Source organism: Marinobacter mangrovi (genome assembly GCF_016798325.1).
Taxonomy (GTDB): Bacteria; Pseudomonadota; Gammaproteobacteria; order Pseudomonadales; family Oleiphilaceae; genus Marinobacter_A; species Marinobacter_A mangrovi.
Genome location: NZ_JAERVO010000005.1, coordinates 1 through 113,787 on the forward strand (window position 1 = coordinate 1; position 113,787 = coordinate 113,787).

Annotated in this window: 109 protein-coding genes (1 of these 109 only partly in view); 50 read left to right on the forward strand and 59 right to left on the reverse strand. The window is 59.2% G+C overall.

What is annotated here, in order from left to right:
* Both JL474_RS14860 and JL474_RS14865 read right to left on the reverse strand, forming a co-directional pair.
* On the reverse strand, positions 1-715 hold a 715-nt coding region (locus tag JL474_RS14860), incomplete at its 3' end, for a hypothetical protein (RefSeq protein WP_203142680.1).
* On the reverse strand, positions 715-873 hold the full coding sequence (locus JL474_RS14865; RefSeq protein ID WP_236012291.1) for a MerR family transcriptional regulator: 159 nt from the start codon (positions 871-873) through the stop codon (positions 715-717). The genes JL474_RS14860 and JL474_RS14865, both read right to left, overlap by 1 nt.
* Before the next feature lie 190 nt (positions 874-1,063).
* On the opposite strand from JL474_RS14865, the gene JL474_RS14870 reads away from it, so the two are divergent.
* Positions 1,064-1,741: an XRE family transcriptional regulator gene (locus tag JL474_RS14870; protein WP_203142681.1), complete on the forward strand. Its 678-nt coding sequence runs from the start codon at positions 1,064-1,066 to the stop codon at positions 1,739-1,741.
* Between the two features lie 6 nt (positions 1,742-1,747).
* On the opposite strand, the gene JL474_RS14875 is transcribed toward JL474_RS14870, so the two are convergent.
* From JL474_RS14875 to JL474_RS14885, 3 genes are all read right to left on the reverse strand, one after another.
* A complete protein-coding gene (locus JL474_RS14875; RefSeq protein WP_203142682.1) occupies positions 1,748-2,362 on the reverse strand; it encodes a hypothetical protein in 615 nt (204 codons plus the stop codon).
* A 4-nt stretch (positions 2,363-2,366) separates the two neighbouring features.
* Positions 2,367-3,356 carry a DUF262 domain-containing protein gene (locus JL474_RS14880; RefSeq protein WP_203142683.1) on the reverse strand — a complete coding sequence of 330 codons (990 nt, stop codon included), beginning with the start codon at positions 3,354-3,356 and terminating at the stop codon, positions 2,367-2,369.
* Between the two features lie 144 nt (positions 3,357-3,500).
* A complete protein-coding gene (locus tag JL474_RS14885) occupies positions 3,501-3,917 on the reverse strand; it encodes a thermonuclease family protein (RefSeq protein ID WP_203142684.1) in 417 nt (138 codons plus the stop codon).
* Positions 3,918-4,361: 444 nt separating this feature from the next.
* Between JL474_RS14885 and JL474_RS14890 the strand changes: the two genes are divergently transcribed.
* On the forward strand, positions 4,362-5,399 hold the full coding sequence (locus JL474_RS14890; protein WP_203142685.1) for a NotI family restriction endonuclease: 1,038 nt from the start codon (positions 4,362-4,364) through the stop codon (positions 5,397-5,399).
* Here the strand turns inward: JL474_RS14890 and JL474_RS14895 are convergent.
* Both JL474_RS14895 and JL474_RS14900 read right to left on the reverse strand, forming a co-directional pair.
* Positions 5,396-6,622 carry a DNA cytosine methyltransferase gene (locus JL474_RS14895; RefSeq protein WP_203142686.1) on the reverse strand — a complete coding sequence of 409 codons (1,227 nt, stop codon included), beginning with the start codon at positions 6,620-6,622 and terminating at the stop codon, positions 5,396-5,398. The two genes, JL474_RS14890 and JL474_RS14895, sit on opposite strands and share 4 nt — an antisense overlap.
* Before the next feature lie 388 nt (positions 6,623-7,010).
* On the reverse strand, positions 7,011-7,238 hold the full coding sequence (locus JL474_RS14900; protein ID WP_123636148.1) for a hypothetical protein: 228 nt from the start codon (positions 7,236-7,238) through the stop codon (positions 7,011-7,013).
* Between the two features lie 400 nt (positions 7,239-7,638).
* On the opposite strand from JL474_RS14900, the gene JL474_RS14905 reads away from it, so the two are divergent.
* Together JL474_RS14905 and JL474_RS14910 are read left to right on the forward strand one after the other, a co-directional pair.
* Positions 7,639-8,643: a Solitary outer membrane autotransporter beta-barrel domain gene (locus tag JL474_RS14905; protein ID WP_203142687.1), complete on the forward strand. Its 1,005-nt coding sequence runs from the start codon at positions 7,639-7,641 to the stop codon at positions 8,641-8,643.
* A gap of 69 nt (positions 8,644-8,712) precedes the next feature.
* Positions 8,713-9,273: a phosphonate degradation HD-domain oxygenase gene (locus JL474_RS14910; RefSeq protein ID WP_203142688.1), complete on the forward strand. Its 561-nt coding sequence runs from the start codon at positions 8,713-8,715 to the stop codon at positions 9,271-9,273.
* A 128-nt stretch (positions 9,274-9,401) separates the two neighbouring features.
* Here the strand turns inward: JL474_RS14910 and JL474_RS14915 are convergent, their stop codons facing one another.
* The gene (locus tag JL474_RS14915; protein WP_203142689.1) at positions 9,402-9,542 is read right to left on the reverse strand and encodes a hypothetical protein; all 141 of its coding nucleotides are present in this window, start codon (positions 9,540-9,542) and stop codon (positions 9,402-9,404) included.
* 169 nt (positions 9,543-9,711) lie between these two features.
* Between JL474_RS14915 and JL474_RS14920 the strand changes: the two genes are divergently transcribed.
* Positions 9,712-10,260 carry a DinB family protein gene (locus JL474_RS14920; protein ID WP_236012292.1) on the forward strand — a complete coding sequence of 183 codons (549 nt, stop codon included), beginning with the start codon at positions 9,712-9,714 and terminating at the stop codon, positions 10,258-10,260.
* Between the two features lie 24 nt (positions 10,261-10,284).
* Here the strand turns inward: JL474_RS14920 and JL474_RS14925 are convergent, their stop codons facing one another.
* Positions 10,285-10,656 carry a VOC family protein gene (locus JL474_RS14925; RefSeq protein ID WP_123636152.1) on the reverse strand — a complete coding sequence of 124 codons (372 nt, stop codon included), beginning with the start codon at positions 10,654-10,656 and terminating at the stop codon, positions 10,285-10,287.
* Between the two features lie 403 nt (positions 10,657-11,059).
* Between JL474_RS14925 and JL474_RS14930 the strand changes: the two genes are divergently transcribed.
* Both JL474_RS14930 and JL474_RS14935 read left to right on the forward strand, forming a co-directional pair.
* Positions 11,060-12,184, forward strand: a complete 1,125-nt coding sequence (locus JL474_RS14930) for an efflux RND transporter periplasmic adaptor subunit (protein ID WP_203142690.1) — start codon at positions 11,060-11,062, stop codon at positions 12,182-12,184.
* The gene (locus JL474_RS14935; protein WP_203142691.1) at positions 12,184-15,255 is read left to right on the forward strand and encodes an efflux RND transporter permease subunit; all 3,072 of its coding nucleotides are present in this window, start codon (positions 12,184-12,186) and stop codon (positions 15,253-15,255) included. The genes JL474_RS14930 and JL474_RS14935 overlap by 1 nt, the downstream gene beginning before the upstream one ends.
* A 372-nt stretch (positions 15,256-15,627) precedes the next feature.
* Here the strand turns inward: JL474_RS14935 and JL474_RS14940 are convergent, their stop codons facing one another.
* The gene (locus tag JL474_RS14940; protein ID WP_203142692.1) at positions 15,628-17,361 is read right to left on the reverse strand and encodes a carbohydrate-binding module family 20 domain-containing protein; all 1,734 of its coding nucleotides are present in this window, start codon (positions 17,359-17,361) and stop codon (positions 15,628-15,630) included.
* Positions 17,362-17,640: 279 nt separating this feature from the next.
* Positions 17,641-19,152: a malate dehydrogenase (quinone) gene (gene mqo, locus JL474_RS14945; protein ID WP_203142693.1), complete on the reverse strand. Its 1,512-nt coding sequence runs from the start codon at positions 19,150-19,152 to the stop codon at positions 17,641-17,643.
* A gap of 271 nt (positions 19,153-19,423) precedes the next feature.
* Here mqo and nhaD point away from each other — a divergent pair, with 271 nt between their 5' ends.
* Complete coding sequence (gene nhaD / locus JL474_RS14950; RefSeq protein ID WP_203142694.1) at positions 19,424-20,674, forward strand: sodium:proton antiporter NhaD; 1,251 nt, start codon at positions 19,424-19,426, stop codon at positions 20,672-20,674.
* Between the two features lie 14 nt (positions 20,675-20,688).
* Here the strand turns inward: nhaD and JL474_RS14955 are convergent, their stop codons facing one another.
* On the reverse strand, positions 20,689-21,444 hold the full coding sequence (locus JL474_RS14955) for a lysophospholipid acyltransferase family protein (RefSeq protein ID WP_203142695.1): 756 nt from the start codon (positions 21,442-21,444) through the stop codon (positions 20,689-20,691).
* A gap of 217 nt (positions 21,445-21,661) precedes the next feature.
* On the opposite strand from JL474_RS14955, the gene sorT reads away from it, so the two are divergent.
* The 3 genes from sorT to JL474_RS14970 all read left to right on the forward strand — a co-directional run bounded on the left by sorT (position 21,662) and on the right by JL474_RS14970 (position 24,015).
* On the forward strand, positions 21,662-22,870 hold the full coding sequence (gene sorT / locus JL474_RS14960; protein WP_203142696.1) for a SorT family sulfite dehydrogenase catalytic subunit: 1,209 nt from the start codon (positions 21,662-21,664) through the stop codon (positions 22,868-22,870).
* Between the two features lie 116 nt (positions 22,871-22,986).
* On the forward strand, positions 22,987-23,217 hold the full coding sequence (gene sorU, locus JL474_RS14965) for a SorU family sulfite dehydrogenase c-type cytochrome subunit (protein ID WP_328797832.1): 231 nt from the start codon (positions 22,987-22,989) through the stop codon (positions 23,215-23,217).
* 171 nt (positions 23,218-23,388) lie between these two features.
* Positions 23,389-24,015: a Rossmann-fold NAD(P)-binding domain-containing protein gene (locus JL474_RS14970; protein WP_203142697.1), complete on the forward strand. Its 627-nt coding sequence runs from the start codon at positions 23,389-23,391 to the stop codon at positions 24,013-24,015.
* Between the two features lie 213 nt (positions 24,016-24,228).
* Here JL474_RS14970 and msrB read toward each other — a convergent pair whose 3' ends face one another.
* Positions 24,229-24,657 carry a peptide-methionine (R)-S-oxide reductase MsrB gene (gene msrB, locus JL474_RS14975; protein WP_123636162.1) on the reverse strand — a complete coding sequence of 143 codons (429 nt, stop codon included), beginning with the start codon at positions 24,655-24,657 and terminating at the stop codon, positions 24,229-24,231.
* A gap of 11 nt (positions 24,658-24,668) precedes the next feature.
* Positions 24,669-25,316: a peptide-methionine (S)-S-oxide reductase MsrA gene (msrA, locus tag JL474_RS14980; protein ID WP_203142698.1), complete on the reverse strand. Its 648-nt coding sequence runs from the start codon at positions 25,314-25,316 to the stop codon at positions 24,669-24,671.
* A gap of 254 nt (positions 25,317-25,570) precedes the next feature.
* On the opposite strand from msrA, the gene JL474_RS14985 reads away from it, so the two are divergent.
* Positions 25,571-26,545: a metallophosphoesterase gene (locus tag JL474_RS14985; RefSeq protein WP_203142699.1), complete on the forward strand. Its 975-nt coding sequence runs from the start codon at positions 25,571-25,573 to the stop codon at positions 26,543-26,545.
* Between the two features lie 145 nt (positions 26,546-26,690).
* Here JL474_RS14985 and JL474_RS14990 read toward each other — a convergent pair whose 3' ends face one another.
* The 17 genes from JL474_RS14990 to JL474_RS15070 form a co-directional block, all read right to left on the reverse strand.
* Positions 26,691-27,155 (reverse strand): CDP-archaeol synthase, encoded by a 465-nt coding sequence (locus tag JL474_RS14990; protein ID WP_236012293.1) that lies wholly within the window; start codon positions 27,153-27,155, stop codon positions 26,691-26,693.
* Between the two features lie 26 nt (positions 27,156-27,181).
* Complete coding sequence (locus tag JL474_RS14995) at positions 27,182-28,561, reverse strand: class II fumarate hydratase (protein ID WP_203142700.1); 1,380 nt, start codon at positions 28,559-28,561, stop codon at positions 27,182-27,184.
* Between the two features lie 201 nt (positions 28,562-28,762).
* Positions 28,763-29,047 carry a hypothetical protein gene (locus tag JL474_RS15000; RefSeq protein ID WP_123636167.1) on the reverse strand — a complete coding sequence of 95 codons (285 nt, stop codon included), beginning with the start codon at positions 29,045-29,047 and terminating at the stop codon, positions 28,763-28,765.
* Between the two features lie 129 nt (positions 29,048-29,176).
* Positions 29,177-30,937, reverse strand: a complete 1,761-nt coding sequence (locus JL474_RS15005) for a PAS domain-containing hybrid sensor histidine kinase/response regulator (protein ID WP_203142701.1) — start codon at positions 30,935-30,937, stop codon at positions 29,177-29,179.
* The gene (ercA, locus tag JL474_RS15010; protein ID WP_203142702.1) at positions 30,921-32,084 is read right to left on the reverse strand and encodes an alcohol dehydrogenase-like regulatory protein ErcA; all 1,164 of its coding nucleotides are present in this window, start codon (positions 32,082-32,084) and stop codon (positions 30,921-30,923) included. The genes JL474_RS15005 and ercA overlap by 17 nt, the downstream gene beginning before the upstream one ends.
* Before the next feature lie 88 nt (positions 32,085-32,172).
* Complete coding sequence (locus tag JL474_RS15015; protein ID WP_203142703.1) at positions 32,173-34,023, reverse strand: alpha/beta hydrolase family protein; 1,851 nt, start codon at positions 34,021-34,023, stop codon at positions 32,173-32,175.
* A 1-nt stretch (position 34,024) separates the two neighbouring features.
* A complete protein-coding gene (gene pqqE / locus JL474_RS15020; RefSeq protein ID WP_203142704.1) occupies positions 34,025-35,179 on the reverse strand; it encodes a pyrroloquinoline quinone biosynthesis protein PqqE in 1,155 nt (384 codons plus the stop codon).
* On the reverse strand, positions 35,145-35,411 hold the full coding sequence (gene pqqD, locus JL474_RS15025; RefSeq protein ID WP_203142705.1) for a pyrroloquinoline quinone biosynthesis peptide chaperone PqqD: 267 nt from the start codon (positions 35,409-35,411) through the stop codon (positions 35,145-35,147). The genes pqqE and pqqD overlap by 35 nt, the downstream gene beginning before the upstream one ends.
* Complete coding sequence (pqqC, locus tag JL474_RS15030) at positions 35,408-36,166, reverse strand: pyrroloquinoline-quinone synthase PqqC (protein ID WP_203142706.1); 759 nt, start codon at positions 36,164-36,166, stop codon at positions 35,408-35,410. The genes pqqD and pqqC overlap by 4 nt, the downstream gene beginning before the upstream one ends.
* Positions 36,163-37,095, reverse strand: a complete 933-nt coding sequence (gene pqqB, locus JL474_RS15035) for a pyrroloquinoline quinone biosynthesis protein PqqB (protein ID WP_203142707.1) — start codon at positions 37,093-37,095, stop codon at positions 36,163-36,165. Before pqqB ends, pqqC begins: the two co-directional genes overlap by 4 nt.
* Positions 37,096-37,161: 66 nt before the next feature.
* Positions 37,162-37,233, reverse strand: coding sequence for a pyrroloquinoline quinone precursor peptide PqqA (gene pqqA, locus JL474_RS15040; protein ID WP_007153157.1), 72 nt, complete (start codon positions 37,231-37,233; stop codon positions 37,162-37,164).
* 181 nt (positions 37,234-37,414) lie between these two features.
* On the reverse strand, positions 37,415-38,911 hold the full coding sequence (locus tag JL474_RS15045; RefSeq protein ID WP_203142708.1) for a tripartite tricarboxylate transporter permease: 1,497 nt from the start codon (positions 38,909-38,911) through the stop codon (positions 37,415-37,417).
* A 9-nt stretch (positions 38,912-38,920) separates the two neighbouring features.
* The gene (locus tag JL474_RS15050) at positions 38,921-39,373 is read right to left on the reverse strand and encodes a tripartite tricarboxylate transporter TctB family protein (protein WP_203142709.1); all 453 of its coding nucleotides are present in this window, start codon (positions 39,371-39,373) and stop codon (positions 38,921-38,923) included.
* Between the two features lie 28 nt (positions 39,374-39,401).
* Positions 39,402-40,364, reverse strand: coding sequence for a tripartite tricarboxylate transporter substrate binding protein (locus JL474_RS15055; protein WP_203142710.1), 963 nt, complete (start codon positions 40,362-40,364; stop codon positions 39,402-39,404).
* Between the two features lie 99 nt (positions 40,365-40,463).
* Positions 40,464-41,411 carry a LysR family transcriptional regulator gene (locus JL474_RS15060; protein ID WP_203142711.1) on the reverse strand — a complete coding sequence of 316 codons (948 nt, stop codon included), beginning with the start codon at positions 41,409-41,411 and terminating at the stop codon, positions 40,464-40,466.
* Positions 41,412-41,472: 61 nt separating this feature from the next.
* A complete protein-coding gene (locus JL474_RS15065; RefSeq protein WP_203142712.1) occupies positions 41,473-43,425 on the reverse strand; it encodes an alkyl/aryl-sulfatase in 1,953 nt (650 codons plus the stop codon).
* 45 nt (positions 43,426-43,470) lie between these two features.
* Positions 43,471-44,454, reverse strand: coding sequence for an IclR family transcriptional regulator (locus tag JL474_RS15070; RefSeq protein WP_203142713.1), 984 nt, complete (start codon positions 44,452-44,454; stop codon positions 43,471-43,473).
* Positions 44,455-44,545: 91 nt separating this feature from the next.
* Here JL474_RS15070 and JL474_RS15075 point away from each other — a divergent pair, with 91 nt between their 5' ends.
* The 4 genes from JL474_RS15075 to JL474_RS15090 all read left to right on the forward strand — a co-directional run bounded on the left by JL474_RS15075 (position 44,546) and on the right by JL474_RS15090 (position 50,498).
* Complete coding sequence (locus tag JL474_RS15075; RefSeq protein ID WP_203142714.1) at positions 44,546-46,225, forward strand: SulP family inorganic anion transporter; 1,680 nt, start codon at positions 44,546-44,548, stop codon at positions 46,223-46,225.
* Positions 46,226-46,442: 217 nt separating this feature from the next.
* The gene (locus JL474_RS15080) at positions 46,443-47,996 is read left to right on the forward strand and encodes an AMP-binding protein (protein ID WP_203142715.1); all 1,554 of its coding nucleotides are present in this window, start codon (positions 46,443-46,445) and stop codon (positions 47,994-47,996) included.
* Positions 47,997-48,010: 14 nt separating this feature from the next.
* The gene (locus tag JL474_RS15085) at positions 48,011-49,189 is read left to right on the forward strand and encodes an acyl-CoA dehydrogenase family protein (RefSeq protein WP_203142716.1); all 1,179 of its coding nucleotides are present in this window, start codon (positions 48,011-48,013) and stop codon (positions 49,187-49,189) included.
* Between the two features lie 151 nt (positions 49,190-49,340).
* A complete protein-coding gene (locus JL474_RS15090) occupies positions 49,341-50,498 on the forward strand; it encodes a porin (protein ID WP_203142717.1) in 1,158 nt (385 codons plus the stop codon).
* Positions 50,499-50,665: 167 nt separating this feature from the next.
* Here the strand turns inward: JL474_RS15090 and exaC are convergent, their stop codons facing one another.
* From exaC to pedF, 6 genes are all read right to left on the reverse strand, one after another.
* Positions 50,666-52,186, reverse strand: coding sequence for an acetaldehyde dehydrogenase ExaC (exaC, locus tag JL474_RS15095; protein WP_123636768.1), 1,521 nt, complete (start codon positions 52,184-52,186; stop codon positions 50,666-50,668).
* 305 nt (positions 52,187-52,491) lie between these two features.
* Entirely contained in the window at positions 52,492-54,270 is a 1,779-nt protein-coding gene (locus tag JL474_RS15100; RefSeq protein ID WP_203142718.1) for a PQQ-dependent methanol/ethanol family dehydrogenase, read from the reverse strand.
* Positions 54,271-55,101: 831 nt separating this feature from the next.
* Positions 55,102-56,034 (reverse strand): quinoprotein relay system zinc metallohydrolase 1, encoded by a 933-nt coding sequence (locus JL474_RS15105; RefSeq protein WP_203142719.1) that lies wholly within the window; start codon positions 56,032-56,034, stop codon positions 55,102-55,104.
* A complete protein-coding gene (locus tag JL474_RS15110) occupies positions 56,031-56,801 on the reverse strand; it encodes a quinoprotein dehydrogenase-associated SoxYZ-like carrier (protein ID WP_203142720.1) in 771 nt (256 codons plus the stop codon). The genes JL474_RS15105 and JL474_RS15110 overlap by 4 nt, the downstream gene beginning before the upstream one ends.
* Before the next feature lie 2 nt (positions 56,802-56,803).
* Positions 56,804-57,727 carry a substrate-binding periplasmic protein gene (locus tag JL474_RS15115; RefSeq protein WP_203142721.1) on the reverse strand — a complete coding sequence of 308 codons (924 nt, stop codon included), beginning with the start codon at positions 57,725-57,727 and terminating at the stop codon, positions 56,804-56,806.
* Between the two features lie 50 nt (positions 57,728-57,777).
* Positions 57,778-58,206 carry a cytochrome c-550 PedF gene (gene pedF / locus JL474_RS15120; RefSeq protein ID WP_131482902.1) on the reverse strand — a complete coding sequence of 143 codons (429 nt, stop codon included), beginning with the start codon at positions 58,204-58,206 and terminating at the stop codon, positions 57,778-57,780.
* Positions 58,207-58,501: 295 nt separating this feature from the next.
* Between pedF and JL474_RS15125 the strand changes: the two genes are divergently transcribed.
* The 7 genes from JL474_RS15125 (at position 58,502) to JL474_RS15155 (ending at position 67,734) form a co-directional block, all read left to right on the forward strand.
* Positions 58,502-59,662 carry an ABC transporter substrate-binding protein gene (locus tag JL474_RS15125; RefSeq protein ID WP_203142722.1) on the forward strand — a complete coding sequence of 387 codons (1,161 nt, stop codon included), beginning with the start codon at positions 58,502-58,504 and terminating at the stop codon, positions 59,660-59,662.
* 26 nt (positions 59,663-59,688) lie between these two features.
* Positions 59,689-60,675 carry a YVTN family beta-propeller repeat protein gene (locus JL474_RS15130; protein WP_131482903.1) on the forward strand — a complete coding sequence of 329 codons (987 nt, stop codon included), beginning with the start codon at positions 59,689-59,691 and terminating at the stop codon, positions 60,673-60,675.
* Positions 60,672-61,394, forward strand: a complete 723-nt coding sequence (locus JL474_RS15135) for an ABC transporter ATP-binding protein (protein ID WP_203142723.1) — start codon at positions 60,672-60,674, stop codon at positions 61,392-61,394. Before JL474_RS15130 ends, JL474_RS15135 begins: the two co-directional genes overlap by 4 nt.
* A 1-nt stretch (position 61,395) precedes the next feature.
* Entirely contained in the window at positions 61,396-62,202 is an 807-nt protein-coding gene (locus tag JL474_RS15140; protein ID WP_203142724.1) for an ABC transporter permease, read from the forward strand.
* 657 nt (positions 62,203-62,859) lie between these two features.
* Positions 62,860-65,112, forward strand: coding sequence for an ATP-dependent nuclease (locus tag JL474_RS15145; protein ID WP_203142725.1), 2,253 nt, complete (start codon positions 62,860-62,862; stop codon positions 65,110-65,112).
* A complete protein-coding gene (locus JL474_RS15150; RefSeq protein WP_203142726.1) occupies positions 65,109-66,845 on the forward strand; it encodes a UvrD-helicase domain-containing protein in 1,737 nt (578 codons plus the stop codon). The genes JL474_RS15145 and JL474_RS15150 overlap by 4 nt, the downstream gene beginning before the upstream one ends.
* A 100-nt stretch (positions 66,846-66,945) precedes the next feature.
* Positions 66,946-67,734 carry a hypothetical protein gene (locus tag JL474_RS15155; protein WP_203142727.1) on the forward strand — a complete coding sequence of 263 codons (789 nt, stop codon included), beginning with the start codon at positions 66,946-66,948 and terminating at the stop codon, positions 67,732-67,734.
* Between the two features lie 85 nt (positions 67,735-67,819).
* Here the strand turns inward: JL474_RS15155 and JL474_RS15160 are convergent, their stop codons facing one another.
* Genes JL474_RS15160 through JL474_RS15170 form a run of 3 tightly spaced genes read right to left on the reverse strand, consistent with a single transcriptional unit; the run spans position 67,820 to position 70,843 of the window.
* The gene (locus JL474_RS15160) at positions 67,820-68,119 is read right to left on the reverse strand and encodes a hypothetical protein (protein WP_203142728.1); all 300 of its coding nucleotides are present in this window, start codon (positions 68,117-68,119) and stop codon (positions 67,820-67,822) included.
* A 51-nt stretch (positions 68,120-68,170) separates the two neighbouring features.
* Entirely contained in the window at positions 68,171-68,770 is a 600-nt protein-coding gene (locus JL474_RS15165) for a DUF2931 family protein (protein WP_131482914.1), read from the reverse strand.
* 9 nt (positions 68,771-68,779) lie between these two features.
* Positions 68,780-70,843: a T6SS phospholipase effector Tle1-like catalytic domain-containing protein gene (locus JL474_RS15170; protein WP_236012294.1), complete on the reverse strand. Its 2,064-nt coding sequence runs from the start codon at positions 70,841-70,843 to the stop codon at positions 68,780-68,782.
* 202 nt (positions 70,844-71,045) lie between these two features.
* Between JL474_RS15170 and JL474_RS15175 the strand changes: the two genes are divergently transcribed.
* Positions 71,046-71,432, forward strand: coding sequence for a hypothetical protein (locus tag JL474_RS15175; RefSeq protein ID WP_203142729.1), 387 nt, complete (start codon positions 71,046-71,048; stop codon positions 71,430-71,432).
* Between the two features lie 95 nt (positions 71,433-71,527).
* Here JL474_RS15175 and JL474_RS15180 read toward each other — a convergent pair whose 3' ends face one another.
* From JL474_RS15180 to JL474_RS15195, 4 genes are all read right to left on the reverse strand, one after another.
* Positions 71,528-71,956, reverse strand: a complete 429-nt coding sequence (locus tag JL474_RS15180; protein WP_203142730.1) for an ABZJ_00895 family protein — start codon at positions 71,954-71,956, stop codon at positions 71,528-71,530.
* Between the two features lie 185 nt (positions 71,957-72,141).
* Positions 72,142-73,050, reverse strand: a complete 909-nt coding sequence (locus JL474_RS15185; RefSeq protein WP_203142731.1) for a nucleotidyl transferase AbiEii/AbiGii toxin family protein — start codon at positions 73,048-73,050, stop codon at positions 72,142-72,144.
* Positions 73,037-73,588 (reverse strand): type IV toxin-antitoxin system AbiEi family antitoxin, encoded by a 552-nt coding sequence (gene abiEi, locus JL474_RS15190; RefSeq protein ID WP_203142732.1) that lies wholly within the window; start codon positions 73,586-73,588, stop codon positions 73,037-73,039. Before abiEi ends, JL474_RS15185 begins: the two co-directional genes overlap by 14 nt.
* A 352-nt stretch (positions 73,589-73,940) precedes the next feature.
* Positions 73,941-74,855 (reverse strand): NmrA/HSCARG family protein, encoded by a 915-nt coding sequence (locus JL474_RS15195; RefSeq protein WP_203142733.1) that lies wholly within the window; start codon positions 74,853-74,855, stop codon positions 73,941-73,943.
* Positions 74,856-74,969: 114 nt separating this feature from the next.
* Here JL474_RS15195 and JL474_RS15200 point away from each other — a divergent pair, with 114 nt between their 5' ends.
* Positions 74,970-75,848 carry a LysR family transcriptional regulator gene (locus JL474_RS15200; RefSeq protein ID WP_203142734.1) on the forward strand — a complete coding sequence of 293 codons (879 nt, stop codon included), beginning with the start codon at positions 74,970-74,972 and terminating at the stop codon, positions 75,846-75,848.
* A 55-nt stretch (positions 75,849-75,903) separates the two neighbouring features.
* Here JL474_RS15200 and JL474_RS15205 read toward each other — a convergent pair whose 3' ends face one another.
* Entirely contained in the window at positions 75,904-76,833 is a 930-nt protein-coding gene (locus JL474_RS15205; protein WP_203142735.1) for an AraC family transcriptional regulator, read from the reverse strand.
* Between the two features lie 101 nt (positions 76,834-76,934).
* Between JL474_RS15205 and JL474_RS15210 the strand changes: the two genes are divergently transcribed.
* The 8 genes from JL474_RS15210 to JL474_RS15245 all read left to right on the forward strand — a co-directional run bounded on the left by JL474_RS15210 (position 76,935) and on the right by JL474_RS15245 (position 85,007).
* Positions 76,935-77,675: an SDR family oxidoreductase gene (locus JL474_RS15210; protein WP_236012295.1), complete on the forward strand. Its 741-nt coding sequence runs from the start codon at positions 76,935-76,937 to the stop codon at positions 77,673-77,675.
* 189 nt (positions 77,676-77,864) lie between these two features.
* Entirely contained in the window at positions 77,865-78,497 is a 633-nt protein-coding gene (locus JL474_RS15215; RefSeq protein WP_203142736.1) for a LysE family translocator, read from the forward strand.
* 188 nt (positions 78,498-78,685) lie between these two features.
* On the forward strand, positions 78,686-79,105 hold the full coding sequence (locus JL474_RS15220; RefSeq protein WP_203142737.1) for a hypothetical protein: 420 nt from the start codon (positions 78,686-78,688) through the stop codon (positions 79,103-79,105).
* Positions 79,106-79,734: 629 nt separating this feature from the next.
* A complete protein-coding gene (locus tag JL474_RS15225) occupies positions 79,735-80,142 on the forward strand; it encodes a hypothetical protein (RefSeq protein WP_203142738.1) in 408 nt (135 codons plus the stop codon).
* A gap of 305 nt (positions 80,143-80,447) precedes the next feature.
* On the forward strand, positions 80,448-81,623 hold the full coding sequence (locus JL474_RS15230; RefSeq protein ID WP_203142739.1) for a GGDEF domain-containing protein: 1,176 nt from the start codon (positions 80,448-80,450) through the stop codon (positions 81,621-81,623).
* A gap of 206 nt (positions 81,624-81,829) precedes the next feature.
* Positions 81,830-82,270, forward strand: a complete 441-nt coding sequence (locus JL474_RS15235) for a hemerythrin domain-containing protein (RefSeq protein ID WP_203142740.1) — start codon at positions 81,830-81,832, stop codon at positions 82,268-82,270.
* 39 nt (positions 82,271-82,309) lie between these two features.
* Positions 82,310-82,855: a type 1 glutamine amidotransferase domain-containing protein gene (locus JL474_RS15240; protein ID WP_203142741.1), complete on the forward strand. Its 546-nt coding sequence runs from the start codon at positions 82,310-82,312 to the stop codon at positions 82,853-82,855.
* 361 nt (positions 82,856-83,216) lie between these two features.
* The gene (locus tag JL474_RS15245) at positions 83,217-85,007 is read left to right on the forward strand and encodes a sulfatase-like hydrolase/transferase (RefSeq protein ID WP_203142742.1); all 1,791 of its coding nucleotides are present in this window, start codon (positions 83,217-83,219) and stop codon (positions 85,005-85,007) included.
* Between the two features lie 71 nt (positions 85,008-85,078).
* On the opposite strand, the gene JL474_RS15250 is transcribed toward JL474_RS15245, so the two are convergent.
* Positions 85,079-85,987 (reverse strand): LysR family transcriptional regulator, encoded by a 909-nt coding sequence (locus JL474_RS15250; protein ID WP_203142743.1) that lies wholly within the window; start codon positions 85,985-85,987, stop codon positions 85,079-85,081.
* A gap of 153 nt (positions 85,988-86,140) precedes the next feature.
* Between JL474_RS15250 and JL474_RS15255 the strand changes: the two genes are divergently transcribed.
* The 5 genes from JL474_RS15255 to JL474_RS15275 all read left to right on the forward strand — a co-directional run bounded on the left by JL474_RS15255 (position 86,141) and on the right by JL474_RS15275 (position 92,674).
* Positions 86,141-87,265, forward strand: a complete 1,125-nt coding sequence (locus tag JL474_RS15255; RefSeq protein WP_236012313.1) for a 4-oxalomesaconate tautomerase — start codon at positions 86,141-86,143, stop codon at positions 87,263-87,265.
* A 64-nt stretch (positions 87,266-87,329) separates the two neighbouring features.
* On the forward strand, positions 87,330-88,448 hold the full coding sequence (locus tag JL474_RS15260) for a Bug family tripartite tricarboxylate transporter substrate binding protein (protein ID WP_203142745.1): 1,119 nt from the start codon (positions 87,330-87,332) through the stop codon (positions 88,446-88,448).
* Positions 88,449-88,523: 75 nt separating this feature from the next.
* On the forward strand, positions 88,524-90,473 hold the full coding sequence (locus JL474_RS15265; protein WP_203142746.1) for a tripartite tricarboxylate transporter permease: 1,950 nt from the start codon (positions 88,524-88,526) through the stop codon (positions 90,471-90,473).
* Positions 90,474-90,946: 473 nt separating this feature from the next.
* Positions 90,947-91,927 carry a porin gene (locus JL474_RS15270; protein ID WP_236012296.1) on the forward strand — a complete coding sequence of 327 codons (981 nt, stop codon included), beginning with the start codon at positions 90,947-90,949 and terminating at the stop codon, positions 91,925-91,927.
* Positions 91,928-92,041: 114 nt separating this feature from the next.
* On the forward strand, positions 92,042-92,674 hold the full coding sequence (locus JL474_RS15275) for a YccT family protein (RefSeq protein ID WP_203142747.1): 633 nt from the start codon (positions 92,042-92,044) through the stop codon (positions 92,672-92,674).
* 145 nt (positions 92,675-92,819) lie between these two features.
* Here JL474_RS15275 and JL474_RS15280 read toward each other — a convergent pair whose 3' ends face one another.
* Positions 92,820-93,590, reverse strand: a complete 771-nt coding sequence (locus JL474_RS15280; protein ID WP_203142748.1) for an SDR family NAD(P)-dependent oxidoreductase — start codon at positions 93,588-93,590, stop codon at positions 92,820-92,822.
* A 137-nt stretch (positions 93,591-93,727) separates the two neighbouring features.
* Between JL474_RS15280 and JL474_RS15285 the strand changes: the two genes are divergently transcribed.
* Positions 93,728-94,762 carry a LysR family transcriptional regulator gene (locus tag JL474_RS15285; protein WP_328797833.1) on the forward strand — a complete coding sequence of 345 codons (1,035 nt, stop codon included), beginning with the start codon at positions 93,728-93,730 and terminating at the stop codon, positions 94,760-94,762.
* 11 nt (positions 94,763-94,773) lie between these two features.
* Here the strand turns inward: JL474_RS15285 and JL474_RS15290 are convergent, their stop codons facing one another.
* Positions 94,774-95,568: an alpha/beta fold hydrolase gene (locus JL474_RS15290; protein ID WP_203142749.1), complete on the reverse strand. Its 795-nt coding sequence runs from the start codon at positions 95,566-95,568 to the stop codon at positions 94,774-94,776.
* A gap of 427 nt (positions 95,569-95,995) precedes the next feature.
* Between JL474_RS15290 and JL474_RS15295 the strand changes: the two genes are divergently transcribed.
* The gene (locus tag JL474_RS15295; protein ID WP_203142750.1) at positions 95,996-96,280 is read left to right on the forward strand and encodes a hypothetical protein; all 285 of its coding nucleotides are present in this window, start codon (positions 95,996-95,998) and stop codon (positions 96,278-96,280) included.
* A gap of 106 nt (positions 96,281-96,386) precedes the next feature.
* Here JL474_RS15295 and JL474_RS15300 read toward each other — a convergent pair whose 3' ends face one another.
* Entirely contained in the window at positions 96,387-97,241 is an 855-nt protein-coding gene (locus tag JL474_RS15300; protein WP_203142751.1) for a delta-class carbonic anhydrase, read from the reverse strand.
* Between the two features lie 237 nt (positions 97,242-97,478).
* Complete coding sequence (locus JL474_RS15305; protein ID WP_203142752.1) at positions 97,479-99,455, reverse strand: oleate hydratase; 1,977 nt, start codon at positions 99,453-99,455, stop codon at positions 97,479-97,481.
* A gap of 282 nt (positions 99,456-99,737) precedes the next feature.
* On the opposite strand from JL474_RS15305, the gene JL474_RS15310 reads away from it, so the two are divergent.
* From JL474_RS15310 to JL474_RS15320, 3 genes are all read left to right on the forward strand, one after another.
* The gene (locus JL474_RS15310; RefSeq protein WP_203142753.1) at positions 99,738-100,328 is read left to right on the forward strand and encodes a YdeI/OmpD-associated family protein; all 591 of its coding nucleotides are present in this window, start codon (positions 99,738-99,740) and stop codon (positions 100,326-100,328) included.
* Between the two features lie 15 nt (positions 100,329-100,343).
* Entirely contained in the window at positions 100,344-100,541 is a 198-nt protein-coding gene (locus JL474_RS15315) for a YbfB/YjiJ family MFS transporter (RefSeq protein ID WP_203142754.1), read from the forward strand.
* Positions 100,542-100,627: 86 nt separating this feature from the next.
* Positions 100,628-101,551, forward strand: coding sequence for a M14 family metallopeptidase (locus JL474_RS15320; RefSeq protein WP_236012297.1), 924 nt, complete (start codon positions 100,628-100,630; stop codon positions 101,549-101,551).
* A 24-nt stretch (positions 101,552-101,575) separates the two neighbouring features.
* Here JL474_RS15320 and JL474_RS15325 read toward each other — a convergent pair whose 3' ends face one another.
* Entirely contained in the window at positions 101,576-102,526 is a 951-nt protein-coding gene (locus tag JL474_RS15325) for an AraC family transcriptional regulator (protein ID WP_203142756.1), read from the reverse strand.
* Between the two features lie 163 nt (positions 102,527-102,689).
* Between JL474_RS15325 and JL474_RS15330 the strand changes: the two genes are divergently transcribed.
* Positions 102,690-103,523: an oxidoreductase gene (locus tag JL474_RS15330; RefSeq protein WP_203142757.1), complete on the forward strand. Its 834-nt coding sequence runs from the start codon at positions 102,690-102,692 to the stop codon at positions 103,521-103,523.
* Positions 103,524-103,566: 43 nt separating this feature from the next.
* Here the strand turns inward: JL474_RS15330 and JL474_RS15335 are convergent, their stop codons facing one another.
* A complete protein-coding gene (locus JL474_RS15335; RefSeq protein WP_203142758.1) occupies positions 103,567-104,529 on the reverse strand; it encodes a hypothetical protein in 963 nt (320 codons plus the stop codon).
* 158 nt (positions 104,530-104,687) lie between these two features.
* Between JL474_RS15335 and JL474_RS15340 the strand changes: the two genes are divergently transcribed.
* Together JL474_RS15340 and JL474_RS15345 are read left to right on the forward strand one after the other, a co-directional pair.
* Entirely contained in the window at positions 104,688-105,146 is a 459-nt protein-coding gene (locus JL474_RS15340) for an Lrp/AsnC family transcriptional regulator (RefSeq protein ID WP_203142759.1), read from the forward strand.
* A gap of 189 nt (positions 105,147-105,335) precedes the next feature.
* Entirely contained in the window at positions 105,336-106,235 is a 900-nt protein-coding gene (locus tag JL474_RS15345) for an alpha/beta hydrolase (RefSeq protein WP_203142760.1), read from the forward strand.
* A gap of 145 nt (positions 106,236-106,380) precedes the next feature.
* Here the strand turns inward: JL474_RS15345 and JL474_RS15350 are convergent, their stop codons facing one another.
* Positions 106,381-106,953 (reverse strand): CGNR zinc finger domain-containing protein, encoded by a 573-nt coding sequence (locus JL474_RS15350; RefSeq protein WP_203142761.1) that lies wholly within the window; start codon positions 106,951-106,953, stop codon positions 106,381-106,383.
* 92 nt (positions 106,954-107,045) lie between these two features.
* Here JL474_RS15350 and JL474_RS15355 point away from each other — a divergent pair, with 92 nt between their 5' ends.
* Positions 107,046-108,002, forward strand: coding sequence for an alpha/beta fold hydrolase (locus tag JL474_RS15355; protein WP_203142762.1), 957 nt, complete (start codon positions 107,046-107,048; stop codon positions 108,000-108,002).
* Between the two features lie 147 nt (positions 108,003-108,149).
* On the opposite strand, the gene bla is transcribed toward JL474_RS15355, so the two are convergent.
* Both bla and JL474_RS15365 read right to left on the reverse strand, forming a co-directional pair.
* Complete coding sequence (bla, locus tag JL474_RS15360; RefSeq protein ID WP_203142763.1) at positions 108,150-109,031, reverse strand: class A beta-lactamase; 882 nt, start codon at positions 109,029-109,031, stop codon at positions 108,150-108,152.
* Positions 109,032-109,097: 66 nt separating this feature from the next.
* Complete coding sequence (locus JL474_RS15365) at positions 109,098-110,030, reverse strand: AraC family transcriptional regulator (protein ID WP_203142764.1); 933 nt, start codon at positions 110,028-110,030, stop codon at positions 109,098-109,100.
* 196 nt (positions 110,031-110,226) lie between these two features.
* Here JL474_RS15365 and JL474_RS15370 point away from each other — a divergent pair, with 196 nt between their 5' ends.
* From JL474_RS15370 to JL474_RS15380, 3 genes are all read left to right on the forward strand, one after another.
* Entirely contained in the window at positions 110,227-111,306 is a 1,080-nt protein-coding gene (locus JL474_RS15370) for an aldo/keto reductase (RefSeq protein WP_203142765.1), read from the forward strand.
* Positions 111,307-111,426: 120 nt separating this feature from the next.
* Complete coding sequence (locus JL474_RS15375) at positions 111,427-111,888, forward strand: GFA family protein (protein ID WP_203142766.1); 462 nt, start codon at positions 111,427-111,429, stop codon at positions 111,886-111,888.
* Positions 111,889-112,076: 188 nt separating this feature from the next.
* Positions 112,077-112,400, forward strand: a complete 324-nt coding sequence (locus JL474_RS15380) for a hypothetical protein (protein WP_203142767.1) — start codon at positions 112,077-112,079, stop codon at positions 112,398-112,400.
* A 54-nt stretch (positions 112,401-112,454) separates the two neighbouring features.
* Here JL474_RS15380 and JL474_RS15385 read toward each other — a convergent pair whose 3' ends face one another.
* The 4 genes from JL474_RS15385 to JL474_RS15400 all read right to left on the reverse strand — a co-directional run.
* Entirely contained in the window at positions 112,455-112,676 is a 222-nt protein-coding gene (locus tag JL474_RS15385) for a hypothetical protein (RefSeq protein WP_203142768.1), read from the reverse strand.
* Positions 112,673-113,104 carry a VOC family protein gene (locus JL474_RS15390; RefSeq protein ID WP_203142769.1) on the reverse strand — a complete coding sequence of 144 codons (432 nt, stop codon included), beginning with the start codon at positions 113,102-113,104 and terminating at the stop codon, positions 112,673-112,675. The genes JL474_RS15385 and JL474_RS15390 overlap by 4 nt, the downstream gene beginning before the upstream one ends.
* Positions 113,101-113,580 (reverse strand): helix-turn-helix transcriptional regulator, encoded by a 480-nt coding sequence (locus JL474_RS15395; RefSeq protein ID WP_123633958.1) that lies wholly within the window; start codon positions 113,578-113,580, stop codon positions 113,101-113,103. Before JL474_RS15395 ends, JL474_RS15390 begins: the two co-directional genes overlap by 4 nt.
* 139 nt (positions 113,581-113,719) lie before the next feature.
* A protein-coding gene (locus JL474_RS15400; protein ID WP_203142770.1) for a hypothetical protein crosses the window boundary here: on the reverse strand, positions 113,720-113,787 show its 3' end. Its footprint extends 274 nt past the window's final position; the window shows 68 of its 342 coding nt (coding positions 275-342); its start codon lies beyond the right edge, outside the window — the gene reads right to left on this strand; its stop codon occupies positions 113,720-113,722.

Consider the following 113,787-nt stretch of genomic DNA (forward strand, 5'->3'; position numbering starts at 1 on the left):
GTTGGCCGGTGTCCCAGGCGTCGCGCAGGGTGATCAGGCGGTCGAAGGCCGGGCTGTGGTAGTGCTGGCGTTCCAGTTCGGTCAGTAAGGCGTCGGTGAAGCTGGCTTTGCTGCGGGCGAGGTAGTCGTCCGGCAGGTCGGTCCGCACTTGGGTTAACTGGTCCAGGCGCTGGCTCAGGGTGGTAAAAAGTCCTTCCAGGGCCAGAAGTGGCGTAGGGGTTGGGCGGGGGCCCTGGAAGGGAACGGAATCGTTTTTTGCAGCCTGCTGGATGCGGTTGAGCAGGTCCTGCTGGGCCTCCCCTGCCGCTTGGTGCAGGGTGTTGTTGAGGCCTTCGAAGGCGTCTCGCATGCCTTCGAGCTTGATGGCGCTGTCGATGGCGGCACTGCGTTCGCCGTGGTTGAGCAGGTTCACGCCGATCTTGTGGACGGTCTCGATGGCGTCGCGCTGGCTGACGCGGGTGAATTCGACGTCCAGGCCCTTGAGGGCTTTGCAGGCGCGGCCCATGGCGTAGGCGGCGAAGGGGATGACTTCGGACGGGCAGGCGCACAGGTAGTCGCTCAGCAGGCTGTGCAGGCGATGGGCGGCGCGACGGTTGGTGCCGCGCAGGCTGGCGTTGTGCAGCAGGATGCGGTGGGCCCGGGCGGCGTTCAGGTCGCGCTGTTCCCAGGCTTTGACGGCTTGCCAGAAAATGGCATTCAGTTCGGCCTGTCCCATTACCAGTTCTCCTGCTCCATGGCGTCTTTGGAGAGCAGAGCGATGTTCACGAGCCGGGGTTTGCCAACCTTCAGAGAAGGCAGGTGGCCTTTTTCGATCATGCCCCGGACCTGCCCTTCCGTGAGTCCGGTCAGTTCGGCGAAGCGCTCCTGGGTCATGACTGGAGTCGCTAAGAGAATGAGTTGCTTTTGCTCGTCCACTGTTTTGCACTCTGCTACACTGTTTTTCACAGTTATCTGCCAACAATTAAGCAGTAAACTGCCCACAAGACAGAATATAGACATGCGGAAACGCTTAGTCAACAGTAAACTGTTAACTTTTTGAGCCTTAAACTGCGAAAATCATCTAATGAGCGACGATCATTCGAAGGAATCACAGGAAACTGCGGACGAAACGGGCTTCACCGAGCGCCTGAAAGGCCTTGTTGAAGGGGGTTCTGCCAGATCCTTTGCCCAAAAGGCGGGAATGGGCGATAGCACGTTCAGAAACATCCTGAATGGCGCAATGCCCCGACTGGACAGTTTACTGCGCATTGCTAAGGCGGCAGACGTATCGGTGGAGTGGCTTGCAACAGGCAAAGAGACTCAGAAACCCACCTTCGATTTCGAAGATGAGTTCGCTCTTGTACCTGGTTACAACATCCAGGTGGCCGCAGGAGATGGAAGAATCGCGGGAGAAGAATCACCATCCCGGGAGCTGGCGTTCCGCCGAAAGTGGCTACGGTTCCGTGGTTTGAATGAAAACAACCTCGCACTGGTTTTCGCCAAAGGCGATTCCATGGAACCGACAATCTCTGACAACGAAACGGTACTGATCGACACCAGCGAAAAGAAGCTCAAAGACGGGCAGATCTTTGTGATCCGAAATGGTGACCACCTGCTCGTGAAGCGGATTCAGACTCTTTGGAATGATGGGGTCCAGCTGCTGAGTGACAACAAGGAGTATCCGCCGCAGGAGATTGCGAGTTCGGATCTGGAACAGCTGGAGGTTATTGGGAAGGTTGTTTGGGTTGGAAAAGACTTATAAATCATATCACCTTCCCGATGCCATTTCTCTCAGCACGATTTTAGTACCAGTGAGGTAAGTCACAAGACGGGGTCGTGAAAACCGTTTAGATGAGGTCAGGAAAACTCCAGGAGTGACCTTTGCGTTGCCCCCATAAGCCTGACGGACCAGGGTCCGAAAATCCCTCTTTGCCGATGTCGTCTTATGAGCCAAAACATTTCTAACTATTCTCATTTCATTGATAATTGTACCGTGATTCTGAGCCTGCCTAACAAAGGGATCTGATGCAGGAATAACATGCTCGACACTTTCCCTTATAAACCTAGATTTCGTCCATTTTAGATTGAGAACTGGCTTTCGTCTTCCATGAGATAAGAAATTTGAGCGAGCAGAGGACATTGATGGAGATAAAACTGTAAGTGCAGGTGACGTTCCATTAGTATAAACGGCTCCGGAAGCCAGTTTAAACGCTATATCACTTACACCTTCCTCGAACGCCGAAAACAGCCGTAGCATTATGAGCTCAGAGATAAAGTGCTGATACCTTGCCTCTAAAGACTGGGCATCAACCCTATAAGAGTCTAATTTATCTATCTCAGAGATAATCCGCCTGAGAGTAACTTCCAGCTTGGGATTAGCCATAAAACTACAAAAACTTATTAATATACTGATCTCTTATTCTTCGCTGCTTGATACGCTGAGTAGTCGAAGTGCTCGCATTATAGAACTCTACATCTTCCTCCGATTTATTTTCCGGTGAATTAAAAATCTCATCAATCCTCGCAAGCGCAGCACCCAACTTTTGTGGTTCAACACCACCTTTTCCATCGATCACCATCATCAAGGAGAAGAGCAAAGGCTGCCTGCTAAATATTGTATCGGCAATTCTCTCTGCGTCGACCCTAACCAACGTATCAAAAATATTATCTATACGATCAAGTATCTGTCCTGCCTCAGGAAACTCAATATCAAAATCTTTGTACATTTTATTGAGTTTCGAAGCAGAGAAATCAGAAAGCCCATTCATAAGGTTGTAAGCAATATCAGCAATGAACTGCACCTCGTTCATCCTGGCTATATCATTTGCACTAAATACACCATAGTCTCGCCAAAAGTTTATTTTTGAAGATGCAATCTTAAGACAAAACTGCTTCATTTCACCGCTATAAAGTGCATTCCGCTTTTCCTGAGCATTCAATGTTTTGCTGATCGAGTTTATCCTACCAAAAATATCAATTACATCTTCATCAGTGGCCCCCAACAAATACCCTACCGGTAGAGCAGTCAAAAGAAAATCTTGTCGTTGAGCAGGCTTAAGCTCTGAAAATAAGACCTTTTTATCATGGCCTGGATGACGCGCTCTAAAACCATCTTCGTAATACTCGATAATAGTCCTTGACCTTTGCTGACCATCTACAACCTCTTTGACGCTAATCTCACGATCAAGGTCTAGAGAATGCCTAACGTAAATTACAGGTACCGGCTTATTTTCAAATAGCGTGTTGATTAGATAAGATTTTTGGGCAGAATTCCATACTGACCGACGTTGATACCACGGGGATAACTCAAGCTCACCGCTTTTTTGCAAGTTGATGAGATCTTGAATAACAATTGACTGATAATCTACTCGATCCATAAAATTATCCAAATTTCAATTTCGAAATTCAATTAACTAAAAAATCTCTAAAACGCAAACATTTTCTGAAAAGCTTAATACGAATAGCTAATTAGAACAACTTAGTAAAAAAGGGGACAGATTTATTTTCGATCCCCTGCTGGCTTACAGCGAGCACCACCCAGACTTAGTTCCGCCGTCATACTCATGAGCAAGGTTGGCATCCAGCACCTTTTCTCCTAGCTCCTGGCCGTCGACGTAGACGTCAGCCACAACGCGAAAGTACTTACCGCGGTCGATATTGCGGAGCTCTATGACGTCGGCGTTTGCAAGGATGCCTTTGACCAGATCCCGTGCTTCCCGGGCTTTCTGCTTCTCGCCGGCGCACTTTCCACGGATCTCCGGGGTATCGATGCCGTTGACGCGGATGCCGATCTCATGGCCCAGGAGAGCCGGCCATTCGTTGATGTTCACGGTGATGGTATCCCCATCGTACACCCGGACAACCTCATCCACTCGAACACTGCCATAGTCCGCCCAGGCGATAGCCGGCAACAATGCGAACAATACTGCCCACTTCATGGATTCCCTTACTTCTGATTGGGTTCAAGTTGAGTGCGGTATTCTGCCGCTTAGGCTCGCGGAAACAAGCAGTTAATGAGGATATGACGAGAATGTGGCTTCGATATTTAGAGACGGGATGGTGTCAGATCTCTCCCTGATAAGTCACACCACTAGGCAGCTGTCGCGGACACCAGACTTCCATGCAAGCTTTGCAAGGATGCGCTTAACGCAAACTCGCTATGTTACTGAATAACAAACCAATTCTTAGACGCGAACGCAGATAAGAAAGTAGAAAATATCTCACACTCCGATAAAACAAAAGAAAAAAGACTCTCCACTGAGCATTACCCGCATCGGAATACGATCGCAACCCTTAATTACTTGATGAACGGAGCAATCTCCTACACTATCCTACACAATACTGCACACTTAACACCGCTAGGCGAAAAGAGAGAGCTTCAGATGACAGTACCCGCCCCTCGATGGGGAATCGCGGAATGGTATGGCAAAGACATTAGGAGAATGACTGCGGAGGAGCGCAGGAACGCCGCTTTGCTAGCCATAGAACAAGAAGAGTCACAAACACCACCAACAGCTCCAGTGTGCCCCCACCTATCAACACTAGTGCCCGGAGCTAAGTGCAACAAATCTGGCGGTGTATGCAGTATTAGAAAATACTCCATCGATTCCGACGGCATAACGAAGCCATCAGAAGACGAAAAGGTTGTAACGATCTGTCCTTTGCGGTTCTTGCAGAACATAGGAGACAACGAGTCTCTGTTCGACTGGATCGGCGCAAAAATGCTCGATACCAAAAACCCGGCGATCATCAAAGAAACGCCATTTTTGCACACTATTTCGGACAAAGCAGGTACCGAAAACCCATCCCAAGGCTCGACGATGGCCGGCAGAATTGACTGGATTGTTGTGGATCCAGAATCTGCAGAGTCAAAAATCCTAAACTGGTGCGCAATAGAGACGCAGGCTCTCTATTTTTCAGGCCAAAAAATGAAGCATGAATTCAAGGCCTATGCCGAGCACCCAACGGATCTTCTATACCCCAGTGCCTACAGACGCCCAGATTACCGAAGCAGCGGCCCCAAAAGGCTAGGCCCACAGCTTGACGTCAAAGTTCCAGTTCTTAGAAATTGGGGAAACAAGTTGGCCGTCGTTATAGATGGTTACTTTTTCGAAAAAATGAACAAGCTTGAAGATGCAGATCCTTTTGCAAAAAACGATGAAGAACACCGAGATAACGCAGATGTGGTGTGGTTTGTCGTAGATTATGACGATGACCTAAATCTAGTCGCCCAAAATGTTGTTTTCACAACACTGGAAAGCTCAAGAAAAGCTTTAAGCGGCACTGCGCCTATCAGCAAGACAGCTTTCAATGAGGGGCTAAGGGAGCTCCTTTCGAACGAGGACCGTGGCAACAAAGTGTTTCTAAAAGAGAACTCAAAAGGCACTCTGCCTAACATTCCTTCAGCAGCTAAAAACTAAAGGCTAAACTGCATCTGACCAGCTTGGGCTTCTTTGACAGCAATTTTTTCAAGAAGCCCAGCCATCTTGCAGCCTATCGCATAAGCCAGAAGTGGAGGCACTGCATTCCCCACTTGTTCATACTGTTCGGCTTTCGTACCCAAGAAATGAAAGTGGTCGGGGAACGTCTGAATTCGAGCAGCTTCCCGAACAGTAAACGTTCTATCCTGAGAATAATGGAAATAAGCCCCCCAGTGAGGATCGCACTTCGTCAGAATTGTGGAGGCCAAGCCATCAGGATGCACCCTACCGTAGCGTTTCGTGTGATCTGAACGTCTAGCCCGCTGCATCCCTTTAGGCAGAAGCTCAAATGGAATATCGGTCCAATTCCCTCCAGGAGGAATATAACTAGCTCGCTTGATATTCACAGCCCCGAGAATTGGGGGCTCATGATTGACAACTTTCGTTGACCCAATGCGCATAGCTTTCTGGAAATCATTTTCTGGAGAGGTGCGATATTCCTGGACTTTCAAAACCTTATCCCCGACTTTGATCTCAGGAAGGTCGCCGATAGCCTCGCGAACTGTAGTATGCGGTGGCAGTTCAATATTACTGGGGAGTGCTACGATGCTCCTTCCGGCAAAACTCGAAGTGAAATTGACACGCATGGGCGCATTCCGAAGCGGTTCCGGATAGGCATCGAGAGGATCGCCGTCTTTTACGCCTACAACGATGGTTCGCCACCGAGTTTGAGGAACACCGAAATGTGGAGCATATAGAATCTTCACATCTGCGTTGTAACCGAGATCTTCTAGCGCCAACAAGATCGCTTCCAGAGTCGCGCCCCCCTCGAAAGAGACAAGACCTGGAACATTCTCGATCAACACAGCTCGAGGCTGGAACGCTTTAACAAACTTAAGATAGTGCCGAAAAAGATGGTTTCTCTCGTCTTCAGAACTGCGATTAGGCGCGTTAATCGAAAAGCCCTGGCAAGGCGGTCCACCAGCGATTAGATCGAGTTCGCCAGCCTTAAGACCCAGCTTGTCCTTGACCTCCAAGGGATCAACAGAACGAATATCATTCGTCTCAACGAACGTATCTGTGTGGTTAGCCATATAAGTTTGCGAGTAGCGCGGTTCAACTTCGTTGGCATAGAGGCAATGAAAGCCAGCCTCTCTCAAACCCTCGGATAAACCGCCGGCTCCGGCAAAGAGATCTATCATTTTCCAAGCTGAAGCGCTCACTTATGACTCCCTGATCGACACGCACAAAAACGTGTACAAGTATACAGTTGCGAAATCGCAGATGGAAAAGGAGTTTTAGAAAAAATGAGATAGAAGTGTCAACGAAGTGTCCACACGATAGTGGCGATGCGTGGCCTTCTGTGGAAGGCAGATTTTATAGAATGCTGATTTACCTGGAATTGTGGCTTTCTGTGTAGCACTGAAAGGGTCAGGCGACGGGTTCGATTCCCGCCGTCTCCACCAAGATCCCACGAAAAAGCCCCTGATTTTCAGGGGCTTTTTTTATGCCTGGAAAACATCATCGCGACGGCGGGAATCGAACCCGCATTCACTAGGACGCAAAATGAAAAAGCCGCTCGATTGAGCGGCTTTTCTGACTTTGCCAGCGTTATTCCCCAACCGCCCTCTGGCGTTCCGGCATGATGTCTGCACCGGTATCGGCGGTTAGAATCCTGAGCAGTTCTTCCGCTTTCTCAAAGGTCATCCCGACCTGGACCAGCTCGCCGTTGGAATCAACGACTACGTGGTGTTCCCTGACGATCTCGCCATGTTCACCCGCGTGAGACACCTTGAGCAGCTGGTAGCCGTCCTCACTCTTCAACACGGTAACGGGCATTCGGCTCTCTCCCCTCATTAATGGTCTGTGGATACAAATGAGTGTGCCATGGGCCAAACATGACGTGTGTAGCATTTTGAAAGGCAAATGTTTTATTGATTTCACATTGTGTCTGCCCCCTCGCGACGAGCATTCCGTCGCACAATAGCGCCCTGAGCGGCGGCTCGGGCGTTCTGGACGGGATCGGCGGACCCGGGGACAGGCGAATACGCCTCCCTCTCAATTAATTAGGTTGCAACCTGTCATCCACACTCACAAGCCGTTACGTAACCTTCAACGACAGAAACATGAGCACGTGCGCCGACGAACCAGCCAACGCCAGAAATATCCCGACACCGCCTTGCCCAAGGCTCGGCTAGACTGGAACCAGACACACCTTTTCCAGGAAGGGTCCGCCTCTATGACGCTCGCTGCCCGGTGCGCCGCCTGGCTCCTGTTGCTAACGTTGGTGCTTTGCCAGACCACGCGGATGCTGGCCGCATCGGAGTTGGATCGGGCCACTCGCAATGTGCTCTCGGCCAACTACACCCTCGCAATACTGCTCACCAACGGCGATGCGGTTCGTTTCGGTTTCTGGAACTTCAATCCCAACGACTACTTCGAACTGGATAACGATGATCTCGGCTCGGCCGATTCCGCCCAGTTGCGCCAGAGCATCACCACCGCCAGTCTGCCCTTTGACTGGACCCTGCCTATCGGTGATCAGGGCGATACACTGACCTATACCGGCAAGGTGGCGTACATCGCGCAGGAGCAGGATGCCCAGTTGGTGGTGTCCGATGAGCAACGCAAGGACAAAGTCTACGAGCAGATCGTCTCCGCCAGTGCCGGCGCCGCCTGGACGCATCCTTTTACCAAGCCCGTGACGGTCACCTTCGGCAGCCTGGTTCACTGGATGCGCTACAAGAACGACACCAACTACAACACCGCCGCCTCACAAGCCGTGCAGTCGGAGCTGGATGGCACCCTGACCAATATCACCGTAGATGCCCTGGTGGCTGAACCCACGCTGACGCTGGGTTACAGCCGCCCCATCATGGGGGCGGATTGGGATTTCTTTTCCGATTACCACTACATGCGCGGTCACACCATTGGCACCCGCAATCCGGCCCATGAAGCCGATCCGGAGGCCTGGTTCTGGTCCAACGGCGTCCGCATTCGCAATCCGATCATTTCACGCTTCCTGCCGGGCCAGAACATTTGGATTCGTGCGGCACGCATCGATGTGGGCGGGGACATCGGCGATCAGCTTGGCAACAGCTATTACTACGAGGCCGGTCTGGCCTGGCTACTGGAAGCCCGCGGGCGGATTCCGCTGGTGGACAACGTCGCGATCGGCGTGAACTTCAACTACGGCAGTGTGCTCAGGGGCGGCAGCCTGATTTTCACCTTCAATGAGGACTGACCTGTCACCGCACCGTCATGATTCATGGCCACACTGGGTGGCTTCGCTTTTCGCCCGGATTGAATCGACATGCCTGACACCAACGCCTCGATCGTCACCCAGCTGTCCGATCTTTTTGACGCCTACGGCGCGCGCGACTACGGCGAGCACTGCACCCAGTACGAACACATGGCCCAATGCGGTTGGTGGGCGGACCAGCGCGGCTGCAAGGAGCCCCTCGTCCTTGCCGCATTCCTGCATGATATCGGCCACCTGATTGCCGAAGACCAGGCGCTGCCCGAACGCGACCGCTGGGGCTACCGCTTCCACGACTCGCTGGGCGCAGACTGGCTGGAGGCCCGCGGTCTGCCGGCCACCGTCACGAACCCCATCCGTTTGCACGTGCAGGCCAAGCGCTATCTGGTCGCGACCCGGCCCGGCTATGCTGACGGTCTGTCCGCTGCCAGCCGGGTTACCCTGGCGCAACAGGGCGGCCCGTATGACGCCGCGGCGTGCCGGCAATTCGAAGCGCACCCCGGCTCCGCCGACGCCGTCGTCCTGCGTGAACTGGATGAGTTGGGCAAGTCGGATGACTTCGAGTTGCCGCCCATCACCGTATGGCTGGAACGCCTCCGCCGCTTTGTCGTTTGACGTCTTTACGCTTCAGAACTGCCAGGAATCGATCGGAAAAGTACGTCGCTCGATAAGATCGCCCTGGGGCGAGTAGCGGAAGTAGCCGAAGAAGCTCTGCCCGGCCATCCAGGCGTCAAACCCGGCGATCAGGTTTTTCCGGTTATCCACCAGATTGAAATAGCGGGCTTCACAGCAGCTTTGTCGACGTCGGGGCCTTCCCGCTCGATCTCCACGAGCCGATACGGATGGGCCAGGACAAGTACCCGGCGCAAGTAACGTTCGATCATCGATCTCCCCTCCCGGATAAAAGGAGCTTCATGATAATCGCTTCTCATGACCGGATGATGGCAAGGCGTCAGAGCGGTACAGAATGAGGTCCCGCGGCTGGACGGTCTGTACCTTGACGGCGTCGGGCTTCCGGCGCAGCGTATGGTCATCTCACCAAGGAGCGGAACCATGTCTTTGAAGCAGCAGTTCACTCTCATGGCGGACTACAACGCCTGGATGAACGGGAACCTCTACCGCCTCGCCGCCGGGCTGGACGACGGGGACCGGTCGCGGGATCTCGGCGCCTTTTTCGGTTCAATCGAAGGCACGCTGAACCACATCCTGGTGGCGGATCTCATGTGGGCCAACCGGTTCCGGGTGCATCCGGCCCGTTACCGGTGCCTAGACGAACTGGACCACTTACCCACGCCGACAACCCTGTCCGAGACCCTCTACCGGAGCTTCGCCGAATTGCACCAGGCCCGCGACACCATGGACCGCATCATCGCCGATCTGATCGAAGCCAGTGACGAGCAGGATTACGCGGTTCCCCTGCACTACCGCAACGTCAAAGGGGAGCCATTGACCCGCGCCTTCGGCCCCCTGCTGATGCACCTGTTCAATCATCAGACGCATCACCGCGGACAGGCCACCACACTGTTCCATCAATTGGGCGTGGACGTCGGCGTCACCGATCTGTTGGTGCGGATTCCCAACCAGGGCCCCGAATCACCATAAGGCTGCGGGCCCCTGCTGGAGGTCTTAACCAAAATGGAAGAAGGCGACCTTGTTGCCGTCCGGATCGCGGATGTAGGCACCGTAGAACTGGTTGGGAATGCGCTGCCCGGGCTCGCCGTCGCAGGTGGCACCGAGCTCGATCGCCTTGGCGTAGAACGCATCCACCGCTTCCTTGGAACCGGGTTGCAGGGCCACCATGTTGCCGTTCCCCGGATGGTTGGGCTCTTTGTCATAGGGAATGCAGACCGCCACCATCGGCTCTTTCATGGAACGGCCGATAAACGCGATGCGCTCCATATCCAGCAGCAGTTTGGCGCCCATGTCGGCCAGCAAGGCCGTATAGAAATCCTTGGCGCGGTTCATGTCGCTGACACCCAGCGTGACGTAACCAATCATGGATCAACCTCCGGATTGTTTTTATGGATAACAACTTAAATACGTCTTAGTGGTCGACATCATGCCCGGAAATGTCATAGGTTTGCCATGATTCCGGCGTCAAAATCCAAATTCCGTAAAAAACCGTAGTTATTTAGGCAATATACGGGTTTTTACCTATGCCAGTGCATGGTAAAAACATCTATTGGTGTCGGTTTGGATGGAACCTGGTGTGCGCTGCTGCTTTTTAGGCGGCCCTGTGCCCGAAAAGAAAAACGGAGCCACACGCCTACCCCCCGGTAGGGAAGACCAGACCTCCCCACACATTCACAGCCGTGCCGGTGCCGAAGGACAGTCGGCGTGACCGGTCACGCACAGCTGTGGCAATCATTCGTGTTCAAGTGACGGAAATCAGGACTTTCTCATGCGCACCGCGTCCCGCTTTGCCATTGTTATCGTAGCTCTCCTGGTCGTGCTCGGCGGCATCTTCGGCTATACCTTCTATCGCTTCGGCCAGATGCAGAAGCAGTTCTCACAGCCGCAGCCGCCGGCCACGATTGAAGCCACCACCGCCAAAAGCACCACCTGGGTCCAGTCCATCAAGGCGGTGGGCAGCGTAACCGCCGTGAACGGCATTGAAGTCGCCAACGAAGTGGCCGGCGTCATCAAGGAGCTGCGCTTCGAGTCCGGCGACCGCGTGGAAAAAGGCGATGTGCTGCTGACCATGGACAGCGCCACCGACGAGGCGGCCCTGCGCACCACCCGCGCCGAAGCCAAGCTGGCCGAGCAGCAGTTCAAGCGGACCGCCAACCTGCTGCCCAAGAAGGCCATTTCCCAGGCCGAGTACGACGAGGCCCAGGCCAACCTGGAAGCCGCCAACGCCCGTGTGAAGGAATCCGAGGCCACGCTTGAGAAGAAGGTCATCAAAGCGCCGTTTGCCGGCGTCCTGGGTCTGCGTCTGGTGGACCAGGGCCAGTACCTCGGCGTAGGCACGCCGATCGTCGAGATCAACATGCTGGATCCCATCTACGTGGACTACACCATCTCCGAGAAGGATCTGGCCAACGTGGATGTCGGGTATGACGTGGAGGCCACCGTGGCCGCACTGCCGGGTGAAACCTTCAAGGGCAAGGTCAGCGCCATCAACAGCTCGATCAGCCCCGAGACCCGGACCGTCCGCGTCCGCGCCACCCTGCGCAACCCGGATCGAGAACTGCGCCCGGGCATGTTCGCCACCGTTCAGACGGTTCGCCCGGCCGAACGCGACGTCGTGACCCTGCCGCGCACGGCCATCTCCTTTAACACTTACGGCGATTTCGTCTATGTGCTGAAGAAGAACGACGACGGCCAGCTGGTCACTGAACGCCGCAGCGTCGAAACCGGCGCCACACGCGACGGCCGGGTTGAGGTCACGAAGAACCTCGAAGCCGGCGAGCGTGTGGTGGCGACGGCTCTGCTGCGCCTGCGGGCGGGCCAGGCGGTCGAGATCACCAAGGACGACGATGCCCCGGCCAAGGATGACAACAGTGGCGAGGAGGCCAGCAACTGATGCGCTTCACGGACATATTCGTTAACCGGCCGGTACTGGCGACCGTCGTCAGTCTGCTGATCCTGCTGCTCGGGGTCCGTAGTGCCATGGAAATGGAGGTGCGGGAGTATCCGTTGCTGGAAAGCACGACGGTCACCGTCACCACCAGTTATCCGGGCGCCAGTTCCGACCTGGTCAAGGGCTTTATTACGACGCCGCTGCAACAGGCCATCGCCGAAGCCAGCGGTATCGACTACCTGACCTCCACAAGCTCCCAGGGCACCTCCACCATTCAGGCCCACATGGAGCTGAACTACGACGCCAATGCGGCGCTGGCCGAAATCCAGGCCAAGGTGGCCAGTCAGCGCAACGTGCTTCCGGCGGATGCACAGGACCCGGTCATCACGTCCGAGACCGGCGACAGCACGGCGTTGATGTACATCGCCTTCTACAGCGACACCATGGACGTGCCGAAGATCACGGACTACCTGACCCGGGTGGTCCAGCCCAAGCTGCAGGCCCTGCCCGGTGTGGGTAAAGCCGAATTGCTGGGCCGGACATTCGCGCTGCGGGTCTGGCTGGATCCGGAGCGCCTGGCGGCCGTCGACATGACACCCACCGACGTGGTGCAGATTCTGCTGAAGAACAACTATCAGGCGGCGGTCGGCAACACCAAGGGCGACCTGGTGCAGATCAGCCTGACCAGTGACACCGATATTGGCAGCGCCGAACAGTTCAAGAATCTGGTCATCAAGGAAGACAAGGGCACGCTGATCCGTCTGGGCGACATCGCCCGGGTCGAACTGGGATCGGAAAGCTACGAAAACCTGGCGCTGTACAAGGGCAAGCCGTCCACCTACGTCGCCATCAATCTCTCGCCGGGTGCCAACCCGCTGACCGTTGCCGGTCTGGTCAAGGGTGCCCTGCCGGACATTGAGGCCCAGTTGCCGGAAGAGCTGAAGGTGGAACTGCCGTACGATGCGTCCGAGTTCATCGACGACTCCATCAAGGAAGTCATCCAAACGCTCTGGGAAGCGGTCCTGATCGTGTTGGTGGTGGTCTTCCTCTGCCTGGGGTCGCTGCGGGCGGCCATTATCCCGTCGGTGGCGGTGCCGCTGTCGATCGTCGGCGGCGCCTTTGTGATGCTGTCGCTGGGTTACTCCCTGAACCTGCTCACCCTGCTGTCGATGGTACTGGCCATCGGGCTGGTGGTGGATGACGCCATCATCGTGGTGGAGAACGTGCACCGACATATCGAGGCGGGCGAATCCAGGTTCGACGCGGCGCTTAACGGCGCGCGGGAAATGGCGACGCCGATTATCGCCATGACCACAACGCTGGTAGCGGTCTACGCGCCGATCGGCTTTATGGGCGGTCTGGTGGGCTCGTTGTTCACAGAATTCGCCTTTACCCTCGCCGGCACCGTCGTGATCTCGGGCATCGTGGCGCTGACCCTGTCGCCGATGCTCTCGGGCAAGGTGCTCAAACCCCACGGCAACCCGACGAAGTTCGAGACCAAGGTCGAGAACTTCTTCAACGGACTGGCCGGCGCCTACCAGCGCGCCTTGTCCTCCAGCCTGGAGACCAAGTCCGTCACCATCTTCTTCGCGGTGATCGTGCTGTTGTCGATCGGTGGCATGGTCAAACTGAGCAAAAGCGAGCTGGCGCCCAGTGAGGACCAGGGCATTCTGCTGTTCCAGGGCACCGCACCGCAGACGGCGACGCTGGACTATTTGCAGAAGTACGGCGATGAAATGCAGGACGAGTTCGAGAAGCTGCCCGGCTACGACGAAACCTTCATGCTGCTGGGCATCACCAGCCCCAACGCGGTCTTTGGCGGTTTCAAGATGAAGCCCTGGAGCGAGCGGGATATTTCCCAGTTCGAGGTCCAGCCGATCCTGCAGAAGGAGATCTCCAAGATTACCGGCCTGCAGACAGCGGTGTTCCCGATTCCGTCCCTGCCCGGTTCCAGCGGGGGTCTGCCGTTCCAGTTCGTCATCACCACCGGCAAGAGCTATGAAGAGCTCAATAAAGTGGCGGACGACCTGCTGGCCAAGGGCATGCAGAGTGGCAAGTTCATGTTCCTGCAGAAGTCGATCCAGTTCGACCGGCCGGTCACCACCATCAACGTGGATCGCGACCGGGTCGCCGATCTGGGCCTGTCGATGCAGGATGTGGGTCAGGCCATGTCGAGCATGTTGGGTGGCGGCTACATCAACCGCTTCAATATGGAAGGGCGCTCCTACCAGGTCATTCCGCAGGTGGAGCGCAGCGCCCGCAAGAACGTGGAAGACCTGAACGACTACTACATCCGTGCCGACTCGGGCGAACTGGTACCCCTGAGCAGCGTGATCAGCTTCAGCAAGTCGGTGGAACCGTCCCAGCGGACGCAGTTCAACCAGCAGAACTCCCTGACCATCCAGGGGATCCCGCTGGTGCCGCAGGGCGACGCCATCAACTTCATGAAGCAGGCGGCCAGCGAGGTGTTCCCGCAGGGCTTCACCTACGACTTCCAGGGGGACTCGCGCCAGTATGTGCAGCAAGGCAGCGCACTGGCGGTGACCTTCTTCCTGTCACTGCTGGTGATCTACCTGGTTCTGGCGGCCCAGTTCGAGAGTTGGCGTGACCCGTTCATCATCCTGGTGTCGGTGCCGATGTCCATCGCCGGGGCCATGGCGTTCATGGTGCTGGGCTTCACCACCATGAACATCTACACCCAGGTGGGACTGATCACGCTGATCGGGGTGGTGTCGAAAAACGGGATACTGATCGTCGAGTTCGCCAACCTGTTGCAGCACGACAAGGGGCTGAACAAGCTGGAGGCCGTGATTGAGGCTGCGGCCATCCGACTGCGTCCGATCATCATGACGTCCCTGGCGCTGATCGTGGCCATGGTGCCGCTGCTGATCGCGGTCGGCCCCGGTGCCCAGAGCCGCTTCGCCATCGGCCTGACCATCGCCACGGGCCTGGGCATCGGCACGCTGTTCACGCTGTTCGTGCTGCCAGCGTTCTACGTCCTGCTGGCGAAGGACCACAACGCCGATCAGGATGAGGCGGCCAAGGCCCATGCCGAGCCGTCTGAATCCCACTGATTGGTTGTGGTGAGCATGATAAGGGGCCCTTCAAGGGCCCCTTTTTTATTGCGTATGTCCTGAGCAGACCTTGGGAGCCTGAAACCAATGGCTGCCATCGCTTCCGTCGCCTAAGAGGGCCGTCCATGGCCGCTTAGGCGACGAGGACATCCTGCCCTCTGCTCCAGCGATAGCAGCCATTGGTTTCGATCTGGCCTTGTGCAGGACGCCACGGAAGTACAGAACGGGTTGGGAGGTGGGTAAGAATGGTGGGCGCCTGGCGGCGCCTCAGAAGCTGAAGCATCTGCTACACCCTCGAGTCGGCTGGGCCATGTAGCCGACGCTTCAGCTTCGGTGGGCCCATCAGGGCCCTAAAAAGATTTGACGACGGCCTCAAAAACTCGCCGTCGCGGTCACCGACGATCCGGCGCTTTGGCCGGCCAGTGTGTTGTTACTGCCACTCTGCCAGACCTGATCCTGCGACGGATCGCTTTCGTTCCGTTTGAGGCATTTCCACTCGACATCGGTCTGCGCCGGAATACCCACGTCGCCCGTCCAGGTCGGGTAGTTATCCGCGGACAGGATGACGGCGGAAGCCGGATCCCAGTTGCCCAGTTCGGCGATATTGCCGGTCACGTAGACACTCTGGCCCAGCGTCGTCGTTCCGTTCTGGCACTGGAAGGTCACCGTCACGTCCGTACTGCCACCACTGCCGGAACCGGTGTCCGAACCGGAGTCAGAGCCATCGCACGCGGCTCCGGTATGCAGCGCCGCCGCTTCCATGCCGGGCACATTCAGGGTGACCTGACCACCGGATACAGTCACGCAAGCGTTGTCGCCGGCCACGTTGTGGTAGCTGCCGTCCGGCATATTGGTGGTGAAGGTGCGGCTCAGGTCACTGCTCTCACGGTTGATCACGACGAAACCGACGCTGCCCCGGCCGAAGGCGATCTGGTTGTTGCCGTTGTCCCACCAGTGGTTGACGCCGGTGCCGTCGGTCTCGTTACGGAAGGCCACCATGTTGGCGATCGACGACCAGCGGTGTTCGCAGATCCAGTCGCTGCCGCACTGGGCCTCGCCGTTCTGGTAGACGCTGCTGGACGGCGGCCCCTGGTCGCTGTCGGAAAAGGCGTAGCTGGACATCACTTTGGGATAGCCGTACGGCCAGGCCAGCATGAACACGTTGGCCAGGTTGTAGAGCGCACCGTCCTTGTAGGTCAGCACGTTGCTGCCGCCGGCGCCGTGGCCGCGCTGGTTGTCGTGGTTGTCGGTGAACACCACGGCATTCTGGCTGCCGATAAAGCCCCAGTCCTCGCCAAAGTTGCTCAGGTAGGACAACTGCTGGTTCTTGAACACGTCGCCGATGTTGGCGCTGTACTTGAACTCGGTGACGTCGCCCTGGCCGGTGTATTCCGACGAACTGATGGCTTCGCCACCCAGGTCGATCACTTCCTGGAAGGTGTAGATGTTGCCGTTGAGCCGACCCAGGATACCGCTGATGTCCCCCGGCGCCATGTGCTTGGCAGCGTCCACACGAATGCCCTTTACCCCGAGGTTGATCATGTTGTTGATGTAGTCCGCGACCGTCTGCTGGACATAGCTTGCGCCAGTATCCAGGTCCGGCAGCCCCACCAGCTGGCAATTGCGCACCCGCCAGGCGTCACTGCTGTAATCGCCGCTGTTGATGGTACAGGTGTCGTGGAAGTCGTTGCTGCTATAGATGGGATAGGTTTCGCTGCCGCTGTCGTAAGACGAGCCTGCGGTGCCGGTCCCGCTGCCGTTCGCCATGTGGTTGAATACGGCATCGGCATAGATATCCACACCCACCGCGTTGCAGCGTGACACCATGTTGGCGAAGGCGGCCGCGTCGCCGCTGCGGCTGTTGAGCTGGTAGCTCACCGGCTGGTAGCGGGTCCACCACTGGCTGCCCTGGATATGCTCCTGAGGCGGCGACACCTGAACGGCCGAATATCCCTTGGGCCCGAGGAAGTTCTCACACTCCTGCGCCACATCGTCCCAGGACCATTCGAACAGCTGCACAAAGACCCCGGCATGGGCCTGTGAAGCCGATCCCAACAGAAGAAGAGCGGCGGCCAGCCAAGGCAGCCGTTGCTTGACGTGTTTCATTGTTCGCTCCTTTCGCCTCCCATTCCGGAGACGCTTCTTGTATTTGTTTTGGAAGACGACATCCCTCGGCCAACCCAACGGGCAAACCGCTGCGAATGTCAGAAGTCACTGTGCGCCGGTCAATAATCCACCAACAACATCCACCGGTGGCGGATTCGGGGCGTAGGAATGGGGAGGACAGAGATCGATTGGCAGGGTAATGATTAGAAAAGCGACAGGTTTCAGGAAAGGCGAGACCCCGGCGCCGGTGATTCCGGTACCGGGGATCGGCGTGCGGCCTTAAGCTTCTTCTTTTTCGTTTTCTTTCAGCTTGTTCAGTCCGAGCGTGGCCAGCGTGCGGCTGCGAACCGTGTCCAGCAGTTCGGCATCGTCCACCAGGGACTGGCCGTAGGACGGGATCAGCTCGCGGATCCGTGCCTGCCATTCCGGCGTCTTGAGACGATCGCCGAAGCAGCGTTCCAGGACGTCCACCATGGCGTTCACCGCCGTAGACGCACCCGGGGAAGCACCCAGCAGGGCTGCCAGGGAGCCGTCTTTGGCCGCCACGATCTCGGTACCGAATTCCAGCTTGCCGCGACCGTCGTCGGATTTCTTGATGATCTGAACCCGCTGGCCGGCGGTCTGCAATTTCCAGTTCTGTTCCTGCGCATCCGGGAAGAAGTTACGCAGGGATTCGATCCGGGCGTTGTGAGACTGGAACACTTCCTTGATCAGGTAACGGGTCAGGTCCATGTTGCCTTTACCCACCTGCATCATGGGGACGATGTTGCCACCGCGAACCGACGAGAACAGGTCAAACACCGAGCCCTGCTTGAGGAACTTGGTGGTGAACCCGGCAAACGGCCCGAACAGCAGGGCCGGCTCGCCATTGATGATGCGGGTGTCCAGGTGCGGCACCGACATCGGGGGCGCGCCCATCGGCGCCTTGCCGTAGACCTTGGCGTGGTGACGCTTGACCACATCCGGCTTCTGGCAGACCAGCCACTGGCCACTGACCGGGAAACCGCCGTAACCCTTGCTCTCTTCGATCTCGGATTTCTGCAGCAGCGGCAGCGCACCGCCACCGGCACCCAGGAACACGAAACCGGCTTCGATCTTCTTGGTCTCGCCGGTGTTTTCGTCCTTCAGACGAACCTTCCAGCGGCCGTTGTCGCGCTGGGCCAGGGTCTTCACCGGATGATTCAGCAGCAGTTCGAAGTTGGGCTGATCCTTGAGGAAATCGATCATGCTCCGGGTCAGGGACCCGAAATCCACGTCGGAGCCGTGCTTGACCCGGGTCGCCGCGACCGGCTGGTTGGGGTCGCGGTTGCTCATGATCAGCGGCATCCACTCACGCAGGGTGTCGGCGGACTCGGTGAACTCCATCTCCCGGAACAGGTGATGGTTACTGAGCTTCTCATGCCGCTTGCGCAGGAAAGCCACGTCCTTCTCACCCCAGACAAAACTCTCGTGCGGAGTGGGATTGATGAACTTGGAGGGCTCCGGAAGGATGTTCTTTTCGACGAGGTACGACCAGAACTGAAGTGACAGTTCGAACGACGCGTTGATATTCAGCGCCCGTTCAATCTGCACGTCGCCGTCATCGGTTTCCGGCGTGTAGTTGAGTTCACAGTAACCGGCGTGGCCGGTACCCGCATTGTTCCATCCGTCGGTGCTTTCATGGGCCACGTGATCGAGACGTTCGACCATGACGATGTCCAGGGACGGATCAAGCTGCCTGAGCATCATGCCGAGAGTGGCGCTCATGACACCACCACCGACCAGCACGACATCTGCCTGTCTTGCAGTCATTAGCTTGCTACCTTCAATCTGAGGTGATCGAAAATGTTACATAATTATTTTGAGGCGCCAATTATCCGTATTTTTGACGCAAGATGAAATTGCTTATAGCAATGGGTACGAAATTCGCATGACCAAAGCAATCATTCCGGTAGCTTATCAAATGCCATCCGAGTAAAATCGCCGGCTTCGCCGAGGTATCTGCCCCAAACAAGAACAGAATTCGGCACTCCCCTTACACACCATTATTTCTGTTAAACAGCCTGCGGATGGTTTGTCCTTTATGCATTGGTTGGAATTTGTCCTGATCAGCTTCGCCATTTTGGCGCTTCTCGGCGTGATCTTTGAGGAGGTCACCCACGTTAACAAAGCCAAGGTCACCCTGTTTTTCGGCACCCTGTCCTGGCTCATGCTTTTCCTCTTCAGCCCGTCGGAAGGCCATACCGAATCGGTCGCCGAAGGATTGGCGGAGAGCATATCCGAAATCGCCAGCCTGTGGCTCTTCCTCGTGGCCGCCATGACCTTTGTGGCCTATTTGAACAAGAAAGGCATGATCGAAAACCTGATCTATCTGATCATGCCCAAGCGCATCAAGGAGAATCATCTTCTCCTGCTGACCGGGCTGTTCTGCTTCATCTTCTCGTCCCTGGCGGACAACATTACCGCCACCCTGGTGTCCTGCGCCCTGATCCTGTCCCTGCATCTGGACCGGAAAAAGCAGGTCCGATTCGTCACCCTGGTGGTCTTCGCGGTCAACTCCGGCGGCGTGTCGCTGATCACCGGCGACGTCACGACGCTGATGATCTTCCTGGCCCACAAGGTCGAAATCCTGACCCTCCTGGCCCTGGCCGTGCCGGCCGCGTTTGGCGTCTTCCTGCTGGCCCTGCTGCTGTCCCGGGGCATGCACGAAGAGGTGGTGCTGGTTCACGAACGCAACGACGTGCGCCGTGTGGACGTCATCATCGCCGTGCTGTTCCTGTCCACGATCATTGCCACCATCGCCTGCAACGTATTGTTCCAGGTGCCGCCGGTGCTGATGTTCCTGTTCGGGCTCTCGGTCATGTTCCTTACGTCCCGTTTCCTGAGTACGGATTCCGACCTGGACCCGATCATCGAGTACGTGCGCACTATCGAGTTCGATACCCTGTTCTTCTTCCTGGGGATCCTGCTGATCGTTGGCATGCTCAAGGAAATCGCGGCACTGGGCAGCTTCGTCGAGGTTTACCATGTGCTGCCGCCGATCGCCGCCAACTACTTCATGGGCATCTTCTCGTCACTGATCGACAACGTGCCGCTGACCGCCGCACTGCTCAAGGCGGGGATCGACATGACGCCGGGTGAGTGGCTGGGCTTGACCTATTCGGTGGGTGTGGGCGGTTCCCTGCTGGTGATCGGTTCCGCGGCGGGTATTGTCGCCATGAGCAAGATCCCGGGCCTGACCTTTGCCAGCTACCTGCGCTACAGCCTGTTCCTGCTGGTCGCCTACACCATCGGCTACGGCGGGGTTTACCTGCTCGGCCTGTTCCTGCACTGACGCCGGGCCGGGCGTCAGGCCCGGCCTCGCTCCCGCTCGATCCGCCGCCGGACTTCCGCCATCAGCTCGGGCAGCTGCTCGCGGCTGTATTGGCGGCTGTCCAGCGGCTCGCCCACGCAGAAATCCACCTGCTGGCCCAGGTTGATGTGCCAGGTGCGCGCCGGCAGCACACGCTCATTGCCACGAATCCCCACCGGCACGATGATCGCCTGGGTATCCAGGGCCAGGTGAAAACAGCCTTTCTTGAAACGACCCAGTTCGCCATCCGGGGAACGCGTGCCTTCCGGCGCAGCCCACAGCACAATCCCGCTTTCCATCATGGTCTTGGCCCGCTCCAGATCCGCCAGGGCGCGATCATGGTTGGAGCGATCGACGGACGGGAATTCGGCCGCCCGCATCGCCGGCCCCAACAGGGGAATGCCGAACATTTCTTTCTTGGCCAGCATGCGGATCGAACCCGGCAGGGCCACGAAGCTCAGCGGAATATCGTAGTGGCTGGCGTGGCTGCAGAGGATGATGTAGCGGCGGCCGTCCTCGAAATCCGGAATCTCGCCCCGCACCCGCAGGTTGACCCGCACCAGTCTCAACAACAACGCTGACCAGTCGCGGCAATAGCGGTCCACCTTCTCCCGTGTCAGGCGCCCGGTGAGCGACCGCAGCAGGACCAGGGACGAATACAGCGCGGTCACACCGACCGAACCGACCACCACCCCGATGCGTCGCATCAGCGTGGCGGATTCGGCAATGGGATTAACGGTCAGGCGGATCATCGGCCGGGATACCTCACTTTCACGAACGTCTGCCAGCGGCGCCTGCCGCTGTCGCAAGGGGCAACATATTAGTCCCTCAGCCAATAGCCGAATAGTCTAAAGGTCATCTTGATCACTTTTCGGACAGAGGCTAAAGACACAGTATGGCCCGTGCCCAGGGAGCTGTTGAGCCGGCCACTCGACATGGTGAGATCTGACAACGACAAGGAGAACGGCCATGGTCACCCTGAACCGGTTCAACAGCGATCTCCCCCGACTGACCCGACGCCAGATGCTGGCGGGCAGTGTCGGCACCCTGGCTGCCCTCGGCCTGTCTGGCATCCCCCTGCGGGCCAGCGGCGACACAGCCCCGATTCCCGATTTTATCAAATGGAAGAAGACTGACGCGCTGATTATCCACAGTGAGAAAACGATGGAGACCCGGCGCGACGCCATCGACATGAGCGTCATCACGCCCAACAACATCCTGTTTGTCCGCAACAACCTGCCCACACCGTCGGAAAGCATCGTCGCCGACCCGGATGCCTGGGAGGTCAGTTTCAGTGGCGTCAACAACCCGCGCTCATTGACCGTCGGCGAACTCAAGCGGCTGGGTGTGGAAACCGTCGCCACCGTCCTGCAGTGCTCCGGCAACGGCCGTGCCTTCTTTCCGCATGGCGCCAGCGGCTCCCAGTGGAGCGTGGGTGCCGCCGGCTGCGTGCTCTGGACCGGCGTTCCCCTGCGGCAGGTGATCCAGGATCTGGGCGGTCCGGCGTCCGGCGCCCAGTACATCACCAGTACCGGCGGTGAGGAACTGCCCGCCGGCCTGGATGCCGACACCGTAAAAGTCGAAAGGTCCGTCCCGCTGAAAGCACTGGATGTGGCACTGCTCGCCTGGGAACTGAATGGCGAGCCGCTGCCGCTGACCCACGGCGGACCGCTGCGCCTGGTGATTCCCGGCTACTACGGCGTCAATAACGTGAAATACGTGAAGCAGGTGGCTTTCACCGATGTGCAGTCCACCGCAAAGATCCAGGTTTCCAGCTACCGTATCCGCGATGTGGGTGAGAAAGGCAGCCCCGAACAGCCGTCGATGTGGGAAATGAACGTGAAATCGTGGATTACCGGACCGCTGGAACAGGCCAAGTCCGGGCCGCAGATCATCCACGGCGTGGCCTTCGGCGGAGCCAACGCGGTGAAAAGCGTGGAGGTGTCGCTGGACAATGGCAAGAACTGGCGGGCCGCTGAGTTCGTCGGCCCCGATCTGGGCCGCTATGCCTGGCGCCCCTTCATGATCGCGGTCGATCTGAAACCCGGCGAGTACCGCATCGTCAGCCGGGCGACCAGCGCCGAAGGCATCACCCAACCCCGGGAGCGGCGTGACAACGAGCGGGGTTACGGCCATAACGGCTGGGACGATCACGGCATCACGTTAACCGTCAGCTGATGGCCGCAACCATGTCCGTCTGCAAGGGAGGGCCTGCTCGCTGGGTTTTGCTGGCGACCGCCCTCCTCCCGGGCACAGTCCTGGCCGACGGGGATCCCTCAACGCTGGGTCGGCGCGTGTTCACTGAGCTGGCCCAGCCCTCGTGCGGCCTGTGTCATACGTTGCAGGATGCGGGCACGACCGGTCAGATTGGTCCCGATCTGGACACCCTGAAACCCAAGCCGGAACAGGTGGCCGCCGCCGTGCGCGGAGGAGTGGGCATTATGCCGGCGTTTGCGGAGAGTCTGTCGGAAGAGGAGATCAACGCGGTCGCCCGTTATGTGGCCGGGGTGACCGGTGGTGATTGAAGAGAAAAAAGCATCGTCCCTGATGCAGATGAGCTCCCTGCCACATTGGCTATCACCACAATGCAGTCGTTGCTGAATTCAATGTACGACGTCCACATGACAACCGGATGACAGCCAAAACGCATTTCAGGTATGCCATACTCGGGCCTCACCGCTTTCTGGAGCAAAACCATGGAATTGCTGCTGCTCGGCGCCACTGGCGCAGTGGGTCGGGAAGTCCTGGAACTGGCCCTCAACGACCCGTCCATCCCGACCGTGACGGCACCCACACGCCGCCCCCTGACGCCTCACGACAAACTGCACAACCCGGTGGTCGATTTCACCATGCCATTGCCCGCCGCCGGTTGGTGGAAAGCCGACGCCCTGCTCTGCTGCCTGGGCACCACGATCAGGAAGGCGGGCAGCCAGGCGGCCTTCCGCGCCGTGGACCACGACCTGATTCTGGAAGCCGCCCAGAAAGCGCACGATTACGGCACGCCGGTGATGGTGCTGAATTCCTCCCTGGGAGCCAACAGCGCCAGCCGCAACTTCTACCTGCGCACCAAGGGCGAAACGGAAGACGACCTGCGCCGGATCGGTTTCCGGCGCCTGGCGTTGGTGCGCCCATCGCTGATCGACACGGACCGGGAAGAAGCCCGCTTCGGGGAAAAAGCCGGCCTGATCGCCAGCCGACTGCTGCGCCCGATCATTCCGGCGCACTACCGCGCCGTGCCAGCGCGTTCGATCGCGCGGACCATGCTGGATTCGGTGCTGGGCAGTGACGGGGTCCGGGTGATCGAGTCGGAGGAGATTCGGTAGGAAACGGCACAAAATCAAGCCGTAGGTTGGGCTGACGCAGGAAGCCCAACAATCCAGATCCGCCGGCCAACTTCTTCCCATTCAATGGGGAGGGAGGCTAGTGTCCCACGAGAACGGAAATGCCCTGTGCCCGCTCATTTTGTTGGGCTTCCTGCGTCAGCCCAACCTACAACCGAAGGTGCCCCGGCGGGACACCCCGGAATCAGGTCGATCTCACTCGCCCTTCGGCACAAACGTCATCGCCACGGAATTAAGGCAGTAACGCTGACCGGTCGGCGGCGGGCCGTCAGGGAAGACGTGACCCAGGTGGCTGTCGCAACGCGGGCAGCGGATCTCCGTGCGCATCATGCCGGCGCTGTGGTCTTCCAGGTAGCGGATGTGGTCCGGATCGAACGGGGCAAAAAAGCTCGGCCAGCCGGTGCCGGAATCAAACTTGTGTTCGGAGTTGAACAGCGGCAGATCGCACAGGCGACAGTGATAGACGCCGTCCTGCTTGTTATCCAGCAACGTGCCGCAGAAGGGATGCTCGGTCCCGTGGTCCAGCAGTACCTTGCGCTCTTCGTCGGAGAGGCCCGCGGCCAGTTTGTCGATGTCGTCCGGGTTCAGCGGGGTCAGGTCGTAACCTGCGTCGGATGTGGGCATGGCCAGGCTCCTTAAACGGAATCGTCGTTGTATTCGGGTTTCAGGCGGTCACCAAAGCGGTCGCGCAGTTTTTCCATCTTGGGCGCGGCGACCGCCATGATATACGGCTGAAAGGGATTACGCGCGGCAAAGTTCTGGTGGTACTCCTCGGCCGGGTAAAAGGCCTCCAGCGGCTCCAGGGTGGTCACCACCGGCGCATCATACACTCCGGCGGCATCCAGCTTGCGGATATAGGCCTCGGCCACCTGTTTCTCGGCGTCGGTCGCATAGAACACGGCCGACCGGTACTGGGTGCCTCGGTCGTTGCCCTGACGGTTAAGCTGGGTCGGGTCGTGGGCCACCGAGAAGAAAATCCGCAGCAGCTCGCCAAAGCTGGTTCTTGCCGGGTCGTAGCGGATCTCGATCACCTCGGCGTGTCCGGTATTCCCGGTGCAGACCGCCTCGTAGTTGGCGGTTTCCGCAGCGCCTCCGGCATAGCCCGACGTGACGGCCTTGACGCCATCCACGGCGAGGTAGACCGCCTCGGTGCACCAGAAGCAACCACCGCCGAAGACCGCCCGCTGCTCACCGGCATCGGCCGGCAGCTCCAGATCGGTATCCGGTTCGGGAAACCGGCTGCGCGGGACATTCATACCCGGCAGATCACAGGACTGGCTCATGATTCCTCCTGACGCTCATTGGCGCATTACAATGCGTTGACCTTCTATTTTGTGGGCTAACGCGGGGATTTACCAATCGCGGAAGTCCCCCATTGTTGGCGGCTATGCCTGCGACATGTCGATCCCTTAACGGTTCCGCATTTACCCCCGGTGCCGGGCGCGCCATACTGAAACCTCTCCTGTGCGGTTCCAACCGTTCAGGAGCACGGCATATCCATCGCACGACACGAAAAAAGCGACGCAAGGAGCGGACAATGACCCGTGCGGCTCCGGAAACCAAACACCCGGACGATCTCCTGGAGTATCGCCTTTCCCTGCGGCTGGGACCGGTTCACGCCCGCCAGCGACTGGGGATCGAAAGGGAATTCGAATCGCGCCTGATCGACCGCAACGGCCATTTTTGCCACGTGGAAAAATGGTATTCCCTGCACGGCCTGATTCGCGCCTGCCTGCGCATCAGCGGCATGCTGGAGCGTGCCGAGAACAACGCCCGGCGCATGCGCACCATCGATAACCGCTTCGTGATTCCGCACCTGCCTGCCGCGTTCGAAGGCTACCGCATCCTGCAACTGACCGACCTGCACGTGGACATGGACGACGCCATGCTGGAGGCCATCATCGAACACGTGGCGGGCCTGGATTACGACCTGTGCGTGCTCACCGGCGATTACCGCAAGCTGACCTGGGGGCCGATCGAGGCCAGCCTGGACGGCATGCGCCGTCTGCGCCAGGTGCTCAAGGGCACACCGGTCGGCGTGCTGGGCAATCATGACAGCATCCGCATGCTGCCGGCCCTGGAGGACATGGGTTATCAGATGCTGCTGAACGAATCCATGGCGATTGAACGGGGTGGCGCCAGGTTCTACCTGGCCGGTGTCGACGACGCCCATTTCTACAAGGTGCACAACCTGCAACGCGCCGCCGAAGACATTCCAGCCGGCGAGGCCTCCCTGCTGCTCAGCCACACCCCGGAAATCTGGCGCGAAGCGGCTCACGCCGGTTATGACATGTTCCTCTGCGGCCACACCCACGGCGGCCAGATCTGCCTGCCCGGCGGGATTCCGGTGTTGCTGGATGCGGATTGCCCGCGCTCACTCGGCAAGGGCGCCTGGCGCCATGCGGATATGCAGGGCTACACCTCGTGTGGGGCCGGCACATCCATGGTTCATGCCCGGCTGAACTGTCCGCCGGAGGTGAATATGCATACGTTGACGCGGGGGCCGGCATAGAAAGATGGGGGATGCGGCTCTGGCAGCCCTGCAGGCTGCTCCGAAGCTAAAGCGTCGGCTACATTAAAGACCAACTCGAGTCTGTAGCAGATGCTTCAGCTTCTGAGGCGCCGAAGGTGCCCGAGGAGGCCAACTCGAAGCCGGATCAATACGGCCGCCGCCGAATCCCCAACCGGTACAACAACGGCGAAAACACCATATCCGCCAGCATGAACAGCAGCACCGTCACCACCGTCACCTCCCAGCCGTAGTCCAGCCAGAAGGCGCCGAACACCACCGGCAGGATCGCTTCCGGCAACTGGTCGAGTCCGATGGCCTGGGCGCTGGACCGTAAATGACGGCGGCGTTTGATGAAGCTGCTGATCATGTCGCCGGTCAGGGCCAAAAAACCGAACAGTGCGCCGAACTTGCCGCCCAGATCCAGCAACAGGCTGACAATGGTGGTGGCGACGACGCCGATGATCAGCCCCCGCCAGGTCTTGCTGTCCCCCAGCAAGCGCTCGCCGTCGCGCCAGAGCCGGCCACCATCGATCGGCTGGTCGCCATGAGCGCCCAGCAGCAACTGCCCCAACACCGGGGAGCCGTTGGCCGCCGTCAGCAATAACAGCAACTGGAGGACCAGTACAGCGGCGTCAGTCAGCTTTCCAGGCCTCCGCGAGTCAGTTTCAACGGATCAAGGATGCCTTCCAGCTGTTCCCGGGACAGGTCGGTCTTCTCTTCCGCCACATCCAGGATGGAGCGACCGCTGGCGTAGGCTTCCTTGGCGATTTCGGCGGCCCGGCTGTAGCCGATTTCCGGATTCAGGGCGGTCACCAGCACCGGATTCTTGCCGACAGCCTCGGCCAGATGCCCGGTATTGGCCGTAAAGCCGCTAATGGCCTTATCCGCCAGCACCCGGGCGCTGTTGCTGATCAGGTGAATCATGTCCACCAGGTTGGCCCCAACCAGCGGCAGCATCACGTTGAGCTGGAAGTTGCCGGACTGGCCGGCCGTGGCAATGGTGCTGTCCAGCCCCATCACCTGCGCGGCGACCATGGCCGTGGATTCGGGAATCACCGGATTCACTTTGCCCGGCATGATGCTGCTGCCCGGCTGCAGAGCCGGCAGACTGATCTCCGCCAGCCCATGAATCGGCCCGCTGTTCATCCAGCGCAGGTCGTTGGCCATCTTCATCAGGACTACCGCGGCCCCACGCAACTGGGCGGAGAAATTCACCGGCGCATCCACCGCGCTCTGGGCAACGAACTTGTGCTCGAGAGACGTGAAGTGGAACCCGGTCTGCTCGTTCAGCGCGCTAATAAACCGGTCGGCAAACTGGCTGTGAGCATTGACGCCAGTGCCCACGGCGGTACCGCCCTGGGGCAGCGCCAGCAGCTCATCCCGCGCCCATTCGATCCGCTTCTCCACCGCGTGCAGCTGTTCCCGCCAGGTCTGCAGTTCCTGGCCCAGCGTCACCGGCATGGCGTCCATCAGGTGCGTGCGGCCGGTCTTCACGGTCTGTTTGAATTCGGATTCGCGTTCGTAGATGACACCCTGCAAATGCGACAGGGCCGGCAGCAGCGTGGATTCTGCCAAACTCACGGCACTCACATGAATGGCCGTGGGAATCACGTCGTTGGAACTCTGGCTCATATTGACGTGATCGTTGGGGTGGATCTCGCCACCATCCGCCTTGCACAGATGGGCGATCACCTCGTTGACGTTCATGTTGGTGCTGGTGCCGGAGCCGGTCTGGTAGACATCGATCGGGAACTGGTCCCGGTGCTCACCGGCCAGCAGGGTGTCGCAGGCCTTGAGGATGGCGTCCCGGCGCCGGTCTTCCAGCAGGCCGAGCCGGCTGTTCGCTTCCGCCGCGGCGCGCTTGATGCGAACCACCGCTTCGATAAAGGCCGGCGGCATCGTGCGCCCGCTGACCGGAAAGTTATCCACAGCCCGCTGGGTCTGGGCGCCCCACAGGGCCTCACTGGGGACCTTCACCTCACCCAGGCTGTCCTTTTCGATACGGAATTCACTCATGGCAGCCTCCTTTCGCTGGAATGGAGCCGGATGGCAACGATCGCCCCGCTCTTCACTGTCCACGACGCCGTGGAACAGCCTCTACCTCCTGTCCTTGTTGCAAAAACTTGCGGTTTCAAGCCCCTGCGCCCCGGGAAAAGAGGTCTGAGCCACATAAGCCGGCCAGTCCGTTCCGTAGCATGCGGTCGCCTTAGCGCCGCATCAGCCCTCCGGGCTGTGCTTCAGCCGAACATGGTCACAGACACCGGTCACCTGGGAAAAGTTCAGGATCAGGGTGTGTACCGTGTTGGTGTAAGTATCGTGCAGATGGAACTTGAAGCGCTTCTGGGGTTCGCCCTGGAGAAAGGCATCGTATTCCTTGACCAGTTCCCGCACGTCGCCGCCGGAATCCTTGGACCAAGTGGCGTTGAATGGCCCCAGGATTGCGCCGCCGGCCAGGCAGACGGTCACTTCATGGTTGGTCAGAGCACTGTCGGAGCTTTGCATGGACACCTCCTCGCTGTTGGCATTCAGTCGGAAGCCGCCGTTCGCGGTCTTATTCCAGAAGTGTAGACAGGAATCCGAGCCTCAGTGATGACAGTTTGCCGTCATCACAGGCCAGCCCGCAATGACGCCTCATGACAACAAACTGGTGAGCAGCGCCCGCAACCGGTTGGGTTTGACCGGTTTGTTAAGCACCGGGAAATACTGGGTTTTCAGGAACTGGCGGCAGGCGTCGCTGCGGTCGGCGGTAATGATGGCCGCCGGCACATCCTGCTGCAGTTGGCGCCGCACGGCGTAGATGGCTTCGCAGCCGGTGCGGCCATCGTTGAGATGGTAGTCGGCCAGGACCGCTTCCGGTGCCGGGAGATCCGCCTGCTGCAGAGCCAGCGCCATGTCGGCGTTTTCAGCGGTCTGGACGTCACAGCCCCACTGCTCCAGCAACGCCCGCATGCTGACCAGGATATCCGGTTCGTTATCGATCACCAGCACCCGGCGGCCGGTCAGGGAATGCGGCTCCATGGCCACGGCCACCGACTGGGCGGCCGGAGCCCGGTGCGCCTGGGCCGCCTGCGGCACGACCACCGTAAAGCGCGACCCCACGCCCGGCCGGGACGTGACCTCGATGCGATGCCCAAGCATCCGCACCATGCGATCGACGATCGCCAGCCCCAGGCCCACACCCTTGCGACCGCCGGTATGCGGCGCCGTCAGCTGGTGGAACTCGCGGAAGATGTCCTCCAATCGATCGGCCGGAATACCCACACCGGTGTCCCAGACTTCCAGATGCAAATCACCGCCCCGGGGCCGGACGTTGAGGAAAACGCTGCCGCTTTCGGTGTAGCGGAAGGCATTGGTCAGCAGATTGCGCAGGATGCGCGTCATCATCCGCGCATCGCTGTGGATGACCCCCGGGCGCGACCGGACCCGCAGCTGCAGACCGGCATTGTCCGCCACCGGTTCGAATTCGGTCGCCAGGCTCTGGATCAGGTCCTCGGTGTCGATGTAGGTCAGATCCGGCTTGATCGCCTGCTGGTCGAGCTTGGAGATATCCAGCAGGTCGGCCAGCAAATCCTCCGCGCCTTCCAGGGCACGATGGACCCGGTCGATCAGCCGGCTTTCCTCAACCGGCAGTGGCCGGTCCTGCAACGTGGACACCAGCAAACGCGCGGCGTTCAGGGGTTGCAACAGGTCATGGCTGGCAGCAGCCAGGTACTTGTCTTTGCTGCGATTGGCCTCTTCCGCCGACTGGATGGCCACCACCAGTTCCGCTTCGATCTTCTCCCGCTCCCCGATCTCACGACGCAAGCCGGCGTTGGCTTCCCGCAGTTCCCGGGTCCGGTCCTTTACCCGGGCTTCCAGCTCGAGGTTCAGCTCTTCCAGCCGGCGCCGGGCCTGCTGGCGCTCGGTGATATCGGCGACGAAGGCTTCCACCACTTCCGGGCCCAGGTCGGGCCGGCGCAGCAGGGTCAGGGCCACGTCCACCACCTGACCATCACGGCGGCGCAGGCCCAGCTCCCGGGCCCGCACCTGGCCGTCCGACAGCAGACTCAGGCGCACGTGATCGAAATCGTGGACGCTGCAGAACAGCTGCTCGCGCAAGCGGACCACGGAGCGCACCAGTGCCTCCGGCGACTCGAAACCGCACATATCGGCCATGGCCGGATTGCAGGACAGCAGCCCGCCACGCAGATCCCCCTGGAAAATCCCGTGCAGGGCGTTGTCGAACAGCCACTTGTAGCGGTTGCGCTCGGCCTCCAGTTCCGCAATCCGCTCCAGCAGTGCCGGATAGTGGCTCTTGCGGGCAGAATGGCTGCCCAGCCCCAACAGGTCGTCGACACTGTAGTGGCCGCCGGAATCCGGGTCGTGGTGGACCGTGTCAGAGCGCTTCTTCATACACCACTTCGACATCCCGCTGGGACGATTTCCGGGGGTTGGTGACGATGCAGGGATCCTGCATGGCGAAGCCGGACAGGGAGGGAATATCACTGTTGCGTACGCCCAGTTCCGCCAGCCGCTTTTCCAGCCCGACATGCCGCTTGAGCTCGGTGATCCGGCCCAGTAATCGTTCCCGCACCACCGGCGGCGTCATACCACGGGTATCGATGCCCATGGTCTCGGCGATGCGCTTGAAGCGGTCTTCACAGGCGGAGAAGTTATAGGCCACCACGTGGTCCAGCAGCATGGCATTGCACAGCCCGTGAGGCAGGTCGAGAAAGCCGCCGAGGCTGTGGGACATGGCGTGGACGGCGCCGAGAATGGCGTTGGAAAACGCCAGCCCGGCCTGCATCGACCCCAGCATGATCTGCTCGCGTAATTGGGCGTCCGACGGGTTGGCGATCAGCGGTTCCAGATGCGTATTGATCAGGCGGATCGCCTCCAGCGCATGGGCGTCGGTGAGCGGCCCGCTGCCAGTGGACACGAACGCCTCGATGGCGTGCACCATGGCGTCCACGCCGGTACAGGCGGTGAGGAACGGGTCCATGGTCTGGGTCACTTCCGGATCGATCAGCGACACATCCGGCACCACCGACTTGGAGATGATGGAAAACTTGAAGCGCCGATTGGGGTCGGAAATGATGGCGAACTGGGACACGTCCGCCGAGGTGCCGGCGGTGGTGGGAATCAGGATCAGCGGCGGCGACGGAATGGTGATCGTATCCACCCCCTCGAATTCCAGGATGCTGCGACCGTGGGCACTGACAATACCGATGCCCTTGGCGCAATCCATCGGGCTGCCGCCGCCGATGGCAATGATCACGTCGCAGCCCGCCGATTTGTATTGCTCGGCGCCGATCATCACCTCTTCCACCCGGGGATTGGGCGACACGCCGGTGAAGGTATCGTAGTCGAGCCCGGCTTCGGTGAGCAGGGTCTGGATTTCGGCGACCCAGCCAGCCTTGGCCACGCCGGGGTCGGAGACCAGGAACACCTTGCGGGCGCCGAAGTTGCTGGCGAAATTGGCAACGGCCTTGCGAGAGCCGGCGCCAAAGACAATTTCCGGTGAGACGAACTTGCGCAGGTTGGTGACATCGTGAGCCATGGTCGAGTCGATCTCGTTATTATTGTGTGTCTTCGGCGATCAAAGCCGCCGACCATTCCATTTTAACGGAAGTCCATCCGCTCTGCCGCTATGGCTCGTTGGCCGCCGCCAGCCGCTCCCGGAAAAACGCCAGGGTCCGCTCCAGCACCACCGCCTGGTTCTCGGCGCGGCGAAAGCCATGACCCTCATCGGCAAAACGAACCACCTCCACCGGCACCCCGCATCGGCGCAGGACATGGGCCATGGTCTCGGTCTGCTCAGGCACGACGACCGTGTCCTGTTCGCCCTGGAAGAAAATCACCGGACTGCGGATGCGGTCGGCCCAGAACAGCGGCGTGCGCTGCTGCCAGATCGTCAGGGATTCCCGTGGATCGCCCAGCAGCCAGTCCAGATAGCCGGATTCAAAGCGGTGGGTCACATGGCGCAGTGACTCCGGGTCGCTCACGCCGAACAGGCTCGCCCCGGCCCGAAACAGGTCCGTCTGCACCAGCGCATTGAGTACCGTAAAGCCGCCGGCACTGCGGCCCATCACGAAGGCCCGATGGCCGTCCACTGCACGCTGCCGGTCCAGGTGGGTGACGGCATCACAGATGTCCTCGTAATCCGCCTTCCCCCACTGTCCCTGCAGCGACATGCGAAAGGCCCGGCCATAGCCGGAACTGCCCCGGTAATTCACGTCGGCCACGGCAAAACCGTGGGACGTCCAAAAGGCCACCTGAGGATCGAACACGGGATAGGCGGCAGACGTCGGCCCGCCGTGGACCCGCATGACCACCGGCGGGCGCTGGGGACCGGCGGCCGGCCGGTAGAGAAAACCGAACACCGACTGGTCGTCCCGCGCCCGGAACGAGAACGGCTCCGGCGGCACCATGGCCCGGCACGCCGGTGTCTGTTCGCCGCCGGCCAGGGTTTCGAGGGCGCCGGACTCCGGATCGATGCGCAGGACACTGTCCAGGGTATCCACGCTGCGGGCAATCACATAGACGTAGCCGCCGGCCCCCTGTACCGCCCGGAAATCGGTGTAATGTTCCGCCAGCCGACGCACAAACCGCCCCTGTTCGTCCACCACGATCAGGCCTGGCAGCCCCTGCTCGAAGCAGACGCGCACCCATCGGTTATTGCCCAGCCAGGCGTAATGGCGCTCATCCAGTTGCCAGGGCGCGTTGGCGCAATCCAGGTTATCGAGGGACAGCGATATCCAGCGGCCGAAATCATCCACCCGGTAGGGCTGCCACCAGCCGCCGTGATCCGACAACGCGTAGAGCCCATCGTCGACAAAACCGGGCTGCTGGATTGCCGCCGGAACGGCGATGGAGCAGTCTTCCGTGGCCAGGACCGCCCCTTCCGCATCCAGCACGGCCCGCCGCAACCGCGTCTGCTCCCAGGGCATGGCCGGCAGGCGCCACTCGACCCAGGCCAATGCCATGCCGTCCGCCGACAGCGCCGGGCACCCCAGGTTGTCCGGTCCCCGTTCCGAGCCCGCCAATGTCAGCGTGTCACCGCTGTGGAGATCGATCGACACCAGGGTCTGCCCGACACCATAGCCGTCATCCAGATGCTCGCGCACCGCCAGCACCCGGCCCCGGACCGGATCCGCCACCAGGCCACCATGGCGTGCGGCGGCCACATCGGTCAGCGGCCGAACGACACCGCTCTGGGTATCGAGCGCCAGGATCTGCTGGTCGCCGCCGTTGACCAGGTACACCGTCTGGCCCAACACGCAGAATGCGCCGCCCCCATACCCGTTGACCTGGCTGCGCACGCTCAGCTCCGTCGGCGTCAGTTGCCGCACATCACCCTCACACCAGCTCATCAGGCGGGTCTGGCCGGAGGCCGGATCCGACTCCAGCCAATAGACGACGTTGTCCACCACGCGCAGGTCGTCCCGCTGGGCATAGGCCGCCACCGCAGCCCGGGCCGAAAGCGGTTCAGCCGGCATGTCAGGCTCGGGCAAAGACGCGCGAATTCCTGGCGTTACGATAGGTCAGTTCAGCGAGCGGCACCGTTGCGTGATCGGCCGCCCGACGCGCCGCCAGGACGCGGTCATGATGGGGGGATTTACCGCACACCGGGTCGGCGTTGTCGGCGTCGCCGGTGAGGAGGTAGGCCTGGCAGCGACAGCCGCCAAAGTCCTTGTCTTTTTCGTCGCAGGAACGGCAGGGCTCGGGCATCCAGGCGTCGCCGCGATAATGGTTGAAGCCGGGGCTGTCGTACCAGATCGAGGACACCGACTGCTCCCGCACATTGGGAAACTCGATGGGCAGGATCCGGGCGCTGTGGCACGGCAGCGCGGTGCCATCCGGCGCCACCGTCAGGAACAGGCTGCCCCACCCGTTCATGCAGGCCTTGGGGCGCTCCTCATAATAGTCCGGGGTCACGAAAATCAGCTTCATCGCCGAGCCGGCCGCGGCCAGACGCTCACGATGCGCGTTGACGGCGGCCTCCGCGGTGGCCAACTGGTCGGCGGAGGGCATCAGCCCTTCCCGGTTCTCGAACGCCCAGCCGTAGTACTGGCAGGTGGCCAGCTCCACAAAGTCCGCCCCCAGCTCTTCACACAGGCGGATGATGTCGTCCATCTGGTGAATGTTGTGCCGGTGGATGACGAAGTTGAGCACCATGGGATAGCCGGCTTCGTGGACCGCGCGGGCCATGGCCAGCTTGTTGCGAAACGCCTTCTTCGAACCGGCTACGGCGTCGTTCAGCTCCGGGTCGGACGCCTGGAAGCTGACCTGGATGTGATCCAGCCCCGCCTCGCGGAATTGCGCCACCTTCTCTTCGGTCAGGCCGATGCCAGAGGTGATCAGGTTGGTGTAGTACCCCAGCCGGCGTGCCTCGGCGATCAGCTCGGGCAGATCCGGGCGCACCAGCGGCTCACCGCCGGAAAAGCCCAACTGCGCCGCGCCCATTTCCCGGGCCTCACGCAGCACCCGGAACCAGCTTTCAGTGTCCAGTTCGTCCCGGGTCTCGGCAAAATCCAACGGGTTCGAGCAATAGGGACATTGCAGCGGGCAACGGTAGGTCAGCTCGGCGAGCAGCCACAGGGGCGGGCCGGGGCGTTGGTTATTCAAGGATGATCCAGTGGCGCTCACGGGCATCCTCCAGGAAATCGCAGATGTCGGTGGCCAACGGGCCGGCATCCGGGAAACGGGCTTCCAGCGCGGCGATGATCTCATCCACCGAACGCTGGCCATCCACTGTTTCAAGGATAGCACCGGCACTGGTGTTGAGCTTGACCATTCCTTCCGGATAAAGCAGCACATGGGCCTGCTGGGCCGGTTCCCACTGGAAACGGAATCCCGGACGCAGGCGCGGTACCCGGGCGTTCATACGTTGAGCCCCCGATGCCACACCGGGGCGTCGGTCACGGTATGAAACGGTGGCGTGCGGTGCACATAGGCCATGGTCAGCGCATCCAGAATAGTCCATAGGATATCCAGCTTGAATTGAAGGATCTCCAGCGCCCGCGCCTGCAGGGCCGGTGTGTTGAAATGGTCGAGAGTGATGGTCAGGCCGTGTTCCACGTCCCGCCGGGCCTCACCGAGGCGCTTGCGGAAATAGCGGTAGCCGGAATCGTCGATCCACGGGTAATGCTGCGGCCAGCTGTCCAGCCGGGACTGATGGATCTCCGGCGCAAACAGCTCGGTCAGCGACGAGCAGGCCGCTTCCTGCCAGCTCGCCCGACGGGCGAAGTTGTAGTAGGCGTCCACCGCGAAGCGGACGCCCGGCAGCACGTGGCGCTGGTCGATCACTTCCTCGCGGCTCAGGCCCACGGCTTCCGCCAGGCTCAGCCAGGCCTCAATGCCGCCCGGTTCGGTGCAATCGCCGTCGTGATCCAGCACCCGCTGCAACCACTGGCGGCGCACGTCCGCATCCGGGCAGTTGGCCATGATCGCCGCGTCCTTACGGGGGATGTTCACCTGGTAGTAGTAACGATTCGCCACCCAGCCCTGGATCTGCTCCCGGGTACACTCCCCCGCGTACATGGCGCGATGGTAGGGGTGGTGGATATGGTAGTACTGGCCCTTGGCACGCAGGGCCTGTTCAAAGGCCGCGCGATCGAGCACCGCATGATGTCCGCTCATAGGGAAGGTCCCTCCAGATCCAGGTGCATGCCGTCCCAGGCGACTTCGATGCCGTGCTGATCCAGCACGGCCCGCTCCGGTGAATCTTCGTCCAGGATGGGGTTGGTGTTGTTGATGTGGATCAGGATCTTGCGCCTTGCAGGCATGGAATCGAGCAACTCGATCATGCCGCCCGGGCCGCTCTGGGCCAGGTGGCCCATCTCCTGACCGGTCTTGGTGCCAACCTCCCGCTTCTGCATCTCGTCATCGGTCCAGACCGTGCCGTCCACCAGCAGCACATCCGCCCGTCGCATCCAGGTCTTCAGCGCTTCGTCCGGCTGCCCCAGCCCGGGTGCGTAGAGCACCGTGGTGCCGCTGGTCTGGTCCTCGATGAACAGGCCGACGTTGTCGCCCGGGATCGTCTTCCCCCGACGCGGCGAATACGGCGGCGCGTTGCTCAGCAATGGCAGCGCGGTGATTCGCAGGGAGGGAGCGGCCGGAATCGTGAACACCGTGTCCGCGCCACAGGGCATGTCGTGCCAGTTGAGCCCGCCGTTCCAGTGTTTGAGCATGGTGAACAATGGGAAGCCGGTGGAGAGGTCCTCATGCACTTCCCGGGTACACCAGACATCCAGGGGACAGCCTTCACGCAGGGTCAACAGGCCGGTGGTGTGATCGATCTGACTGTCCATCAGCAGGACGGCGGCGATGCCGGTATCCCGCACCGACCGGGCCGGCTGCATCGGCGGAAACGCCGCTAACTGGGCGCGAATATCGGGTGAGGCGTTGCACAGGATCCAGCGTTCGCCGTCCTCGCTGATCGCAATGGACGACTGGGTGCGGGCATGGGCGTTGAGGGTGCCGTTGCGGACACCGTCGCAGTTCGGGCAATTACAGTTCCACTGCGGGAAGCCCCCGCCGGCAGCGGAGCCGAGGACATGAATCTGCATGGGGACCTCCGGAACGCAAACGGCCGGCACCGGGCCGGCCGCTTTGTTACTCAATCAATCACGGTCTTACCGATTCGCGAAGTACATGGTGACTTCAAAACCGATGCGCAGATCCTCGTAAGCGGGCTTGGTCCACATAACCTTTACCTCTTGTTGTCGTCAGTAAATGGAAACCACGCTTTCAGTCTAGGGCGAGTCCAGAGAGGGCTATATGGTACTTTGGAAGGAATTTTCGGGGCTGTGAATGACTCTTTTGGGGGGCTCGGCACCGCCTAAAAAAGACCCGGCTCGCGGAGAGCGAAGCCGGGCCAAGGCGTCATTACATGGAAAGCTGCTGAGCGCCCATCCGCCGCCGGCGCGCCAGGCGCCAAACGAGGATGACAGCCACCAGAAGGAAGATGCATGCAATGGGACGGTCAAAAATATAGCTGACATGGCCATCGGCCAGGATCACGGTCTGCCGGACGTTCAATTCAAACAGCGGCCCCAGCACGAAGCCGATAATGAAGGTCACGAAGGAGAAATCCAGTACGCGCATCAGGAAGCCCATGACCGCAAAGGCCACCAGCAACCAGGCGCTGAACAGGTTGGAGGCCACGATGATGCCGGTAACGCAGAGCAATACCACACAAGGCAGGATGTAAGTCAGCGGGATCTGCACCACCTTGGCAAACAGACGCATGCTGAACAGCCCCACCACGAAGTTCCAGAATGTGCCGATCATCATCGCCCCGAACAGGCCGTAGATCAGCCTGGGCTGCTCGGCGAACAACTGCGGGCCGGGTGCAATACCGTGGATAATGAAGGCCCCGAGCACCAGCGCTGCCGCCACGTTACCCGGAATCCCCAGCGACAGCAGCGGAATAAAGTTCGACCCGACGACGGCGGTGTTCGCCGCCTCGGCCGCAGCCACGCCCTTGATCTCCCCCTTACCGAAGGCTTCCGGGTTATCCGAGGCCCGTTTTGCCGAGGCGTACCCGAGGAACGCCGCCGCCGATGAACCGAGTCCGGGAATGGCGCCGATGACCGTGCCAATGGCCGACGAGCGAAGGATGGTCGGGAACAGCGCCTTGTAGTCGGCAAACCCGAAACGGTTGTCCCGGCTTTCTTTGAGATCGATGATCTCGGGGGGCGCATCGCTGCTGCGGCTGAGGACCATTTGCCGGACGATTTCACCCAGTGCCAGGACACCAATGCCGACCGCGCTGATGGACAGCCCGCTCATCAACTCCGGGATGCCAAATGTGAAACGGGCGCCGGCGGTTTCCGGATCGGTTCCTACCAGGCTCATCAGCACGCCGAGGAAGGCCGCAATCAGCCCCTTGATCACTGAATCCCCTACCAGACCGCCAACAACCACCAGGGCCACCACAATCACGGCCGCCATTTCCGCCGGGCCCATCTGCAGCGCCACGATCGACAGGGGCGCGGCCACCAGGAACAGCACCGTATCGCTGATCGCGTCGCCACTGACGGAGGACACGTGGGCCGCACGCAGCGCCTTCAGGGCCTGCCCCTTCCGCGCCATCGGGTAGCCGTCAAAGGCCGTTGCGGTCGCCTCGGGGGAACCCGGTGTGTTCATCAGGATGGAGGACACGGCCCCACCCAAGGTACCGCCTTTATTGATCCCCACCAGAAAACCGATGGCCGTCAGCGGGCTCATGTAGAACGTGAACGGGATCGCAATGGTCACAGCCGTCAGCGCCCCGACACCGGGCGCGGCCGCAAAAACCTGGCCAATAAACACACCGATGGCAATGTAGATGAAATTGGTCAACGTGAAGGCGTCGGACAGCCCCAGCAATATATCGTGCATCGTATTACCTCAACCTGGCAGGGGCGTTTCCAGAACGCGTTCAAACAGCCACCACAACAGCAGCGGCCAGACCACAGCCGTCGGGACAATCCGCGTGAAGCGGCGTTCGCCCATGTACCACATCATCGAAGCCACCAGCAGCATGGCTGCAGGCAGATAGCTCCAGTAGGTCATCACCGCCAGCGCCACCAGCATCAGCAGGACCACGTTCAGCACCTGGCGCAGAACCCGCGCCGTCAGCGGCGAGGCGCTCTCCCCCCCCGGTTGACGCCGCAGGCGGGCCACCACAAGGGCCAGACTCAGGCCGGTGATCGCCACCACGCAGACGTAGGGGAAAAACCGGGGCGACAAGCCGAAGCCAAACCCCTTGTCCACGTAGTGCGGAATGCCGTAGAAGAGAGTCAGCAGGCCCAGCAGGGTAAGTACCACGCCAGCCAGCAGATCGACATTGCGTTCACTCATGATTCACTCCGGGAGCGACAGGGGGCGCTCAGAGATTGAAATTCTTCTTGTTCGTCTCGGCATTGTGCAGCACGAACTGTTGCAGACGGGATTGCTTGAGAACCACATTCGGGAAGCCCATGCGTTTTTCCGCCAGCTCCGCCACCTCTTTCGACTGGCAGGCCTTTCGCAGTGCCGCCGAAAGCTTTTCCTTGATGGCTTCGGGCATGCCTTCGGGGGCGGCGAACAGGAAGTACCCGGTGTAGCCGCTGTCATAACCCAGTTCGGTAATGGATGGCACATTCGGAGAGCGTTCCAGACGCTCCTCGTTCAGGCCGGCGATGACCTTGAGCTTGCCATCCCCCAGGAAGGACTGGTGGATACCGGCGCTCCAGCCAATGTCGATGTAGCCGCCCAGAATGCCGTTGATCATCGCCAGCCCGCCCTTCATGGGCACCACTTTGATGTCTAGGTCTTCCTTTCTGGCCACCCGCTGGACGAACTTGCGGGTCAACGGCGATGTGGCCCCGAACGTCAGACCGTGTTTGTGGCCGTATTCGACCATCTCTTCCCAGCTCGAATAGGGCGCATCACCTTTGGCCACCAGCCCACTCTGCAGTTGGGTGACGGTCGTCAGATAGGTAAAGTCGGTCGGCTTGTAATCCAGGTCGCCGACATAGGGCATGGCATCGAAGGTGGAATTCGGCGCCAGACCAAAGGTGTAGCCGTCGGCGGCCACTTTCTTGAGCGTCGTGGCCATCACCACGCCGCCGCCACCGGCGAGATTACGGACCACCACCGGCTGGCCCAGCTCTTCCTTGAGGCGCTTGGCCACGAGTCGGCTCAGCGTGTCCGCGCCGCCACCGGCGGAGAAACCGACCCACAGGTTCAGCGGCTTCTCGGGCCACTCGGCATGGGCCGACAGGGGCAGCAATGACATCATCAGCGCGCAAAGCAGCGCGCCTACGGCGGACAGACGAGGGGTAAACGAAAGACCCTTTGCAATCGGCATGGGGACAACCTCTGAATTGGATTTGTTATTGGATAACTCGACTCTATCGGGTTGATCTGATGAAAAAAAATACTATTTCATGATGGGCATTATCACGTTTTACGATACTCGATCCCGATCCACCAACACGCCTTCCCAGTCCCCGATCGACACCGCTTCGGTCATGATCTCCAGGAGGCTGTCACGCACGCATTCGGCCGGCCGGGAGAGGGGGCGACTGCGGGGCCACGCCAGCGAAATCGTCCGGGTCACGTTAGGTTCCACGATGCGTCGGGCGAACCGGTTGCGGGACAGACCGGCCTTTCCGCCCGGCACCAGCACATTGGAAATCGTGCAGGCCAGGCCGTAATCGATCAGCCCGCTCAGGGTCTGTGGCGAGTTCTGGTTGTAGCGGACGTTGAGGGAAAGCCCCGACGCCAGCACCTGTTCGTCCAGCTTGCGACGCAGACTCAAGTGACGATCGCCCAACACCAGGGGGATGGCAGCGGCTTCGGCCAGTGGAATGTCCTCGCCGGACGCCTCCGGCCGGCTGCTCCCGCCCACCAGGCAGAAATACTCCCGCAGCACCGGGCGGGCTTCCGCGCCTTCAAGTTCCGCTGCATTGGGGATGACCCCCAGCTCCACCTTGCCGGTCTCGATCACATGGCCGGTGCGGGAGCTGAGCCCTTCCTCGATCTTCAGCGTGATCCGGGGATACTGCTGCTCCATCCGATGGATCAACCGGGGCGCCAGATACTGGGTCATGGTGAATGGGATCGCCACCACCACCTCGCCCGCCGGTTCGCTCTGCAGGGAGGCCGTCATGTCGTTACGCGCGATTTCCGCGTTCTGCAGGATCAGCAGGGCGTGGTCGAGCAGTCGCTTACCGGCCCCGGTGATCTCGACACCCCGGCGCGTGCGCTTGAACAATTCGGCATCGAACTCCCGTTCCAGCGCCAGGATATGCTGACTCAGGGCCGGCTGAACGATGTTGAGCTTCTGTGCCGCCGCGGAAAAGCTGCCCTCTTCCCAGACCGCCACCAGTGAGCGGAGATGCTTGAAATTCATGGTCGTGACTCCTGTTCGGGCCCCGGTGACGTCTGGACGATGTCCCGGGGCCCCATGCCGGTCAGGCTTGCGCCTCGTCCGGCAGGCTGGCCGGGGTAATGATGTTGAATGGTCCTGAGAAACGGTCCATCGCCCCGAACAGCCAGGCCAGCTCGCTCATCGCGCCACGGACTTCCACCGAGCCATCCTTCAGCGCCGCCTGGAAGCCGCCGGGTTTGAGCCCCACCCGGGCCAGCAGTCGTCGGGCCATGCGAATCTCCACGTCGGCCTCCGCATGGCGGTCACCGGCCCGATAGGTCAGCACGCCGTTGCGTACCGTCAGGGCGTACGACTCGTCGGGGCCGGACAGCAGCCAGTTCAGTCGCAACGTGCGGCCGGCCACTTTTGGCGTATTCAGGCGCACCGCCAACAGGTCGAAGAACTGACTCGGGGTCAGCGCCTGCAACAGGTCACCGGCAACCCCGCCGCCCCGGGTCGGGGTCACGCCCTGCCGCAGCTCCTGGGCGCCAGTAAGGTAGGCGTTGCGCCAGGTGGTGTTCTCGGTCTGGTAGCCCAACTGCTCCAGGGCATCCGCTTGCAGCTCGCGGGCCGCCTGGTGATCCGGATCGGCGAAGACCACCTTGTTCACCACTTCCGCCACCCAGCGGTAATCGCCCTCGGCAAAACTCGCCCGGGCGCGCTCGAGCACCGCGTCAGCGCCGCCCATCCAGGCCACGTGGCGGCGGGCGGATTCCACCGTCGGCAGCGGATTGAGGCTGGCCGGGTTGGCGTCGTAAAACCCCATGAAGCGCTGGTACACCGCCCGCACGTTGTGGCTGACCGAGCCGTAGTAATCTCGGGCGTGCCACTTCTGCGCCAGCGGTTCCGGCAACTGGCGCAGGTGATCGGCGATGTCCAGTGGCGTCAGGCCGTGGTTGAGCAGCCGCAGGGTCTCGTCGTTGAGGAAGGCGTACATGTCCCGTTGGTCGGCGAGGAATTCGCGAATGTCGTCGGCACCCCAGGTGGGCCAGTGGTGCTGGGCAAACAGCACGTCCGACCGGTCCCCGTATCGGGCCAGGGTTTCCCCGAGGTAATAGGACCAGACCTTGGGATCGCGTACCTGCGCGCCGCGGATGGTCAGGATGTTGTGCTGGCAGCGGCAGGCATTCTCCGCCACGCACAGTGCCCGCCACTGGGGGAAGTAGAGGTTCATTTCCGCCGGCGCTTCCGTACCCGGCGTGAGCTGGAATTCAATCTCGACGCCGTCGATGACCCGGGTTTCGATCGACTCGCGGATCTCGTCGGTAGGCGCGATCAGGGTGATCGTGCCCCGGGACGTGCCCTTGCCCAGCCCGGCATCCACCTGGCCGGTCGGTCCTTTGGGCAACAGGTTCCCATACATGTATTGAGCCCGGCGGCCCATGGCCGGCCCTGCCAGCACGTTCTCGCTGACGGCCTCCTCCATGAAGCCTTCGGGCGCATAAATCCGTACCTGACCGGCCGCCACGTCCTCGTCCGAGGTCACGCCTTTCACGCCGCCGAAATGGTCCACGTGGGAGTGGGTGTAGATGACCGCCACCACGGGCTTGCGGGGGCGATGTTCATAGTAGAGCTCCAGCCCGGCCCGGGCCACCTCGGTGGACACCAGCGGATCCATGATGATCAGCCCGCTGTCCCCCTCGATGATGTTCATGTTGGACAGGTCGAAACCGCGGATCTGGTAGATGTGCTCGGTGACTTTGAACAGCCCGGCAATGGTGTTGAGGCGGGCCAGGCGCCAGAGACTCGGGTTGACGGTCAGCGGTGCCTGCTCATCGGCTTCGAAGTCGTAGGCCCGGAAATCCCAGGCGATGCGGCCGTCAGCCCGCTCGACCGTGTCGCCCGACGGTCGGGCAATCAGGCCCCGGTTGGCAGCCTCGAAGTCGGCGGTGTCGTCAAAGGGCAGCCGGTCATACCAGCTCTCGTGATGGCGACAGGTGGCGGGCTCGGCGGGCTTGCCCAGTGGTTTCGATTCGTTGGCTTGTTGTTGTGTCACGGCTCGTCAGTGCTCCATCGGTCATTATTGGAAAGGGGTGACTGTCTATCCCTGCCGGGCGGCCGCCTTGTGCCAGAACTGTTCGCCGGTCGCAGGCAGATTCACGTCATTCAGCCCGTCGACCAGTTGCTCGCCCAGCGCCTGCAGTCGTGCTTCCGTCATGCGGAAAGACGGCGCCATCAGGCTCACCACGCCACACACGGCGCCCTCGGCATCCCGCACAGCGGCCGCCACGGCGCAGGCGCCTTCGATGCGCTCACCCAGTGAAAGCGCGTAGCGGCGATCGCGGATCTGCATCAGTTCCGTGCGGATGGCGTCGGCCGCTTCCGGCGTCTCTTTGGCCAGCAGGGCGTCGGTTTCACGGGAGGTCAGATACGCCAGCTCGGCCTTGCCGGCGGCGCCAACCGTCAGGGGGAAGGCGGTGCCCACATCCAGCACGTAGCGAATCGGCTGGGGGCTGGCCAGCGTGGAAACCAGCACCTGCTGGTTGCCCACCCGGCGGAACAGGGACAGGGTCTCTCCGGTTTCGGCGTGAAGACGTTCCATCAGCGGCCGCACGGCGGAGGTCACGTCGGTGTTCGTCATCAGGGGGCGGATCAGCTCCATCACCTTGACCGAGATCCGCCAGCGGGGCTCACCTTGGCGGTTCACTTCCACCACCGCCCGCTCCGCCAGCGGCTGGAGCAGTTCCTCCACGGTGGACTCGTCAAAGCCCCGAAAAGCCGCCAGCTCGGCCACGGTCCCACCCCGAACCCCGAACTGGGCAATCGCGCCCAGCAGGGACAGGGCCCGGGTGATCGCGCCCGAACCGGTCACCCGGCCCGTGTGCACGTAGCGTTTGTCCGATTCGCGGCGGCGCACATAACCACGCGCCTCCAGCGTTTGCAGCACCCGGAAGATAATGGGCGCAGAATCGCCCATCGCCCGGGCCAGCTCGGTCAGCGACTGCGGCTGGGGGGCGGACTCGATCCGTTCCAGCACATCCAGTCCGCGCGACAACGTACGCAGTTGATTCTTACCGTCCGACATATTTACCATCTCCGTAATTGTTTTCTATATTCGTAATTCGCTATCCCCCTGTCAATCGTCTCGGACGATTCTCACGCACCTGGAGTCACGGATGCCCGCCTGGTTACAACGACAACTGTCCTTTCTGCGCTGGCCCCGGCCGACGGCCGACACCCTGCGCGCCGACCTGTTCGCCGGCATCACCGTCGGGCTGGTGCTGATCCCCCAGTCCCTGGCCTACGCCACCCTGGCCGGCATGCCACCGGCTACCGGCCTCTACGCGGCCCTGCTGCCCGGCATCATCGGCATCCTGTTCGGCTCGTCGCCGCTGCTGGCCGTGGGGCCGGTCGCGCTGACCAGCCTGCTGACGTTCTCGGCCCTGGCGCCGCTCGCGGAGCCGGGTGGTGCGCAGTGGATCAGCCTGGCCATCTGGCTGGCGCTGTATTCCGGGCTGATCCAGTTGCTGCTGGGGGTCTGCCGCATGGGCGTGTTTGCCAACTTCATCTCCAATGCCGTGATCACCGGCTTCATCAACGCGGCCGCGTTCATCATCCTCGGCTCCCAGCTGCCATCACTGCTGGGCCTGCCCGGCCCGCTCGACGGGCATTGGCTGGAGACCGTCGCGAACCATTGGCAGCAGACTCCCGGCGTCTGGCTGGCGACGGCCGCGCTCGGGCTGGGATCGGTCGGGATGCTGGTGGTGCTGCGACGATGGGTGCCGGCGATTCCCGGGGTGATCGTGGTGTGCGCGCTGGGGATCGCCCTCAGCGCCGGGCTGGGTTTCAGCGGGGACGTGGTGGGCGCCATTCCCGCAGGCCTGCCAGGCCTCGCGCTGCCGCCCGCGTTATCGGCGGAACAGCACCGGGCCCTGCTGACGCCCGCGATCGTGATCGCCCTGGTGAGTTTCACCGAAGCCATGTCCAGCTGCCGCACCTTGGCCCGTCGAGAAAAGGCCCCGTGGGACCGCAACCAGGAACTGATCGGCCAGGGGCTGGCCAAGATGGTCAGTGGCTTCAGCGGCGCCTTCCCGGTCAGCGGCTCCTTTTCGCGCTCGGCGCTGAACGCCTACAGCGGAGCCAAAACCGCCTGGTCGACCCTGTTCGCTGCCGCTTGTGTCGCGCTGGGCCTGTGTTTTCTCACCGGGATACTTGCGGATCTGCCCAAGGCGGTGCTGGCCGCCATCATCATCGTGCCGGTGCTGAACCTGATCGACCTGCGCGGCCTGCACCAGATCTGGCGCGTCAGCCGCAAGGACGGCGTGGTCGCCCTGGTCACCGCCGCCGTCACGCTGGCGACCGCTCCGCACCTGTACTGGGGCATCGTCGCCGGTTTCGGGCTGTCGATCCTGTTTTTCCTCTACCAGCACGCCATGCCCCGCATCGTGGAGCTCGGGCGCCACGAGTCCGGTGCCCTGCGGGACCGGGCGGTCTACGACCTGCCGCCGATCGCGCCCGGCACGCTGATGGTGCGGATGGACGCCTCGCTGACCTTCATCACCGCTGCACCACTGGAGCGTTTCATCCGCCAGCGCATCGACCGCAAACCCGCAGTCACGACCGTGATCCTCTCCGCCTCCTCCCTGAACCGCATCGATTCGACCGGCACCGACACCCTGGCCCAGATCGCCCAACTCCTGAGTGACCGCAACATTCGGCTCTACGTGTCCGGCGCCAAATACCAGGTTCGCGCTGCCATCCAGCAGGCTGGCCTGATGGCCCTGCTGGGCGATGGCGCCTTCACCGCCACGGATCAGCACGCGATCGACCGGGCCGTCTCCACATCGCCCGCCTGAGCCAACCCGCCGTTCCCGGAACCGGCGCCATGGCCGCCGGCTCCGGCCTCTATGACATCATTTTTCGTAATACCTGATCAATAAAAATAGTATTTTTCTTGCTCTGACTCCCTGTGCATCATCGATTCCAGTCCATTTCAAGAAAAACAGGACCACAGACAGATCCCGGGCCCTCAGACAGCCCGACGGAGATCGATGCCGATAGAAGGAGCCAACAATGAACCTCGGCCGCTTTGTCACGCGCAGTGCCCGCTACTGGGGCGATGCCCCCGCCGTAGCGGACAGCCGACGCACCGTGACCTACACCCAGCTTGAAGAACGCACCAATCGCCTGGCCAATGCCCTGTTAGGGCTCGGCCTGGAACCTGGCGATCGCGTGGCCATGTACTCGGGCAACCGCTCGGAACTGGTGGAAATCGAAGTCGCGCTCTACAAGGCCGGACTGGTCAAGGCGCCGCTGAATGCGCGCCTGGCCCTGGACGAAGCCATCCACGTGCTGGCCGACGCGGATGCCCGCGTCCTGATCGTCGGGCCGGAGCACGCCGACCAGGTGCAGGATCACCGCACCGACCTGCCGTCCATCGAACACGTGGTGGTGATCGACAGTCCCGCCGACGATGGCTTTGAGCGCCTGCTGGAAGCCGGCCAGTCGCAGTTCGAGGCCCGTGACGTGGATCTCGACGCGCCCGCCGTTCTGCATTACACCTCGGGCTCTTCGGGCCGGTTGAAGGCCGCCGTCCAGACCTTCGGCAACCGGCTCGCGCTGCTGCGCAAGTCCATGATGCTGCCGGATGTGGGCCCGAACGAGGGCGCAGAGAAAGTCGCCCACGTCGGCCCGGTGACCCACGCCAGCGGCATGCAGGTGATGCCGGTCCTGGCCAAGGGCGGCTGCAACTACCTCGTCGACCGGTTCGACATGGCGTCCCTGCTCCGGACCATCGAGCAGGAGCGCATCACCCGTTTCTTTGCCGTGCCCACCATGATCTATCGCCTGCTGGATGCTCAGCTTGGCGGGCAATACGACCTGTCGAGCCTGAACCGCATTACTTACGGCGCAGCGCCCATGGCTCCGGCCCGTCTGCGGGAAGCCATCGGCCAGTTCGGCCCGATCTTCATGCAGGGCTACGGCGCCGGTGAGACCACCTCCACCATCACCCTGCTGACCGCCGAGGACCACATCCGCGGCCTGGAATCGAAGCCGGAACTGCTGGCGTCCTGCGGCCGTCCCTACGGCGAGTCGGATGTGATCGTGGCGGACGACGACGGCCAGCCGGTCGGCACCGGCGAAGCGGGGGAAATCCTGGTTCGCGGCCCCGACGTGATGCAGGGCTACTGGCGCGCACCGGATCTCACCGCCGAAGTCCTGAAAGACGGCTGGTACCACACCGGAGACGTGGCGCGGGTCGACGATGAAGGCTTCTTCTACATCATCGACCGCAAGAAGGACATGATCATTTCCGGTGGCTTTAACGTTTACCCGGCAGAGGTCGAAGCCGTGTTGTTCGAACACCCGGCCGTGTCCGAGTGCTGCGTGCTCGGCACCCCCAACAGCGAATGGGGCGAACAGGTCACTGCGCTCGTGGTGCCCCGCCCCGGCGTCGAGCTGTCCGAGAACGAGCTGGCCAGCTTCTGCGCGGCCCGCCTCGCCCGCTTCAAGAAGCCCCGCCAGATCGTCTTTACCGACGAACTGCCCAAGAACCCCAACGGCAAAATCGCCCGGCGTCTGGTCCGGGAGCGCTACTGGCAATCCGAAGAACGCCAGGTCGGTTAACGGAGGTCATCACCATGCATCAGGAATTCAAAGGCACCCCGACCGGGGAACAGGTTCGCGCCGAGGCACAGGCCTTCATCCGCGAAGTGCTGATCCCTCTGGAGCAGGAACACGGCATCGGCTATGAATCCGACGTTCCCATCGAGCTACTGCGTCAGATCTGGAAAGCGTCCCGGGATGCCGGTCTGTATGGCGCACAGCTGCCTGAAAAGCTGGGCGGCCGCGGCCTGACCATCTACGACCAGTGCCTGCTCAAGGAAGACGTCGTGTCCGCCGGCGCCAAGCTGGGTGCCCACGTGCTGGGCGAGCTGGGCGGCCCTCCCCGCGTCGGGCACCTGTTTGGTTTTGCCACCGAGCAACAGCTGGAATCCCACTTCCTGCCCGTGGTCCGGGCCGAGCGCACCGTCTGCTTCGCCCTGACCGAACCGGGAGCCGGCTCCGACGCCAGTCGCCTGGCATCGCGTGCCGAGGCCGATGGAGACCATTTTGTTCTCAACGGTCACAAGCGCTACATCTCCGGCGCGCCCTACGCGGATTTCGCCATCCTGATGGCAGCCACGGATCCGACGGCCGGGCCGAAAGGCGTCACCGCCTTCCTGGTGGATTTCGACCAGCCCGGCGTCACGCTGGACAGCGACTACCTGCCCATCAGCGGTCAGCGCAGTCATGCGGACATTCATCTGGAAAACGTCCGTATCCACAAGGACAACATCATCGGCGGCCTGGGTCGTGGCTTCCAGTTGGGCATGGCCCGCATCAACGTCAACCGGCTGCTGCACTGCCCCACCATGCTGGGTCTGGCCCGGCGGGCGCTGACGGCAGCGGCGGAATACGCCACCCAGCGCCAGCAGTTCGGCGGCCCCATCGCCCAGTTCCAGGCCATCCAGCACATGCTGGCCGACATGGCCACGGAACTGCACGCCGCCCGTTCGATGATGCTGGATGTCGCCAGCCGCATCGACCGGGGCGAGGACACCCGGGAAGCCTCGGCCATGAGCAAGCTGTTCGCGTCCGAGCGGGCGTTCCAGATCGCCGATCGCGCCCTGCAGATCCACGGCGGCGTCGGCCTGATGAAAGGGAACGACGTGGAGTTCATCTTCCGCGCCCTGCGCATGTACCGGATCGTCACCGGCACCAGCGAAATCCAGCGCAACACCATCGCCAAGGGGCTGCTCAAAAACCTGGGCAGCTAATCCCGACCGACACCCACCATAGCGGCGGCCTGCCCGGGCCGCTGCCAGCCACGTTCGACCGGAGGAAAGCACACACTCACAACCCAAGAAAACAAAAACCAGATGATTCAAAAGCTTATCTAGAAAGACAAAAACAAGATGAGGTTTAACCATGTATTCCAATAAAAACAGCCGGGCGTCCGTCGCCCTGGGCCTGCTCGTCTCAACCCTGTCACTCAGTCCGTTCGCGCAAGCCTACTCGGTCAAGACGGACTTTGATAACGACCCCGCCACCAAGGAAACGCTGGACGTCTACGGCACCCTGCGGCTGTCGATTGACTACGCCGATTCCGACCTGGGCAATACCCCCGAAGATCCGAGCGTCGGCCTGACCGACGGCGGCATGAGCCTGTCGTCCAACACCAGCATCATTGGCGTGCGCGGTTCCTATGCCCTGGCCGACCAGCCCTACACGGTCGTCTGGCAACTGGAAGAAAAGGTCTATCCCGACTCGGACGGCGACGACACCTTCCGGACCCGGGATACCTTCCTGGGCGCAAAAACTCCCGTGGGCCTCTTCCGCTTCGGCCATCTCAATACGCCGTTCAAGGAAATGGGGCTGCGCAACCAGATCTTCGTCACCACCGTGGGCGACCCCTTCGCCATTCTCGGCAAGAGCTCCCAGTCCAAAGCGCGACTCGACCTGCGGGCGGACAATGCCGTGAAGTGGGACTTCCGGGCCGGCGGCTTCCAGATGTCGACCCTGTATTCCTTCGGCGACACGCCGGGCAACAACGACACGGAAAAATTCTACGCGGACGACAACGACAAGCAGATCATTAGCACCAGCCTGCGCTACGCGATCGGTCCCGTCGCGCTGATGGGCGCCTACGATCATCGAGAGGAAGCCTATGGCGGGCGCATCGACGCCTGGCGGGTGGGTCTGCGCTTTGAATCCGGCAGTTTCCTGGCCGGAGCCCTCTACGGAGACGTCGACACCGACGACAATGTGCTGGCCGGCTCCTTGGCCCGTGCCGAATACGGCGCCTACATCCAGCAGCACATCGTGCCGCAGGTCAGTATCGGCGCCCAATGGATGCACGCTGACGAATCGGAGCTCCCCCTGGGCGACGACGGCGCCGACCAGTATTCGCTGGGGACCTACTACAACCCGTTCAGCCGGCTGTACCTGCACGTGGTGGGCACGATCACGAAAAACGACACCAACGGTCGCTACGGCACAGCCGACTTTGGCCACGGTGATCGCGTGTCGACCGTGCGCGGTGGTTCGCCGTTTGCGTTGTCTGTGGGCGCGCAATATTCATTCTGAAGCCCATAAAAAAGCGGCCCCGAACGGGGCCGCAAACAATGGCAGGAGGACACAGACGCAATCTGTTGGGGTCCGGTCGGAGGGGCCGGACCGTGTTCAGTTGACACCTCCCTGTGTCACCTCGCCTCGTCTACTGACTTCTCAGCCAGTTCGGGTCTCGCCCGGACTCAGAAGAAGCCCAGCGGGTTGGTGTCGTAGCTGATCAGCATGTTCTTGGTCTGCTGATAGTGTTCGAGCGCCATCTTGTGGGTCTCGCGGCCAACACCGGATTTCTTGTAGCCGCCGAAGGCCGCACCCGCCGGGTAGGCGTGGTAGCAGTTCATCCACACCCGACCGGCCTGGATACCACGGCCCATCCGGTACTGACGGTTGGTGTCGCGGGTCCAGACGCCGGCGCCCAGGCCGAACTCGGTGTCGTTGGCGATCGCCAGCGCTTCCGCTTCGTCCTTGAAGGTGGTGACACCCACCACCGGGCCGAAGATCTCTTCCTGGAAGACGCGCATCTTGTTGTCGCCCTTGAACAGGGTCGGCTGGATGTAGAAGCCGTTGTTGAACTCGACGTCCAGTTCCTCGCGGCCACCGCCGGTCAGCACTTCAGCGCCTTCCTGTTTGCCGATTTCCAGGTAGGACATGATCTTGTCGAACTGTTCCTTACTGGCCTGGGCGCCCACCTGCACGTCGGTATCCAGCGGGTTGCCGCGCTTGATGGACTTGGTGCGCTCGATGACCTTGGCCATGAAGGCGTCGTACATGTCTTCCTGCACCAGCGCCCGGGACGGACAGGTACAGACTTCGCCCTGGTTGAAGAACGCCAGCACCACACCCTCGACGCACTTGTCGATGAATTCCGGCTCGGCGTCCATGACGTCGGAGAAGTAGATGTTCGGCGACTTGCCGCCCAGCTCGACGGTGGACGGAATGATGTTCTCGGCGGCGCACTTCATGATGTGCGAGCCGACCGGCGTGGAGCCGGTGAACGCAATCTTGGCGATGCGCTTGCTGGTGGCCAGCGCCTGGCCGGCTTCGCTGCCGAAGCCGTTGACGACGTTGATCACGCCCGGCGGCAGCAGGTCGCCGATCAGTTCCATCACGACCAGGATGGAGGCCGGGGTCTGCTCGGCCGGCTTGAGCACGGTGCAGTTACCGGCGGCCAGGCACGGCGCCAGCTTCCAGGCGGCCATCAGGATCGGGAAGTTCCACGGGATGATCTGGCCCACGACACCCAGCGGCTCGTGGAAATGATAGGCAATGGTGTTGCCGTCGATTTCGCCCATATGGCCTTCCTGGGCGCGGATGCAGCCGGCGAAGTAGCGGAAGTGATCCACAGCCAGCGGGATGTCGGCATTCAGGGTCTCGCGGACCGCCTTGCCGTTGTCCCAGGTTTCCGCCACGGCCAGCAGTTCAACGTTCTGCTCCAGGCGGTCGGCGATCTTCAGCAGGATATTGGAGCGCTCGGTGGCCGATGTCTGCCCCCAGGCCGGCGCGGCCTTATGGGCGGCATCCAGCGCCAGGTCGATGTCTTCCGCGGTGGAACGCGGGATTTCACAGATCACATCACCGGTAACCGGGGTGATGTTCTCGAAATACTGCCCTTTCACCGGGGCGACCCATTCGCCACCGATGTAGTTTTCATAGCGGGGTTTAAAGGAGACGACGGAGCCTTCCTTACCAGGTTGAGCGTAAATCATGATAGTGACCTCTCTTGTTATATGGTCGCGACCGCACTTGGACCGCATGAGGCGAATCCTGCGTCTACGATTTCACTCTAGCCAGCACCTGTTGGCCACGAAATGGTTCCTTCGATGCGTCCATCTCGTTATTTGGTAGTAGGAAAAAATCGGCATAAGTTCAAATAAAAAAGGGCTCCATCGGAGCCCTTCTCATAAGTGCCAGGCCCAAGACCCGGCATACGTGGCCTGGCGGTTATCCCGGACTTTATTACGGGTCGTTAACGACCCGCCGCCCGGGATTCGTCACCGGCCACCGCGATAGATCAGCGGCTGGCCACGTTGTCGTTCGGTAGTTTGAAAGTCCAGACCGTACCGCCCTGGTTGAAGTCCTTCACCACCTTGGCCACTTCGCCGCCCCACAGCGGGACCGCGCCACCCCAGCCGGTGGTGATGGAGACGTACTGCTCGCCACCCATCTTCCAGGTGATCGGCGTGCCGACGATGCCGGTGCCGGTGTTGAACTTGTACAGTTCTTTACCCGTCTTGGCGTCGAAGGCCTTGAAGTAGCCTTCCGGCGTACCGGTGAACACCAGGTTGCCGGCAGTGGTCATGACACCACCCCACAGCGGCGCGGTGTTCTCGTAGCGCCAGACTTCCTTGCCGGTCTTGGGATCCATCGCCCGCAGCACACCGATGTAGTTGTCGTGCGCCGGCTTGATGGTGAACCCGGCACCCAGATAGGCCGCGCCTTTCTTGTAGGACACCGGCTCGTTCCAGATGTCCATGGACCACTCGTTGGACGGCACGTAGAACAGCTCGGTGTTCGGGTTGTAGGCAATCGGCATCCAGTTCTTGCCGCCAAGGAAGGCCGGCTGGGCGACAACCACCTTACCCTTCTCGCCCTTCATGTCCGCCGGATCGCCCGGGCGGCCGTTGTCGGTGTAGATCGGACGGCCGTTCTCATCCAGGCCCTTGGCCCAGGTGATCTTGTCCACGAACGGGAAGCCGCGGATGAAGTCGCCGTTCTCGCGGTTCAGCACGTACATGAAGCCGTTCCGGTCCGCAGTGGCGGCGGCCTTGATGGTCTTGCCGTTTTCCTTCAGGTCAAAGGAGACCAACTCGTTGACGCCGTCATAGTCCCAGCCGTCGTGCGGAGTGGTCTGGAAGTGCCACTTGATGCTGCCGTCGTCCGGGTCGATCGCCAGACGGGAGGAGGAGAACAGGTTGTCGCCCGGACGCAGGTGCGAGTTCCACGGGGCCGGGTTACCGGTGCCGAAGAACAGGCTGTCGGTTTCCGGATCGTAGGTGCCGCCGAGCCAGGTCGCGGCGCCGCCGTTCTTCCACATGTCACCGGGCCAGGTCTTGCCGGGCGCGCCGCCGGAGATGCCGTTCTCGATCTTCTTGCCGTCCTTGTAGACGTAGCCCATGTGACCTTCCACGGTCGGGCGGGTCCACAGGATTTCGCCGGTGTTCGGGTCGTAGGCTTCGACCTTGCCGACGATACCGAACTCACCGCCGGACACGCCGGTGATCAGCTTGCCCTTGACGATGATCGGCGCTGCGGTGATGGAGTAGCCGGCCTGGTAGTCGGCCACTTTCTTGATCCACACCACCTTGCCGGTGTCCTTGTTCAGGGCGACCAGCTTGGCGTCCAGCGTGCCGAAGATCACCTTGTCGCCGTACAGGGCCACGCCCCGGTTGACCACGTCACAGCAGGGCATGATGCCGTCCGGCAGGCGGGCGTCGTACTGCCAGATTTCCTCGCCGGTCTTGGCGTCGATGGCGTACACGCGGGAATAGGAGGCGGAGACGTACATGACGCCGTCTTTCACCAGCGGCTGGGATTCCTGGCCGCGTTGTTTTTCACCGCCAAAGGAGAACGCCCATACCGGCTGCAGTTGCTTGACGTTCTCGGTGGACAGGTCGTTCATCGGGCTGTAACGCTGGCCCTGCAGACCCATCCCGTAAGTCACCACATCGTCGACCGTGTCCTGGTCATTGAGCAGGTCGTCGTCGGTGACGCCGGCGGCCTGGACACTCCATGAAACAGCCAGCGCCAGCGCACTGGCGGCAAACTGTTTTCCGAATCGTGTTGCATACATGGTTGCGCTCTCCCATTACTCTTGTTGTCAGATTCAGCAACGAACCGGGAACTCTTCCCGCCTCTCCTGACATTCTTGGATTTGGCAACCTGTGCAACAATTGACCCGCAGACCAAGTTATCTCATCACTTGGTAGTAAGACCCGGTTGGTTGGGGCGGCCCGGGAGCTGGAGCTTGGCCGCCTCCCCCTCTCCCCCAACCCCTCTCCGCGCCCCGGCCCTTCGCCAGAGGCTTCGGGCGCTACGACGGGCGAAGCGATGCTTCGCTTGTCCGCCTACGCCCCACCAGGGGAGAGGGGAGCTTATGCGGCGAACTCGAGGAAGACCCCCCCTCTCCCCTGGAGGGAGAGGGTTGGGGAGAGGGGGCTGGAGCACGCGACCCGGCAACACAGATCACACTTTGAACCGGCAACATGGGTTACACCCATTCCCCACACTCCCACGGGGCCCTGCCGGGCCCTCCGAAGCTGTAGCATCGACTACATGCCCGACCGATCCAACTTCAATCGGGTAGGTTGGGCTGACGCAGGAAGCCCAACAATAAGCGGGCACCGGACGTTCCCGTTATCGCGGGCATGCTTGGAGCATGGGGTCTCAAAAACCGGCTTGACCGGTATTGAATGAGATTGGTCGCAAACCCGGTTTGTTGGGCTTCCTACGTCAGCCCAACCTACGTCCACGGCGCCTTTGCAGCATTCTAAAGACATTGGCCACATTGAATTCGGGAACTCCGGGCACAAAAAAGCCCGGAACAGGCCGGGCATAACGTGACGGATTCCCGCCTCAATGGGTGTCCCACGGGATCAGGGCGAACCGCAGGACACCGGTTAACCTATTCTTCCGGCAACATCCTCAACGCCGCCTGCTCATACCGCGGATACAGATGCGTGGTCGACCGGATCAACTCATACGACGCCTCCGCAATCGAGTCAAAGCGCCCGGGAATCGGTGTGCGCATGACTTCATTCGCCGTCAGCCCCCGGTTGGCGCTGCTCTTGAACAGGGCGTCCAGCCAGGTCATGTAGGCGTGCATCTGCCGGAAGGCGCGGTCGTCAGTGACCATCGGGCCATGGCCCGGCACCAGGCGCTCGAAGGGAATCTCCGCCAGCAGATCCAGCTCCTGCTGCCAGACGTTCAGCCCCGGCGACTGGGGCGTGGTGATGGCGCGGTTGTAGAACACCATGTCGCCGGCGAACAGCGTGCCGGTGGTCTTGTCGAGGATCACCAGGTCGGCGCCGGTGTGCCCGGTGAAGCCCCAGAGCTGGAAGGTGTGATTGCCTACGATCAGCGGACCCGGCGCCAGCTCCTGTGTGGGCAGCACCACCTGGGTACCGCGCATCCAGTCGCCGATCATGCGGTACATGTTGTCGGAGAAGGCTTCGCCATCCCGTTCCAGCAGTGCCGTGGTCTCGGGCAGCGCCGAGAGGCTCCGCTCCGGGAAGGCCTGGTTGCCGAAGGCGTGGTCCGGATGATGGTGGGTGATCAGCACGTGGGTGACGGGCTGGTCGGTAATCTTGCGGATCGCGTCGTGCAGCGCATCGCCGTATTGCAGCGAGGGGCCCGTGTCGATCACCACCACGCCGGCGTCGGTGACGATGAACGCCGTATTGACGATGTTGCCGCCGTTCTCCTTCGAGAAATTCTCGGTCTTGCCCTCCACCATCCAGGTATCGGGGGCGATCTGCTTCGGCTCCAGGTGATAGCGCAACGCCGCCTGGGCCGGCAGCGCCATCACCGCCAGCAGGATCAGACACCACCGCGTCATAACGCCTCCCCGACCTGCCGCTGGAACTGGTTGCCGTTGTTGTCGCGCATCCACACCTCATACTGGGGCGGCGCGTCCGGCAGTTCGAACACGAACATCGGATTCTCCGCTGCGGACTCCGAGAGGGTCATCTTCAGCAGGGGCTCGTCCTGCCCGCCAGCCGTGTCGCGGATTTCCAGCGTCTCGATGTGGAAGGCGGGGATGTTGCCCACCATGCCCGAGTCCATCGGGTGCCTCACATAGACCTTCAGCCGCGACTGGTTGGCCGGTGAAAACGCGCCACCGCGGATCTGGCCGAAGTGCTCTTCCCAATTGGGGTCGGACGACGCCTGGCTCGGCGCGGTACACCCGCCGCCGGCCGCATCCACATGGGCGCTGCCCACGTGCCAGACGCCGGACTCGTCCTGCACCGCCGCACGCACGGTCGTGGCCTGCTGCACACGGAAGTTCAGCGAGACCACCGTCACCCGGGTTTGCGGCACGTAGGTGAACAGATGCGGGATGGGGTTGAGATCCACCCAGGTGATGACTTTCTGCACTGGCGTGTCGAACCCCGACAGGTCCACCGTCAGCGGCACCTGTGACGAGTCCTCGGCAAACGGCGGCACTTCCAGGTTCACGCGGTCGTCCAGCACCACCTCGGCCTTTTCCCCCAGGTAGCGCTCCAGGTTGTAATCCCACATGGGCGAGCCGTAGGGGTCTTTCGGGTACGCCGCCAGACCGGTACTGGCAAGCGCCCCCGCCAGCAGCAATGCGTGACGCAGCATGGTCATTCCTCCGCCTGCCCCAGCACTTCCTCGTAATAGGCCGGGAGGCCGTAGCGCAGCCCGTAGTGCTCATAGATGGCCTTCATCTCGCCATCGCGCACCATCTTGTCGGCTGCCGCCTCGATGGCGTACTTGAGCTGCCGGTGGGAACTCTTCACCGCCATGCCCACATCCCACTGCTGCTTGGCGATGCCGGGGAAGCCATTCTCAGCCAGTTTGAAGCGGTGGTCCGGATCGGTCGCCAACAGGTAGTCGACTTCCGCCCGCATGCCCATGATCGCCGATACCTCGTTCGCCACCATGGCGTCGAACGCCTCGCCAATGCTGTGGTAGTGATGGGTCTGGTTACGCATGCGGCCGCGGAAGGCGGAGCTCAGGTAGAAATCCGGCAGGCTGTCGATCTCGACGCCGATCGGGTTGTACTGGAACACCGCCACCGTCTGCACGGCCTCCAGGTCGTTGGGGTCGTAGGCGATCTGCCACTGTTCCTTCTGGTAGGGGCCGAACATCACCACTTCCTCGTTGACCATCTCCCCGGTGGACTCGGTCATGTAGGCGTAGTCGGTGTCGTAGGGCACGCGCATCATCACATCGGCGATGCGGCGCTTGGCCAGGTAGTGGCCCTTCCAGACGTTGTTGCGCAGGTCGTCCTGCAGGGTCTCGTCCGGGGTGATCCAGTGCACCTGGAAATCCACGCCCAGCTTTTTGGCAATGGCCCGACCCACGTCCACATCGACGCCGGCGGGCTCGCCATCCTGCACGAAGGAATACGGCGGGAAGTTCTCGTACACCCCCACCCGCAGGTAACCGGACTCGATCACCTTGTCGTAGGTGCGATCCGGCGGACGGTCCAGCACGGACTCCGCCAGCGCCGGACCGGTCAGAACCAGCAGCGCGAGAACGGCAAGATACCGAACAGCGACCATACGCCCTCCTTCACGACCCAACGAAGTCAGCACTCACAATGCCTACCGACTTACTCGGGCTTTGGCAGAGATTCCACGTACGTTTTAATCGCCCACATCGCTTCCTGGTCCAGGTTGCTCTTGAACGACGGCATGCCGCGATCGGTGCCGTTGCGGACCCGGCCGATGAAGTACTCGTCGTCCCATTCCTTCAGTTCGCGCAGGTCCGGCGTCAGGCCACCGGACATGGCCTCGATACCGTGGCAACCGGCGCAGTTACCGGCGTAGCCCGCCTTGCCGATCTTAACGGCTTCGTCGTGCTTGTCGCCGTACTTGTTGCCTTCCCGGAACGGGTTTTCGGACAGGGGATCATCGCCCAGGTGGGGCAGATCGCCGGTGTCGACAGGCTGGGGTGTCACGTTGCCATGAGCCATGACCAGAGTGGTGCCGGCCAGCAGGCCCGCCGCGAGGGCGGTCTTCAGGTAAGAACGGAAATTCATGATCAATAGCCTCTCTTGCTTCCGGTGCCGGCCTGGATTTGTACTTGGTTCGCCGGCTACTCGAATCAGTCTATGGAGGCGTGCGCAACGACCGAATGCCACTTTGGGGCCTTCAGCCTAGTTCCTTGGTAGTAGGCGAAGCGGTCCGGTCCGCGGCCAATCGGGCCTGCGGGCGGATTTCTACAACCTTCGTACTGGCTGATTCCTACTTTCAGAATATTTCCGCCACGGTGCCCCTTCTCTAGTCTGGGAAGAAAAACAACACATCCGCCCTAACGAGGTTGTCATGTGTCCAATGCGCCCAGGCGTCGCCCTGATCGCCGCCGTCATCCTGCTCACCGCCCTGCCCGTGCAGGCGCTGGAGGTGACCGTCGGCTATATCCAGTGGCAGCCCTACCAGGGCCCGGTGCTCTCCACCACCCTCACCAAGCCCGAAGACGCCGGTCTCAAAGGCGCGGAGCTGGGCGTCGACGACAACAACTCCACCGGCCGCTTTATGCAGCAGCACTACACGCTGGATGCGGTGGTGGCGGACTCCCGTGACCAGGCCGTGAACGAGCTGCGCCGCATGCAGCAGGCCGGTATCGACCTGTTCGTGCTGAACGTGCCCGCCGACCTGCTCAAGCAGATGACCGAGGCCGTCGGCCCCGACGCGCTGGTGTTCAACGCCGGCGCCGAGGACGACAGCCTGCGCACCGCCGACTGCCAGCCCAACCTGCTGCACACCGTGCCCAGCCGCGCCATGCTCACCGACGCCCTGGCCCAGTGGCTGGCCAAGCGCCAGTGGAACGAAGCCTTCCTGATCACCGGCCCGACGGACAACGACAAAGCCTGGGTCGCCGCCTTCCACCGCGCGGCCAAGCGCTTCGGCGTCAAGATCGTGGAAGAGAAGCCCTGGACCTTCGACTCCGACCTGCGCCGCACCGCCTCCGCCGAGCTGCCCCGCTTCACCCAGGGGGACGATTACGACGTGGTGGTGGTCGCCGACGAACGTGGGGACTTTGGCGAGTACGTGCCCTTCAACACCTGGCTGCCGCGCCCGGTGGTGGGCACCCAGGGCATGAGCCCGGAAGCCTGGCACCGCTCGGTCGAGAACTGGGGCGCCGGCCAGCTGCAAAGCCGCTTCGAGGAGAAGACCGGCCGCCCGATGATCAGCGATGACTACGCCGCCTGGGCCGCCGTGCGCGCCATCGGCGAAGGGGTGATCCGTACGAAGCAGGCGAAAGCCACCGACCTGCTCACCTACCTGCTTTCCGACGAGTTCCAGTTGGGCGGCTTCAAGGGCCGCAAGCTGACCTTCCGCACCTGGAACGGGCAACTGCGCCAGCCGATCCTGCTGGTGCATCCGCGCGGGCTGGTGTCGATATCGCCGCAGGAAGGCTTCCTGCACCCGAAAACCGAACTGGACACCCTCGGCTATGACGAGCCCGAGAGCCAGTGCCGGATCGCCGACTAACTCAGGATGAACAACAAGGTGACTGCATGAAACCGACCTTACGCCAACTGGGACCGGCCCTGGGCCTGACCGCCGCGCTGCTGGCCCCGGCCGCCGTGGCCGATCTGGCCTATGTGTCCAATGAGAAGGACAACACCCTGTCGGTGATCGACATGGATTCACTCGAGGTGGTGGACACCCTGCCGGTGGGCAAGCGCCCGCGGGGCATCCTCATGTCCAAGGATCACACGCTGCTCTACATCTGCGCCAGTGACGACGACACGGTGCAGGTGATGGACCTGAAGACCCGCAAGATCATCGATACCCTGCCCTCCGGCGAAGACCCGGAGCAGTTCGCCCTGCACCCCAACAACCGCCACCTCTACATCTCCAACGAGGACGACGCCATCGTCACCGTGGTGGACGTAAAGACCAAGGACGTGCTGGCGCAGATCGACGTGGGCGTGGAGCCCGAGGGTATGGCCGTCAGCCCCGACGGCAAGTGGGCCATCAACACCACCGAAACCTCCAACATGCTGCACTGGATCGACACCGAGACCATGCAGCTGGCCGATAACACCATGGTGGACCAGCGCCCGCGGCACGTGGAGTTCACCCACGACGGCAGCCAGGCCTGGGCCTCCTCCGAGATCGGCGGCACCGTCACCGTGGTGGACGTGGCCAGCCGCAAGATCCTCAAGGACCTGAGCTTCAAGATCCGCGGCGTGCATCCGGACAAGATCCAGCCGGTGGGCGTGAAGCTCACCAAAGACGGCCAGTACGCCTTCGTCGCCCTGGGCCCGGCCAACCACGTGGCCGTGGTGGACGCCAAAACCTTCGAAGTGCTCGATTACATCCTGGTGGGTGGGCGCGTCTGGCACATGGACTTCAGCGCGGATGAGTCCCAACTGCTCACCACCAACGGCGTGACCGGGGACGTCTCCGTGATCGACGTAGACGACCTCAAGGTCATCAAATCCATCAAAGTTGGCCGCTACCCCTGGGGTGTGGTGGTCGTCCCGGACCCGGCATGAGCATCGAGGTCGATCGCGTCAGCTTCCAGTACGGGCGCCGGCCCGTGCTGCGGGAGGTCAGCTTTGACCTGACACCCGGCGCCTTCCACGCCATGCTCGGCCCGAACGGCGCGGGCAAGTCCACCCTGTTCGGCCTGATCACGCGACTGCTGGCGCTGCAGACCGGCGACATCAAACTGCGGGGCCGCTCCCTGCGCAAACAGCCCGCCGCCGCCATGCAGGAAATCGGCGTGGTGTTCCAGCAGAACGCACTGGACATGGACCTGACCGTGCGCCAGAACCTGATGTACCACGCCGCGCTGCACGGCCTCTCCCGCAAAGCCGCCCGCCAGCGCTGCGACGAAGAGCTGGCCCGCTTCGAACTCACCGAACGGGGCAACGACGCCGTGCGCCAGCTCAACGGCGGCCACCGCCGCCGCGTGGAAATCGCCCGCGCCCTGCTGCACCGCCCCGGCCTGTTGTTACTGGACGAACCCACCGTCGGCCTCGACGTACCCAGCCGCCAGGGCCTGAACGCCCACGTGCGCCGGTTGTGCGCCGAAGACGGCCTGACCGTGCTCTGGGCCACCCACCTGATCGAGGAAGTGGAACGCCAAGACCGGGTACTGATTCTCCACCAGGGCCAACTCCTGGCGGACGGCCACGGCGACAGCATCTGCGAGGCCCAGGGCCAGCCGACCCTGGCGGACACGTTTCAAGCACTGACGGGAGCCAATTAACATGCGACTGGCCCAGTACTGGCACTGTTTCATCGGCATCCAGATCCGCGAATGGCTGCGCTTCTGGCAGCAACGCACCCGCTTCGCCAGCGCCCTGGTACGACCGCTGCTGTGGCTCGCCGTGTTCGCCGCCGGCTTCCGCGCCGTGCTGGGCGTGTCCATCATCCCGCCCTACGCCACTTACATCACCTACGAGACCTACATCGCCCCCGGCCTGTGCGGCATGATCATCCTGTTCAACTCCATGCAGGGCGCGCTGTCGATGGTCTACGACCGGGAACTGGGCAGCATGCGCGTCCTGCTCATGAGCCCCCTGCCCCGGCCCTTCCTGTTGGTCACCAAACTGCTGGCCATGGGCGTGGTGTCCATCGGCCAGGTTTACGTGTTCCTGTTCATCGCCTTCTTCTTCGACGTCGAGCCGCCCGCCCTGGGCTACCTCGCCGTCTTCCCCGCGCTGCTGCTCACCGCCCTCATGCTCGGCGCCCTCGGCCTCATCATCGCCACCTGGGTGAAACAACTGGAAAACTTCGCCGGCGTGATGAACTTCGTCATCTTCCCCATGTTCTTCCTGTCCTCGGCGCTGTACCCGCTCTGGAAAATGCAGGACGCCAGCCCGGTGCTGTACTGGATTTGCCAGATCAATCCGTTTACGCATGCGGTGGAAGCGATCCGGTTTGCGCTGTATTTGCAGTGGAATTCGGTGGCGTTTGGGGTGTTGGTGGGGGTGACTTCAGTACTCGCGCTTGTTGCTACGGCGGGGTTTCGGCCGCAGAGGACGCGGATTGTTGGGGTGAAGTCAGTCAGTTAGGAAGGCCTCGCACCAAATTCATGTAGCTCACTTTGACACACCAACCCCCATCAACTAGATTATTTTTTGTACAGGGATCAGTTGCCCGCCGCTAATGGATTTAGCGCCTTACTTCAGTAACTCTTCCTCTGTATTCAGGTTCACAATCATCTTCGCTAGACGGAGGTTCACATGGCAGTGAAACACATACGAACAGGTATCGTTCATAGCGGTTCAAAAGGTGGCCGCACGGGATGCGGTTACGACACCAGGGAAAAGCCAGACCATTGGTCGTCGACATCTGAGCGGATTACCTGTGATAAGAAGGGCTGCAAAAACTAAAACAAGCCTCCGAGATCCCGCTCAACGGAACTGAAGTCTACAAACAATAAAAAGCAAACATCCTCGGCATAAAAATAAAACTAACGACAAATAGGATGTGACATGAAAAAGCTCATGTTGGTGCTGTCTCTCATACTTTTCACTTCAATGGCATTTGCGCATGGCGGAGGCTGTCGAAAGGACAGTCCTCAAGGGCAATGCTGTCATGCTGGGTCTCAGCCTTATCACTGTCATTAACCCTAAACTGGGTCAAGTCTTGACGTTTAGTCTGCAATGAAAGGAAAACGCAAGATCTGTCCCCGGATTCTTGTCACTCACTGAATAAAAGGTTTTTGAATGGGTGAAAGAACTTCTTACAAAAATAGGCAGATAAAAACAGCCAAACGAATAAAAGCAAAACGGATCAAGTCTAAAGCCAAATTGGCGCGTGCGGCAGGGTTTAGCGGGGATAAGTTTAACGGTGCTAGCTCGGATAAATCCAAAACGATAGAAGAACAACAATCAACTAGAGGACCAAGAATGCGAATCGAGAAGGTCAGAGTCGAGGGATTTCGACTTCTGCAGGATGTCGAGATCATGCTGGAAAGTAAATCCACAGTAATCGTGGGGCGTAACAACAGCGGAAAAACATCATTCACTGATATATTTAATCGTTTCATCGGAGAATCTGGAGCACGGTTTCGCCTAGAAGACTTTTCTGCTTCCCAACGTGAGCGGTTTTACACGGCGAAGATAATGCGAGAGCAGGGAAAAAAGCCAGAGGATGTACTTGCTGAGCTTCCTTCAATCTCCCTCACGCTCACCTTCCGATACGAAAGTAACGATACGACTCTGGGACCTCTTTCGCCTTTCGTAATTGACTTAGATATAGACTCCACAACGGCCATTGTGCGCGTCGAGTACAAAGCGATGCTGGAAACGATCCACACTCTGCTTGATATTCCTCTCCCACCTGAAGGCGTTGAGCCTAGAGCATATTTCTTCCGCTCGTTGCGTGACACTTTGCCAAAGGCATATAGCAGCCATCTGCAGGCAATTGACCCCACTGACAATACCAATCGACGTAATTTTGAGAGCACAGTCGGGCTTGCAAACTTGCTGCAATGCAATTTTATTCGCGCCCAAAGAAATCTCGACCATGCGCAACATAGCGAAACGGATGTCATTGGAAAATTGCTTAACGCTCTATTTAAGACCGCTTCTGAGCCAACTGCTGCGACAGCAGATCAGGAACTGGCTAAAGAGCTCAAGGCGTCCGTCGAAAACATTGAGCGAAATATTCAAGGCAGTTTCGATGAAATGTTGAAAAAGCTTCTACCAGCGATGGAAACACTAGGTTTTCCGAGCCTTAATGATACCGAGCTTCGGCCTGAGACGTCCTTAAATGTTGAAACCCTTTTGTCAGATCATACAAAAGTGGTCTACGCCGGAACAGACGGGGTGCATCTGCCAGAAGGCTATAGCGGCCTCGGCACTCGCAACTTGATCTATATGCTACTGCAGCTTGAGAGCTACCATAAGGCGTACCGGGCTAAATTAACCCGTCCAGCCACCCACCTAATCTTCGTCGAGGAGCCTGAAGCCCACTTGCACCCGCAGATGCAGGAAGTCTTCATCAGTCAACTGAACGCCGCAATAGGGAAGCTTTCAGCCAGCTACCCCAACGAAGCTGAGTGGAAGGTTCAGTTTGTGATCACGACTCACTCTCCCCATGTCGCAAATGCCGCATCATTTGAAGCCATTCGGTATTTTTTGAATGAGCCAGCTGTCCAGGCGAATGACCGCCAAACCAAGGTTAAGGACTTCAAAAAGGGCATGAGCAGCATCTCGCCAGACGATCAGAACTTTTTACACCAGTACATGACGCTGACCAAGTGCGATCTGTACTTTGCTGATAAGGCCATCATGGTCGAAGGTACAACTGAACGACTGCTGATGCCGCGTCTATGCGACTTGACTGATAAATTGCTGGACGGCCCGCACAAGCTCACCCAGCAGTATGTTACATGCGTCGAAGTTGGTGGAGCTTACGCTCACATCTTCTACCCACTACTAGACTTTCTGGAACTCAAAACGCTGGTGATTACCGATCTAGATTCAACTAAACCGGTAGAAAAAATAAACAAGAAAGGAAAAACGATCACGACTTGGGAGAAGTGTCCTGTAGCTGAAGGCGAACGAACGTCGAATGCAGCGATCAAGGAGTGGTTTCGACCCAAAAATAATGATGGTTGGCAGGTAACTCTTGACGAGCTTATTTCAAAGACGTCCAGTGAGAAGCTGAGTGGTTATCGGCGAATTGCTTATCAGATTCCCGAAGAGCCCAATGCAGCGGCGTGCGCACGTAGCTACGAAGATGCATTAGTTCTAGCCAATCCGGGTCTTTTTGAATGGCCGAATGAACAGGATGAGGCCACCGAAGCTTGGGAGATAGCAAAGGGGCTCGCGAAAGCAGATACGGCATTGCGGTTCGCCATTTGCGAGAAAGAGTGGTTGCCACCCCGTTACATCAAGGAAGGACTGGCATGGCTTTCCGGGCCACCTTTAACCAAGAACGCCGAAGCTCCCTCAGAGGTGGCTGGCGCATGAATGAAACGATTAACAATCCAGCTATTATCGCTGCACAAAAGGCACAACGAAAGATCAATGAGGCTATTGATGCAGGTGATAGTTTTCGCCTTGAGGCTGGTGCCGGAGCAGGAAAAACGTATTCGCTAGTTGCTGCGCTAAAACGATTGATCGAAAAGCAAGGGCCCGATTTGGTTCAAGCTGGACAGCAGGTGGCCTGCATCACCTATACCGAGGTTGCACGTAATGAAATTGCACAAGAGATAGAGGATCACCCCGCCATTTTGGTCAATACCATCCATGGTTTCTCTTGGGGATTTCTGCGTCAGTTTCAAAAGGCATTACGTGAGCTTGTGCTAGAAATGGACGATCGGAAAGAGAAAATCGAGCAAGGCGGCGGGGTTGGCTCAAAACCCGTGGATTACGATCTGGGATTTTTTGGCGTCGATACCAACCGAGTCACACTAAGCCATGACGACATTCCCGCTATGATGGCTAGGCTTCTTCAAAATAAGAAGTTTCAGCTAATGTTTGCCCAGCAATTTCCAGTGATTTTTATAGACGAGTATCAAGATACCCATCGCCAATTCATGGAGGCGATAACAAATCACTTCCTAACGCCCGCCACTGGTCCCCTTGTTGGTCTCTTTGGAGACCACTGGCAAACAATTTACAGAAGTGAATACGAACTAGCTGAGTACCCAATTAAACAAATTCCTAAAGGTTCAAACTTTCGATCGGCACCAGCAATCGTGAAGGTGCTGAATAAGCTACGCCCTGAACTGCGCCAAGCAGTACCTGACCCCAATGCCAAGGGCGAAGCGCGCTTCTTTCACACCAACGGCTATACGGGACGACGAACTAATGATGCTCACTCCAAAGAAGATCTGCCACCTGATTTGGCTAGACGTACTCGTGAGGACTTAATGCAGCGACTGCAAGGTGAGGGTTGGGATCTTAGCAGTACGAAGGTACTGATGCTCACCCACAACGTGCTAGCAGCGGAACAGGGCTATCCCAAACTTGCCAAGATATATAGCGGTCGTAATGAACAATTCGCAAAGAAGGAAGACCCGGTAATCAAATTCTTCGCAGAAGCCGTTGAACCCATATGTGAGGCTTATTGTGCATCTCGCTATGGCGATATGTTCAGAGCATTCGGTACTAACCCCACAATAACTCAACATTCAGACAAGATAAGCTGGCGTCGAGATCTGGATACTCTTCAGAGGCTGCGAACTAAAGGCACAGTAGGGCAAGTTATCGATCACCTTAAGGCGACGGGACGCCCACTGCCCCCCGACCGAGTAATGCGACGTGAAGAAGAGCTAAACACGCTGAACGGCGCCCCCATTCCTGACGATGCCCCGGCACTTCGTCGATACGACAGTTTGCGAAACATTTCTTATGGAGAGGTCATCGAGCTAGTCAAGTTCGTCGAAAATCAAACCGCCTTTGCCACACAGCATAGTGTTAAGGGAGCTCAGTTTGAAAACGTCCTAGTAGTGCTAGGAGGAGGTTGGAATCATTACAACTGGCCACAATTGCTTGAACTGATAGAAACAAATGCGTTGACTGCAAAGAACACCAAGGGCTTCTACCGTGCCAGAAATTTGTTTTATGTATCCATCTCACGGCCTATTACCAGACTCGCCGTACTGGCCACACAGACCATGCCGGATCATGCCCTCAAAGCGATTAATAGACTCTTTGGGAGCGATAACGTAGAGGAGCTGCCCATTAGTCGGAATTAAAGGGGTCAGAGCGCATTAATTTAGGATTAAAGGGGTCAGAGTGCATAAAGTTTGATCAACGGCGGATAACCGGGACCGATATGCTCTACGTTAATCCCGAATGAAACCGCTCTCTCAACACACAAGAAAGCTCAGGGCAGGCCTTGCATTTTGCCACTGTCATGCGGATAGAGAACAACAAGACAATAATCTTTTGGCAATCGCTACGGAGTCGACCATTTTATATAGGAAATTTTCATTCGTTAGTTTGATATTCGCGGCGCTACTAATTTCTCAAGAAGCAAACGCAGCGGATAAAGCCCTCCCGCAAAAACTCGATATCGAGTTTCTAAGCGCACTGATAGGGCCCGTTAAGGTGAATGGTAAGCCTTGGGACGCAGCAGCAAATATTAACCGCACAGCGGTCTCCATGATCTCAGACATGATTGCACCGGGATCAGGAATTGCTGCTTCAAGCGTGGTTTCCGCCGTTGCGAAGGATGCACCCCAAGGCACTTCCGCACCAGATGTCATTGGTTACGTCGTTCAAAAAGGCACCACAACAACATCTCTTGCAAAAGTTGCGGGAATACCGTTAGCGCTGGCACTCAACCGTCAGAAGACACAGGATAGCTATACCCCCAGGTTTTATGCAGAGTACCAAGGTTGGCCGGTTTACGAAGGTACGCGCTTTCAAGTTCAGTTGTGGGATAAAGACCTGATTCGAAATGATCAAATTGCTGTTGTGGAACTCAACTACGATCAGCTATCACAAGCTGCAAAATCAGAAAAGCCAGTATGGATTAATGTGGCTGATCAGAGCATGAAGCAATTGCTCTATATACTCATATCGGTGACGCCTTCATTAAGGAACACTGCACCAAAGATGAATGGCTATCGTTGGAATTAAAAATGCCTGGGGCAAACCCGCCAACGAATCTCGATAATTTAACTTTGATTATCAACAGTTAAAGGGGTCAGAGCGCATTAATTACTCACGGCCGAGTACCGCTCGCAGCAATGAACAACAGAATGACGGCTCCACCAACGACTACGCCCAGTAGCGAGAGTAAATAGCCAACGAAAACCAGCACCTTGTCGCTGGCCTTGTCCCAAGCCTCATTCTTTGAAACTCGATGCAAGTAGAGAGCCCCACACACCGAAAAGCCTGTCCAAAACAGTAGAACCCCAAACACGTCACCATCACCGCCGCTGTATAAGGCTGAGCTCAGCGCAAAAAACGAGAGTGCGTGCACCACGAGTGTCGTGGCAAATACGACAACTGACTTTTTCATGGGATCTGACAAGCCCGATATTTACAGAAGGCCTTCCTCAACAAGCACGGCCTACCAACCGTCGAGAGGTACACCATGTTTCTCCAGATAGGCGCCATTCTCTTCCATGTAGTCTGCAGATCGGACCTGGAATTGCCCGGTATCCCCCTCTACTTCAACAGCCGGAACCCGCATGATTTCAACAGCGTTCGAACGCTGACTCATCATCCAGACAACCACCTCCCCTCCCGGGGCAAGACCTAAAATAAGCGTGCTTCTAGGTTCATGGCGGACATTGCCCCGTTGAGTGGTGTGACGGACAGGCTCTCGCATGCGATCTTTGAGGTCTGGCGGTATCTTGATCAGCGTCGAGTAGAATTTCTGCTCCGCGAATGAAAACCAATGGAGGCCTATCAGGTTTGGGAAAGGATCCATCGCACCGCCGGTTCCGAAGGGGCCGTTGTCACCTTTCCAGCAGCAACTGACATCGCCCACCGGCACTCGCCAGCTTCGCTCGCCGGATTTTTCCAGATGCATATTAATGACCCACATCTGGTAGTGCTGGGGGGCGGCAACCCCCACGTACCAGGGGATATCCTTGTCTTCCTTGGTCGTACACCCCGCCAGTATCAGAATGCACCATAGGTAACAGGCGTATTTTATGACGTTCACTACCACTCCTTAGTGATTCGGGTATACGATCCGTTCGCCGGATTCGGTTGGGGCATACGGGCAAACGACTTCGGGCAATTCAAGGGCAGCCGGTTCCCCAAGGGCGAGGAACTTAATTGGACTGTAATCGGCAGAATAATGAATATATCGCTGCCGCAGCAGGCTTTCCTGGCTTGTTGACAGTGAAGCGCTGGCGGCACCGGCCATAATTTGCTCCGAGAGATTTTCCGCAACAGGGACAAGTTCATCCGGTAGACGATATGCGTCGTTGGTCGGATCGATACTCCTTAGAGGCACATCGGCCTGCACGGCCAACTGGTGCATGAGCTTCAGCGTTACCCGAGAATATTCCCCTCGCATCTGGCGAACCATTCTCAGGGCCAACTCGGCGTCTCGAGAACCGTGCGGTGTTCGCCCCGGATCAATGTGATGATAGATTTCTAGGCTTGCTTCACTTTCCGGCCCCAGTTCACTGGGCGACGGGTTGGGACGCTCGGAGGATCTTACTGGCAAGCAGTTCACACCGATCCACCCCTCGGCGTCCTTCTGTTTTTTCAGGGCCTCCAATGCATGCCATTGAGACGTGTCTTCTGCATTCTCAAACCATGAAAGAGAAACGTGTTGCAATGGGGTGAGTAGCACATCTTCCCGCATGATATCGGGATACCCGCCGCCAACATCAGAGTGCACACCGGGCAGGGCGATTTCCCGATAGTTATCAGGCAAGGTGGCATCCGGATTGCGCAGGCTGTTTAAGGCAAAGTTCTTCCGCCGCTCGTCAGAGGCCACCAGGTGAACGGCCTGTTCGACCTTGCCTGGGTCCAGGTAGATCTTGACCGGATCGTTCCGGTCGTTGCTTGGTGACAGATCCCCCCTTTTAGCGCTGACAACAGCTGCAACGCTATCGAAGAGTCCCACGAAGCGTACTCTAACTTTTTCTGGCCAATTTATATCTTCAGTTTCAAAAGCCTGACCCAAAGCCCCTTCAGTGCCTCGATTAATTTCATGAGCAGCGTGTCGGGCAGCGGCAGAGCCCCGACTGAACCCAAACAAATCAATCGTTAGAGTCTTGATAGCTCCAGGAAGCTGTAGCTCATCAATTCGCTGAGCGATCCGATGACATGCCCCGTCCACCTGGCTCAGTATGCCAGTGTCCCCAAGGCCGGTAGACATTCCCTCCAGTGAATCACCATCGCCGGTTTCGGTACCAATACCTGGAGCGTATTCCGCCAGTCTTTGCGTAACCTTATCCCCCTCCACTTTTCGCGATTCGATATATAAATCAGCCAGCTTGGCGACATTGCTCGGTGCATTGGTGTAACTGGTACCAAGAGCCAATCCCAGACGGTATTCACATTCCGCCTGGGTGATCTCGCCGCGCTTGAATGGCGCAAGGCATTCTTCCTTGATTTGATCCTTGTAGGTCTGGGAATTTTCGGCATTATTGAGGGTGCCATCTGTAAACAGACCAACCTCCAAATGGATCTCTGGCTCTTTCTCCAGAGTTGTGGCTTCGGTCGCGCGAACGGAGGAAGACAGGGGTTCAACTTGCTTCGCAGGAAATGGGCTTTGTGGACTCACCGACTCACGTTGCCGCTCCGTTTCCTGTCGTCGAGACATCAACTCCGTTCCCAGAGAACTTGCAGAGAGGAATCCCACACCACGGCCATCACGGCGGGACAACTCCTGCGAAGTAATGCCATTGTCGTTCAAAATCTGGACGCTGTGGCCCAAGGCAAAATTCGCTTCACTGGCATTGATCTTCCAGCGCCCTTGCCCGGCTTCATTGTCATCCCAACTTACAACCGGGCTGAATGGTGGCCCATCGCTAATACCGCATACCAGCCACAATTCGCCATTTCGAACTTTCTGTTCGACTTCATCCAGAAGCCGGCCATGGTCTTCGCGGCGTGCTGTGAAAGATGGAGGAAGAGAGAGTATGCGACCGAGCCTGGAGGTACCGAACTCCAACTCTTTCTTAATACGCTCGCGGACCTTGGAGGCCGCGAAAAAGGGAGATTCAAGGTTGGGCAAGTCTGCCGCAACCAGATCCGATGTTTTGACAATATCCATTGACCATCATCCTTGATCAAAATAGCTTCATGCCGGGCAATGGCTTATCGCCGTTCCTTCGCCCGCTTACGGATGCTATCACGGAACAAAATGGTGAAGTAAACAGGCAGAATTCGGAGCATCCTATCAGCGATCAACCACTCGAGGCCGGGGATCGCCTGGCAAATGTAGAATATTGACGAAGCGATCTATGACTTCCTTGATGAACAGTGAATCCTTTGAAGCCATCGTTGCGCTGGTCGTGATGATCGATATCTTTATTGGTCTGGCCGCTCTCGCCTTTTCGCTTACTTCCGGCTTCCGAAAAATCGCGGAAATTGAGAGCAGAATTGCCCCCAAAGGAAGCACGATTGATGTTCAGAAAAAGGCCTGGGGAGAAGGCCCAGTAGGACGGTGGATCAGGATTGTCTACCTGCTGAGTTTCTTCTTCTGGCGAAGAATCCCCGGGCACGGTGTGAAAGTCGCCTCCAATTTAGGCGACATTCATGCCGATGTGCCATGGCGCCTGCAATGCTGGCTAGTTATTCCAATGGTTCTCTTCTGGTCTTCGATATTGCTGATGGTAGTGGGCTGGTTGCTGATCGGCTAAATGCCCTGTGTGTCATGGTCGAAAGCGCGATTTATTGTTCTGCAAGATTAATCCGACGTTGGCGGTATTTTCCAACCATCATCCAATTTCACAGATCACCGACTACGGGCCAGGATTGCGCGAGCCCCTTTCCGAAAAACGAGCATAAAGCCTGCAAACTGCAACACGCTCACCCCCATCAGCACTTCCATCATCAGCCAAGCCGGCACAGAACTGACGGCATATATAAAGTTCCGGAAGCCATCCGAACCATCAGTGAACTGAAGGACAACCAGGAGCATCACGATCGACACCAGGATGATGGCGACGAGACTTCCAACTGAAAGTATCATCGCCTCTCGCCAGCCTGGCACCCGGCGCTGAATATCAACAAATGAGAACGCCCCGCCCGCTGCGGAGGCCATCGCGTATCCGAATTGCACAGCTGAGGGTATTGTGATGCCCAACAAGCTCTGGGCGGCCAGATGACAGAATTGAATGGCGGTATAGAGTGCCGCCACGGTCAGGATTGTCCGTGTAATCATGAGTTGCTACGTCCTTGTTTTGCTTTGGTAGGCTTCCCCGCAATATCCTTTTGCGAAGTCAATATCAGTACGAACCCTATCGCTCCTCTTCCTGGAATCCAAGAGTGATGTTCTGAGTGCATTAATTTTGATCAGCTAATCAAAGATCCGGAGAGGCTTATTTTCTAGAGGGTACAGGCAGCGCCCTACATTGGAAACTCCGGACCTGCGCCAGCGGATTGGCCTTCATCTACTTGTTCCTGCGCCTGGCGTACCTTTTCCATCACGGTATTGACCAGATAGGGCCAGAACCCCTCCTGCTGAATGGTTCTTTGAAGGCGTTTGGGCGGGATGAATCGCGACATTTCGAACTGGAACCCGCTTTTCTGTTGATCGTCTTCAGCCAGCAAGCGCAGGCGTTCGTCCGCCAACTGAAGGAACGCCTGCGGATCTTCACCGTGGTCCGCCAGTTTTGCCCCAATCAGTTCATACGCCGGTTCAACACCCCCTTGCGTCAGCCACGCAATATCCCAGAGGTCACGATATTTCAGCCGTCCTGGCCGCATGGCAAAAGCCACCAGTTTATCGGCGAAGATTTCCTGACGACTTTGGGCGTTGATGATCAGGGATTCGGTACCAAGATTGATGCCGTAATGGTTCCGGAGCGTTCGGGGTTCGACTTGGTAGCTGGGCACCGAGCAAATATCTAGGTGAATTTTCTGGGCTGGCATGTTCCGGCGGTCCGGCGCCGTGTTCACCTTGAGCTTCCAAGTATCCACATTGCCCTGCTTTTCAGCCTTGGGTTCGGTCACGGTTATCGGTACTTCATACTTCTCTTGCAGACGGCTTTCAAGGGTCTCCTTGAGCTTGTCCAGGTCAGCCTTGGAAAAGTCCGTCCCTCCGGTAAAGTCGAGATCTTCACTCAGTCGGTTTGAGCCGTAGCAGGCTCGTAGACAGGTACCACCAATAAAGGTCAGCTGCTGCAACAGATCAGCCTGGCTCAGCTCTCGGAGAATATCGTGGTGCAGGATTTCCTTCTCCACCACGGCGCGTAGGGCACTCAACTCTTGCTGATTGCGGAGCGCTTCGTCTACCAGAGCGTCAAACACTGCCATCGGTTGTCTCCTGTACCAGGTCGAGGGTTGAGCGGTTAAATCGGTGCATATCGTCCAGGGCCAGCTCATTATCCGCTCTGTAAAGATAGCGAGCAGGATCATAGTGGAGGTGCTCTACCACATCGGACATACGACGCTCCGTATGGATGAACTCTATCGTGCCATACCGGCCGCAGTTCACTTTGGCCGATCGCCCGGTGCTTATCACGGTAATCCAGGACATCGGCATCTGGGATATGAGGCCCGCTTCGCTCAGTATCGTTTCCAAGCTGATGTAATTGAAATGCCGGGCACGCAGTAGGGCCGCAGCGTGGAAAAGGATAAGGCCACTTTGATCCGGGGCTCCGGGGTACTGGTAGATACCCTGGCACACCCTTTCAAGCAGTCCTCGCCGCTCGGCGCGGTGGAGTAGGGCACGGTATGCCCCCTGACTCAGATCTGGAACCAACGAGCGGAAAGCGGCAGCAGGATAAAGCCGGCCGTCGGATTCTGACTGGGAGGAGATGAGCCATCTCTCAAGGCGTTGTAGGGGTTGCATGGTCTTGCTCCGCGCTTTGTTATGGATAGTATAACAAAACGCTGACCAGGAAGTTATCAAGGACAGGCACACCGGAAGAAGAAAGCTCCAGTCCCTCCTCACACCAGGGGCTCTCGGGGTCACATCGAATCAATTCTGAGCAGCCCGCAGCCGTCAATCCCCCTACCCCGCAGACACTAGAGAGTTAAAGAGGTGCGTTCAGAGCACATTAATTCCGTTTCCTCCACGCATCAAACGATCTACGCAGCCCCGCCGTTAAAAAGAAGCCAGCGCACAAATGCCTTATGTGCGCCTGGTCCTTTCAACTCCCTCTGACCTGTACCTGCCTAGAAACAGGCAGGCGCTCCCCTGTTCAAGCTACACTGCCGTTCCGATCCTCGAGTTTCAGGTTGTTCTCCGCCCACTGGAAAAAGCCGGTTGGCGCCTGGCTCACGATCTGCTCGGCCAGCGCCTGACCTTGCGAATAGTCGCCGCCGTAGTAGCCGTGAGCCTCGAACCAGTCAAACATATTCGTGAGTTCCCGACCGCCCGGCACCGCCTCTGCAAACGGGCCTGCCGGTATCTGGGTGAAGGTCAGTTCGATGCCCTTGGCCTTATACCCGTTGATGATCTCGTTGAAGCTGATCCTGGACCCGACATGCGGTAGATGCTGACCTTGTCCGGCCTTTTCAGGCTGGGAGAAAGCGGCGGCCACCAGATTCCCAAGCTCTCCGATATCCGCCATATCGATACCGACAGCCGGGTTGATCGGCAGGGTCCAGCCGAGGGTGCCGTCCTGTTGGGGTTGCGGCGCCATGTTGTAGAGGAAGTTCTGATAGTAGAACGCCGGCATCACGAAGCTGTGATAACGGAAGCCGGCATCGGCCACATCCCGGTCCATTTTGGCTTTATTGGTGAAGTGAGGGACGTCGAAGCGGCCTTCACTGACGGCTTCCACGTTGGGCAGCGTCGACCAGACAAAGTGTTCGACACCCTGTTTTTTCGCGCTTGTGATGAGGGCACGGCATTGGGCGATCTCGTCAGTGCCCGGCTGCCAGGCGTTGGTAACGGCAAAGACGCCGTAGGCACCACGTAAGGCTTTATCCAGACTTTCCGGGCGGTCCAGATCCCCATAGATCACGTCGTCCGCTCTCCCCTGGTACTGGTCAGGGTTTCGGGTGACTGCGCGAACCTGGAAGTTGCCCGCGGCTTTCAGGGCGTCAACCACGCCCCGACCTTGTTGCCCTGAGGCGCCCAATACAGCAATGGTGTGTTTACGATTCATCATGGTTTTCTCCTGGTAGGTAACGATCAACAACGAGAAAACAGCTTATAGTGCTAATATCTGGAACAAAAGCGCCTAATTTGAAACTAAATTGTTCCATTAACGAGACAATTAGCAATGGATATGAATGGAATGGCGGTGTTCGTGGCGGTTGCCGAGACGGGGTCTATAACGGCCGCCGGTAAGCAACTGAACCTGCCGAAGGCCACGATAAGCCGACGCCTGAAGGCCTATGAAGACGACATCAACGCGACGCTGTTTCGCCGTTCAACCCGGGCGCTGTCGCTGACCGACATTGGGCAGCGACACTTCCAGCGAGTCAGTGGCCTCGTGCATGAAGCGGAAGAGGCATTAACGCAAGTTCGCGAGGACCAGACCTTGCCCTCAGGCCTGATCCGGATCAGCACTTCAATGGTGTTTGGTGAGACCTTTCTTGCGCCAGTGATCTGGCATCTGGCCAAAGCTCATCCAGCGCTGCGTTTTGAGCTGGTCCTGGGCGATGAGTTGGTGGATATCGTCAAGGAGGGAATCGACTTCGCGATTCGCCTTGGCCAGCCCGAGGACTCCGAGTTGATTGGACAAACGCTGGGCAGCGCCTCCCAGGTGCTGGTTGCGACACCTGATTGCTTTGAGGGTGCAGCACCTCCGAAAACCATCGCCGATCTGGATGCCTTCCCCACCATCGTGACCTCCGCCCGCCGCAATCACTGGTCCTTTGCCGATGGAAACGTCTACCGTTGTCGCTGGTCGATCGCTGCGGGCAGTATCAATGCAAGTCTGGGAGCCTGCTTACAGGGTCTTGGAGTTTGTGCGGTGCCGGCGCGGATGGCCCGGCCACACATCGAACGAGGTACGCTTGTTCCGGTTCTCAAGGAAAACCCACTTCGAGACGTCCCTATCGTTCTGCTCTATCCTCGCCTGAGACATCGATCGGCCATCACCAAGCTCTTGCTGGAGGCCCTAAGGGCTTCGTTGAAACAGAATTTTGAGGGGTAAAGCGAGCTGATCGATTGAACAGTGAAAAACGCAATATTCGCCCCAAATCCACGCTCTACCCAACCGGTTCCGTGACAGCGGCGTGTTCCCCGCGTTGCGACGATGCGTATTCACTTGGCGGTGTGCCAACATGGCGCGAGAAGGCGACACTGAATGTGCTGGCCGAATTGTAGCCAACGTGTTCAGCCACATCAGCAATGCGAACCTGGCTCTGTTTCAAGAGCTGCTTAGCCAGAGCCATTCTCCATGCAAGCAGGTAGGCCATCGGCGGGAGGCCGACGGTGCGGTTGAACCTCTCGAAGAATGCCGAACGGGACAAGGCTGCTTCCTGTGAAAGCTCCGCAACGGTCCAGGCGTGTGCTGGCCGCTCATGTATGGCTCGAATGGCATTGGCAATGCGGATATCGGCGAGCCCAAGGACAAGACCCGGTGACGCCGAGGTGCCCGTCGTACACCGCAGGGCTTCGATCAGCAGCACTTCCAACAATCGGGAGAGGACCTCTTCCCGTGCCGGCCGTTGTGCACGGGACTCATCGCCAACCAGTTTCACCAGCATGCCCAGCCTGTGCTCGCCACGGATATGGATAAACCTGGGCAATAGCGAGACCAATAGGGCCACATCCGGTGATTCGAAATCGCAGTGTCCCACCACCATGCGCAAGTCAGGCGGAGCATCCTGAAGTCCAACCCTGAATTCGCCACCACCGACCGCAACGGGCTGCATTTCGAAGTTTTGGTGTAGCGGTTCAAGACTGGACATGTCGATACGATCCGCTGCAGGCACCAGCACGAAGTCGCCGGGCTGGAGCTCAATGGGCTCGTACCCGTTCACTGAGAAATGCGCCCCGCCGTCCAGCACGATGCAGTAGAACGGCCGCCCGCCGTCGGACCGCTTTATGCGCCACTGGCCGGCACCGGAGACCAGCTTGGAATAGCGAGCACTAGGTCTGAGAAGCGAAACCACTTCCGCAAGCGGGTCGATCATAACCGGACTCCTGCTAAAGAACTGCGGACTTTTAGATGTCGTTAGTACGGCACAGGACGCCTATTGTGTTGGCTCACTCACATACGACACAAGGTCTCCCGATGAAAACAGTAATGATCACCGGCTGCTCCTCCGGCTTTGGTCTGGAAATCGCCCGTCACTTCCTCGACCACGACTGGAAGGTCATCGCCACCATGCGGGTTCCGCGCGAGGACATCCTGCCCCAATCCGATCACCTGCGGGTAATCGCCCTCGACGTTACGGACCCGAACAGCATTGGCCGGGCTCTGGAAATGGCAGGCCCTATCGACGTTCTCGTCAACAATGCGGGTATCGGCGCGGCCTGTCCGTTCGAGCTCACGTCACTGGAGCAGTCACGCGCGCTCTTCGAGACCAACACGCTTGGAACCATCGCGATGACACAGGCCGTACTGCCTCAGTTCCGGGAACGCCGAGCCGGTGTCATCATCAACATCAGCTCAAGCGTCACGCTGGGAGCGCTGCCGTTGGTCTCGGTATACAGTGCAAGCAAGGCGGCCATGAATGCCCTGACACGATCAATGGCGTTGGAGCTGGAGCCCTTTGGTATACGGGCGCACCTGGTATTGCCGGGTCGCTCGCCAGAGACCCGGTTTGGTAGCAATGCGCATTTCGCCGGGATGGATCATGAAGCCTACGCGGACTTCGCACAGCAGACACTGGCCGGCATGAGGGAAGCCTCGGGGCCGGTGACCTATGCTATCGACGTCGTCGAAGCGGTCTGGCGCGCAGCAACCGATCCATCGTCCCCGCTTCAGATTCCCGCCGGAGAGGACGCGATTATGATGGCCAACGCGAACTAAACGTGGCTCGCGAGTTAAAGGGGCAGAGCGCTTTAACTCGCTGGCATGCGGCCGGGTCGCAAACTATAAAATGCCTGACAATTCGTTCGAATGGTCTATAAAAAGGCAGGTGACATTCATACTGGGCCGCCCCGCCAGCCATGCTCAAAGCCGCTAAACACGCCCGCTAACCTCAAAAAGGGTATTCGGATGCTGACTTCCTTGCTCGCCATCGCGGTTCTTCATTGGGCCGTTCTCGTGATCCCGGGTTTCAACTTTGTTCTCGTCGGTCAATTGGCCGCCGGAGGGAGTCGTACCGCTGCGTTTTCGGCAGTAGCGGGTATGACCGCCGCAACGTTAGCCTGGGCTACATTGGCTATTGCCGGGGTGGGTATCGTCTTTACCGCCCACCCTGCCTTAAGGGGCACAGCGCAGATCGCCGGTGGTCTCTATCTGCTTTACATTGCGTTCAAGCTTTGGCGCTCTGGCCGCCAGGGCACCGTTGTGACAACGCCCGTACTCGGCGCACCGGCTGCATTCCGTGCGGGCTTTATGACCAGCATCCTCAACCCCAAAATCGCTCTGTTCTATGGCAGTGTGTTTGCGACCGCCCTTCCGCAGGATCCGCCGTTATTCCTGGTGGCGCTCTCGGTCCTGCTCGTCTTTGCTAATTCGGCCGTTTGGCATTCGTCCCTTGCGCTGTTGTTTTCACGCCAAACCATTCAGAGCGCTTACATGCGGAACTACCAGGCGCTGAATCGCCTCTCCGGGGCGGTCGTTGGAGCCTACGGTGCCAAGCTGATCGCCTCTGCCGTCACTGAGTTTCGGTCGCGCGTTGCATAGGATTATTAAAAAGAAAGGGAGCAGATAATGAATTGCCAACTGTTAGCGAAACCAATCCGCAATTAAAATGAGGTCGGGCTTGGCATACGAGGGCTTACCTTTTGCCCTCCAGAATCTGAATCGCAAAACGCGAGACCAGGCCCCAACGTAATGTCTAAAGTTAGGGAGCCGGAGGCGCTTTAGCGCGATTGGTTCGAGGCAACAAGGTGAGGGAAAATGCCACCGGTGAGGTCGGTGTCGTCATTCGCACCCGGGAAAATAGCGAGCTGGATTGCGCCGACTGTCACGTCGCCTTCTATGGCAATATGTTTCCATCGGAAGGACCCGCAGGGCCTCCTTATATCTTGCGGTATCTGGAGTCGTCGCTCGAAAAAGTGGATGAGCAACGTTCCGGTGGCCGTTTTTTAACCAGGCGTTGTTATCAGGCAATGTATCTACCGCTTGGCGGCTCCAAAATTGCTGCAAAGCTTGATGTCAGAATAAAGGGAATATCTTGCTGGTTCTTAGATTTGCAATTTACGGACTTCTTTTTTTCAGTATTTCCGGATACGTCGTATTGTCCCCCGCAGGAAGCGGCGATGACGCATTTTGGAGGGCGCTTCTTATAGGCGGAGTTGGCGCTGGTGCCAGTGCCTTTGCCGCATTCTCAGCCAGGATCCTGTTTCAGTTTTACTCGGAACTTTTGAGCAAAGATAATGAGTGATAGAGACCTCACGATTTTAATTTCCTTTGCCATTATGCCGTTACTTGCATTATGGCCTTATCTTTTTATTTGGTTTAAAAAGGCCGCAACCCATTTTTATTTGTATCTGCATTCTTCGGCATTCTTCTGGTCACGGGAATGCTGCTAACCGCCATTGCTTTACCTTTCGGTATATTTTTTATCAAAATAGCTCCCCAGTTGGAGGCATCTGGAGTCGGGATTTTCATCGAACCGTTACTATCGCTTTCCAGCTTTGTTCAAAGTTGGTGGTTCATCGTCATTTTTCCTGTTTTGTATTTTACGCTTCCTTTTCTCCTTTAAAGGAAGTATGAGGTGTTCAACTAAAGGGGCAGAATGCATTAATTGGGTTTCCGGTTTTGCAAACCGGACGGCAGTACGCACGATATGAACTGTACGTATTCTGCGGAAAGCAACGCGACTCACGTTGCTCTGAGACATCACGTACTGTGATCGAGCGCCCCACTGAGATATATTTATCTGAAGGCCGGGGCTAACGTCTTTTTCAGGGAAGATATGAAGACTTCAGGGAAATCTGTGCTGCTCATAATATTCACAGTGTCATTCGCAGCGCCCATCTTTCTGCTCGGTTTTGGGATCGTGGTTGGCACGCCCTACTCATTAACCCAAATATTCCGGGGTTCGTTTGAACTGGCGTTATACCCATTTATCAGCATCGGTGGACTACTTGGTCTTTGGGCCGTCTTACAATTACTTGCGCGAACATTGAATGACTCCTTTAAATTAGCATCGCCAGCACGATTACTGGTTTATATCTGTTCGGGCATTTTTTCACTCGGCGCCGTCGCCATTAATACTGAAATGGGCTTTGGTATTTCATCGCTGTTTTGGATTATGCCTTGCGGTTTAACGGGATATCTGGTTTACGTTAACAGGCAATACTTCAGGGACGGTTTAAAATAACGCCATTGCCTTCGCTCCCTCCGGGCTTTATAGGGTATTCTGTTTTCTCCCACTCTTCCTTCGTAAGCAGGACCGATGCAAAAGGATTTTGATTCATACCGGCAATACATCGAGGCAAATCGATTCCGCTTGTCGGCGACCGTTTACGAACTCGCTTCAAATGTCGAACGCTAGAGGCACGGGGTCAGCAACGTGACCCTCAGAATCCCCTAAGCTAGACTCGCTGGTGAATCCGCCTCTAACCCCTGTTGGTTCCAATAACAATTGATGGGCCTGAACGGTTTTTGCTTGAACGACAGCCAGCGATGAATGACGACGTTTTTAAGGACAAACTGAATTATCAGCTGTTAGACAGTTTTGTTCGACAAACCCCCGTTGTCGTATTGGGGCACTTTGTCGTCGCTTCGATCAATATCGGGCTATTCTGGCAACGCGTTAACCACACCTTTATTCTGGCCTGGGCCACCTTCCTGCTGTTGACCGGACTGTCCCGCTGGTTGATGAAAAACCAGTATCAGCGTCATCAACAGCGCTGGACGCCGGGCGGCTGGCGCCGGCTTTTCGCTGTGAACTCGCTCTTTCTGGGGCTTGCGTGGTGCGTGTGGGGCCTGTATGTCGGCGTGGCGATTGAATTGGGTGGCCTCGGCCTCTCGATCATCATCATTACGGCGGCAGGGCTGGTGGCAGGCGCGGTCGCCTCTACGTCTTCCTCGATCGTTTCCTATACGTGCTTTTCCGGGCCAACGCTTCTACCGCTGAGCGCGCTGTTACTGTTCACCGATCAAATGGAAACCCGCGGTATCGGTCTGTTGATGGTGGTTTTCTTTGCCATTACGTTTCGTCAGGTACAGAGAATAAATGCTGTATTGCAGGAAAGTATTATCAACGGGCTCAAGCTGGAAAAGTCCAAAGAGGAAACCGAAAAACTGGCCCAGGAGCTGTATCAACTCTCCACCGTGGACGCCCTGACGTCGGTCACCAATCGCCGGGGCTTTAATGAAGCCCTTAACAGCGAGTGGGCGCGTGCAAAACGCCTGGATACGCCGCTGACGTTGCTGCTCATCGATGTCGATTTTTTTAAAACCTTCAACGATAGCCTGGGGCACCCGGCCGGCGATGAGTGCCTCCGTTTAATCGCCTCGATGCTAACGCTCCATGCCCGAAGGGCCGGCGAGGTGGTTGCTCGCTACGGTGGCGAGGAATTTGCCATTCTGTTACCGAATACGACGGGAAAGGACGGTGTCAAAATCGCAGACGATATCTGTGAAGCCGCCGCCAGACTGAACATCAAGCATCCTGCCTCTGACGTCGCGGAACATGTCACCGTGAGTATCGGGGTACACGAGGCGACGCCCCGGGATGTCGGTGGCAGTGAAGAGCTCATTAAACTCGCCGATCACGCCCTGTACGAAGCCAAAGCGGCCGGACGAAACTGCGTCCGTTCTGCCCAGCAGCCGGCAAGTAACACGGTCGAATCCTGACAGCATTAGATGAAGGCGTCAGAAATTGAGGGGTCAGAGCACTTTGATCGAGAGCACTTTGATCGATGAAAGCAGTGTCAGGAATCAGCAGGATAAACCGATGCCGACAAACTCACGTACGTCTATGCTGGCTGCGACCATTACACGCCGGGCCTCCTTGCGCCCTCACCCGGGAGGCTGACCGGGAACCGAATACGGAGATGCAAATGACGATTTTTGAAGAGCTTCGGGCCGACCACGACAAACAGCGAAAGTTGATCGAGCAGGTTCTGGAAACCCATGGTGCCAGCGACGAGCGGGACCGGTTGTTTCTGAACCTGAAAAAGGAACTGGCCGATCATGCGCTGGCAGAGGAACGTCATTTCTACGTGCCCCTGATGCAGTTCGATACGACCCAGGAAAAAGCGAGGCACAGCGTTGCCGAGCACCATGAGCTCGATGAGTTGGTTGACGCCGTCTCTTCATCCGACCAGGATTCACCCGGTTGGCTGGCTCACGCCAAAAACCTGGCTCACAAGCTGCTGCACCACCTCGAGGAGGAAGAAAAGGAGGTGTTCACCGTTGCGGGCAAGGTGCTGGCCGACGATCAGAAAACCTCTCTCGGGACCGATTACCGCAGCGAAATGGAGGAAAGGAAAACCGTCTGAAAAGGCGACGATGCCAAACAGAAATGAGGAGGACAACGGATGAGTGCACCACTGAACGGAAAACGAGTCGCATTTCTGGCCACCGATGGCGTGGAGCAAATCGAGTTGACCCGCCCCTGGCAGGATCTCCAGGGTGCCGGCGCCGCGCTGGAATTGATTTCTCTCGAAGACGGTGACATTCAGGGCTACCACCACCTGGACAAGGCCCACACCTTCAAGGTGGATAAAACGGCGGCAAACGCCAACGCAGACGACTACGACGCCCTGGTCCTGCCGGGTGGCGTGGCCAATCCCGACGCCCTGCGAACCGACGTCCATGCCGTTAAGCTGATCAAGCAGTTCTGCAACAAGCACAAGCCAGTGGCGGCCATTTGCCACGCGCCCTGGACACTGATTGAAGCGGACCAGGTCGAAGGCCGGACGCTCACCTCTTTCCCGAGTCTGAAAACCGACATTCAGAACGCCGGAGGCCATTGGGTCGATGAGCCGGTGCACAACGACAACGGGTTGATCACCAGCCGGGTCCCGGATGACCTGGACGCGTTTTGTGCCGAGTTGATTGAAGTGCTCTCACCGGTTGCCTGATTCTTGAAGAGTCAGGTTGTGCTTCGAAGGGGCCGTGGCACTGGCCCCTTCGGTTGGCTGGGACACGCCAAGTCGCTCACGTCGATTAAACGGGGTGAGAGCGCATAAGTTTTAACCCATTGCAGATCCGCGCCTCTCACAGGCTTCAGGCGCTCTCCGCCGGCTTTTTTATGTCGTATCGTTTTGCTTGATCCAGATCATGCCGCCTCCGCGATGAGGGGGTACAGTGATTTTGTATCCCAAGCCGTTGAATGCCGCGTGCCACCCCCGGATATTGCATAAATCCTGCAAAAGTGGCGCCGACCAGCCATGAGACACAACCGTTAGCTTGATACGATTTTCTACAAGATAGGAGATGGGTATGGGCAACGATTCTGAAGAAAAAGCCGGCCTGAATCGGCGAGAGTTTCTTGCCCAGACCTCCAAAATTGTAGCGGCTTCACTTGCAAGTTCCCTTTTCCCCGGCGCATTGCACGCCCAGACTCATGCACAGCCCCTTACGACACCTCGTTCCTCTGGTCGTGCTTCATCAAGACCCAATATGGTTTTTGTTTTTTCAGATCAAGAACGTTACTTCAGCCAATGGCCGAGTGGCCTGTCTCTTCCCGCCCACGAACGCCTCCAGGAAACGGGAGTGACATTCCATAATCATTACTGCCCTGCTGTCATGTGTACGTCGTCCCGTTCCGTATTGCTAACCGGATTATCAACGGTCGATAATCGTATGTTTGAAAATACGGACGTGGCCTACGTTAGTGATCTCTCAACCGATATCCCGACGATCGGGCATATGTTACGCAAGGCGGGGTATTACACCGCTTACAAAGGCAAGTGGCACCTCGGTGAGAAGTTTGAAGAGTCTAAGAATGAATCTTATCTCACCAAGGCAATGGAGAAACACGGATTTGCGGATTACTACTCTCCCGGTGACATTATTGCCCATACTCTGGGAGGCTATGAGTTCGATCATTTAATAGCAGGCAGTGCGATAACCTGGCTGCGACGTCATGGTCGGCAACTCAATGACCAGGGCAAGCCATGGTGCTTGTTTGTCAGCCTGATCAATCCTCACGATATCATGTACTTCAATACCGATGCGCCGGGCCAGAACGTGCAAGACACCGGGCATTTGACCATGCATGCCGCACCAGCACCGAAAAGTAAGTTATATGAATCCCATTGGGATATGCCGGTTCCCAAAAGCCTCAGACAGCCGTTCAATGATCCCGGTCGACCCGGCGCGCACGGTGAGTTCGATCAGATGTGGGCGTATGTATTAGGTCGCGTTCCACTGGAGGAAGAGCGCTGGCAGCGCTTCAATGATTTTTATATCAATTCGATTCGCTCCGTGGATATGCAAGTGTATAGCCTCTTAAACGAGCTCGATGACTTACGCCTGACCGATCGCACGGCCTTCCTGTATACGTCAGACCATGGCGAAATGGCGGGAGCTCATGGTCTGCGTGGTAAGGGGCCGTTCGCCTATCAGGAAACCATGCATTTGCCCTTGTATGTTGTTCACCCGGATGTAAAGGGTGGCCAAGAAACACGGGCGCTCACCGGGCACATCGATATCGTACCGACCATGCTTGCCATGGCGGGGGTTTCACCTACACAGGCCGCCGAGTTTGCCAAGCGTGAACTGCCGGGTAAGGATTTTTCGACAATACTGAATAATCCTGGAACAGCAAAAATAACGGAAACACGTGAAGGGGTTCTGTTTACCTATAGCGGGCTGGTTACGAACGACGGCACGTTGTTCAAGGTGATGGGTGAAGCAAAAGAACAAGGTAAAAAGCCACTATTCAAGATCATGAAGGATGGCTATAAACCAAACATGAAGAAACGGGGCAGCCTGCGCACCGTATTCGATGGCCGCTACAAGTTCACACGTTATTTCTCCCCCCTCGAACACAATCGCCCTGAAAATATCAGTGAACTGTACCAGTGGAATGACGTGGAGCTGTTTGATCTCCACCATGATCCTGAAGAGATGACTAATCTCGGCGCTGATCGCACCGTCAATCAGGATTTGATCATGGCTATGAACTCAAAACTTGATGCGCAAATTAAAGCAGAGATTGGTGTTGATGACGGGCGTGAGCTGCCCAACATCCCGTTTATTGACTGGACAATTGGAAGGATCAGTTAAGGAATGAAAGAGGCCAGAGCGCATTCATCGTCTGGCCAGATATGATGCATCACGGTAACACCAAGCATCGTTCAGGAATCTTTAGAGCTACCCCAATGCTCGAGGACCATATCGATGAACAGATGGGCTGTGCCGGAAATACCGTGTGAATTGCTTCTTACCAGGCCGATGGTGCGCTGAATCCGTGGTTCAGGCAACTCACGTGAACACAGGGTGTCATGGTCGGGGCCAGGCATTGTCATTTTGGGCAGGATCGCCACGCCAAGGCCAGATTCGACAAGGCCAAGGGAGGTGGAAAGGTGCTGGACTTCGTAGAAGCTATTCAGCCGGATGCCCTCAGCCGAGAGCGTATTATCCAGCAGCATCCGGTTGCCACTGTCTCGGCTCACGGTGATCAGCCTCACCTGTTCGAGATCCGACCACTCGATGTCCCCTTTATCTGCAAGAGGATGGTCAGAACGCAGTGCCAGGACAAAGGGATCTCTTAAGAGTGGTGTAAAGGAGACTTCGGGGCTCTGGGCACTGAACATATTGATACCGAAGTCTGCCTCGCCGCTGATCACCTTTTCCAGACCTTCCTTGGCACTGACATCGAGGATCCTGATGCGGATCCCTGGCCACGCCTGGCTGAAGCCCCGGATCACACTCGGCAGGAAATAGAAGGCAGCGGTAGGGATACAAGCAATAGTAACGGTGCCCTTCTGGTGGGTGGCCAATTCACGGATCCCCAGGATCGACGATTCGTACTCCTCGATCATGCGTCTCGCTCGGGGCAGAAAGTCCGTGCCGATCGGGGTCAGCCGCGTCCGCCGGGTGGTTCGTTCCAGCAACTCGATCTCCAGGAGCTCTTCAAGCTTCTGAATACGTCGAGATAGTGCCGGCTGAGAGAGATGGAGACGTTGTGCGGCCTCGTGGAAAGAGCCCAGCTCCGCGACCAGGATAAAGGCTTGTAAATCAAGGAACTCTAGACGATGCAACATACACTGACTCTTGCATGAAGTAGAATCTATTGATAAATCTAACACATTAATTCGTCATGCGCATAATTTAAGCCTTATATTTGCATTTGAAGCATCATAAGACCCCTGACATGCTCATATCACAATTTTCAGACGCGATATGGCATGACGATGATGAACAGCATTCCCTGCATGATTATGCGCGGTGGCACTTCCCGGGGCCCCTTCCTGCGCATGAGGGATCTTCCCGACAGCCAAGAAGAGCAAACCGAGATCCTGCTCAATCTCATGGGATCTGGCCACGCTCTCCAGATTGATGGCATCGGCGGAGGGGATCCGCTGACCAGCAAGGTGGCCATCGTGGAGCGTTCCTCCAATCCCGAGGCAGACGTCGACTACCTGTTTGCTCAGGTTGATGTGCTCAAACGTCGCGTTGACTTCAGCCCGAACTGCGGCAACATGCTGTCCGCCGTTGGGCCGTATGCCATCGAGACAGGGCTGGTGGAGCCCCAGGAAGGGGTCACTGTCGTCCGCGTGCGCAACCTCAACACCCAGCGGTTGATCGAGTGTCACGTACCGACACCCGGGCGTCAGGTAGCCTACGAGGGTGATACGCGCATAAGCGGCGTCCCGGGGAGTTCCGCCGGCATTCAGCTCAGTTTCCTCGATATCGTCGGGACCAAGACCGGCGCGCTGTTGCCGACCGGCAGGGCTATCGACACTATCGATGGCATCGAGGTGACATGCCTGGATGCTGCTACCCCCATCATGATGGTCAGCGCGGCCGACCTGGGCCTCGACGGCCGGGAGTCCCCCGTGGAGTTGGACGATCATCCCACCATGCTGAAGCGGTTGGAGCTGATTCGTCGCGAGGCAGGTCATCGAATGGGGCTGGGGGACGTCAGCCAGAGTGTCTTGCCCAAGCCGGTGGTGCTGTCAGCACCGTTTTCCGACACCGCTACGCTGTGTACCCGCTACTTCGTGCCTCACCGCTGCCACAAGTCCATTGCCGTCACTGGAGCCATCGCGGTCGCCACGGCCGTCAGTGTCCCTGGCACCGTGGCAAACCGAATCGCGACTGGAGCGGAGAAACTGGCGGCCGCTGGCCGTCTGTCGCAAGTAAGGCTGGAACACCCCTCTGGATTCATCGATCTGGATGTCGAACACCGCAACGAGAATGCCTGCGATATTGCGCGTGTTTCCCTCATCCGCACCGCCAGGAAGATCATGAGTGGGACCATTTTCTACTCGCTTCCTGCCATGTCCGGCGGGGATATACTGACTTCAACGGTCATATGACCCCTCGTATGGACAGGGTCCTCATCAACCATCATGACAATGACAATAAGCCAGGAGTGATGACATGGTAATCAATAAAACTGCAAATTCTTCTCTCTCCCTCGGTCGGCTCAGGAAGGCCGCGCTGATCGCGCTGGCGATCACCGGACTGAGCCTGACGACCTCCGTCCAGGCCCAGGACGTCGAAGTCCCCGGAAACATCAAGTGGACCATCCCCTTTGGCGTTGGCGGTGGCACGGATGTCTGGGCGCGTTTTTTCTCTCCCTGGCTCAGCAAATCTCTGTCGGGAGAGCCGACCATCATGATCGATAACGTTCCCGGCGGCGGCTCCATCAATGGGGCCAACCTGTTCGCCTTGCGTGCCAAGTCGGATGGCAGCGAATGGCTAGGTACCTCGGCTTCGACCCAGTATCCGGCCATGCTCGACGATCCTCGCGTGCGCTACGACTACAGCGACTGGACGCCCATCCTGGCCACCCCGACAGGTGGCGTAGTCTACGCCCAACCTCGTCTCGGCGAGACGGCCGATACGGCGCTGGACGCCCTGCTGGAGCAGCCGGTCAAGCTGGCGGCGCAAACTCCCACCGGCGTCGAGCTACCCGTCCTGATCGCCCTGGACATGTTGGGTGCAGACGTACAGGCCGTGTTCGGCATGCGCAGCCGGGGTGAGGGCCGCCTGGCGTTCGAGCGCGGGGAAGCCGATATCGACTTCCAGACCACCTCCGCCTATCTGAGCAACGTTGAGCCACTGGTGGAGGCCGGTAAGGCCGTGCCGCTGTTCTCACTCGGGATGCTGAACGACGACGGAAAGATCGTCCGTGATCCGACGTTCCCCGAGCTGCCCACCTTCAACGAAGTCTACCAGGCACGGCATGGTGAAGCGCCGTCGGGCAAAGAGTACGAGGCGTTTCGAAAGTTCTTTGCCTCCGGCTACGCCCTGCAGAAGCTGATCATGGTACCGAAGGACACCCCGCAAGACCTGATCGAGACCTATCGTCAGGCAGCCCGCGACTTCGTGAACACCGATGCGTTCAAGAAGGCAGCCGCCGCCCAGTTGGGGCCATACACGCCGGTTATCGGCGACACCGTCCAGCGCCATCTCGATGATGCCATGTCCATCGATGACGCCACGCGTAGCTGGCTGGCCAACTGGCTGCAGTCAAAACACGGAGCCAAGCTCTGACAATCAGTGGAATGTGCCGGCCCACCGGCCGGCACCCCGGCTCCTCCTGATCACACAATAAAAGAGCCATACTCCATGCTCGATATACTTCTCTCAAGCCTGGGACAACTCTTCACCCTGTCCCATCTGCTCTTCATGACGCTGGGCGTGCTGGTCGGCCTCGTGGTCGGCATCATCCCCGGTCTCGGGGGCATCGCAGGCATGTCGCTGCTGCTGCCCTTCCTCTACGGCATGGAACCGACCGTCGCCCTTGGCATGCTGATGGGCCTGGTCGCCGTAATTCCCACCGGTGATACCTTTGCCTCCGTGCTGCTGGGCATTCCCGGCTCCAGCGCTTCCCAGGCAACCGTCATCGATGGCTTCGCGCTGGCTAAGCGCGGCCAGGCGGCACGCGCGCTGTCCAGCGCCTTCCTCGCCTCGATGATCGGGGGGCTCCTCGGCGCCGCCGTGCTGACCGGCTTTATCCTGATCGCCCGACCGCTGGTACTGTCGTTCTCTTCCTCCGAGCTCTTTATGCTGACCCTGCTCGGCTTGTCGATGGTGGCCGTGCTCTCCGGGCGTGACCTTTTCAAGGGGCTGGCCGCCTGTGGCCTGGGCCTGCTGGTGGGTGCTATCGGCATGGCACCGGCTACCGGCGAGTTTCGCATGAATTTCGGGCTCGACTATCTCTACGACGGCCTGCCGCTGGTGGTGGTGGGGCTCGGGATCTTCGCCCTCCCGGAGATTATTGATCTGCTGGTCAAGCGAGGGGCCATTGCCGAGGAGCCGTGCAATCTCGGCGAAGGCTGGCGGCAAGGCATCCGTGATGTCCGGGAGCAACGAGGTCTTGTCGCGCGCTGTGCTGCTGTGGGTAGCTTGATCGGCACCATCCCTGGCCTGGCTGGCTCGGTGGTCGACTGGCTCACCTATGGTTACGCGGTGCAGAGCGCCAAGGACAAGTCGCAGTTTGGTAAGGGGGACATCCGCGGGGTGATCGCCCCCGAATCCGCCAACAATGCCTGCGCCTGCGGTGCCATGGTCCCGACCCTGCTGTTCGGCGTGCCCGGCTCGGGCACGGCCGCGGTGTTCCTCGGCGGGCTGTTGCTTCTCGGGCTCCAGCCCGGTGTCGGCATGATCGAGACTCATCTCGACCTGACCTACACCATCATCTGGTCGCTGGCCCTGGCCAATATCCTGGGGGCCGCTCTCTGCCTGGTTCTGGCTCGCCCCGTGGCCAGCCTGACCCGTGTTCCCTTCGCCACGCTGGCACCCTTGATCACGGTGCTGATCATGTTCGCCGCCTTCCAGGCCACGCGTTCCGCGGGTGACCTGCTCGCCCTGGGAGCAGTCGGTATCCTGGGGGTCCTTTTCAAGCAAGCGAACTGGTCGCGGCCCGCCTTCCTGATTGGTTTCGTGCTGGCTCCGGGAGCGGAGGGGTACTTCTACCAGGCGGTACAGTTCCAGGGTACCGACGCCTTCATGCGTCCCGGCGTGTTGATCATCGGGGCCTTGATCTTTGCGGCACTCTTCATTCCCATGCTGCGCTCGCTGTGGAGCAAGCGTCGTCAGGCCGCCTCGGTAGGCGCCGCGGCCAAGGTCCGCAACGAACCGCCCACTCTCGGCATCATCGATGTGGTGCTCTTCGCTGCCTTGCTTGGAACGGCTGCCGTTGCCTGGATCGATATGGCCGACCTGAGCTTGATCGGAGGCATCATGCCCCGGCTGGCTGTCGCGATCCTCGCCGTTTCATGCCTGATGGAAATCGCCCGTTGCCTGATGCACCGCCCCCAGTGGCAGCGTCAACCCATCGGTCTACAGGGGCTCTGGCTGGCCGGCTTCTTTATCCTTATAGGAGCCATGCTGTTACTCGGCTTCATCACCGCGGTGACGCTGTTCTGCCTCGTTTTCCTGCTGACCATTGCGCGCCTCAAGCCTTGGGTGGCGGCCGTTATGGCGCTTGGAGTCACAGCCTTCCTGGTCGGCATGGCCAAGTTCCTGACGCTGACCTACCCGAGCGGGCTGATCGATCCCTGGCTGTTTGGCTGAATCAGTCCTGTCATGAACGTTCTCAGCGGGCTGACAACCATCAGCTTTGTCAGCCCGCGCAATGTAACGGAGACACCGAAACCAACAACCCCAAAAATCCAAACAAAAATCCAAACAAAAATCGGGACAGATTTATTTCTCAATCCATAGCACAGGCATCATTTTGCCTGCCAAAAAGCAAAAGAACGTGGGGATTATTTATAAGCCCAAAACACCAGAAAAGCCCAACCCAAATATCTATTGAGTTGTTTAAAAAATAGAAGCCCAACTTAAACGCTGCCCAATACCGAAAATCATATAAATAAAAAGAGACTGACAGATTTATTTTTAACTCTGTCGCATGGGCACCATTTTGCCTGAAAAAACCAACAAACAATGTGGAGGCCACATATAGATCAAAAACACAACAAAGACTCAACTCGAAATCAGCCAAATATCAATTATCTCAATGCAAAAACAAAAAGCAGCCCAACATGAACGCTGTTTTATACCGCAAATCACATAAACAAAAACAAGAGACTGACATGAAAAAAATTACACTAGCAATCACCGTTTCCACTATCGTTTTCGCCCAGTCATCCACCGCGGCCACCATCTATGATGGTGATGGCCTGAATTACAAGTTGAAAGGTGATTGGCAGATTCAACTGCGTGACAATGCCTCCAAATCCAAGAACCTGGATGTGGAGTTTGATGACCTGGAACTCAAGAACACCGTTACCTACGACCTGGATAACAACTTGCAGGCTTTCGGTCAGTTGGACTTCAGTTTCGACAAGGCCGCTGATAACAAGCAGAGTGGCGATAAGCTGGAAGAAGCCTACATGGGTCTTAAATACGACAGCGTCGCCTTCAGAATGGGCAAGATGAACACATCGGGTGACGAGTTCGGTGTGGAATCCGCTTACGAAAAACCCGCAGGAACGAGTGAAGATCAGTTTGATGCCATGGTCGATGCCGGCGACGATGTACTCCGTCTGGATGCGGACTTTGACGTTGTCTACATCTCGCTTTCACACGAGTTGGAATCGAAAGGCAATACCAGTGAGGGAGACGCCTCAACCGACCTGTTTGTGAGCACCAACGTCGATGCCCTGACGTTGGCCGCCGCCTATCAGGTGTACGATAACAATGCCGATACCTGGGGTGTCAGCGCACAGTACGATGCCGGTTTTATCAACCTAGGCGCCGACTACAGTGTCTCGGACCTTGATAACAGCGACCGTAACGAAACCACCTACAACCTGGTGTCGACATTCAAGGCCTCTCAAACCACCGCCATCGCCCTGGGTTATGTCAACGCTGACGATGAGATTGAGAAAATAGACGCCTGGTACGCCAACGTCACCTACCGGTTCCCGGCCCAGAAGAATGTCTCGCTGTTTGCGGAGGTCAGTGACTCGGACGCAGGTGATGAGTCTGACATCCTCGCAGGCATGCGAATCAAATTCTAATAACCTACAACCAGGGGCCTGTGGACGCCTCATCAAGAGTCCTCAGGCCTTTCTCTATTCCGTTACCTGACAGACAATCCAACGGGTCCATACAACCTATTAATAGGCCATGTGATGAAAAGCACATACAAGCTTGCCGTCTTTCTATTCATAGCGCTGCTCCCTTCTCTTGGTTATTCCGAGAGTATTCTGAAGTTGGGCGAGGGAGTGAACCTATTTGCCATCAATGGTAAGGAAATATCCAAAGGCAACGGCTTTTTTTCCACCAAGAACGAATTTTCTCTTCCGGATAGTGGGACCAATCAGATTCTGGTCTCCTATACGGCTGAGATTAAGAATAGCGACAGTTATGAATTGGAAGACAGCGACCTGTCAGTCGTTAAATTTGCCGCATCCGATCAACAGATAACCATCAGTGCCCCCAGCATCTCCAGCACAAAACAGCTGGAAACGTTCAATGCTCATTTTAACTGGAGCCTGAAAACCTCTGACAACACCCCTGTTAGTTACAAGGTTAACCCGCTTCCATTGGAGGGATTTCGCCTTGGTGTTGACTATGAACAGAAGCTCAGCGAATTCAATCGGACCTCGGCAGCGGCTGCCATCACACCAGCAGAAACGATTGCACCACCCGTTGAGCCTATCGGCGCCGACGACACGGAACAGGCCGTCATCCTGAAAATGTTGCAACACTGGTACAAACTGGCATCGCCGGAAACGCGAGAGAAGTTCAAGGACTCCCTGTGAGCGTCAAAACCGCCTGGAGACCCATGGGCAGGTCTATCGTTTTGCCTTTACAAACGAAGGCAACAGATCAAGACCTGCCGCTCCTAATCTTGTGCTTTAAGCACACACCTTTAATTCGGGCGAATGAATACGCCCACTTTTTCACTCAGCGCGCCGTGTAACCCCCATCAATGACCAACTCGCTGCCTGTCACAAATTTCGACTCGTCAGACGCGAGATAGACAATGCCCCAGGCAATGTCGTCCGGTTCCCCCATGTGGCCCAGAGGGTGGAGGTCGGCGGTGGCCTGCTTGGCGTCGTCCATCGCCATGCCCGTGGTCTGGAGGTGGTGCTCAACCATCGGTGTCCAGATGAACCCGGGATGCACGGAATTCACCCGGATTCTGTCGGGCGCGTACAGCAGGGCGTCCGTTTTGCTCATCAGCCGCACCGCGCCTTTGGAGGCGTGATAAGGGGGAACATCCGGCGCGCTGACGATGCCGTAAATCGACGACAGGTTGATAATGCTCCCCACCCCGGCCCGTTTCATATGGGGGATGGCGTGCTTGGTCCCGAGGAAGACGCCTTTCACGTTCACGGTCTGTACCCGGTCCCATTCCTCCTCGGTCAGTTCGTGTGTTGGTTTGTTCGGCCCGGAGATCCCGGCATTGTTGACCAGGACCGTCAGGCTCCCGAAATTCTCAGCCACTTCATCCAGAACGCGCTTGAACTGATCGCCGTCGGTGACATCGCAGTGCCAATAGCGAACCTGGTGGCCTTTGGCCGTCAGTTCGGACGCCAGTGCCTGTCCCTCGCGCTCCTCCCGGTCCAGAACCGCGACGGCCGCACCCTCTTCCGCCATCCGCCGTACGACGGCAGCGCCAATTCCCATGGAGCCGCCGGTGACTGCGGCCACCTTGCCTTTCAATCTGTCCATGAGTGTCTCTCCCTTACCCAATAAGACTCACCCATGACGTCATCCCACTGTTCAGACGCCACCCATTGATCAAACGTTATACAGTCCGGCACCAAGCGCTTTGATTGAGATCAAAACCTACGCCTGATGGTTAAAAGGTGTCAGAGGGCATTCATTTTGCGAGCCTGAAGGCGGACGCCGGCAGTCCAACACTCACTCATATCCTCTATAATCTCGCCACTTTCTATCCCACCAGTGACTTTGATGATCGAATTGAGGGGCCTATGGATCGATTGACGGGCATGGGGGTGTTTGTTGCGGCCGTTGAGGAAGGGAGTTTCGCGGCTGCGGCGCGACGCTTTGGATTATCTCCTGCGATGGCCGGGAAATATGTCAGTGCCCTGGAGGTCGAGCTGAGTGCTCGTCTGCTTCATCGCACCACACGGCGCCTGAACCTGACGGACACCGGCCAGGTTTATTTCGACCGCTGCAAACGCATTCTGGAAGCCTACGACGAAGCAAAACGCGAAGCGGGCGATGCTCATGGCACCGCCCGTGGGGTTCTGCGGATTGCCACGCCGACGACTTTCGGGACGATGCATCTCGGTGACGTTATCGCGCAATTCATGAAGGACCACCCGCTGGTCAACGTTGAGGTATCGATGAACGACCGCTACGTTGATCTGCTCGAAACGGGCACGGATATGGCCATACGCATCGGTCGCTTACCGGACTCCTCGATGATTGCCCGGCGACTCGCTCCGTGTCGCATGGTTATCTGTGCGTCGCCCGAATACCTTGAGCACAACGGCACGCCACACACGCCGGATGATCTGCGCCGCGCTCCCAGGCTTGCCTTCAGTGACGCCGTATCCGCCGGCGACTGGACGCTTGTCGACCCGGATGGCAAGGCCCATCGTATTGACGGGCCTTGCCGGATGTCGGCCAACAACACGGAAATGCTGCTGGCCGCGGCCTTGAGAGGTTCCGGCATCGTCTACGGTCCGACGTTTGTGTTCGGCGAGCAGATCGCAAAGGGACACCTCGTCGAGTTACTGCCTGAGTATCATTCGTCAGACCTCACCATACAGGCGATTTTTCCCAGCTCCCGTCACATGCCATTCAAGGCTCGCCGTTTCCTGGACTATCTGGTCGACGCTTTCGGAGACGAGCCGCCCTGGGATCGCTTCTAGTCGGCACGGTGTCAGGCTTCCGCGGAGGCCATCCATGTCTCCAGGCAATCCCGAATCTCATCGGCCAGTGCGGTCGGCGCCTCGAGTGGCGACAGGTGCCCGACTCCAGCCAGGATGCTCAGCCTCGCGCCGGCGATTCTGGGCATCAGTTCCTGCCGCAAGGTCTCAACACGATCGACCTGATCCTTTTCGCCCGCAATCACCCTGACAGGCACATTGATGGCCCCAACCGCCGAGGTGATGTCTTCAAGCATCCCCTGCTGTGGCCACGCCGCCTTGGCCTGTGGCGCAGCGCGCAAGCTGTCTTCAATCACCTGCTCGCGATGCTGCAGGGAAAGGGGGCTCGCCGTCAGTACGTTATCCACGACCCATTCAATCGATTCCCGGGCGTTGTACGCTTCCGCCATCATTGCCCGTTCCTCATCGGGCAACACCATGGGCGAAGGCGGTGACGGCGCCACCAGAATAAGCCCTTCCAATCCCTGCGGGCGGCGGGATGCCAGCAGCTGCGCGACCTTCCCGCCCATCGAGTGCCCGACCAGGACATAGCGTTGCAAGCCCAGCGCTTTGATGGCGTCCTGCGCATCGTTGGCCAGGTCATTCATCCCGTAATCGTGTTCAGGCGCCCCGGAGTTTCCCCATCCGCGATGATCAAGGGCGATCGTCCGGTATTGGTTCGACAACGTCCCGACAACACCACTCCATGTACGCGACGAGCCTCCCCAGTAATGAAGAAAGACGAGCGTTGGCTCACCCTTTCCCTGTTCGCTGAGGTGAATGTTCGTTTCTCTGGTCTGGATATACATGGCAATACTCCATAGATGCTGGTTAAAGACAGGATGTCCGATTCGGGGTCATCCATGCTTACAGAGCCATCTTAGATAGCATCGCCAATGTTGATAATCCGGCTTTCACTACATGGTGTCGATCGCATCAGGATCGAATAATAAATTAAAGAAGCCGGAGTTAAAGAAAGGGATTAAAGGGCTCCACCTTTGAATTTGGTGACCACACGAAAGGGATCAGAGCGCATTGGATTTGATCAACGGGATTCGCGTTGGCGATGGGCTGAATGGAAGTCGCCACCTCCCGGAGACGGGTCCGGTAGCCGCCGGTCTCGTTATAGGATACGTTGTCCTGAATGGGGCAATGGTTTAGCAACGGTCCGCCATCTTGTTTCACATATTGCCGCCACCCTGTCTTTTCCAACCCCGTCACCACCTGGCGCTCATCATGAATGTGGACAAAGCAAAGAAGCGTATCGCAAAGCAGGTTAAGAAAGGCTTCCATGGCTACCCGTTGATTACACTGGAGTACTTTGGAAAAACGCCGGACCTGGCATCCGAAGTCGTCATCTCATTCACCGCTGAAGAAGACGCCCAACCCCAGAAGCAGACGTTCGTGAGCGACAAGGACGCCCGTGAAGATGAGGCGATCCAGTCGGCCCTCGTGAAAATCATTGAGCGCGCGGATGCCAAAACGGTGGCTGAACAGGGTGGCGTATCCATCCTTGGCTAAAAAGATGAAAGGGGTCTACCGTTGAATTTTGGCCACCATGGCTCCTATGTGGTGGTCGGTTTTCTATAGACGCCAAGGCGAAGGGGCGATAGCCCCTCCCCTTCCATCACTCGATCTCTGACAGGAGATCCGGGTGGGTAACCAGGTTCCTGACACCGTGGGCATGGTCCTCATCGAAGATGTTGCCTTTGCACCACTCGCCAACCGTACGTATATCGACCTTGGCTACCTTGGGGCGCACATTCCAGGTGACCTGGAATGGCGAGCCTTTCTCGTTGTATGCCGGCCCTGTGGTAGAGCCTGCGTATTGGACCGGCACTCCCGTATCGTCGGGAATATTGACCGCCTGGTACCGCCCGTCACGCATGCCCAGATCCGTCAGCAAGCCAAAGTCCAATGCCTCCCGGTCGTTGACTAACGCGAACACCTGCGACTCGACCCGAAGCTGCGGGTTGCCAATAGCGTCGCTCAGGCAGGCGCCCAGTGTCGCCCCGGGCTTGACGTCCGCAGTCGAGAACACATAGTGGACTTCGATCGTGTCGCCCGACTGGAGGCCACCATGGTCAGCAGCGCACACGGCCTCGTTGACGGGGGCGCGCTCCGAGGGTGACAGTTGGCCGGAGTACCGGTAGCCACTTTGATACCCCGCTCCATCGCCCGGTCCTGCGTATGTCGTGAACTCACCGCCTTTATGCTCTGCGTTCTTGTGGAAATGGATATTGCAGAGGTTCATTTCCGGGTGTGGGGGTGCGGCACTGAACACGCGTTCATTACCGCCTGCATGCTGGTCAATATCCCGTGGGGATTGGGGGCCGTACCCCTTTCCTTGCGTGTTCTCGATGAGCGCATGGCGCTGCCTTTCCATGCTCCCTGAGGAAGCCTCCCCGTGTTCGCCTGCCGCAAGGGCGGACGTCGTCATCAGCGACTGCAGCAGGGACGTCGAAAAAACGGAACGCTTCATTGCAATGACTCCATCTATGGATCCAGAAACCACCCGGGGTGTTTCCTCTGGCACCCCCGGTTACCCGGGGCGGCATTCAATCACATTCAGGGGTCACACATTCAGTGTATTCAGGGGGCATATACCATTGATGCATGCCCCCGTTGATGAGTGAAGCGTGGCAGCCAATCCGGAAAAATGGTTCTGCCCCGTTTTTTCATCCAGGGCCGGACTTGCCAGCCCGGCGTTCCGCCCGATCTATCGCTTAAGGCTGTTCCGCAAGCTTTCCACTCCGGCGAGTGCTTTTTGCAGTAGCTCGCCGGATTTTCCGGTCCAGCGTTCCAGTTCGTCTTCAATCCGCTCCAGTTGTGGACTTCCTGCCTGCGGAAGCGGAGGGAGTATGTGGGCAAAGTACGTGGATCCGAGCAGTCGGTGCAGGAGCCTTTCACCGGGAAATGGCTTGTCATTGTTCAGCGCTCGGGCACCTTTGAGCAGGTTGCGGATGTCATACTGACCCGGACTGATATCCGGCACCTGCTTGGGTAGGTCAAGCAGGGTGTAGACGGCAACTCGTGCAGTTCGTACCGAACTTTCCATGGTGAAGACGACGTCGTTGCCCGTTTCGACGAACTGGCCCAGCAGTCCAAGATTGGTACACCCTGCCGGCACGACCGGCGGCCGATCCCCTGCAGCACGTGGCATGAACTCGGCAGTGATGTAAGGCATCAGCGCGGTTCGAACCCGGGTATTCGCAACGACGGCTTCCAGCTCGCTGGTGAGCCCGAGGTGATGGCAAAGCTCCTCCAGAATCTCGCGCCCGGTGCACTCCGGCATGGTTTTCGAAACCCGGTCACCCGGTTGGTCCATCAGGAGTGCGTATACCCATACGACGAGGACGTCGTCCGGCTGGTCCGGGAAGTGAGGTTGGCGGTTGACGGTAAAGCTCATCAGCCAGTTGGAATCGGTGATGGTGATCACGCCACCGGTGACCGTGCGACCGGAGTATGGGTCGTTTACGGACAGCGTCTTGATTTTCTCGACCAGCGGCGAGGGCCGGCAGGTCAAAGTGGCCGACTCCCACATTGAGCGGGAGGTATCGCCGAAAAATTTCTCCGGTCGCCCGAAGCGGCTGGAGTGCTTCGCCAGGTTGATCCAAAGCGTCCAGTCACTGTCTTCACCCGGCTCATGCTGCCCACGTTCCAGCACGGGGGCGGTGTCCATGTCGCCATAGGCGGTGCCTTCGGTCATGGAGCCCGTCAGTGCGAAGACAATATCCCGTTCGGCCACGTCGATACGCTGGCGCTGACCGTTCCTTGAGACGATCAGTCCAGTCACGCTCTCGTTTCCGTTCGACGACCTAAGGTCCAGTTCATGAACCCGCACATCAGTCACTATCCGGACGCCCTGCGCCGTCAACATCCGGGTAAGGGGTTTCACGAAGCTGTCGTTCTGGTTGTACTTGGGAAAGACCAACGCGGACATGTCGTTCAGCCCGTCAATGGCATCGATGAAGCGGTGCATGTAGAGCTTCATTTCCAGCACGCTGTGCCAGTTCTGGAAGGCAAACATGGTTCGCCAGAAGTACCAGAAATTGGTGTCCAGAAAGCCGTCGCTGAAGTATTCCTCCACTGTGATATCGTCTAGCGATTCCTTACGCTCAAGCAGCAGCCTGATCAATTCCCACTGCTGACGCTTGCTCAGCCCGAATTCAGAGAAGTCCCTGATCTGCCCGCAACGGTGCAGCAAGCGGGCTTTGGAATAGTTGGGGTCGTTATCGTTAACGAGCCGATACTCATCCAGGACGCTGAATCCCTCAGGCAACTCCAGCGCCGGCACGTCCTGAAACAGGTCCCAGAAATTGTCGTAGTTCCAGTTCATCTCCCGGCCACCGCGGACAATATAGCCTTGCTCGGCATCGCCCGCTCCGTCCAGCGAGCCACCCGCCACGCCGTGCGTCTCGTAAATCGTGATGTTGGCGGGAGGCATGTGCCCGTCCCGGATCAGGTAAAAAGCACTGGCAAGTCCGGCTATACCGCCACCAATAATGTGGGCCCGGCGATCGTTGATCCCCTCGGTCGGCAAGGGTCGATTTCGGGTATAGGGGCCCCACATGTCGGGGGGCGGCATCGTGTTGTCTGGCCGATGATGCCAGAAGACGGCATCGGCACGGGCTTCGCCCCGGTCCTGGGAAAAGTCGGCATCGGCAGGGGGGCTGTGTTCGGGGTGATCAGTCATATAACGTTCGCGCTCCGTCCTTGAGTAAGTTCTTCATCACGCTATCAGGATAACGACCGCAGCCAACTGATCTGTGTCATAGGGAGCACGGATTGGAAAAACCGATTAAACGGTGTCAGAGCTTGTTAGTTTTGGTGCGAGCATCGCCAACGCAAGAGAAGACCGATGCCGAAAAGGATCACGGTGTCGCGGCGGCAGGCTGAAAGAAACCACACGACAGGCTGGACGCATCGAACGGCTGATGGTTAGCTGGGTGTGATTCGCTAACAGGGAGACGCGATCATGAGTCCGAGCGACAACCCAGCCCGGTTCCAGGCCACTATCCTGCGCCCGGCCAAGCCCGACGTCGATACCGCCTGGGCGTTCGTGATCCTGCCCAAAAGCGCCAGCGATATCTTGCCGCGCCGGGGTCGGACGACCGTCGATATCACCTTGAACGGCCATGATTTCCAGGCCACCCTCGACCCGGACGGGCAGCTGAGCCACTGGCTTCGCTTGGAGCCTGAGACGCTCGAATCCGCCGGCGCCGCGGTTGGCGATACGGCTTCGTTCGAGATCGCCCCCGCCGCGCAGGAACCCGAGCCCGACATCCCGCCGGATTTCCAGGAGGCCCTGGCAGCGGCCCCCGAAGCGAGGGCGGTGTGGGAGGCAACCACGCCCATTGCCCGCCTGGACTGGATTCACTGGATGACGTCCGCCAAGCAGGCCAAGACGCGGGCCAAGCGGATCCACGACGCGTGCGACATGCTCGCTTCGGGTAAAAAGCGAGTGTGCTGTTTCGATCCGTCCGGATACTACAGCAAGGCGCTCAGTGCCCCTCAAGCGGCGAAAACCGGCTGGGTTGGCGCGGATGAGAAGCCAGCCCATAAGTGAACCCACGAAATTGCCATGCCTGCCGCACAGCGGGCGGCGCGACAGTCGGGCGCCAACCTGCTGGCAACGATGACACTGGCTTACGGCATCGGCCAGATTATCGGGCCGCTCCTGGCGGATGGGCTGTATGCGGTCAGCCATACCTTTGCCAGTTCCCTGTTGGCCGCGGCGGCCGCCCTGATCGTCGCCACGCTTGTCAGCTTTCGTCTGTAGGCCTTCACTCAGGGCGAAACGGGACACCAGCCCAGGCGCGGATGCTAGAATGCCCGTTTGCGCCCGCCACCATTGGAGAAAGCGACTTGAACACGACGTCCACACCCTATCCCATCGGCACACCCGGAACGCCCTGGGGCGATGCAGAGCGTGCCGAGTGGCTATCCCGTCAGACCCGCCAGCGCAGCTACGAGTACGAGGTGGGGAGCGTGATCGACCGCCTGCGCTCGCGCTTCGATGTGGAAGAGTATGGCCGTCTGGAATATGGCGCTGACCGTTATTCGCTGATGGCGATCCGGAGTCGTGACTGGCGGGATGATCGGCCGATCGTGCTGGTGACCGGCGGTGTCCACGGTTATGAAACCAGCGGTGTCCATGGTGCGCTGCAATTCGTCGAGCAGCGTGCTGCGGATTACTTGGACCGCATCAACCTGCTCGTGGCGCCCTGCGTTAGCCCCTGGGCTTACGAACGCATCCACCGCTGGAACGCCAATGCGGTCGATCCGAACCGGTCGTTCCGGGATGACGGTCAGGCGGAAGAGGCGGCGGCCCTCATGCGGCTGGTTGCGCCCATCCGCGATCAGGCCCTGCTGCACATCGACCTGCACGAAACCACCGATACCGACGAAAGTGAGTTTCGCCCTGCCCTGGCGGCCCGCGACGGCAAGCCGTTTGAACCGGGCGGGATTCCCGACGGTTTCTATCTGGTCGATGACCGCGAAAGCCCGCAGCCCGAATTCCAGCAGGCGGTGATTGAGGCGGTGGAGCAGGTGACCCATATCGCGCCGGCCGATGACAAAGGCGAGCTCTTCGGCACCCCCGTGGCGGCCCGCGGCGTTATCGAGTACCCGATCCAGCAAATGGGCCTGTGCACCAACCTCACCCGCGCGCCCTACCGGACGACGACCGAGGTCTACCCGGACAGCCCCCGCGCCACCACAGAGCAATGCAATGCCGCACAGGTTGCGGCGGTGTGTGCGGCGATCGATTACGCCCTGGCGCACCGGTAGGTCAGCGCAGGGATCGCCTCCCGCTCAATGGGAAGACACATAGAGAGACGGGGACTCCGGAGGCGGCAGCTCGAAAGATGAGCGCATCCAGGCCACCTCTTCCCGGGGCGAGCGTCCAAACAGGCGGCGAAATTCCCGGCTGAATTGCGACGAGCTCTCGTAGCCGACACCCGCTGAGGCCGCCGCTGCGGTCATGCCGTTCCGGAACATCAGCAGTCTGGCCTGATGAAGCCGGACGGCTTTCACGTACTGCATTGGCGATGTCTGCGTTACCTGTCTGAAATGCGTGTGGAAGCTCGGTGTGCTCATGCGGGCTTCACGGGCCAACTGGTTCACATCCAGAGCCGTGGCATACCCGGCATGGATGAGGCGGATGGCGCGGGAGATTCGCCCGAAATGGCCTTCCATATCCAGGGCGGCCCGCATGGCGCCGCCCTGGGCGCCCGTCAGGACCCGGAAGTAGATCTCACGCACCATCGCCGGCCCCAGGATCCGGCTGTCTTCAGGCGAGGCCATGATTTCGAGGAAGCGTTCCACGGTGGCCCCGAGAGCCGGCTCCATCTCGGAGGACAACAGGCCGCAGGGTGATGCCGACGCGGGTATTCCGGCTTCCTCCAACTCGATCATCAGTTCTGCCGCCAGCGGTATGTCGAGATGCAGGTAGATGGCCAGCAAAGGCCTTTCAGCAGAGGCATCGGTCTCCATCGTGAACGGCACCGGAATGGAGACCGCCAGGTAGTGCTGCGCATCGTAGACGTAGGTTCGGTTGCCCCAGTAACCGCGCTTACGCCCCTGACAGACGATGACGATCCCCGGATCGTAAAGTACCGGCGTTCTGTCCAGCGGACGGTTCGAGCGCAGGAAGCGGACATCGGGCAGCGCCGTCAGATTGTAGCCTTCCTGAGGCGCCATCGACTCCAGTAACGCCACCATGCGCCGCTCGCGCTGACGGCCGGCACTCGCCTCGATACTCATGAACCTTCACTCCCGATCGTTTTGTGCCTTCATTCTGGGCCATTCAGGCCCGCAGGCAATCCCTCTCATAGGAATAGGCAACAAACTCAGAAGATCTCGCGTTCTGTACCGTATCCCACCGCTCTAGGATGGCCAGATCCACCCTCAAACAGAGAGCAACGCCATGAAACAGAGCAAGACCCTTCTCATTACCGGTGTCAGCAGCGGGTTCGGCCAGGCCCTCGCCGAGGCCGCCCTTGCAGCCGGGCATCGGGTGATTGGCACCGTGCGCCAGGCCGACGCGGTTGCAGAATTCGAAGCCCACACATCCGGCAAAGCCTATGCCCGTCAGCTTGACCTGACCGACACCCCGGCCATTGCCCGGGTCGCGGAAGAGATTGAGACCAGCCTCGGCCCCGTTGATGTCCTGGTCAATAACGCCGGCTATGGCCATGAGGGCATCCTGGAAGAATCGCCGACCGAGGAAATGCGCCGGCAGTTCGAGGTCAACGTGTTTGGTGCGGTCGAACTGACCCGGGCGCTGCTCCCCTTCTTCCGCCAGCGCCGGGCCGGACACATCATCAACATCACATCAATGGGCGGGTACATCACCATGCCCGGCATCGCCTACTACTGCGGCAGCAAGTTCGCGCTGGAAGGCATTTCCGACACCCTTGGAAAGGAACTGGCCCCATTCAACATCCACGTCACGGCCGTGGCGCCGGGCTCCTTCCGGACCGATTGGGCAGGCCGCTCCATGCGCCGATCGCCCCGGCAGATTGCCGATTACGATGCCCTGTTCGATCCGGTCCGCCAGGCCCGCCTGGAGAAAAGCGGCCAGCAACTCGGGGATCCCTGCAAAGCCGCCAAGGCCATGCTGGAGATTATTGAAAGCGACACACCTCCCGCGCATCTGCTGCTGGGAAGTGATGCGCTCAAACGGGTGCGGGATCGACTGGCCGGCATGGCCCGGGAAATCGAAGACTGGGAGGCCCTGACGGTCTCGACGGACGGTTGATCCGACAGCCAGCGCCCTTATCCGCCCTTTGATGATCCGGTCGTCATCGCGAATCGACGGCCGGATTCTCCCTGCGAACCGGTAACCAGTGACCGGGCCAGCGCGCGAGGCACGCAATCACCAGGATCGCAAAGGCCAACCGCGCCCAGAGCACCGCCCACAGGTCCGCTCCCAGCAGCAGTATCAGCAAAGTGTCTTCGATCACGCTGTGGCAGAGCCCGAGAAAGCAGAGCACCAGTACGCTGTCACGACGGCTCATCACCCCGCTGTCCACATCCCGGATCAACAGGCCCGCTCCGTAGGTCAGCCCCAGGGTAGTGCCAATCACCGTGACATTCGCCGCAGCCCGACCGATACCCAGCGTCTTCAGCAACGGCGACAGCGCCATATGGATCAAACGCTCGAACTTCAGCCAGCGGAGCACGGCGAGCAGGATCATCAAGGCGAGAATGATCAGGAAGATCATGCCCAGCGTCTCGAACTGCCCCAGCAACCAGTCACCCAACCCCGAAGCGGCAGGCTCCGGACGCCACATCACCTCGGCCTGCCGGCTGCCGGTACCCAGCAGTGGGTACACCGCACTCAGCAATCCGGCGAAAACCAGCGCACCGCCCACACGCAGGATCAGGGTGGCCCACCAGGGCACGCCGGCTCTCCTCGCCACGGCCCCTTCCACCGGGAGGGAATGACCGATCAGCAGCAACGCGCTGAAGACACTGATCTGCGCGACCGTGAGCGGCATGTCGCCAGCAATCTCGAAGAACACCACCATGCCCGTAAAGATATTGGTCAGTAGCGTGGTCGCCCAGACGATGCCCAACTCGGGAGGCAGATCAAAAAGCTGCATCAGTGGGGCCAGAATATGTCCCAGCCAGACCGTCGCCCCAAGCTCATCAAGGATCTTCACGACAACCAGCGCTGGCACCAGCACCTTAAGCAGAGTGACATAGACCCCGAGCACATCGCGCATGAACCCGCACAGACGCTCGAAAACACGAGATGGCATACAGCCTCCTGTTGGCCCCAATCAACAAGCCTTTATGGTAGCAGCGGCAATGCAACATCTTCTGTCAAACGCCGACTCGACAACCTATTTTGTGTTGTTTTTCATCCATAAAAGTGCAGATTATTGAGTCATCAACCCGGAACTGCAGAGAGCCACTGATGGACGCGATCGACCAACGCCTTCTGATCCAATTGCAACGGGACGCCAGCCTCACCAACCAGGCGCTGGCCGATACCGTCGGATTGTCACCTTCAGCGTGTCTCAAGCGCGTCAAGCGGTTGTGGCAAAGTGGGGTGATCGAACGGCAGGTGGTGCTGGTCAACCCGGCCGCTGTCGGCCTGTGCATGCACATGGTGGTGGAGGTCACCATGGAGCGGGACCGCAAGGACCTTTACCAGCGCTTCCTGAAAAGCGCCATTGCGGTCGATGAGGTCAAGCAGTGTTACCAGGTGACCGGGGAAGTGGATTTCGTCCTGATCGTCGAAGTCCCGGACATGGACGCCTACGATCGCTTCTGCGACGAACTGCTCTACGCCGACGACAACGTGAAGAAATTCCGGACGCTGATCTCACGCGACCGCAAGAAATTCGATACCACGATTCACAGGTTGAAATGAACCGGGCCCGATGACTTCCCGTGGATGACACACCTTTATCTGACCTCACATCGTTGCGATGCCGTCTCGGCTTCATTCCCGCCGAGCGGATGATTGGCCCAAACGGTCAAGTCTATTCCCGGGTTTGGGCAGGATTCACGACATGATCCTGCCTAGAATGGCAACATCCACGTTGTAAGGAGATGTGTCTTGAGTTCAACCCCGCTGATCCCCGCTGACGTCCAGTTCTCATCTGCCGGCCAGCAGTGCTCCGCCTGGTGGTATCGCCCGGAGGGCTCTGGGCCGTTCGCCACCATCGTCATGGCCCATGGCCTGGGGGGCACCCGGGAGCAGCGCCTGCCCGCCTTTGCCGAGCGCTTCTCAGAAGCCGGATACGCCTGTCTCGTGTTCGACTATCGCCACTTTGGTGCCAGCGAGGGCGAACCCCGGCAGATTCTGGATATCCAGAAACAGCTTGCGGACTGGAAAGCGGCCATCGCTTATGTGCGCGATCGGTCAGACGCTGACAGGAACCGGATCGTGCTCTGGGGCACCTCATTCGCGGGCGGCCATGTGCTTGCCACAGCCGCTGAAGACGATCAAATCGCAGCGGTGATCTCACAGTGCCCTTTCACCGACGGCCTTGCGTCCGGCCTTGCCATGGATCCCATGACATCATTGAAGCTCACGGCACTGGCATTGCGTGATCGGGTTGGTTCCTGGCTGGGAGCCGACCCGGTGATGGTCAAACTGGCAGGGAGGCCCGGCGAGCTGGCGTTGATGAACGCTCCGGATGCGGCATCGGGCTACACCGCGGTGAGGGACGGATCCGACGCACCAGAGCATGTCGCGGCACGCATTGCACTCGACATCGTTCGCTATTACCCCGGGCGCCAGGTGCGGAACATCAAGGCGAGGATTCTGTTCTGCGTATGTGATTCCGACACGGTAGCCCCCGCCCCGCGAACGCTGAAACATGCCAAGCACGCGCCCGACAAGGACATCAAGTGCTACCCCGATGGTCATTTCGACATCTACAGCGGGGGGCCGTTTGAACAGGTGGTTAACGACCAGATCGCTTTCCTGCATCAAACCGTGCCAGCCAATTAATGCCCTGCCCCGTTCTTTGTCGATGCCCACCCCCTGAATCCGCTATTCCGGCGGCCCCATCAGGCCGCTGGCTCGCCAGGATCTGACTCACAAACGCCCCTCGCATCGATATGAGGCATACCGATACCGCATCCACTGAGCCAGGCTACCTGCCGCTCTTCCTCGCCCGATGCGCCGCCGCCTTCATTCGATTGCCGCAGGAAGCCATGCTGCACCAGCGGCGCCGGTGGGATTTCGTCTGGTCGTGGAACAGCAGGATGCAGTCGGAGGCTTCGCACTGCTTCACCAGCGCCAGGTCTTCCTCCGTCAACAGATCGACCAACGATTCCGCCACCGGCTGCAACAGGCTCTCGCTCGCCAGGTCACGCCGGTAGGCCCGCCTCTGGAACACCGCATCTTTCGGGTTCCATTCCAGCCTCTCGACGAGATTCCCCCGTTCCAGCACCCGATTGACGATGTCGGGATCCACACCCCGGCCCTCTCTCGCTGAGTCGATCAGGGCCCGCATGTTCTTACGCAGTGCTTGAGCCAGTTCCCGCAGCCCGGCGGGCGGCGCGTCCAGCGTTTCATGCAGCACCCCAGCCTGTGTGAGCCACTCAACGACACAGCGGTCGTCACACAGACACTCGTGCTGATCGTCCCCGACGCCAAACTGCGTGTTGATGAAATCGAGGGCGAGATTGCCGGCAATAAACGGCGGAGTCATCTCTGAAGCCATAAAAAGTAACCCTTAATTCTATTGTTGACAGGTTACTATCAATCTTCGTAACCTGCAAAAACACTCATTAACGGTTACCAAGGAGATAGACCATGACCTCCGAACATCGGACCGCCCCCACCAGCCCTATCAAAGCACGGACCGAACAGGCTCATGACGTCGGTCCATCAGCGCTGTCGCAGGTTCACTATCGCTTCGAGCCGGTCGGCAACGTCAATGTGTTCTACCGCGAAGCCGGTGATCCATCGGCACCGACGGTTCTGCTGCTGCACGGGTTCGCGGCCTCTTCGTACATGTGGCGTGATGTGATCGAAGCGCTTGCGGATCGCTACCACGTGGTCGCACCGGATCTGCCGGCCTTTGGCTATACGGAGTCTCCGGTGCGCGGCCAGTACGCCTACACCTTCGCTAACCTGACGCAGACGATCGATCAGTTCACCGAGCAGTTGGCACTCTCCCGCTACGCCATCGCGGTTCACGATTACGGCGCGCCGGTGGGATGGCGCTTGGCACTCGCCCACCCTGAAAAGGTCACGGCGATCATTTCGCAGAACGGCAATGCGTATGAGGAAGGTCTGTCAACGGGGTGGGAGCCGATTCGGCGGTACTGGAACGACCCGACCCCGGAGAATCGCGAGGCCCTCAGCGACTTCCCGACGCCGGCGTCCATCAAGTGGCAGTACGTGGAAGGCGTCCGCGACACGAGTCTTGTTTCGCCGGACGCTTACACGCTGGAAGGCGCCCAGATCTCACGCCCCGGCATGGCGGATATCCAGCTGGATCTGTTACTGGATTACGCGACGAACGTTGAGAAGTACCCTGAGTTCCAGGCCTATTTTCGCGAGTACCAGCCGCCCTTGCTGGCCGTGTGGGGAGAGCACGATCCGTTCTTCCTGCCGCCCGGCGCCGAGGCGTGGAAGCGGGACATTCCTCATGCGGACATTCGCTTTTACGACACCGGGCATTTTGCGCTGGAAACCCATGGCGCTGTCATCATTCCCGTTATTCGTAAATTCCTGGACGACCACATGACCGCCCGAGAGGGATAACGGATTCGTCTTGACGTGAGTTGAAAGGCACCCGGGTGCAGGCGCGTGACAATACGCCCTGCACGCCGGGTGACAGGATGGCTCCGCGCGTTGGAGCCCATCCTGCCTGCGACGAAGTCTGGACAACAACGCATTGTTCGCGACAGCTTAGTCTTCCATCACCCTGATGACCGCTGCTCCCAACTCTTTCAACGCCGCATTTCGGGTCTTGAAGTCCGCATCGGTATCCGAGATGTAGATGGTGACGATTCTCGGGTTGCCGTCGTCCGGCGTGATCAGTGCCACGATGTTCCGGTTGTGGTCGCCGCTGCCGGACTTGTCGGCGATCTTCCAGCTTGCCGGCGCGTCGTCGCGCAGCAGGCCGCCGGTCACACCGCCGTGACTCATCCACTGGACCAACTGGTCGCGGGAGTCCGCGGTCAGGGCGTTACCCAGCAGCAGCTTCTGCAGGGTGTCGATCATGACCACGGGCTTCGTCGTATCTCTGGGATCGCCGGGCTTCCAGGTGTTCAGGGCCGTTTCATACCGGTCTGAACGGGTGACGGAATCTCCGATGCGGCGCAGGAACTGCGTGACCGCCTCCGGACCGCCCAGGTGTCTTATCAACAGGTTGGTCGCGGTGTTGTCGCTCATATCCAGCGCGGCGTAGCACAGCTCATCCAGGGTCATACTCTGCCCGACGTGCTCTTTGGTGACCGGCGCGTAAGACAGGATATCGTCCTGGTGAACGGGCAGTTCGTCGGACAGGGACATCTTGCCCGCATCTGCCTGCGCCAGTACGGCGCCGCAAAGCGGCACCTTCATCGTGCTGTTCATCAGGAAACGCTCGTCTGCGCGATGGGACCAGGAAAAATCCGAGCCCGTGTCCGTCATCGCGAGGCCAACTCGTGCGTCCAGCTGGTCTTCGACCTGTTCAACCGTGTCGGACAGATCTTCCAGAGCCGTCTTTGCAACGGCCCCCGTCGTCATGAAGAGCCCGAGGGCAAACCCCAGTGCAGCGCGAGGGAGAATTGAATTGCCAAGGCGCATGAACCGTTCCTTTGTTGATGCCAGATGAGGGACGCATAATGAACTAATCCCAGTTAAATGAACACGTTAAATGCCAATCTCAATCGCCACACTGGACCGCATCACGGCCTTGTCCCGCCCTGGCGGCGCACCGAACAGTTTGCGGTAGTCACGGCTGAACTGGGACGGGCTCTCGTAACCAACCTGGTAACCCACGCTGGCCACTTCCTGCTCACTGAACAGCAGCCGGCGAGCTTCCTGCAAGCGCACCCGTTTCTGGAACTGCACCGGCGTGAGCTGGGTAATGGCCTTGAAATGCCGATGGAAGGACGCCGGGCTCATGTTTGCCATGTTGGCCAGGTCCGCGACCTTGAAGGGCTGTTGATAGTTCGCGTGCATCCAGGCGGTGACCCGACCGATGCGGGCGGTGTCGCTGTCCTTCATGCCGATTTGTTGCAGGGCCGGCCCCAGCGGGGAGCGCAACAGACGCCAGCCGATTTCCCGGCGGATGAGCGGTTCCATGACCTCGCGATCGATCGGCTGGTCGAGCAGCCGCAGCAGACGGATGACAGGATCGTACAGTTCCCCGGGCACCGGTGCCGTCGCCAGCGCCGTTCGTTTGGGGCCGCGATAAGCCATCTCCGGATGAGCCACCAACAGTTCGGAAACCATCGCCGGATCGATCGACAGGCTGAGCGCCAGGTACGGCTTGTCCGGCGTCGCCTCAATGATGCGGGAGTTCACGGGCAGGTTGACCGACGCGAACAGGCAGTCGCCCTGACCATAGTGAAAGGCCTGCTCCCCGATGGCCGTGACCTTCGCGCCCTGCAGCACAATGCAGAAGGACGTTTGATACAGCGCCCGAATGGTGCCACTGGGTTCCGGCGCGCGGGTCAGCCGCAGTCCGTCGATGGCGGTCTCCGGCCCGTGGGCCAGCCACTGCTGCTCGACAAGATCGCGCAGCCGGTTCAGGGTGGGATGGTCCGGTTGCATCGGAATGACGTTGGGTTGAGCGGTCATGGGCGCCTCCTGTGCTGATCCGATCATAGGCTTTCCGGCGCCACAATTCAGCACACCCAACCTCCGCAAGAGACCAGGTTGATAGGATCGTGCAATCGTCTGAGAGTTTCCACCAGCCCGATCGACTGTGCGCCACCGTAGCATGAGTCCACGGCCCTGCCCGGCAGGTGCATCCATCAAAAGGAGAGGATTCGCTATGACGACACCCAATATACCCCAATCCATTCAGGACACCCCCCTGCGCCTTCGGACACTGGGCCACTCCGGCCTGTTTGTCTCCGAACTGTGCCTGGGCACCATGACCTTCGGCGGCGAAGACGGCATCTGGGAGCTGATCGGCCAGTTGCAGCAGGATCAGGCCGATGAGCTGGTGAAAACCGCCCTCGATGCGGGCATCAATTTCATCGACACCGCCAACGTCTATGGTGGTGGCGCCAGCGAGCGCATCACGGGGCAGGCCCTGAAAAATCTGGGCGTTCCCCGTGAGGATATCGTGCTGGCCACCAAGGTGCTCGGCCCGATGGGCGACAGCCCCAACGCCCGCGGGGCGTCCCGGGGTCACATCATGACCCAGTGCAAGGCCAGTCTGGAGCGCCTGCAAACGGACTACATCGACCTGTACCAGATTCACGGCTTCGATCCGGCCACGCCGATCGAGGAGACCCTTGAGGCGCTGAATACCCTGGTGCAGCACGGCCATGTCCGCTACGTCGGCCTGTCGAACTGGGCCGCCTGGCAGGTGATGAAGGCCGTCGGCATTACCCGGGCCCGCCAACTGTGTCCGATCCTGTCGCTGCAGGCTTATTACACGCTCGTGGGTCGCGATCTGGAACGCGAGGTGATTCCCATGCTGGAGTCCGAGGACATCGGCCTGATGGTGTGGAGCCCGCTGGCGGGCGGCTACCTGTCCGGCAAGTACGAAGGCCCGAACGTTTCGGAAGAAAACCGCCGCGCCAAGTTCGACTTCCCGCCGGTGAACCGGGAACGCGGCAGCGAAGTGATCGCGGTGATGCGCGAAATCGCCGCCGGCAAGACGGTGGACGGCCAGCCCGTCTCGGTGGCCCAGATCGCCCTCGCCTGGCTGCTGCACCAGAACGCCGTGACCAGCGTCATCGTTGGCGCCAAACGGGTCGACCAGCTGCAGGACAACATTCGGGCCGCCCAGGTACGCTTCTCGGACGACGAACTCGCCGCCCTGGATGACGTCAGCCGGCTGCCGGCTGAATATCCGGGCTGGATGCTGGAGCGTCAGGGCGGGTATCGCTCCTCGAATTAAGGCGGAACAGGAACAGCCCCGGTCGTCCACGCATTGAATAGGGACCGGGGCGCTCTGCCAGATAAACACGCTATAGTTTGGAAACCATTTCCGTACGACAACAACAGGGAGCGTGAAACCATGATCGAGACGTTACTGCCTATCAAAGGCGAATGCCGTTGTGGCCGTGTGGGTATCCAGATTGATGCGGCGCCGATCCTGACGATGGCGTGCCACTGCACGGGATGCCAGAAGATGAGTTCGAGCGCCTACTCGCTGTCAGCCCTCGTTCCCGGCGAGGCTTTTTCTGTCACGCGCGGCGATCCGGTGATTGGCGGGCTTCGCGGCAACGATGTGCGGCATTTCTTCTGCCCGGATTGCATGAGCTGGATGTTCACGCGGTTCGACGACTCAATGCCTTTCGTCAATGTGCGCCCAACCATGCTGGACGACCACAGCTGGTTCGTACCGTTTGTCGAAACCTACACCAGCGAAAAACTGCCCTGGGCGACCACGCCAGCGACCCACAGCTTCGAGAAGTTTCCGCCGCCGGAATCCTATGAGGGCCTGGCGCAGGAGTATGCGCAAAGCCTCCAGAAGTAACAGGAGTCCCCGAGGCGAAAAGAGGCGCCGGCGATAGCGTCCCGATTTTCGACATAGCGGTTTCGGAGAAGCGGTGTCTGGCGGTCGTTGGCATACTGGAAAGTCATCATGCTGACGCGATCTTCTGGCGTGAGCACACAGTGAAAACCACAATGGATCGATAACGGTTTTTCAGGAATGGAATAGAGATGAAACCCTTAAAAGCCTTGGTCACGATGGCCCTGCTGACAACCGCATCCTTTGCCCATGCCAACGACTCATTCCGGCTTGCCAGTGGCAAGCTGATCCAGGAAGGGCAAAGTAAGCAGGAGATCCTTTACATTGCTGGCGATCCCGTTAACCGGGAGGTTGAGACGATCGCAGTCGATGACGGCGGCGGTGGGAATCCCGTTAAACGGGAAATCCTGACGTACCGTTTGCAGAGCTCGCTGGGCGGTCAATCCCTGGTGGTCATAACCGTCGAGAACAATACCGTGGTTGCTGTTGAGGCCACGCAAGAGAGCAGACTGTAGGCGCCCGACGCCGGAAACCCGAGACCCGGCCCCGGCGTCGGCAACCTGGGTCGATCAGTCACAAGGCTGGCCGCGCCACCTGGAACGGTACGGCAACGCAAACAGGTACAGGCCCGAGACCAGTTGCAGGAAAAGCGGCGGCAACGGCGCGTAGGTCAGCCATATCGGCGGTTCACCCGAGGCCACCGCCCTGAACGCGAAGTTGGCGATGACGGTGAGCGTGAAAACGATCGACAGCCAACGATGGCCCTGCCGCATCCAGAGACTTCCGTTCATGTCGAAGCCTCTGCTGCGGATTGTGACCGGGCTTCGATCATCTTCCATCCGTTGCCGGACGGATCGCGGAAACCGGCGTCCACGGCGCCATACCGGTCGATCGGCTCCTGGGTGAACTCTACCCCCAGCCTGCTCAGCCGCTCGTAGGCCGAGCGGCAATCCTCCACATGGAGCACCAGCGGTGGCATGGCCCCCTTGGCCACAACCTCACTCAGAGTCCGCGCTGTCGCGTCATCGTGGACCGGCGGGCCCGGCTTGAACAAACCCAGCTGGAACGAGGGCTGCTCCGGGTGCTGCACCGTCAGCCAGCGATAATTCCCGTTGCGCACGTCCGTGTGGACCTGAAACCCCAGCCGTTCAACATAGAACGTCAGCGCTTCGTCCTGGTCCCGGACATACAGACCAACCACACCAATACCTTGTGTCATAGAAGATCCTCCGTTGATGGGCGGTCCATTCTCTCAACGGAGGTCTTCCGTCGCTTCTCCAAAACTGCCATCTTGAGGTCCGGACGATCAGCGGCGCGCACCATGCATTCGGGGACGTTTTCCCGGTCATCCGGAGACGACCGCTCACGTGCGCGGAGCTGCCCCGGGTTCTCACCGGTGATGTCGCGGAAAATGCGCCCGAAGGTTCCCAGGCTTTTCCAGCCCGTCTGAAAGGCGATGTCCGTGATCGGGAGGTCCGTGTCGCGAAGCAGTGCGACGGCCCGCTCGATGCGGCGGGTCAGCAAATAACGATGCGGTGGAACACCAAACGCTTCCTTGAACGAGCGGGCAAAGTGCGACGCCGAAACGGCGCTGACCTGCGCCAGGCGATGAATCGGCCACGCTTCGTGGGACGCGCGATCCATCCGGTCTTTCGCGCGAAGTAGCCGTCGCAACAGTTCGGGGCTCTGGGCCATGTTTGCTGTTCCCTCCCAACCTGGGACGGCCCTGCCAGAACAGCGACGTGAACGAACCCGGCCACTCGCGCTTGAGCAGGCCACGGCCCCGTCACTGGTTGAGTCGTCTTTTGGTCATTATGTTATCGGAAATACTCGCCTATTTTATCGCACTGCCCCTTTCCTTGATGCCTTCGAAACTGACCCGGCCTTGCGCATCGACATGGC

What these genes read in the sequence shown, in the direction of transcription:
- JL474_RS14865 (WP_236012291.1), bottom strand. Translation starts at nt 873, where the DNA reads ATGACCCAGGAGCGCTTCGCCGAACTGACCGGACTCACGGAAGGGCAG.
- JL474_RS14870 (WP_203142681.1), top strand. Translation starts at nt 1,064, where the DNA reads ATGAGCGACGATCATTCGAAGGAATCACAGGAAACTGCGGACGAAACG.
- JL474_RS14875 (WP_203142682.1), bottom strand. Translation starts at nt 2,362, where the DNA reads ATGGCTAATCCCAAGCTGGAAGTTACTCTCAGGCGGATTATCTCTGAG.
- JL474_RS14880 (WP_203142683.1), bottom strand. Translation starts at nt 3,356, where the DNA reads ATGGATCGAGTAGATTATCAGTCAATTGTTATTCAAGATCTCATCAAC.
- JL474_RS14885 (WP_203142684.1), bottom strand. Translation starts at nt 3,917, where the DNA reads ATGAAGTGGGCAGTATTGTTCGCATTGTTGCCGGCTATCGCCTGGGCG.
- JL474_RS14890 (WP_203142685.1), top strand. Translation starts at nt 4,362, where the DNA reads ATGACAGTACCCGCCCCTCGATGGGGAATCGCGGAATGGTATGGCAAA.
- JL474_RS14900 (WP_123636148.1), bottom strand. Translation starts at nt 7,238, where the DNA reads ATGCCCGTTACCGTGTTGAAGAGTGAGGACGGCTACCAGCTGCTCAAG.
- JL474_RS14905 (WP_203142687.1), top strand. Translation starts at nt 7,639, where the DNA reads ATGACGCTCGCTGCCCGGTGCGCCGCCTGGCTCCTGTTGCTAACGTTG.
- JL474_RS14910 (WP_203142688.1), top strand. Translation starts at nt 8,713, where the DNA reads ATGCCTGACACCAACGCCTCGATCGTCACCCAGCTGTCCGATCTTTTT.
- JL474_RS14915 (WP_203142689.1), bottom strand. Translation starts at nt 9,542, where the DNA reads ATGATCGAACGTTACTTGCGCCGGGTACTTGTCCTGGCCCATCCGTAT.
- JL474_RS14920 (WP_236012292.1), top strand. Translation starts at nt 9,712, where the DNA reads ATGTCTTTGAAGCAGCAGTTCACTCTCATGGCGGACTACAACGCCTGG.
- JL474_RS14925 (WP_123636152.1), bottom strand. Translation starts at nt 10,656, where the DNA reads ATGATTGGTTACGTCACGCTGGGTGTCAGCGACATGAACCGCGCCAAG.
- JL474_RS14930 (WP_203142690.1), top strand. Translation starts at nt 11,060, where the DNA reads ATGCGCACCGCGTCCCGCTTTGCCATTGTTATCGTAGCTCTCCTGGTC.
- JL474_RS14935 (WP_203142691.1), top strand. Translation starts at nt 12,184, where the DNA reads ATGCGCTTCACGGACATATTCGTTAACCGGCCGGTACTGGCGACCGTC.
- JL474_RS14940 (WP_203142692.1), bottom strand. Translation starts at nt 17,361, where the DNA reads ATGAAACACGTCAAGCAACGGCTGCCTTGGCTGGCCGCCGCTCTTCTT.
- mqo (WP_203142693.1), bottom strand. Translation starts at nt 19,152, where the DNA reads ATGACTGCAAGACAGGCAGATGTCGTGCTGGTCGGTGGTGGTGTCATG.
- nhaD (WP_203142694.1), top strand. Translation starts at nt 19,424, where the DNA reads ATGCATTGGTTGGAATTTGTCCTGATCAGCTTCGCCATTTTGGCGCTT.
- JL474_RS14955 (WP_203142695.1), bottom strand. Translation starts at nt 21,444, where the DNA reads ATGATCCGCCTGACCGTTAATCCCATTGCCGAATCCGCCACGCTGATG.
- sorT (WP_203142696.1), top strand. Translation starts at nt 21,662, where the DNA reads ATGGTCACCCTGAACCGGTTCAACAGCGATCTCCCCCGACTGACCCGA.
- JL474_RS14970 (WP_203142697.1), top strand. Translation starts at nt 23,389, where the DNA reads ATGGAATTGCTGCTGCTCGGCGCCACTGGCGCAGTGGGTCGGGAAGTC.
- msrB (WP_123636162.1), bottom strand. Translation starts at nt 24,657, where the DNA reads ATGCCCACATCCGACGCAGGTTACGACCTGACCCCGCTGAACCCGGAC.
- msrA (WP_203142698.1), bottom strand. Translation starts at nt 25,316, where the DNA reads ATGAGCCAGTCCTGTGATCTGCCGGGTATGAATGTCCCGCGCAGCCGG.
- JL474_RS14985 (WP_203142699.1), top strand. Translation starts at nt 25,571, where the DNA reads ATGACCCGTGCGGCTCCGGAAACCAAACACCCGGACGATCTCCTGGAG.
- JL474_RS14995 (WP_203142700.1), bottom strand. Translation starts at nt 28,561, where the DNA reads ATGAGTGAATTCCGTATCGAAAAGGACAGCCTGGGTGAGGTGAAGGTC.
- JL474_RS15000 (WP_123636167.1), bottom strand. Translation starts at nt 29,047, where the DNA reads ATGCAAAGCTCCGACAGTGCTCTGACCAACCATGAAGTGACCGTCTGC.
- JL474_RS15005 (WP_203142701.1), bottom strand. Translation starts at nt 30,937, where the DNA reads ATGAAGAAGCGCTCTGACACGGTCCACCACGACCCGGATTCCGGCGGC.
- ercA (WP_203142702.1), bottom strand. Translation starts at nt 32,084, where the DNA reads ATGGCTCACGATGTCACCAACCTGCGCAAGTTCGTCTCACCGGAAATT.
- JL474_RS15015 (WP_203142703.1), bottom strand. Translation starts at nt 34,023, where the DNA reads ATGCCGGCTGAACCGCTTTCGGCCCGGGCTGCGGTGGCGGCCTATGCC.
- pqqE (WP_203142704.1), bottom strand. Translation starts at nt 35,179, where the DNA reads ATGCCCGTGAGCGCCACTGGATCATCCTTGAATAACCAACGCCCCGGC.
- pqqD (WP_203142705.1), bottom strand. Translation starts at nt 35,411, where the DNA reads ATGAACGCCCGGGTACCGCGCCTGCGTCCGGGATTCCGTTTCCAGTGG.
- pqqC (WP_203142706.1), bottom strand. Translation starts at nt 36,166, where the DNA reads ATGAGCGGACATCATGCGGTGCTCGATCGCGCGGCCTTTGAACAGGCC.
- pqqB (WP_203142707.1), bottom strand. Translation starts at nt 37,095, where the DNA reads ATGCAGATTCATGTCCTCGGCTCCGCTGCCGGCGGGGGCTTCCCGCAG.
- JL474_RS15045 (WP_203142708.1), bottom strand. Translation starts at nt 38,911, where the DNA reads ATGCACGATATATTGCTGGGGCTGTCCGACGCCTTCACGTTGACCAAT.
- JL474_RS15050 (WP_203142709.1), bottom strand. Translation starts at nt 39,373, where the DNA reads ATGAGTGAACGCAATGTCGATCTGCTGGCTGGCGTGGTACTTACCCTG.
- JL474_RS15055 (WP_203142710.1), bottom strand. Translation starts at nt 40,364, where the DNA reads ATGCCGATTGCAAAGGGTCTTTCGTTTACCCCTCGTCTGTCCGCCGTA.
- JL474_RS15060 (WP_203142711.1), bottom strand. Translation starts at nt 41,411, where the DNA reads ATGAATTTCAAGCATCTCCGCTCACTGGTGGCGGTCTGGGAAGAGGGC.
- JL474_RS15070 (WP_203142713.1), bottom strand. Translation starts at nt 44,454, where the DNA reads ATGTCGGACGGTAAGAATCAACTGCGTACGTTGTCGCGCGGACTGGAT.
- JL474_RS15075 (WP_203142714.1), top strand. Translation starts at nt 44,546, where the DNA reads ATGCCCGCCTGGTTACAACGACAACTGTCCTTTCTGCGCTGGCCCCGG.
- JL474_RS15080 (WP_203142715.1), top strand. Translation starts at nt 46,443, where the DNA reads ATGAACCTCGGCCGCTTTGTCACGCGCAGTGCCCGCTACTGGGGCGAT.
- JL474_RS15085 (WP_203142716.1), top strand. Translation starts at nt 48,011, where the DNA reads ATGCATCAGGAATTCAAAGGCACCCCGACCGGGGAACAGGTTCGCGCC.
- JL474_RS15090 (WP_203142717.1), top strand. Translation starts at nt 49,341, where the DNA reads ATGTATTCCAATAAAAACAGCCGGGCGTCCGTCGCCCTGGGCCTGCTC.
- exaC (WP_123636768.1), bottom strand. Translation starts at nt 52,186, where the DNA reads ATGATTTACGCTCAACCTGGTAAGGAAGGCTCCGTCGTCTCCTTTAAA.
- JL474_RS15100 (WP_203142718.1), bottom strand. Translation starts at nt 54,270, where the DNA reads ATGTATGCAACACGATTCGGAAAACAGTTTGCCGCCAGTGCGCTGGCG.
- JL474_RS15105 (WP_203142719.1), bottom strand. Translation starts at nt 56,034, where the DNA reads ATGACGCGGTGGTGTCTGATCCTGCTGGCGGTGATGGCGCTGCCGGCC.
- JL474_RS15110 (WP_203142720.1), bottom strand. Translation starts at nt 56,801, where the DNA reads ATGCTGCGTCACGCATTGCTGCTGGCGGGGGCGCTTGCCAGTACCGGT.
- JL474_RS15115 (WP_203142721.1), bottom strand. Translation starts at nt 57,727, where the DNA reads ATGGTCGCTGTTCGGTATCTTGCCGTTCTCGCGCTGCTGGTTCTGACC.
- pedF (WP_131482902.1), bottom strand. Translation starts at nt 58,206, where the DNA reads ATGAATTTCCGTTCTTACCTGAAGACCGCCCTCGCGGCGGGCCTGCTG.
- JL474_RS15125 (WP_203142722.1), top strand. Translation starts at nt 58,502, where the DNA reads ATGCGCCCAGGCGTCGCCCTGATCGCCGCCGTCATCCTGCTCACCGCC.
- JL474_RS15130 (WP_131482903.1), top strand. Translation starts at nt 59,689, where the DNA reads ATGAAACCGACCTTACGCCAACTGGGACCGGCCCTGGGCCTGACCGCC.
- JL474_RS15135 (WP_203142723.1), top strand. Translation starts at nt 60,672, where the DNA reads ATGAGCATCGAGGTCGATCGCGTCAGCTTCCAGTACGGGCGCCGGCCC.
- JL474_RS15140 (WP_203142724.1), top strand. Translation starts at nt 61,396, where the DNA reads ATGCGACTGGCCCAGTACTGGCACTGTTTCATCGGCATCCAGATCCGC.
- JL474_RS15145 (WP_203142725.1), top strand. Translation starts at nt 62,860, where the DNA reads ATGGGTGAAAGAACTTCTTACAAAAATAGGCAGATAAAAACAGCCAAA.
- JL474_RS15150 (WP_203142726.1), top strand. Translation starts at nt 65,109, where the DNA reads ATGAATGAAACGATTAACAATCCAGCTATTATCGCTGCACAAAAGGCA.
- JL474_RS15155 (WP_203142727.1), top strand. Translation starts at nt 66,946, where the DNA reads ATGAAACCGCTCTCTCAACACACAAGAAAGCTCAGGGCAGGCCTTGCA.
- JL474_RS15160 (WP_203142728.1), bottom strand. Translation starts at nt 68,119, where the DNA reads ATGAAAAAGTCAGTTGTCGTATTTGCCACGACACTCGTGGTGCACGCA.
- JL474_RS15170 (WP_236012294.1), bottom strand. Translation starts at nt 70,843, where the DNA reads ATGGATATTGTCAAAACATCGGATCTGGTTGCGGCAGACTTGCCCAAC.
- JL474_RS15175 (WP_203142729.1), top strand. Translation starts at nt 71,046, where the DNA reads ATGAACAGTGAATCCTTTGAAGCCATCGTTGCGCTGGTCGTGATGATC.
- JL474_RS15180 (WP_203142730.1), bottom strand. Translation starts at nt 71,956, where the DNA reads ATGATTACACGGACAATCCTGACCGTGGCGGCACTCTATACCGCCATT.
- JL474_RS15185 (WP_203142731.1), bottom strand. Translation starts at nt 73,050, where the DNA reads ATGGCAGTGTTTGACGCTCTGGTAGACGAAGCGCTCCGCAATCAGCAA.
- abiEi (WP_203142732.1), bottom strand. Translation starts at nt 73,588, where the DNA reads ATGCAACCCCTACAACGCCTTGAGAGATGGCTCATCTCCTCCCAGTCA.
- JL474_RS15195 (WP_203142733.1), bottom strand. Translation starts at nt 74,855, where the DNA reads ATGATGAATCGTAAACACACCATTGCTGTATTGGGCGCCTCAGGGCAA.
- JL474_RS15200 (WP_203142734.1), top strand. Translation starts at nt 74,970, where the DNA reads ATGGATATGAATGGAATGGCGGTGTTCGTGGCGGTTGCCGAGACGGGG.
- JL474_RS15205 (WP_203142735.1), bottom strand. Translation starts at nt 76,833, where the DNA reads ATGATCGACCCGCTTGCGGAAGTGGTTTCGCTTCTCAGACCTAGTGCT.
- JL474_RS15210 (WP_236012295.1), top strand. Translation starts at nt 76,935, where the DNA reads ATGAAAACAGTAATGATCACCGGCTGCTCCTCCGGCTTTGGTCTGGAA.
- JL474_RS15215 (WP_203142736.1), top strand. Translation starts at nt 77,865, where the DNA reads ATGCTGACTTCCTTGCTCGCCATCGCGGTTCTTCATTGGGCCGTTCTC.
- JL474_RS15225 (WP_203142738.1), top strand. Translation starts at nt 79,735, where the DNA reads ATGAAGACTTCAGGGAAATCTGTGCTGCTCATAATATTCACAGTGTCA.
- JL474_RS15230 (WP_203142739.1), top strand. Translation starts at nt 80,448, where the DNA reads ATGAATGACGACGTTTTTAAGGACAAACTGAATTATCAGCTGTTAGAC.
- JL474_RS15235 (WP_203142740.1), top strand. Translation starts at nt 81,830, where the DNA reads ATGACGATTTTTGAAGAGCTTCGGGCCGACCACGACAAACAGCGAAAG.
- JL474_RS15240 (WP_203142741.1), top strand. Translation starts at nt 82,310, where the DNA reads ATGAGTGCACCACTGAACGGAAAACGAGTCGCATTTCTGGCCACCGAT.
- JL474_RS15245 (WP_203142742.1), top strand. Translation starts at nt 83,217, where the DNA reads ATGGGCAACGATTCTGAAGAAAAAGCCGGCCTGAATCGGCGAGAGTTT.
- JL474_RS15250 (WP_203142743.1), bottom strand. Translation starts at nt 85,987, where the DNA reads ATGTTGCATCGTCTAGAGTTCCTTGATTTACAAGCCTTTATCCTGGTC.
- JL474_RS15255 (WP_236012313.1), top strand. Translation starts at nt 86,141, where the DNA reads ATGAACAGCATTCCCTGCATGATTATGCGCGGTGGCACTTCCCGGGGC.
- JL474_RS15260 (WP_203142745.1), top strand. Translation starts at nt 87,330, where the DNA reads ATGGTAATCAATAAAACTGCAAATTCTTCTCTCTCCCTCGGTCGGCTC.
- JL474_RS15265 (WP_203142746.1), top strand. Translation starts at nt 88,524, where the DNA reads ATGCTCGATATACTTCTCTCAAGCCTGGGACAACTCTTCACCCTGTCC.
- JL474_RS15270 (WP_236012296.1), top strand. Translation starts at nt 90,947, where the DNA reads ATGAACGCTGTTTTATACCGCAAATCACATAAACAAAAACAAGAGACT.
- JL474_RS15275 (WP_203142747.1), top strand. Translation starts at nt 92,042, where the DNA reads ATGAAAAGCACATACAAGCTTGCCGTCTTTCTATTCATAGCGCTGCTC.
- JL474_RS15280 (WP_203142748.1), bottom strand. Translation starts at nt 93,590, where the DNA reads ATGGACAGATTGAAAGGCAAGGTGGCCGCAGTCACCGGCGGCTCCATG.
- JL474_RS15290 (WP_203142749.1), bottom strand. Translation starts at nt 95,568, where the DNA reads ATGTATATCCAGACCAGAGAAACGAACATTCACCTCAGCGAACAGGGA.
- JL474_RS15295 (WP_203142750.1), top strand. Translation starts at nt 95,996, where the DNA reads ATGAATGTGGACAAAGCAAAGAAGCGTATCGCAAAGCAGGTTAAGAAA.
- JL474_RS15300 (WP_203142751.1), bottom strand. Translation starts at nt 97,241, where the DNA reads ATGAAGCGTTCCGTTTTTTCGACGTCCCTGCTGCAGTCGCTGATGACG.
- JL474_RS15305 (WP_203142752.1), bottom strand. Translation starts at nt 99,455, where the DNA reads ATGACTGATCACCCCGAACACAGCCCCCCTGCCGATGCCGACTTTTCC.
- JL474_RS15310 (WP_203142753.1), top strand. Translation starts at nt 99,738, where the DNA reads ATGAGTCCGAGCGACAACCCAGCCCGGTTCCAGGCCACTATCCTGCGC.
- JL474_RS15315 (WP_203142754.1), top strand. Translation starts at nt 100,344, where the DNA reads ATGCCTGCCGCACAGCGGGCGGCGCGACAGTCGGGCGCCAACCTGCTG.
- JL474_RS15325 (WP_203142756.1), bottom strand. Translation starts at nt 102,526, where the DNA reads ATGAGTATCGAGGCGAGTGCCGGCCGTCAGCGCGAGCGGCGCATGGTG.
- JL474_RS15330 (WP_203142757.1), top strand. Translation starts at nt 102,690, where the DNA reads ATGAAACAGAGCAAGACCCTTCTCATTACCGGTGTCAGCAGCGGGTTC.
- JL474_RS15335 (WP_203142758.1), bottom strand. Translation starts at nt 104,529, where the DNA reads ATGCCATCTCGTGTTTTCGAGCGTCTGTGCGGGTTCATGCGCGATGTG.
- JL474_RS15340 (WP_203142759.1), top strand. Translation starts at nt 104,688, where the DNA reads ATGGACGCGATCGACCAACGCCTTCTGATCCAATTGCAACGGGACGCC.
- JL474_RS15350 (WP_203142761.1), bottom strand. Translation starts at nt 106,953, where the DNA reads ATGGCTTCAGAGATGACTCCGCCGTTTATTGCCGGCAATCTCGCCCTC.
- JL474_RS15355 (WP_203142762.1), top strand. Translation starts at nt 107,046, where the DNA reads ATGACCTCCGAACATCGGACCGCCCCCACCAGCCCTATCAAAGCACGG.
- bla (WP_203142763.1), bottom strand. Translation starts at nt 109,031, where the DNA reads ATGCGCCTTGGCAATTCAATTCTCCCTCGCGCTGCACTGGGGTTTGCC.
- JL474_RS15365 (WP_203142764.1), bottom strand. Translation starts at nt 110,030, where the DNA reads ATGACCGCTCAACCCAACGTCATTCCGATGCAACCGGACCATCCCACC.
- JL474_RS15370 (WP_203142765.1), top strand. Translation starts at nt 110,227, where the DNA reads ATGACGACACCCAATATACCCCAATCCATTCAGGACACCCCCCTGCGC.
- JL474_RS15375 (WP_203142766.1), top strand. Translation starts at nt 111,427, where the DNA reads ATGATCGAGACGTTACTGCCTATCAAAGGCGAATGCCGTTGTGGCCGT.
- JL474_RS15380 (WP_203142767.1), top strand. Translation starts at nt 112,077, where the DNA reads ATGAAACCCTTAAAAGCCTTGGTCACGATGGCCCTGCTGACAACCGCA.
- JL474_RS15385 (WP_203142768.1), bottom strand. Translation starts at nt 112,676, where the DNA reads ATGAACGGAAGTCTCTGGATGCGGCAGGGCCATCGTTGGCTGTCGATC.
- JL474_RS15390 (WP_203142769.1), bottom strand. Translation starts at nt 113,104, where the DNA reads ATGACACAAGGTATTGGTGTGGTTGGTCTGTATGTCCGGGACCAGGAC.
- JL474_RS15395 (WP_123633958.1), bottom strand. Translation starts at nt 113,580, where the DNA reads ATGGCCCAGAGCCCCGAACTGTTGCGACGGCTACTTCGCGCGAAAGAC.